The 115,343-nt window shown below is 39.3% G+C and carries 85 protein-coding genes, 2 tRNA genes and 3 pseudogenes (2 of these 90 only partly in view); 58 read left to right on the top strand and 32 right to left on the bottom strand.

Features of this window, described 5'->3' with window-relative positions; all coding sequences use genetic code 11:
* The 7 genes from I6F45_RS01500 to I6F45_RS01470 form a co-directional block, all read left to right on the top strand.
* Positions 1-516, top strand: partial view of a TonB-dependent receptor gene (locus I6F45_RS01500; protein WP_197159537.1) — the 3' portion only. It extends 2,514 nt beyond the left edge of the window; only the last 516 of its 3,030 coding nucleotides appear in the window; its start codon lies off the left edge, out of view; the stop codon is at positions 514-516.
* 177 nt (positions 517-693) lie between these two features.
* Entirely contained in the window at positions 694-1,437 is a 744-nt protein-coding gene (locus I6F45_RS01495; RefSeq protein WP_197159497.1) for a SapC family protein, read from the top strand.
* Positions 1,438-1,447: 10 nt separating this feature from the next.
* Positions 1,448-2,458: a cupin-like domain-containing protein gene (locus I6F45_RS01490; RefSeq protein WP_197159496.1), complete on the top strand. Its 1,011-nt coding sequence runs from the start codon at positions 1,448-1,450 to the stop codon at positions 2,456-2,458.
* Between the two features lie 22 nt (positions 2,459-2,480).
* Positions 2,481-3,965, top strand: coding sequence for a tryptophan halogenase family protein (locus tag I6F45_RS01485; RefSeq protein ID WP_197159495.1), 1,485 nt, complete (start codon positions 2,481-2,483; stop codon positions 3,963-3,965).
* A gap of 5 nt (positions 3,966-3,970) precedes the next feature.
* Positions 3,971-4,681: a DUF6445 family protein gene (locus I6F45_RS01480; RefSeq protein WP_024611073.1), complete on the top strand. Its 711-nt coding sequence runs from the start codon at positions 3,971-3,973 to the stop codon at positions 4,679-4,681.
* Between the two features lie 7 nt (positions 4,682-4,688).
* Complete coding sequence (locus I6F45_RS01475) at positions 4,689-5,516, top strand: ThuA domain-containing protein (protein ID WP_197159494.1); 828 nt, start codon at positions 4,689-4,691, stop codon at positions 5,514-5,516.
* A 212-nt stretch (positions 5,517-5,728) separates the two neighbouring features.
* A complete protein-coding gene (locus I6F45_RS01470) occupies positions 5,729-7,009 on the top strand; it encodes a glycosyl hydrolase family 8 (protein ID WP_197159493.1) in 1,281 nt (426 codons plus the stop codon).
* Between the two features lie 167 nt (positions 7,010-7,176).
* Here the strand turns inward: I6F45_RS01470 and I6F45_RS01465 are convergent, their stop codons facing one another.
* Complete coding sequence (locus I6F45_RS01465) at positions 7,177-8,151, bottom strand: SMP-30/gluconolactonase/LRE family protein (protein ID WP_197159492.1); 975 nt, start codon at positions 8,149-8,151, stop codon at positions 7,177-7,179.
* A gap of 115 nt (positions 8,152-8,266) precedes the next feature.
* On the opposite strand from I6F45_RS01465, the gene I6F45_RS01460 reads away from it, so the two are divergent.
* From I6F45_RS01460 to I6F45_RS01450, 3 genes are all read left to right on the top strand, one after another.
* The gene (locus I6F45_RS01460) at positions 8,267-9,400 is read left to right on the top strand and encodes an endo-1,4-beta-xylanase (RefSeq protein ID WP_197159491.1); all 1,134 of its coding nucleotides are present in this window, start codon (positions 8,267-8,269) and stop codon (positions 9,398-9,400) included.
* Between the two features lie 596 nt (positions 9,401-9,996).
* Positions 9,997-12,219 (top strand): endo-1,4-beta-xylanase, encoded by a 2,223-nt coding sequence (locus tag I6F45_RS01455; RefSeq protein ID WP_197159490.1) that lies wholly within the window; start codon positions 9,997-9,999, stop codon positions 12,217-12,219.
* Positions 12,220-12,490: 271 nt separating this feature from the next.
* Entirely contained in the window at positions 12,491-14,254 is a 1,764-nt protein-coding gene (locus tag I6F45_RS01450; protein ID WP_197159489.1) for a hypothetical protein, read from the top strand.
* Positions 14,255-14,418: 164 nt separating this feature from the next.
* On the opposite strand, the gene I6F45_RS01445 is transcribed toward I6F45_RS01450, so the two are convergent.
* Entirely contained in the window at positions 14,419-14,889 is a 471-nt protein-coding gene (locus tag I6F45_RS01445; protein ID WP_197159488.1) for a cupin domain-containing protein, read from the bottom strand.
* Positions 14,890-15,057: 168 nt separating this feature from the next.
* On the opposite strand from I6F45_RS01445, the gene I6F45_RS01440 reads away from it, so the two are divergent.
* On the top strand, positions 15,058-16,206 hold the full coding sequence (locus I6F45_RS01440; protein ID WP_197118751.1) for an endo-1,4-beta-xylanase: 1,149 nt from the start codon (positions 15,058-15,060) through the stop codon (positions 16,204-16,206).
* Between the two features lie 96 nt (positions 16,207-16,302).
* Here the strand turns inward: I6F45_RS01440 and I6F45_RS01435 are convergent, their stop codons facing one another.
* From I6F45_RS01435 to xylB, 6 genes are all read right to left on the bottom strand, one after another.
* On the bottom strand, positions 16,303-17,277 hold the full coding sequence (locus I6F45_RS01435; protein WP_197159487.1) for an aldose epimerase family protein: 975 nt from the start codon (positions 17,275-17,277) through the stop codon (positions 16,303-16,305).
* Between the two features lie 13 nt (positions 17,278-17,290).
* The gene (locus tag I6F45_RS01430; protein WP_165727816.1) at positions 17,291-17,674 is read right to left on the bottom strand and encodes a hypothetical protein; all 384 of its coding nucleotides are present in this window, start codon (positions 17,672-17,674) and stop codon (positions 17,291-17,293) included.
* Between the two features lie 106 nt (positions 17,675-17,780).
* Positions 17,781-19,799, bottom strand: a complete 2,019-nt coding sequence (gene tkt, locus I6F45_RS01425; RefSeq protein ID WP_197159486.1) for a transketolase — start codon at positions 19,797-19,799, stop codon at positions 17,781-17,783.
* Positions 19,800-19,857: 58 nt separating this feature from the next.
* Positions 19,858-20,796, bottom strand: a complete 939-nt coding sequence (gene tal / locus I6F45_RS01420) for a transaldolase (protein WP_197159485.1) — start codon at positions 20,794-20,796, stop codon at positions 19,858-19,860.
* A 39-nt stretch (positions 20,797-20,835) separates the two neighbouring features.
* Positions 20,836-22,155 carry a xylose isomerase gene (gene xylA, locus I6F45_RS01415; protein WP_197159484.1) on the bottom strand — a complete coding sequence of 440 codons (1,320 nt, stop codon included), beginning with the start codon at positions 22,153-22,155 and terminating at the stop codon, positions 20,836-20,838.
* Positions 22,156-22,185: 30 nt separating this feature from the next.
* Positions 22,186-23,643: a xylulokinase gene (gene xylB / locus I6F45_RS01410; protein ID WP_197111966.1), complete on the bottom strand. Its 1,458-nt coding sequence runs from the start codon at positions 23,641-23,643 to the stop codon at positions 22,186-22,188.
* Between the two features lie 162 nt (positions 23,644-23,805).
* On the opposite strand from xylB, the gene I6F45_RS01405 reads away from it, so the two are divergent.
* A complete protein-coding gene (locus tag I6F45_RS01405; RefSeq protein ID WP_024610332.1) occupies positions 23,806-24,762 on the top strand; it encodes a Gfo/Idh/MocA family protein in 957 nt (318 codons plus the stop codon).
* Positions 24,763-24,835: 73 nt separating this feature from the next.
* Here I6F45_RS01405 and I6F45_RS01400 read toward each other — a convergent pair whose 3' ends face one another.
* Positions 24,836-26,446, bottom strand: a complete 1,611-nt coding sequence (locus I6F45_RS01400) for a glycoside hydrolase family 43 protein (protein WP_197159483.1) — start codon at positions 26,444-26,446, stop codon at positions 24,836-24,838.
* Positions 26,447-26,656: 210 nt separating this feature from the next.
* Here I6F45_RS01400 and I6F45_RS01395 point away from each other — a divergent pair, with 210 nt between their 5' ends.
* The 18 genes from I6F45_RS01395 to I6F45_RS01310 all read left to right on the top strand — a co-directional run bounded on the left by I6F45_RS01395 (position 26,657) and on the right by I6F45_RS01310 (position 54,589).
* Positions 26,657-27,697, top strand: a complete 1,041-nt coding sequence (locus I6F45_RS01395; RefSeq protein WP_197159482.1) for a LacI family DNA-binding transcriptional regulator — start codon at positions 26,657-26,659, stop codon at positions 27,695-27,697.
* 67 nt (positions 27,698-27,764) lie between these two features.
* Positions 27,765-29,168, top strand: a complete 1,404-nt coding sequence (locus tag I6F45_RS01390) for a sugar porter family MFS transporter (RefSeq protein ID WP_442961146.1) — start codon at positions 27,765-27,767, stop codon at positions 29,166-29,168.
* 1,069 nt (positions 29,169-30,237) lie between these two features.
* Positions 30,238-30,636 (top strand): type IV pilin protein, encoded by a 399-nt coding sequence (locus tag I6F45_RS01385; protein WP_197159481.1) that lies wholly within the window; start codon positions 30,238-30,240, stop codon positions 30,634-30,636.
* A complete protein-coding gene (locus tag I6F45_RS01380; RefSeq protein WP_007585191.1) occupies positions 30,627-31,079 on the top strand; it encodes a GspH/FimT family pseudopilin in 453 nt (150 codons plus the stop codon). Before I6F45_RS01385 ends, I6F45_RS01380 begins: the two co-directional genes overlap by 10 nt.
* The gene (locus I6F45_RS01375) at positions 31,073-31,483 is read left to right on the top strand and encodes a type IV pilus modification PilV family protein (RefSeq protein ID WP_007585189.1); all 411 of its coding nucleotides are present in this window, start codon (positions 31,073-31,075) and stop codon (positions 31,481-31,483) included. Before I6F45_RS01380 ends, I6F45_RS01375 begins: the two co-directional genes overlap by 7 nt.
* Positions 31,480-31,992 (top strand): PilW family protein, encoded by a 513-nt coding sequence (locus I6F45_RS01370; protein ID WP_197159480.1) that lies wholly within the window; start codon positions 31,480-31,482, stop codon positions 31,990-31,992. The genes I6F45_RS01375 and I6F45_RS01370 overlap by 4 nt, the downstream gene beginning before the upstream one ends.
* Positions 31,993-33,915: a DUF7305 domain-containing protein gene (locus tag I6F45_RS01365; RefSeq protein WP_197159479.1), complete on the top strand. Its 1,923-nt coding sequence runs from the start codon at positions 31,993-31,995 to the stop codon at positions 33,913-33,915. It begins immediately after the preceding gene.
* Positions 33,916-34,639: 724 nt separating this feature from the next.
* A complete protein-coding gene (locus tag I6F45_RS01360; RefSeq protein WP_197159478.1) occupies positions 34,640-37,066 on the top strand; it encodes a glycoside hydrolase family 42 in 2,427 nt (808 codons plus the stop codon).
* Between the two features lie 73 nt (positions 37,067-37,139).
* Complete coding sequence (locus I6F45_RS01355) at positions 37,140-38,030, top strand: family 16 glycosylhydrolase (protein ID WP_197159477.1); 891 nt, start codon at positions 37,140-37,142, stop codon at positions 38,028-38,030.
* 178 nt (positions 38,031-38,208) lie between these two features.
* Entirely contained in the window at positions 38,209-39,732 is a 1,524-nt protein-coding gene (locus tag I6F45_RS01350) for a sulfatase-like hydrolase/transferase (RefSeq protein ID WP_197159476.1), read from the top strand.
* Between the two features lie 69 nt (positions 39,733-39,801).
* Positions 39,802-41,244, top strand: a complete 1,443-nt coding sequence (locus I6F45_RS01345; RefSeq protein WP_197118738.1) for a sulfatase-like hydrolase/transferase — start codon at positions 39,802-39,804, stop codon at positions 41,242-41,244.
* Between the two features lie 25 nt (positions 41,245-41,269).
* On the top strand, positions 41,270-43,141 hold the full coding sequence (locus tag I6F45_RS01340) for a CRTAC1 family protein (RefSeq protein ID WP_197118737.1): 1,872 nt from the start codon (positions 41,270-41,272) through the stop codon (positions 43,139-43,141).
* A gap of 107 nt (positions 43,142-43,248) precedes the next feature.
* A complete protein-coding gene (locus I6F45_RS01335; RefSeq protein WP_197159475.1) occupies positions 43,249-44,379 on the top strand; it encodes a Vgb family protein in 1,131 nt (376 codons plus the stop codon).
* 580 nt (positions 44,380-44,959) lie between these two features.
* Complete coding sequence (locus tag I6F45_RS01330) at positions 44,960-48,670, top strand: TonB-dependent receptor (protein WP_197159474.1); 3,711 nt, start codon at positions 44,960-44,962, stop codon at positions 48,668-48,670.
* 62 nt (positions 48,671-48,732) lie between these two features.
* Complete coding sequence (locus I6F45_RS01325; RefSeq protein ID WP_197159473.1) at positions 48,733-50,520, top strand: Ig-like domain-containing protein; 1,788 nt, start codon at positions 48,733-48,735, stop codon at positions 50,518-50,520.
* 156 nt (positions 50,521-50,676) lie between these two features.
* Complete coding sequence (locus tag I6F45_RS01320) at positions 50,677-51,720, top strand: family 16 glycosylhydrolase (protein WP_197159472.1); 1,044 nt, start codon at positions 50,677-50,679, stop codon at positions 51,718-51,720.
* Between the two features lie 12 nt (positions 51,721-51,732).
* Complete coding sequence (locus I6F45_RS01315) at positions 51,733-53,679, top strand: CRTAC1 family protein (RefSeq protein ID WP_197159471.1); 1,947 nt, start codon at positions 51,733-51,735, stop codon at positions 53,677-53,679.
* Positions 53,672-54,589 (top strand): glycoside hydrolase family 16 protein, encoded by a 918-nt coding sequence (locus I6F45_RS01310; protein WP_197159470.1) that lies wholly within the window; start codon positions 53,672-53,674, stop codon positions 54,587-54,589. Before I6F45_RS01315 ends, I6F45_RS01310 begins: the two co-directional genes overlap by 8 nt.
* An 816-nt stretch (positions 54,590-55,405) precedes the next feature.
* Here I6F45_RS01310 and I6F45_RS01305 read toward each other — a convergent pair.
* Positions 55,406-57,946, bottom strand: a complete 2,541-nt coding sequence (locus tag I6F45_RS01305; protein WP_197159469.1) for a TonB-dependent receptor — start codon at positions 57,944-57,946, stop codon at positions 55,406-55,408.
* Between the two features lie 344 nt (positions 57,947-58,290).
* Positions 58,291-60,426, bottom strand: a complete 2,136-nt coding sequence (locus tag I6F45_RS01300) for a multiheme c-type cytochrome (RefSeq protein WP_197159468.1) — start codon at positions 60,424-60,426, stop codon at positions 58,291-58,293.
* Between the two features lie 344 nt (positions 60,427-60,770).
* Here I6F45_RS01300 and I6F45_RS01295 point away from each other — a divergent pair, with 344 nt between their 5' ends.
* The 10 genes from I6F45_RS01295 (at position 60,771) to I6F45_RS01250 (ending at position 72,179) form a co-directional block, all read left to right on the top strand.
* Positions 60,771-62,192: a sulfatase gene (locus tag I6F45_RS01295; RefSeq protein WP_024594144.1), complete on the top strand. Its 1,422-nt coding sequence runs from the start codon at positions 60,771-60,773 to the stop codon at positions 62,190-62,192.
* 19 nt (positions 62,193-62,211) lie between these two features.
* Positions 62,212-63,375, top strand: coding sequence for a mandelate racemase/muconate lactonizing enzyme family protein (locus tag I6F45_RS01290; protein ID WP_055255562.1), 1,164 nt, complete (start codon positions 62,212-62,214; stop codon positions 63,373-63,375).
* A 17-nt stretch (positions 63,376-63,392) separates the two neighbouring features.
* Positions 63,393-64,268, top strand: a complete 876-nt coding sequence (locus I6F45_RS01285; RefSeq protein ID WP_197159467.1) for an SMP-30/gluconolactonase/LRE family protein — start codon at positions 63,393-63,395, stop codon at positions 64,266-64,268.
* Positions 64,269-64,469: 201 nt separating this feature from the next.
* Positions 64,470-66,041, top strand: a complete 1,572-nt coding sequence (locus I6F45_RS01280; RefSeq protein WP_024594146.1) for a sugar porter family MFS transporter — start codon at positions 64,470-64,472, stop codon at positions 66,039-66,041.
* Positions 66,042-66,052: 11 nt separating this feature from the next.
* Positions 66,053-66,832, top strand: a complete 780-nt coding sequence (locus tag I6F45_RS01275) for an SDR family NAD(P)-dependent oxidoreductase (RefSeq protein ID WP_165739254.1) — start codon at positions 66,053-66,055, stop codon at positions 66,830-66,832.
* Between the two features lies 1 nt (position 66,833).
* Positions 66,834-67,817, top strand: a complete 984-nt coding sequence (locus I6F45_RS01270) for a hypothetical protein (RefSeq protein WP_197159466.1) — start codon at positions 66,834-66,836, stop codon at positions 67,815-67,817.
* Between the two features lie 123 nt (positions 67,818-67,940).
* Entirely contained in the window at positions 67,941-69,368 is a 1,428-nt protein-coding gene (locus I6F45_RS01265) for an NAD-dependent succinate-semialdehyde dehydrogenase (protein WP_197159465.1), read from the top strand.
* Positions 69,369-69,378: 10 nt separating this feature from the next.
* Complete coding sequence (locus I6F45_RS01260) at positions 69,379-70,542, top strand: mandelate racemase/muconate lactonizing enzyme family protein (protein WP_024594150.1); 1,164 nt, start codon at positions 69,379-69,381, stop codon at positions 70,540-70,542.
* A gap of 18 nt (positions 70,543-70,560) precedes the next feature.
* Positions 70,561-71,568: a 2-dehydro-3-deoxygalactonokinase gene (locus tag I6F45_RS01255; protein ID WP_166419483.1), complete on the top strand. Its 1,008-nt coding sequence runs from the start codon at positions 70,561-70,563 to the stop codon at positions 71,566-71,568.
* A complete protein-coding gene (locus I6F45_RS01250; protein WP_165739258.1) occupies positions 71,559-72,179 on the top strand; it encodes a 2-dehydro-3-deoxy-6-phosphogalactonate aldolase in 621 nt (206 codons plus the stop codon). Before I6F45_RS01255 ends, I6F45_RS01250 begins: the two co-directional genes overlap by 10 nt.
* A 102-nt stretch (positions 72,180-72,281) precedes the next feature.
* Here the strand turns inward: I6F45_RS01250 and I6F45_RS01245 are convergent, their stop codons facing one another.
* From I6F45_RS01245 to I6F45_RS01235, 3 genes are all read right to left on the bottom strand, one after another.
* A complete protein-coding gene (locus I6F45_RS01245; RefSeq protein ID WP_165739260.1) occupies positions 72,282-73,016 on the bottom strand; it encodes a FadR/GntR family transcriptional regulator in 735 nt (244 codons plus the stop codon).
* Between the two features lie 68 nt (positions 73,017-73,084).
* Entirely contained in the window at positions 73,085-73,822 is a 738-nt protein-coding gene (locus I6F45_RS01240; RefSeq protein ID WP_024594154.1) for a FadR/GntR family transcriptional regulator, read from the bottom strand.
* Between the two features lie 172 nt (positions 73,823-73,994).
* Complete coding sequence (locus I6F45_RS01235; protein WP_197159464.1) at positions 73,995-76,826, bottom strand: TonB-dependent receptor; 2,832 nt, start codon at positions 76,824-76,826, stop codon at positions 73,995-73,997.
* Between the two features lie 188 nt (positions 76,827-77,014).
* Between I6F45_RS01235 and I6F45_RS01230 the strand changes: the two genes are divergently transcribed.
* Positions 77,015-77,776, top strand: a complete 762-nt coding sequence (locus I6F45_RS01230; protein ID WP_165739264.1) for a 2-keto-4-pentenoate hydratase — start codon at positions 77,015-77,017, stop codon at positions 77,774-77,776.
* A gap of 148 nt (positions 77,777-77,924) precedes the next feature.
* On the opposite strand, the pseudogene I6F45_RS01225 reads toward I6F45_RS01230, so the two are convergent.
* The 5 genes and pseudogenes from I6F45_RS01225 to I6F45_RS01205 all read right to left on the bottom strand — a co-directional run.
* Positions 77,925-78,459 (bottom strand): annotated as a pseudogene (locus I6F45_RS01225) (IS256 family transposase); the annotation flags it as partial.
* 581 nt (positions 78,460-79,040) lie between these two features.
* Positions 79,041-79,117, bottom strand: a tRNA-Val gene (locus I6F45_RS01220).
* A gap of 26 nt (positions 79,118-79,143) precedes the next feature.
* Positions 79,144-79,220: transfer RNA gene (locus tag I6F45_RS01215), tRNA-Val, on the bottom strand.
* 113 nt (positions 79,221-79,333) lie between these two features.
* Positions 79,334-80,398, bottom strand: a complete 1,065-nt coding sequence (locus I6F45_RS01210) for a DUF3080 family protein (RefSeq protein WP_197159463.1) — start codon at positions 80,396-80,398, stop codon at positions 79,334-79,336.
* Positions 80,361-81,731, bottom strand: a complete 1,371-nt coding sequence (locus I6F45_RS01205; RefSeq protein WP_197120148.1) for an MATE family efflux transporter — start codon at positions 81,729-81,731, stop codon at positions 80,361-80,363. The genes I6F45_RS01210 and I6F45_RS01205 overlap by 38 nt, the downstream gene beginning before the upstream one ends.
* 128 nt (positions 81,732-81,859) lie before the next feature.
* Here I6F45_RS01205 and I6F45_RS01200 point away from each other — a divergent pair, with 128 nt between their 5' ends.
* On the top strand, positions 81,860-82,486 hold the full coding sequence (locus I6F45_RS01200; protein WP_197159462.1) for a riboflavin synthase subunit alpha: 627 nt from the start codon (positions 81,860-81,862) through the stop codon (positions 82,484-82,486).
* A gap of 1 nt (position 82,487) precedes the next feature.
* On the opposite strand, the gene I6F45_RS01195 is transcribed toward I6F45_RS01200, so the two are convergent.
* Positions 82,488-82,691: a CPXCG motif-containing cysteine-rich protein gene (locus I6F45_RS01195; RefSeq protein ID WP_165739272.1), complete on the bottom strand. Its 204-nt coding sequence runs from the start codon at positions 82,689-82,691 to the stop codon at positions 82,488-82,490.
* 140 nt (positions 82,692-82,831) lie between these two features.
* Complete coding sequence (locus I6F45_RS01190; RefSeq protein ID WP_197159461.1) at positions 82,832-83,692, bottom strand: fructosamine kinase family protein; 861 nt, start codon at positions 83,690-83,692, stop codon at positions 82,832-82,834.
* Between the two features lie 125 nt (positions 83,693-83,817).
* Between I6F45_RS01190 and I6F45_RS01185 the strand changes: the two genes are divergently transcribed.
* From I6F45_RS01185 to I6F45_RS01170, 4 genes are all read left to right on the top strand, one after another.
* Positions 83,818-84,510 carry a DUF445 domain-containing protein gene (locus I6F45_RS01185; protein WP_197119311.1) on the top strand — a complete coding sequence of 231 codons (693 nt, stop codon included), beginning with the start codon at positions 83,818-83,820 and terminating at the stop codon, positions 84,508-84,510.
* A gap of 279 nt (positions 84,511-84,789) precedes the next feature.
* A complete protein-coding gene (locus I6F45_RS01180) occupies positions 84,790-85,575 on the top strand; it encodes a hypothetical protein (RefSeq protein ID WP_007585117.1) in 786 nt (261 codons plus the stop codon).
* Between the two features lie 101 nt (positions 85,576-85,676).
* Entirely contained in the window at positions 85,677-87,059 is a 1,383-nt protein-coding gene (locus I6F45_RS01175; RefSeq protein ID WP_197159460.1) for an amidohydrolase, read from the top strand.
* 12 nt (positions 87,060-87,071) lie between these two features.
* On the top strand, positions 87,072-88,319 hold the full coding sequence (locus tag I6F45_RS01170; RefSeq protein ID WP_197159459.1) for an amidohydrolase family protein: 1,248 nt from the start codon (positions 87,072-87,074) through the stop codon (positions 88,317-88,319).
* 266 nt (positions 88,320-88,585) lie between these two features.
* Here the strand turns inward: I6F45_RS01170 and I6F45_RS01165 are convergent, their stop codons facing one another.
* Both I6F45_RS01165 and cspD read right to left on the bottom strand, forming a co-directional pair.
* On the bottom strand, positions 88,586-90,808 hold the full coding sequence (locus I6F45_RS01165; RefSeq protein WP_197159458.1) for an NADP-dependent isocitrate dehydrogenase: 2,223 nt from the start codon (positions 90,806-90,808) through the stop codon (positions 88,586-88,588).
* A 525-nt stretch (positions 90,809-91,333) separates the two neighbouring features.
* The gene (gene cspD / locus I6F45_RS01160; protein ID WP_002962500.1) at positions 91,334-91,552 is read right to left on the bottom strand and encodes a cold shock domain-containing protein CspD; all 219 of its coding nucleotides are present in this window, start codon (positions 91,550-91,552) and stop codon (positions 91,334-91,336) included.
* A 209-nt stretch (positions 91,553-91,761) separates the two neighbouring features.
* On the opposite strand from cspD, the gene clpS reads away from it, so the two are divergent.
* Together clpS and clpA are read left to right on the top strand one after the other, a co-directional pair.
* Positions 91,762-92,070 carry an ATP-dependent Clp protease adapter ClpS gene (clpS, locus tag I6F45_RS01155; RefSeq protein ID WP_007585109.1) on the top strand — a complete coding sequence of 103 codons (309 nt, stop codon included), beginning with the start codon at positions 91,762-91,764 and terminating at the stop codon, positions 92,068-92,070.
* A 94-nt stretch (positions 92,071-92,164) separates the two neighbouring features.
* Positions 92,165-94,426 carry an ATP-dependent Clp protease ATP-binding subunit ClpA gene (gene clpA, locus I6F45_RS01150; protein ID WP_007585108.1) on the top strand — a complete coding sequence of 754 codons (2,262 nt, stop codon included), beginning with the start codon at positions 92,165-92,167 and terminating at the stop codon, positions 94,424-94,426.
* Between the two features lie 213 nt (positions 94,427-94,639).
* Here the strand turns inward: clpA and infA are convergent, their stop codons facing one another.
* The 4 genes from infA to trxB all read right to left on the bottom strand — a co-directional run bounded on the left by infA (position 94,640) and on the right by trxB (position 97,410).
* Entirely contained in the window at positions 94,640-94,858 is a 219-nt protein-coding gene (gene infA / locus I6F45_RS01145; RefSeq protein WP_002962494.1) for a translation initiation factor IF-1, read from the bottom strand.
* 90 nt (positions 94,859-94,948) lie between these two features.
* Positions 94,949-95,653 (bottom strand): arginyltransferase, encoded by a 705-nt coding sequence (locus I6F45_RS01140; RefSeq protein WP_197159457.1) that lies wholly within the window; start codon positions 95,651-95,653, stop codon positions 94,949-94,951.
* On the bottom strand, positions 95,646-96,362 hold the full coding sequence (aat, locus tag I6F45_RS01135; RefSeq protein WP_197159456.1) for a leucyl/phenylalanyl-tRNA--protein transferase: 717 nt from the start codon (positions 96,360-96,362) through the stop codon (positions 95,646-95,648). Before aat ends, I6F45_RS01140 begins: the two co-directional genes overlap by 8 nt.
* A 97-nt stretch (positions 96,363-96,459) precedes the next feature.
* Positions 96,460-97,410 carry a thioredoxin-disulfide reductase gene (gene trxB / locus I6F45_RS01130; protein WP_008168643.1) on the bottom strand — a complete coding sequence of 317 codons (951 nt, stop codon included), beginning with the start codon at positions 97,408-97,410 and terminating at the stop codon, positions 96,460-96,462.
* A 287-nt stretch (positions 97,411-97,697) separates the two neighbouring features.
* Here trxB and pssA point away from each other — a divergent pair, with 287 nt between their 5' ends.
* Positions 97,698-99,023, top strand: coding sequence for a CDP-diacylglycerol--serine O-phosphatidyltransferase (gene pssA, locus I6F45_RS01125; protein WP_121954552.1), 1,326 nt, complete (start codon positions 97,698-97,700; stop codon positions 99,021-99,023).
* A 109-nt stretch (positions 99,024-99,132) separates the two neighbouring features.
* On the opposite strand, the gene ald is transcribed toward pssA, so the two are convergent.
* Positions 99,133-100,254, bottom strand: coding sequence for an alanine dehydrogenase (gene ald / locus I6F45_RS01120; RefSeq protein ID WP_010552621.1), 1,122 nt, complete (start codon positions 100,252-100,254; stop codon positions 99,133-99,135).
* A 142-nt stretch (positions 100,255-100,396) separates the two neighbouring features.
* Here ald and lrp point away from each other — a divergent pair, with 142 nt between their 5' ends.
* The 7 genes from lrp (at position 100,397) to I6F45_RS01085 (ending at position 109,309) form a co-directional block, all read left to right on the top strand.
* Positions 100,397-100,876: a leucine-responsive transcriptional regulator Lrp gene (gene lrp, locus I6F45_RS01115; RefSeq protein ID WP_007582985.1), complete on the top strand. Its 480-nt coding sequence runs from the start codon at positions 100,397-100,399 to the stop codon at positions 100,874-100,876.
* Between the two features lie 173 nt (positions 100,877-101,049).
* Positions 101,050-103,548: a DNA translocase FtsK gene (locus I6F45_RS01110; RefSeq protein ID WP_197159455.1), complete on the top strand. Its 2,499-nt coding sequence runs from the start codon at positions 101,050-101,052 to the stop codon at positions 103,546-103,548.
* Positions 103,545-104,171 carry an outer membrane lipoprotein chaperone LolA gene (lolA, locus tag I6F45_RS01105; protein ID WP_197159454.1) on the top strand — a complete coding sequence of 209 codons (627 nt, stop codon included), beginning with the start codon at positions 103,545-103,547 and terminating at the stop codon, positions 104,169-104,171. The genes I6F45_RS01110 and lolA overlap by 4 nt, the downstream gene beginning before the upstream one ends.
* Positions 104,164-105,507, top strand: a complete 1,344-nt coding sequence (locus I6F45_RS01100; RefSeq protein WP_197159453.1) for a replication-associated recombination protein A — start codon at positions 104,164-104,166, stop codon at positions 105,505-105,507. Before lolA ends, I6F45_RS01100 begins: the two co-directional genes overlap by 8 nt.
* Positions 105,500-105,880 carry a fluoride efflux transporter CrcB gene (crcB, locus tag I6F45_RS01095; protein ID WP_021032117.1) on the top strand — a complete coding sequence of 127 codons (381 nt, stop codon included), beginning with the start codon at positions 105,500-105,502 and terminating at the stop codon, positions 105,878-105,880. Before I6F45_RS01100 ends, crcB begins: the two co-directional genes overlap by 8 nt.
* A gap of 9 nt (positions 105,881-105,889) precedes the next feature.
* Positions 105,890-107,194, top strand: coding sequence for a serine--tRNA ligase (gene serS, locus I6F45_RS01090; RefSeq protein ID WP_197159452.1), 1,305 nt, complete (start codon positions 105,890-105,892; stop codon positions 107,192-107,194).
* A 402-nt stretch (positions 107,195-107,596) separates the two neighbouring features.
* On the top strand, positions 107,597-109,309 hold the full coding sequence (locus tag I6F45_RS01085; RefSeq protein ID WP_197159451.1) for an ATP-dependent nuclease: 1,713 nt from the start codon (positions 107,597-107,599) through the stop codon (positions 109,307-109,309).
* A gap of 581 nt (positions 109,310-109,890) precedes the next feature.
* Here I6F45_RS01085 and I6F45_RS01080 read toward each other — a convergent pair.
* Complete coding sequence (locus I6F45_RS01080; RefSeq protein WP_231609583.1) at positions 109,891-110,466, bottom strand: IS110 family transposase; 576 nt, start codon at positions 110,464-110,466, stop codon at positions 109,891-109,893.
* 101 nt (positions 110,467-110,567) lie between these two features.
* Between I6F45_RS01080 and I6F45_RS01075 the strand changes: the two are divergent.
* Positions 110,568-111,542: pseudogene (locus I6F45_RS01075) on the top strand (transposase).
* A 191-nt stretch (positions 111,543-111,733) separates the two neighbouring features.
* Positions 111,734-112,045: pseudogene (locus tag I6F45_RS01070) on the top strand (hypothetical protein); the annotation flags it as partial.
* 100 nt (positions 112,046-112,145) lie between these two features.
* On the opposite strand, the gene I6F45_RS01065 reads toward I6F45_RS01070, so the two are convergent.
* The 3 genes from I6F45_RS01065 to I6F45_RS01055 all read right to left on the bottom strand — a co-directional run.
* Positions 112,146-113,348 carry an Nramp family divalent metal transporter gene (locus tag I6F45_RS01065; protein ID WP_165741191.1) on the bottom strand — a complete coding sequence of 401 codons (1,203 nt, stop codon included), beginning with the start codon at positions 113,346-113,348 and terminating at the stop codon, positions 112,146-112,148.
* 456 nt (positions 113,349-113,804) lie between these two features.
* Complete coding sequence (locus I6F45_RS01060) at positions 113,805-115,067, bottom strand: valine--pyruvate transaminase (RefSeq protein WP_197159450.1); 1,263 nt, start codon at positions 115,065-115,067, stop codon at positions 113,805-113,807.
* Between the two features lie 135 nt (positions 115,068-115,202).
* Positions 115,203-115,343, bottom strand: the end of a protein-coding gene (locus tag I6F45_RS01055; protein WP_197159449.1) for a glutathione S-transferase. Its footprint extends 519 nt past the window's final position; the window shows 141 of its 660 coding nt (coding positions 520-660); its start codon lies beyond the right edge, outside the window — the gene reads right to left on this strand; the stop codon is at positions 115,203-115,205.

Raw genomic sequence — 115,343 nt, 5'->3', positions numbered from 1 at the left:
TCAGATGATCCAATTAACTTTAGAATAAACGTGCCTGTAAATGGCGACCAAGAATACACCATTGATGGCTTTGAATTTAATATTCAGCACTTATTTGGTGAGTCAGGCTTTGGCGGTATTTTCAACTACACCATGGTTGACTCGGGTCTTGAATACGACAACGATTCGCTAGAGGATACAGAAGCACTCGTAGGGTTAAGTGATACTGCAAACGTGGTGTTCTTTTACGATAAAGAAGGCTTACAAGCACGTATTGCGTATAACTGGCGCGACTCGTTTTTAAATGAACGTCGTGTAAATGGCGATTTAACCGCACCAATTTACACCGATGAGTATTACCAAATAGACTTTAACGTAAGTTACGAAGTACCAGCAGTAGAGGGACTTACTGTATTTATTGAAGGTATAAACATTACCGACGAGTACGTAACATCGTACGGGCGTAAGCAACAGTTGATTTATAACATCACTCAAACAGGCTCTCGTTACGGTTTAGGTGTTCGTTATAATTTTTAATAAATTACCCTTGTAGCAACCTTATAAAAGCCGCATTTTGCGGCTTTTTTATTTGCCTAAATTAACCTAGTAATAATAATACCCAGCTGTTATAGTCAATGTGAATTTAACTTATTAGTTACATTTAATGTGTAGCAATAGGTAAAGGCACACAACAACAATTGGAGCACACAATCCATGGCCAATCATGCATTATTAAATAATGTTGAGCATCAGCATTTAAAAATAAACCCTGCACGTAGCAAACACTTAGGTGACGGGGTTTGGTACAGCGAAACATTTGTGAGCGAATTTAGAGTCGCTCAAGCACATTACCCAATATTTTTTACCAAAGATGACGCAACAAATACATTTTCGCCGGTGTGTTTGTACGGCATAAACAAAGACGAAAACTTATTTTTAGTAAACCAACAATGGCAAGCACACTACATTCCGCTCAGCATGCAGCGACTGCCTTTTGCTATTGCGACTCAAAATACAGTGCAAAACGGTGTAGCAACGCAAGAGCGCATGCTTAGTATTGATTTAGACTCGCCAAAAGTGTCAACAAAGCAGGGTATTAACTTATTTCTAGAACACGGCGGGAATAGTGATTACCTCGAAAATATAATAAAGGTGCTCGACAACCTTCATCACGGCCTTCAAGAAAATCAGCCTTTTATTAAAACCTTAATTAAACATGGTTTGCTTGAGTCGGTATCGCTAGAGCTTGATTTAGTAAACGGGCTTAAACATAACTTACTCGGTTTTTATACCATAAACGAAGACTCGCTCAACCAGCTAGGTAGCGAGGCAATTGCAGAGCTTCACTCACAAGGGTATTTAGCGTGTATATATATGGTCATTGCATCGCAAGTACATGTACGTGATTTAGTGGCGCTTAAAAACGAGCAACTTATGCTACAAAAGCAAGCGATGTAAGTGCTTAACTATGGCAAATTTAGTAAATAAAATTCAATCGCTCAGTGGTTTAACTCCCAGTACGTTACCAAGGGAGCTTTTAAACTCGCCTGTGCCTATTGTACTAAAAGGGTTTGTAAGCGAATGGCCCCTAGTTATTGCTGCTAAAAAATCTGATGCTGCAGCAATTGATTATTTAACGCCGTTTTACGAAGGTTTTTTAGTTAATACCTGCACAATAGCCGCCAGTCAAAATGGGGTTGTAGGGTATAACCACGATATGAGTGGTTTTAACTTTACTAATCAGCAAGCGCCATTTATTAACGCGCTTGAGCAAATAACGCAAACTGCAAATAACCCACACGCAGATACGCTATACATTGGCTCTACTAGCATTGCACAATGCTTACCTTCTTTGGTTGATCACTGCCACGTTAATGCGTTAAGCGAAGGCTGTTTATTTAATGTGTGGGCAGGCGGTAAGGTTACCGTGCCAGCACATTACGACGTAGCGCAAAATTTAGCGTGTTGCGTTGCAGGTAAAAGGCGTTTTACTTTATTTCCCCCCGATCAAATCGATAATTTATATGTAGGCCCGCTTGATAAAGCACCAGGTGGTCAGCCTATAAGTTTAACCACCACAACTGCACCTAACTTTAAGCAGTTTCCTAAGTTTGAACAGGCAATAAAAGCGGCAATTACCGTTGACTTAGAGGCGGGCGATGCACTTATTTTACCCAGTATGTGGTGGCACCAAGTAGAGGGGCTTGGCAGTTTAAATATTCTGTTTAATTATTGGTTTAAAAATACGCCAGCGGTTTATGGTCAACCGACTAATGCATTGCACCTTGCTATTTTAAACATACGTAATTTACCAAAACATGAGCGAGCAGCATGGCAACGCTTGTTTAATTACTATGTATTTGCTGATAACGAATTTACCCACATATCAACGCCTGCACAGTCTATTTTAGCAAAGCCAATGGATGAGCTAACAGCGCGTAAATTAAGAGCCGAATTACAAAATAAATTAAGACGCTAAGCGTACTTGTAAGGTTTGAAATATGAATCAAAATGCAATTAAAAAAATCGTAATAGCAGGTGGCGGCACCGCCGGTTGGATGTGCAGCGCTGCAATGGCAAAGCTGCTAGGTAAAAATATTGAAGTGTGCTTAGTTGAATCTGATTTAATACCGACCGTAGGAGTCGGGGAGTCAACTATTCCTACGCTGCATATATTTCATGATTTACTAAAAATTAGTGAATCAGAATTTATGGCAGCCACCAACGCCACCTTTAAATTAGGCATATCGTTTGAGGGCTGGAAACAAAACCAACAAAGCTACTTTCACTCGTTTGGTTATGTGGGGCAAGGCTGTTGGGCTGCGGGTTTTCAGCATTTTTGGCTAAGAGGCATGCAGCAAGGTGTAGCAGCCGATATTGGCGACTATTGCACAGAGCACGTAGCAAGCCGTTTAGGTAAATTTGCCGTAGTGCCGAATCAAGACCGTAATCATGCTTATCAGTTAGATGCAGGTTTGTACGCTAAGTTTTTACGAAAGTTTGCAGAGCAAAACGGCGCTAAACGTATAGAAGGCATGATAAGCAAAGTTAACTTAGAGCCCTCTAATGGCTTTATAAAATCGCTTACTTTGGGTGATGGGCAAATTATTGAGGGCGATTTATTTATAGATTGCACCGGCTTTAGAGGCTTATTAATAGAGCAAGCGCTACACACCGGATACGAAGATTGGAGCCATTGGCTGCCGTGCGACAGCGCAGTAGCAGTACAAACTGAATTAGTAAGTCCAATAGTGCCATACACACGCGCCATGGCGCATAAATGTGGTTGGCAGTGGCAAATACCACTGCAAAGCCGCCGTGGTAATGGCTTAGTATTTTGTAGTAAATACATGAGCGATGAAGAGGCAAAAGCAGCGCTCCTTAATAACGTAGAAGGCAAACCCATTAATGAGCCGCGCGTTATAAAATATCGCACCGGTACACGACGTAAACATTGGAACAAAAACTGTGTGGCTATTGGCTTAGCCAGTGGTTTTATAGAGCCGCTTGAATCAACCAGTATTCATTTAATTCAGCAAAGCATTATTAGATTAATGCAAAACATGCCAACCAAGGCAATTGAGTCGTGTTATCAAGATGACTTTAATAACAAAATGCGCTTTGAGGCGGAAAATATCCGCGACTTTATTGTACTGCATTACCACGTAACGCAGCGCACCGACAGCGACTTTTGGCGTTACTGTAAAAATATGCCAATACCAGAGTCGCTCGTTAAACGCCTTGAGCTATTTAAACAAAGCGGGCATGTTTATAAAGCAGAGCAAGAGCTATTTGGCGAAGCATCGTGGTTACAAGTGATGTTAGGGCAAGGGCTAGTGCCGCAAAATTATCACCCCATTGTAGATAGCATGAGCGATGATGAGCTTAAACGATTTTTAGAATCAATAAAAAATCATGTGGCTAAAAAAGCAAATAGCTTACCGAGTCACATTGATTTTATTAATCATTATTGCAAGGCTAAGTAAGTATTATGCTAACACTTGGCAATAACTTACAGCCAGAGTATGAGTTTATAGGGCAAGAGCAAACGCCAATTATTATAATTGACGACTACCTTAGTGAGCCGCAAAAACTTATAAAATTAGCGCAAAGTGCTGCTCAAAGTAATGGAGAGTTTAAACCCGACGAACTCACTCAATACCCAGGTTTACGTATGCCGCTGCCAAAGCAATGTGTGGTTGATTACTTAAAGCCTCTTATACAGGGGTTTTATAACGTATTTAATATTGGGCAAACACTTACCCCATACCCAAAAGATAATGCCTTATCGTTAATTACTAAAACGGAGCAGCAGCTATCACCAATACAAACCTTGCCACACTTTGATACCAACGATCCTAACCTAATTGCCATTATTCATTACCTTGGAGAGGGGCCGCATGGCGGAACGGGGTTTTTTAGGCATAAAAAAACAGGGTTTGAAACAATAAGCACAAAGCGCAAAAACACGTATTTAACGCATGCTCAACACATTCTTGAGTGCAGTAACACAAAACCTAGTTACTGCACCCCACAGCACAGTGAGTTTGAATGCTACAAGCACATACCCTACAAGCCAAATAGGCTTATTGTGTTTCCTGGGTATTTGCTGCACACCAGTTTACTTAATACAGCCACCGATATTTCACCGTGTCCACAAACAGGGCGGCTAACGGCCAATATGTTTGTTCATTTTAAATAGGAATACTATGTTTTTTTCTTTACCTAGATTCGCATATAAAGGTTGGCTATTAAGCTTTTTTGTATTGGCGCTGAGTGCCACATCAGTGCAAAAAAGTCATGCTACAGGGTTTGATACTCTTCCTAAAAAGCAATTTAATGTACTGCTATTTACAAAAACCGCAGGGTGGCACCATAAGTCGCAAACCGAAGGCGTTAAAGCGCTAGAAGGCTTAGCCGATAAGCACTTTTTTAATTTAATTTGGCACGAAGAAAGCCATTATTTTAACGACGACTACTTAAAAAATGTGGATGTAGTAGTGTTTTTATCAACCACAGGCGATATTTTAAACCCAAAAGAGCAAGCCGCGCTTGAGCGATTTGTAAAAGCAGGTAAAGGCTTTGTGGGTATTCATAGCGCATCAGACACCGAATACGATTGGCCGTGGTATCAAAAGCTGGTGGGGCGCACCTTTAACATTCATCCTGTTATTCAAACCGGTGTATTAAGCAAAGTGCCTAATACTAACTTTATAGGCTTAAACCATATGCCGCAGGAAATGCTTTGGACTGACGAGTGGTACGAGTTTGGGCCAGAGCTTACTAAGTTAAACTACTTACTCACGGTTGATGAGCAAACTTACAACCCAACTGCCGATTGGGGTAATAACAAAACAGGCTCAGGCATGGGATCGTTTCATCCTATTTCGTGGCATCACAATTACGATGGCGGCCGATCATTTTATACCGCTCTTGGACATACTAATGCGGTGTATAGCAGTGAGTTTTTAACCGAGCATATTTATGGCGGTATTTATTGGGCTGCAACAGGTAAAGGGTTAAAAAGCAGTAATTAATGAATAACTCATAAATGTACTTTTTAATATTATTTACATCACTAAGGCCGCTTTTTTAAGCGGCCTTTTGCATTTTAGGCACTGTGTAAACACCTCACTCATTTAACTTAGTTTATAAAATAAACAAATAGCTTTGAGAATTGCTTGATCAAATGGTCAAAAAGACTATATTAAATTTGCACGCTGATATAATTCAAATAAAGAGGATAAACATGAAAGTATTTTTTAAAATAACAACTTTATTGTTAACACTAATAAGCTATCAATCATTCGCTGCATTTAATAATAACCCATCGAGTGTAGGCGCCGACAGTTCAGGGACATACCGTAACCTCGCACAAGAAATGGGTAAAACAAATATACAGCAAAAGGTGAATAGTACTTTTGACAATATGTTTGGCTATAACAACACTCAACAACTTTACTACCCGTACACCGAAAACGGTGTTTATAAAGCACACTACATAAAAGCAATTAACCCAGACGAAGGCGACGATATAAGAACAGAAGGGCAATCATGGGGGATGACTGCTGCTGTTATGCTCTACAAGCAAGAAGAATTTGATAACTTATGGCGCTTTGCTAAAGCGTATCAAAAAAATCCAGACAATCACCCTGATGTAAAAAAACAAGGTGTTTACGCGTGGAAACTAAAGCTTAATCAAAACGGTTTTGTTTATAAAGTAGATGAAGGTCCGGCACCTGATGGCGAAGAGTACTTTGCTTTTGCACTACTTAATGCGTCAGCTCGTTGGGGTAATTCGGGCGAATTTGATTATTATGCTGATGCCATTACTATGTTAAACACAATTAAAAACAAGCTGATGCAAAACCAAATAATCCGTTTTTCACCTTACATTGATAACCTAACAGACCCTTCTTATCATATACCTGCGTTTTACGACTACTTTGCAAATAACGTGACTAATCAAGCCGACAAAAATTACTGGCGACAAGTGGCTACAAAAAGTAGAACCTTACTTAAAAACCATTTTACAAAAGTGAATGATAATCCGCATTGGAACTTACCTACATTTTTATCGCGCTTAGATGGCAGCCCTGTTATTGGTTACATTTTTAACGGCCAAGCAAACCCAGGTCAATGGTATGAGTTTGATGCATGGCGCGTAATTATGAATGTTGGCTTAGACGCGCACTTAATGGGTGCTCAGGCGTGGCATAAAAATGCAGTTAATAAAGCACTTGGCTTTTTAAGTTATGCAAAAACAAACAACAGTAAAAACTGTTACGAGCAAGTGTATTCGTACGGTGGAGCGCAAAACAAAGGCTGCGCAGGCGAAGGACAAAAAGCCGCGAATGCAGTAGCGTTACTTGCTTCAACAAACACTGGGCAAGCAAATGAGTTTTTTAACGACTTTTGGTCTTTATCGCAACCAACGGGTGACTACCGTTACTATAATGGTTCGTTATATATGTTAGCTATGCTGCATGTATCGGGTAACTTTAAGTTTTACAACAACACGTTTAATTAAAATAACAATACCTAAGCAGCAAAAGCCTAAGTAGCAAAAACTAAGTAGTAAAAGCTTAGGCAGCAAAACCTAGATAATAAAAAACCGGTGTAACCAAGTTACACCGGTTTTTTATGTATAACGAGTAAGCTAACTTTTATCTTTAATAAGTTGCTTAACTAATTTAGCTAATTAGCCAAACCCGCTACTTTTACATCAAGCGTAAACAAGCCCTTGGCGGTAGTTATTAATAATGTTTTGCGGTCTTTACCACCAAACGCAAGGTTGGTTACATTAGGGCCAAGTTCAATTTTATCGATAAACGCGCCACTTGGCGTGTAAATATTAATAACGCCTTTTTTGTGACTGCTTACGTAAATATTGCCAGCGGAGTCTACTTTTATACCATCTGGCGAGGTTACTTTAATAAAGTCTTCGCGCGGTGAAATCTCACCGCTTTTATCAATAGTGTATTTGCTTACACGGTTGCTAAAGTCGCCAATATAAAGGGTACGTTGATCGGGCGAGAGCGCAACACCGTTGGGCTTTTCAAGAGTAGCGTCAATTAAACTAAGTACGCCTGTATTGCTTAACTTATACACACCAGTATAAGGCATTTGCTGAGTGCGTTCGCCTATTTGCCAATTAGGATCGGTAAAAAATATATCGCCATTTTTATGCATAGTCATATCGTTTGGCGAGCTAAAGCTTAGCCCATCAAATTCATTAACTACCACGGTATTAGTTTTACTTTTTATATTAATTTTAGAAAGCGACTGCGTACTGTGGTTAAGCGTATAGAGGCTCTCTCCTTTGGCATACAAACCGTTTGTACCACTGTGTTTTAAATAAGTGGTAAGGATATTGGGCAGCACTAATTTATAAATGGTCGAATCGGGGCCGAGTGCTTGCGAGCTTGCAAAGTTCATTTCTGAAAAATAAAACGCATTGTCTTGGCTTGACCACGTAGGCCCTTCTAAAAACAAAAGCTCGTCACTAACAAGTGTGGGCTTAACGCCTTTTATTAATGGTGACTGCTCATTGCTTTGGCTGTTTACAGCGTTTAACAAAGGTGTATTTTCAAGTTGTTGTGCCAGCGCTGCTTTATTAAAGCAGAGCATTAATACAACTAAGCTTAGCGTTTTTTTGTGTGTTTTTAGCATGGACGTTTACTCAGGTTTGTTTAATTTATAATTAATGGTCATTTTGACTATATCATTTATTTTTTTCGTTGTATGATATTTATTGAAAATAATAACGATTCAACGGAGCACACACATGCATAAAAAACACACACTCAGCCTGCTTTTACTTGCAGGATCATTAAGCGTAAACGCTGCACAAGACCAAGGTCTTAAAAACACCTTTGCAGACTCATTTAAAATGGGGGTTGCTGTAAATCAAGATATAGTGACAGGCAAAAACGCAGCCGCGCAGTCAATTATTGCTAAGCAATTTAATACAGTCACCCTAGAAAACGCCATGAAAGCAGAAGTAATTTACCCACAGCAAGGTAAGGTCGATTTTAGTGGTGCAGATGCATTTATAGATTTTGCCAAGCAAAATAACATGTTTACCGTAGCCCACACCTTAGTGTGGCATAACCAAACGCCTGACTGGTTTTTTACAAATAGCAAAAATGAGCCAAATACCCCAGCAGAGCAGTTAGAGCAAATGCGCAAACACATAGAGCTGGTAGCAGGGCGCTATAAAAACAAAGTAGATGCATGGGACGTAGTTAACGAAGTAATTGCTGATGACGGCTCTTATCGCCCAACTGTGTGGGTTAACCGCGTAGGTGATGGCGATACAATGGTAAAAGCCGCGTTTAAATACGCCCAGCAGTATTCACCTAATACCGAGCTTTACTACAACGACTTTAATGCATGGCGACCAGAAAAAAGAGACGGCATTATACGTATGATCAAAATGTTGCAAAAAGAAGGTATTCGAATCGATGGCATTGGCATACAAGCGCACTGGGGGCTTAACTTTCCTAAAATGCAATATATTGAACAAGCCATTGATGCATACGCCGCGCTGGGTATAAAAGTGATGATCACCGAGCTTGATATAGACGTGCTGCCTTTAACAAAAGAAGGGCAGATTACCGGCACCGATATGATGAAACCACAGTTTCAGTTAGAAGAGTTTGAAACCTACCTCGACCCATACAAAAATGGCTTACCTAGCGACGTAGAGGCGCAATTAAACGCCCGTTATAAAGCCTTGTTTGAACTGTTTTACGCAAAACGCGACAAGATAGACCGCGTAACCTTTTGGGGATTACACGATGGTATGTCGTGGAAAAACGACTACCCAATCCCAAACAGAACAAACTACCCATTATTATGGGATCGTAATTTAAATCCTAAACCGATTATTAAAACAATTGCTGATGTAGTTCAGTAAGCAATTTAATGTGTAAAATGTAAAGCCGAGTGTTTTTAAATACTCGGCTTTTTTGTGTTTGAAGTTGTTACAAAGAAAAATAATGAGCAACCGCTTCACTAACTTAGCTAGTTAGTGATTTTAAATATCCTGATTTTACGCAAGTGTTATACGTTCAGATACCACTATGCCTTTTATAAAAGTATTCACCTTACGATTTAACCACCTAGGCAAATATAAAAGTAGAACAAATTTTAATCTTGATACTTATTGTTAATTAGACTATAACAGTGTTGGTTTTAGGTTAATTTAATGATTGTATATTCACACACACGATATAGAACAATAAAAATTTAATTTAAACCTTAACTATAACTAATTGATTATTAGCTTCTCTTTGTGGTTTTTTATAAGGTGAATATTAATAATTAAAGAGATATTACAATAATAAATATAGATGACAGTCTATTTTTACTAGTAAGTTGTAGTCATATTGAATAATAGATAGTTTGAAAGTGTTGTAAAAAACACTTTGAGCATATTTATTCACTTAAATGACGTTTATTGCATCTAGTTAAAAAACGACTCATTTATTGCTTTAGTCTAAGGAATAAAAAATGAATAAATCGATTTTTCGTAACACCGGATTAGTGACCTTAGTGTCACTTTTAATGGCGTGCGGGGGGAATAATAAAGATACACCGGTGCCTGAACCCATACCTGAAGTAGTAGCCCCTGATACTCCAGAGCCTGAAGCGCCAATAGCAGCTGAAATAACAAATGGCGGGTTTGAAGAAGACACTGCAGGGCAAACAACCCCCGTCGGAAATTGGGTATTTAGGCCAACACAAGAATCAAGCGCGACTTCTACTATAGAAGTAATTGAATCACAAGAAGGCGTTAATACTTACCAAGGCACAAAAGCAGTTGAGGTTAACGTTAATACACTGGGTGACAACCCGTGGGGTATTGAAATAGCTTATGAAGACCTTCCTATCACCGGTGGTAAAAATTACGAGTTTAGTGTTTGGGCCAAAGGTGAAGAGGGAACCAGTGCCGATTTTTGGATTCAAACGCCCGCACCAGATTACGGTCAACTTAGCCTAGTAAAAGAAACACTCACAGGCGAGTGGCAAAAAATTACATTAACAGCCGCAACAGCCGAAGCTGACTCTTTAGTAAGGCTGGCAATTCACTTTTCAAAAGAAGAGAATATTAACAAGTCTATATACCTAGACGAATTTTCAGGCTTTATTTTAGACGATGTTCCAGCACAAGAAATACCTGATGTTCAATACAGCGAAGTAACAGCACAAAGTTTAAAAGCATTGGCACCTAATTTTAATATTGGCGTGGCTGTGCCAGCGGGTGGTTTTGGTAACAGCATAATAGATAGACCAGAGATTAAAACGATTATTGAACAACACTTTAATCAGCTCTCTGCTGAAAATATTATGAAGCCTACCTATTTACAACCAACCCAAGGCGAATTTTTTTACGATGATTCTGATGAGCTAGTTAACTACGCAAAAGACAACTCACTCACCGTGCATGGCCATGTTTTTGTGTGGCACTCGCAAATTGCGCCTTGGATGCAAAGTTTTCAAGGTGATAAAGCCGCGTGGATAACCATGATGGAAGATCACATCACTCAAGTTGCAACTCACTTTGAAGAAGAAGGCGATAACGATACCGTCGTTAGCTGGGATGTAGTTAACGAAGCGTTTATGGAAAATGGTAAATACCGTGGTGAAAAAACCACTGACGACAGCGCCGACGAATCTGTATGGTTTGAAAACATAGGAGCCGAATTTTTATCGTTAGCCTATAAAGCAGCAAGAGCGGCCGACCCCGATGCCGACTTATACTACAATGATTACAACCTGATTTGGAATGCCGATAAATTAGATGCCGTTATATCTATGGTTAACGATTTTCACAACAACGGCGTGCCTATTGATGGTATTGGGTTTCAATCTCATATTTCACTTAACAGCCCTGATATTTCAACCATTCAGGCACATCTTCAAAAAGTGGTCGATATTCGCCCTAAAATTAAAGTAAAAATTACCGAGCTAGATGTTCGTATGAACAACGAAGGCGGCATTCCTCTAACTTACCTAACCAGTGAAAGAGCGGATGAACAAAAGCAGTACTACTACGATATTGTTAAAACATACCTAGAAACTGTACCTGAAGATCAACGCGGTGGCATAACTATTTGGGGCGTAATTGACGAGGATAGCTGGTTACAAAACTGGCCAGAGCCGACAACAGAATGGCCACTGTTATTTTTTAATGACTTTACTGCAAAGCCTGCCTTACAAGGATTTGCTAATGCATTAAAAGAGCTAATTGAAGTTGTACAACCAGCACCTTCATCAGAGCTGTTAACTAATGGCGACTTTGAAGCCGGACTTGATTCATGGCAAGCCCGTGGCAGTGCAAGCATAACCTTAGATACAACCCAAGCCCACAGTGGCAATAATAGCGCTTTAGTACAAGGGCGAACAGAAACGTGGAATGGCATACAAAAGGATGTAAAAGGTTTATTTACAGCAGATAAAACCTATAACGTATCTGCATGGGTTAAGTTATCTGACGATACCAGTACCGTTTCACCAGATATAAAATTCACGCTACAAATAGAGCACACTAGCACTGAATACCTTGAGTTGACGCCTGTTACAACCGTTGCAGCAGGCGACTGGGTACAGTTATCAGGTACTTACACACATTCAATTACAACGCAGGAAAGCGCCGCTTTACTTTATGTTGAATCAAACGAACTCACTGCAGACTTTTATGTAGATGATGTATCGGTAACCTTGGTTGAATAATAAACCTAACTAAAAGTAATTAACCCCAGAGTAAATAGTCTGTATTTTTATACAGACTATTTTTTTGTGCGGGCTTTAATTATTTTGAGATAATTATAAAGGTATCTTATAAATATATTTTAAATAATGTATTACTGTTTTATTTATAAAATGAAATGTACTTTATAAATAAAAAATAGGGTTACTGAGCCATAAAAATTATGATTGCTTAACTAACTTAAATTGGGTGTAATGAACCTACAATAAAGGCACTTGTAGTACAGGGAAGTAAATGATTAAATTTAATTCATTAGAAATTAAGAATGTTAAAGGTTTATCGGGTAGTAATTTTAAATTCAACTTTTTTCCTAACAAACCATGTGTACTTGTGGCTCCAAATGGATATGGAAAAAGCTCAATTGCTTGCGCATTTAAATCATTAAAAAGTAACAAATTAGAACTAAAAGAAGATGACTATCATAATGGAGATTTATCATTTTCACCTGAACTCATAGTTGAGTTTGATAAAGTTAAATATCCTGCAAATTCCACTCAAAATAAAATTCATTCAAACTTTGATATTTCTGTTATAAATAACCCAATTATTGCGAAAGCAAAACAGATGAAAATGGGATCATTTACTCGAGCTACGGCCAGCATTACTGTAGATACAATTGAGCTCGTTGCCACTGTACCTGAGAAAGTATTATTTGATTATTCGATTAGCGAAAATAAAGCTTGGTTTGGTACTAACGGGAAAGTTTTAACAAACATTGAAAATACATTAATAAGTAATGATGAGTTTATATATTTGTTAAGCAAAAAAATAGACTTCTCTAGGTTTGTTAAAAAGAGAGATTACATAAATCCTGTTGAAAATATAATTAAAGAGATTAATCAAATTATAGGTAACAGTGCTCAGATAAAAGTAACAATTGAGCAATCAATTTTAGCTTCACTGGAGACAATCGAGCCACTCAAGCACTTATCCATTCTTGTAAATGAGTGTACTGGAAATGAAGTTGTTGACTGCTATCTACATTCAATACAAATAGTAAAAATGATTCAAAGTAGTTCTTTTACAAAAGCCTTAATTTATAGAATGTACTGTAGGGAAAAATATTTCTTTGATGATTTATTAAGATCAGTTAATTCTACAAGACATAATTTAAAAACTAGAGAAGTTAAAAAATCCCAGAATAATATTAAGAAAAAACTTATAGTAGAGTTTCCAAAGATAAGCTCCATTTCTAATGGGCAAAGGGATATAATTTCATTTATATCACAAATTCAAAAAGCAAAATCTAGTTTCAAAAAACAAAATTGTATTTTGATTGTTGACGAAATATTTGATTATCTTGATGATGCTAATTTAGTATCATTTCAGTATTATATAACTAAGTTGATAGAGGAATTTAAATTACAAGGTAGAAATATTTTCCCTATATTACTAACACATTTAGACCCTCTACACTTCAATCATTTTTGTTTTAGTAAACACAAAATGCAAATACACTACTTAGCTCAAAGTCCGAATAAAGTGACATGTAAATTTTTAGATATTGTTAAAAACAGAAAAGATCAACAAATTGGAAGCGATTTAAGTAAGTATTTTTTTCATTATCATCCAGAAGACAAAGATTTAGAAAACGATTTTATTCGTTTAGGCATGCCAATAGCTTGGGGGAGATCTTTATCATTTCATAGAGAGGTTTCTATTGAGCTAATAAAATATCTGCAAGGGTCTAGTTATGACCCTATAGCTGTTTTATTTGCGATTAGGGTTAGAATAGAAGAGTTCGCCTATAATTCTTTATTTGATTGCGATAAACAGAACTTTTTGGATACCCATAAAACTCGAAATAAGCTTCTTTTTTGTGAAGATAGAAGTATTCATATTCCTGAAATAAATTATTTATTAGGTTTAATTTATAATGATGATCTTCACTGGTCGGATAATCGCGATTATATTACACCGCTAGTTTCCAAGCTAGAAAACATTACTGTTAAGAAAATGATTAGCGAACTTGAGCAATACAGTGGACGGGAAAATTAGTATTTCCCGCTTATAGCTTACCCGATAAGCTATGAAAAATGAATCAGATAAAAAACACATAACGGTTTTTATGTGTTTTCCTCTAAAAGCGAAGCGACTCTTAACCTCTTTGTGCGTCATTCTTTTGGTCTATTTCACTAAAAAGCTCAAAAAGCCATTCAAAACTACTTAGCCTGATACCTAACTATCACAAACTTAAGTGGCACATCGCCGTTGTTATAAATGCCGTGTAGGTCATTAGGGGCTGCAAATAAAATATCTCCGGTGAGTGCTGGTTGGCTTTTACCATTGAGCGTCCAGGTGCCTGAGCCCTCAATAATCATTAAGTATTCTTCATCGGGATGCTGGTGGGCGGGATGTATTTCGTTATTAGGTTTAATAACCGCCACACCTGTAATAGCGCCTTTGGTGAGTGATGTATCGCCATAAAAGTAGGTATGAAAATCACCGCCTTCGTAGTGAGTGATGTGCGCGTCTTTTGGGCTCACTATAGATGAGGTAAGTTGCTTGGGTTTATCTGCTGCGCTAACAGGTGATGCAGAAGTTAATGCAGCAGTTAATACAATCGTTAATGCAATCGTTAATGCAAAGGTGGCTGCGGCTTTTAGTGATAAAGTGTTTGTTGTGTTTTTCATGTGTGTCCTTGCTAATTTATTTACTAGTTATCTTGCTAGTTAGGTATGCAATTAAGGAATGTGTGCTGTGTTATTTTTGTTCAGTCTATTTTAATAAAACGTTGTTGTCAAAAAGACTATATGGTGTTAAGTTTACCTTGCACACTAAAAACACACAACAGGTACATCATGCATAAAAATAAACTAACGATTGCTATTTTATTAGGAATGTCGAGCCTTGCACTTGGCTGTAATGGCTCAGCAGAGCAAAGTAAACCGACACTAAAAGCACAAAAAGCGCCGGAGCAATTAACGCTTAAAGCGCAATTTAAAGATCATTTTAAAATTGGTACAGCAATTAGCCGCGACCAAGTGTTAGGGGCTTTGCCTGAAGATTTAAATGTAGCTAAAGCGCAATTTAATACCTTTACGCCAGAGAACTCAATGAAGTGGGAACGCATACACCCAGAGCTTGAAACGTATGACTTTGAAGCCGCTGATGCGTTAGTTAAGTACGCACAAGAGAACAACCAAGAATTAGTTGGGCATACATTAGTGTGGCATTCGCAAACGCCTGATTGGGTTTTTGAAGACGAACAAGGCGAGCCGCTAACCCGCGATGCATTACTTAAGCGCATGCAAAACCATATTAATGCTGTTGCAGGGCGTTATAAAAACCGCATTTTTGCATGGGACGTTGTAAACGAAGCATTAAACGAAGACGGCACACTGCGTGAATCTAAATGGAGCACCATTATTGGTGACGACTTTATAGAATACGCGTTTAAATACGCTAAGCAGGCAGCGCCTAATGCCAAGCTGTATTACAACGACTACAACTTGTATAAGCCAGAAAAAAGAGCCGGTGCAATTGCGCTTATTAAAAATTTACAAAGCAAAGGCATTGAAATAGATGGTATTGGTATGCAAGCGCATTACTCGCTTGATAACCCTGAGCTTTCGTTAATGGAAGACTCTATTGTGGCATACGCTGCAACGGGTATTGATGTGATGATAACCGAGCTTGATATTTCGGTATTGCCGTTCCCTGAAGGTGAAGAACAAGGCGCTGACATTTCGTTAGATATTGCCTTGCAAGAGCGCTTTAATCCATACCCGAATGGCCTACCGAGTGAAGTAAACACCCAGTTAGGCGAGCGCTACAAAGCCGTATTTAACATACTTAAAAAGCATGACGATAAAGTAAGCCGCGTAACATTTTGGGGTATAAGCGATGCAGGCACTTGGCGTAACGATTGGCCAATGCAAGGGCGTACCGATTACCCATTATTAATTGACCGTGAGCTAAAACTTAAAAGCTTTGTAAGCGATTTATAATAGTAAAAAACATTTAATCTCCCGTAAAGGATCGCTTAATAGCGATCCTTTTTTGGTTTTAAGCGCTTAAAATAGCTATTTTTGATAGGTTTATTATTAAGATTTTAAGTTAGTTAAGCAGTAACTAATATGCGTTTGCAAAGGCACTTGTGGTGTTAAATAGCTAAATGGGAAGAGTGGGTTATTTGGGCTGTCGGGGCAAAATTGCGGTTCTAGGCAAATGCCGTCATGCGCATTAAAAGGACTTTTTAAATGCTGCCCTGTATATACCTGAATAGCAGGGTAGTTAGAAAGCACACTCAGCATTACCTTTTCATCAGCACTTATAAGCTCAGCGTGTTGCTTATTGGTTTGCAGGTTAAGTACTTGTTCGGTTACAAAGTTATGATCGAGTTTATCGGTTTTATTAAGCACTCGCGCATTTGTATAGTCGAAAGGGGTATTTGCTACAGGGGCTATTAAACCTGTGGGAATTGCGTGCGAATTTATGGGCGTATAATGCGCGGCGGCCAATTTTAATATATGCCCTTGTGCGCTGTTAGTAATGCCATTTAAATTAAAATACGGGTGTGCTGTTGGCCCTGCAATGGTTTTTTTATTACTGGTAATTGTAAATTTAATATCAAGATTACTCTCGTTTTTACTGTTAGTGGTAAAGCTGTACAGCACATTAAATGTGGTTTTACCTGGGTAGCCGTTGTAACCATCGGGTAGGGTAATACTTAAACTTAATGCATTTTTGTGATGATAATCGAGCTGCCAAAACAAGTCGCTTAATGCTTTATGCCCGCCATGAAGTTGGTTATTGCCTTCGTTTTTATTAAGCGCATAAGCTTTATTATCAATGTGTATTTGGGCGTTACTTAGCCTATTTGCATAAGGGCCGGCTACTGCGCCTAAGTAAAACGTGTCGTTTAAATAGTCATTAATATTAGAATAGCCAAGTACAATATTTCTTTTTTTATTATCAACATGGGTAACCCAGCTGGTAAGCCGGGCACCGTAGTTAATAATAGAAATAGTGTCGTTTGCCTCATTACTTAGTGTGTATTGAACAAGTGAAGTTGTCATGGTGGTTACTCTTTTAATTGTTCATTCTGGCTTTTTTAATTTCTTCTTTTACGATTGGATACAGATCGTAAGTTGGGTAAAACTCAGTGCTGTAGGCTTTCCAACCATAGCGCTCAATCGATAAATTTACTTTTGGTAATAACGCTGCTGGAAAGCGCAGAGTAACTACTTGCCCTATACCCATCATTACTTTCCAAGATTCTACCGTTGCGCCCTCTGGTGGGAAGTGTTTGTAAAAGTTAGCGTTGTTTAGTATTTCTTTTATTTCAGAGAGGTTTTTTGATTGGTCGTGTTTTAAAAAAATCGTTAGCATTAGTTCATCATTTTGCTTGTCATTTGCCCATGCGTTAAAACTAGTACCTGCACTAAAAAGCATAATTAATAGTAAATATTTCATAGTTCACCTTTGTTAGTTAATTATAAAAATGCGCCGAGCTTTGGGAGGCTTAGCGCATTAATTGGATAAAATTGTATTATTGCGCGCATTACGCGTACTAAATGTATTAGGCGTTGGCTTTAATTAACGCCTGCGCGGTGCTAACTACGTTTTTGGTGGTAAAGCCAAAGTGCTCTAATAACACGTTACCTGGCGCCGACTCACCAAAAGTGCTCATACCAATTACTTTGCCTTGTAAACCTACATATTTAAGCCAGTAATCTTGGTGTGATGTTTCAATTGCAATGCGGTTTGCAACCGAGTTTGGTAATACACTTTGCTTATAATCGTCTGATTGTAGATCAAACAATGTGGTGCTTGGCATTGATACCACACGCACTGCAACGCCTTGTGCTGTAAGCTCTTTTGCGGCTTGCATTGCTAAATCAACTTCAGACCCCGTTGCTATTAAAATAAGCTCAGGCGCTTTATTGCTTTCGCTAAGAATATAGCCGCCTTTTTCTATGTCGCTAATTTGCTGAGCGCTGCGTGGCTGGTGGTTGAGCCCTTGGCGACTAAAAATAAGCGCCGTAGGTTGCTGCTGATTTTGTATAGCGTTTTTCCACGAAACGGCGGTTTCTACTGCATCACACGGGCGCCATGTGACTAAGTTTGGGGTCATACGTAGGTTGGCTAGTTGCTCAATAGGTTGATGAGTCGGGCCGTCTTCACCTTGGCCAATAGAGTCATGGGTATACACAAATATATTTTGAATACCCATAAGTGCCGACATTCTTACTGCGTTACGGGCATATTCCATAAACATTAAAAACGTTGCGCCGTAATTAATAAAACCACTGTGCAGTGATATGCCATTCATAATGCCGCTCATACCAAACTCGCGCACGCCATAAAACAGGTAATTACCGCTGGCGTCATCTGCGCTTATGCCTTTAGAGCCAGACCACAACGTTAAGTTAGAACCGGCTAAATCGGCAGAGCCACCCAATAACTCTGGTAAATGCGGGGCAAAGGCTTCAATGGTGTTTTGCGAGGCTTTTCGGCTGGCAATGTTAGCGGCGTCTTTGTTGCACTGTGCAATATAGTTGTTTGCAATTGTTTCAAAGTTTTCAGGCAGGGTGCGTTTAATTACGCGGCGCTCAAATTCTTTAGCAAGCTCTGGGTGGCTTTTGGTGTAGTCGCTAAACAGTTGTTGCCATTGTTTTTGTTTTTTATCACCGCTTTGTTTAGCGTCCCAATGGGCGTAAATATCATCACTGATACTAAATGCTTTATTTGGGAGGTTTAAAAATTTGCGTGCAGCAGTTATTTCGTCATTGCCTAATGGCGAGCCATGGCAGTCGTGCGAGCCTGATTTATTTGGCGAGCCAAAGCCAATCACGGTTTTACAACAAAGTAGGGTAGGTTTATCGCTCACTAGTTTGGCTTGTGCAATGGCGCTGGCAATTTGTTCTGGGTCGTGGCCGTCTATATCTTTTATTACATGCCAGCCGTAAGCGTCAAAGCGTTTAGCGGTGTCGTCGGTAAACCAGCCCTCAACGTGTCCGTCGATAGATATACCGTTATCATCCCAAAAAGCAATAAGTTTACCCAGGCCTAATGTGCCTGCAAGCGAACATGCTTCGTGTGATATGCCTTCCATTAAACAGCCATCACCCATAAAACAGTAAGTGTAATGATCAACAATATCAAAACTCTCTTTGTTAAATTGTGCTGCTAGGGCTTTTTCGGCAATAGCCATACCTACGGCATTTGATAAACCTGCGCCAAGCGGACCTGTGGTTGTTTCAACACCTGGGGTATAACCGTATTCAGGGTGACCTGGGGTTTTTGAATGCATTTGTCTAAATTGTTTAAGCTCGCTAAGTGGTAGTTCGTACCCGCTTAAATGCAATAAAGAATAAATAAGCATAGATCCGTGACCGTTACTGAGTACAAAGCGGTCTCGGTTTGGCCAATTTGGATCGGTTGGATTGTGGTTTAAAAAATCGTTCCACAGTACTTCGGCTATATCGGCCATACCCATAGGTGCGCCCGGATGCCCTGAATTTGCTTGCTGTACTGCATCCATACTGAGTGCGCGAATGGCATTAGCAAAAGGCGCACGAGAAGAAAGCTGAGTCATGTATTACCTCAAATAAAATTAAAAAAGCCCGCACGTAATGTGGCAGGCTTGAGGGAAATTAGTTTAGTAAGTCTTCAACCAATTTAGCCAAAATACGCTGATCTTTGGCAAAGTTACGAATACCTTCACCGAGCTTTTCGCTGGCCATTGCATCTTCGTTGTGCTGCCATAAAAATTGCTCGTGGGTGAGTGGGGTTATGTCGCTTTGCGGTGCTTTGGCAATATTTGCAGCGTCAAGCTTAGTAAGCAGTTCACCTTCTTGGCTTTGTAAATCATTGAGTAATGATGGCGAGATAGTCAGTAAATCGCAGCCAGCAAGCTCGATTATTTCTTGAATGTTTCTAAAGCTTGCGCCCATTACCACGGTTTTATAATCGTACTTTTTATAGTACTTATAAATACTGGTAACCGACTGCACACCAGGATCTTCGCTTGGGGTGTATTCTTTATTATCGCGGGCTTTGTACCAATCAAGAATACGCCCAACAAACGGAGATATAAGCGTTACGTTAGCTTGTGCGCACGCAATGGCTTGAGCCATCGAAAAAAGCAGTGTTAAGTTACACTTAATGCCTTCTTTTTCTAACTGCTCGGCGGCTTTAATGCCTTCCCACGTTGAAGCAAGTTTAATAAGTACGCGGTCTTTTGAAATACCCGCTTGCTCGTAAAGTGAAATAAGCTTACGCCCTTTGGCAATACTTGCTGGGGTATCAAACGATAAACGCGCATCTACTTCGCTCGATATACGCCCAGGTATTACTTTTAGTATTTCACAGCCAAAGTTAACAATAAGTTGGTCGCATATAGCGTCAACGTTGTTGCCAGCTTTTTGTATAGCGTCTTCAATTAAATGTTTATATTGAGGTAATTTTGCAGCTTGTAAAATTAACGAAGGATTGGTTGTTGCATCAACCGGTTGTAGGGCTTTGATTGACTCTACATCGCCACTGTCGGCAACGACTGTGGTTACTTTTTTGAGTTGTTCTAACAAGTTCATAATGATGTACGCCTCGGCTTTATAACCGAGGCGATGTCCTTATACGTAGCGGTTAACAATATTCTCAAGCAGTTCTTGGCGACCAGAAACTTGCTTAGGATCGATGTTGTTCTCGTGTACTAAGGCTGAAAGGCTTTCAAGTGATTGCTCACCATTTAGAATGCTTTGACCTAGGTCTTCTTTCCAACCAGCGTAACGATTTTCAACAAAATCAGTCAGCTCGCCGCCTTCAATCATTGCTGCTGCATTGAGTAATGCTTTAGCCATCGTATCCATACCGCCAATGTGACCAATGAATAAGTCATCACGCTCACACGATTGACGACGAAGTTTAGTGTCAAAGTTAAAGCCGCCCGTTGTAAAACCACCCATTTTTAAAATTTCGTAAACAACAAGTGTGCACTCAGCTACGTCGTTAGGAAATTGGTCTGTATCCCAACCGTTTTGCATGTCGCCACGGTTAGCATCAATACTACCCATAATGCCTTCTGCGCAAGCAACTGCAATTTCGTGGTGGAAGCTATGACCCGCAAGTGTTGCGTGGTTTGCTTCAATGTTTACTTTAATTTCGTCTTGTAAGCCGTGCTTGTATAAAAAGCCTGCAACCGTTGCTGTATCGTAATCGTACTGGTGCTTAGTTGGCTCTTGTGGTTTTGGCTCAATTAATAATGTGCCTTTAAAACCAATTTTTTTCTTGTGCTCTACAACCATTTTCAAAAAGCGTGCGTACTGTTCGCTTTCTTGTGCAAGGTCTGTATTTAGTAGCGTGTCGTAACCTTCACGACCACCCCAAAGTACGTAGTTTTCGCCGCCTAAACGATGCGTAATTTCCATTGCATGTTTAACTTGTGCTGCTGCATATGCATACGTATTAGGATTAGGGTTTGTTGCACCACCGGCACAAAAACGCTGATTTGAGAATAAGTTAGCAGTACCCCACAGTAGTTTTACACCTGTGCGCTGCATTTCTTTTTCGATAATGTTAGCTATGTGCGTTACGTTATCGTGGCTTTCTTGTAGTGTTTTGCCTTCAGGGGCAATATCAACATCATGAAAACAAAAGTAAGGAACGCCTAATTTTTCATAAAATTCAAAGGCTACTTTTACTTTTTGTTCAGCAAGTTCTAATTGATTGCCTACAGGTTGGATCCAAGGACGATCAAATGTACCTTCACCAAAAATATCAAACCCTGTAGAACAAAAGTTATGCCAGTAACAGGCTGCAAAACGTAAATGTTCTTTCATTGTTTTGCCAAGCACTACTTGGTTTTCGTCGTAGTAACGAAATGCAAATGGGTTTTTAGAGTTTTCACCCTCAAATTTGATTTTTTCAACGTTTGTAAAAAATTGTTCGCTCATAATGTGCTCCATTAATTTTATAATAGTGTATTAAAAGTATGTTTTTACACTTTGGTAAAGTGCTTTGTATGTTGTGTATTGCTGTGCGTAAAAGTCTTGCATGACTGGGTCTGGCTCAATTGTTTGCGTTACTTTGCCGTTAACACACACTTGTTGTGCAGGGAGTTGTGTTACTGCTATTCGGGCAAGTCTTGCAGCGCCAAATGCGGGGCCAACTTCTGAGCCTTCTCGGTAAATTAGGGGGCGGTTGAGTACACTTGCGATGATTTTTCCCCACAGTGGGCTTTTAGCGCCACCACCAATAACGGTTACATCGTCAATTTGTGCGCCAGCATCAAGCAGTACTTGTTGGCCATCGGCAAAAGCAAAAGCAACGCCCTCTAGTACTGCGCGGCCAAGGGCTGCTGCATCGGTATCGCTATCTAAACCAAAAAATACGCCTTTGGCATCGGGGTTATTATGCGGCGTACGCTCGCCAGTTAAATAAGGTAAAAATATCACTGAGCTTGGTTTGCTAAAATCGCATTTACTTACTTGTTCAAGCAATGCGCTTTCGTTTTTAAAACCGGTTAATTTAGTGACCCAGGTTAAACAGCTTGCTGCGCTTAACACCACTGACATTTGGTGCCAGGTGTTTTCAATGCAATGACAAAAAGTATGTACAGCACCTTCTGGGTTAGGCAGGTATTTATCGTTAGCAACAAAGTAAACGCCCGAAGTACCTAATGATAAAAACGCTTGTTTAGGCCTTACTACGCCAACACCGGCAGCGCCTGCGGCATTATCGCCACCACCTGCAACAACAGGCACTTGCTCCATACCCCATTTAGCAGCAACTTGGGCTGTTAATTTTCCAGTAATTTGTGTGCCCTCAAAAAGAGTAGGCATGTGTTGCTCTGTTAAGTCGCAGGCGCTAAGCATTTTTTGCGACCACGCTCTTTTTTCTACGTCTAGCCACAGTGTGCCTGCTGAGTCAGACATATCTGATGCAAAATCACCGGTCATTAAAAAGCGTAGGTAGTCTTTTGGTAATAATACTTTGGCTACTTTTGCAAAGTTTTCTGGTTCAAACTCTTTTAACCACACCAATTTAGGTGCAGTAAAACCAGGCATTGCTATGTTGCCGGTAATATTACGAGAATTTGGTTCGCGTTTTTCAAGCTCTACACATTGTGCTGCACTGCGCCCGTCGTTCCATAAAATGGCTGGGCGAATAATATTATTGTTTTTATCAAGCAGCGTTGCGCCATGCATTTGCCCAGAAAGGCCCACAGCCTTTACCGATTTTAGTAATGCAGGGTGAGTATTTTTAAGCTCCTCGATTGCACTACAGGTAGCAAGCCACCAATCTGTAGGGTTTTGCTCAGAAAAAAGTGGTGCTGGGCGTGAAACGCTTAAAGAACCACTTGCTTGAGCAAGCAATTGGTCTTGCTCGTCTAAAATAATTACTTTTACACCTGAAGTGCCTAAATCGATACCAAGGAACATAAATGTGATACTTAATGTTGTTTTAGTGTTAGCGCTAACATTAATGATTTGATATTGTTAAGTCAAGCTAGTTTTAAACTATGTTTAACAATTAATTTGCAATTTTATTGCTTGGTTGTTGGAGTTCACTTAAATTTCTTTTTAAGATCATAAGGAAACACTATGAAAAAAATAAACTGGGGTATTGTTGGTTGTGGCCGAATTGCTGCACAATTTTGTGAAGACTTAGCACATACAAATAATAGTGTTGCGTACGCAGTTGCAGCAAGAAATGGAGATGATGCAACCGCTTTTGCGAGCAAGTATGGTGCGGCCAATGCCTACGAAGGGTATCAGGCATTATTTGACGATAAAAACGTTGATGTAGTTTACATTGCGACCCCGCATAACTTTCACTTTAAAAATGCCAGCGATGCTATTAAAGCAGGTAAGCATGTATTGTGCGAAAAGCCCATTACGGTTTCGGCTGAAGAGTGCAAGCAGTTGTCTTTACTGGCTAAAAAGCACGACGTATTTTTAATGGAAGCCATGTGGACGTACTTTTTACCTGCAATACAAAAAGCAAAACAATGGGTAGAGCAAGGGCGAATTGGCACTATTAAACATGTTAAAGCTGACTTTGGCTACCCTGTGCCTTTTAATCCCGATGGGCGTGAATACAACCCAGATTTAGCGGGCGGTTGTTTACTCGATATGGGAATTTATCCGCTTGCCATTGCCAATTACTTTTTAAATAACGACCTTGAAAACTTACACGTAAGAGCAAATATTCGCTACAAAGGCGTGGAAGACGATGTACTTATTACTGCTAATTGTGGCGATGTAATGGTGAGCTTAGCAACGTCATTTCAATGCCGGTTAGGGAATGGCGCGTATATTATTGGCGACAAAGGCTATATAAAAATACCCGATGCATTTAGGGCTTATGAGTGCTCTTTGTATGAGCTTGATGACTTAATTGAGCATTTTGAAGATGGGAGGCAGTCACAAGGTTACAGCTTTGAAGCCCAAGAAGTAGGGCGCTTACTGAGCGAAAATAAACGAGAGAGTGACATTATGAGTCACTCTCAAAGTTTACTTTTACAATCGCAAATGGAGCGTATTAAAGCCCTGTTTTAATAGAGCTTTGAATGAGCTTTTAAATGGTTTTATATCAGCTCTAAATCAACTAATAAACTTAACTGGCGGCGATTTATTCGCCGCTAGGTTCGTCATAATTAAAAAATGAAAAGTGAGCTTCTTTATTTTGCCCCGATAAGTCTTGGCACGCCATACCAACAAAAGCACCGGTAAAACACGGGCGATACCCTTGTGGTGATTGCTGTACGTAATCGTCTGATAAAATACTGCCATCGAGCACTGGACCAAACTTTATCCAGCAGCTTTTTTCGGTGGCGTAGTAAAACTGCAGCTGAGCGCCATTAAAATCAGCTTTTAAGTAAACAGGTTTGTTTGTTTTAAGCAAAAGCGGTGCAACAGGCGTGCTTGTTTGGTATTTATCGCAGCTTATTATATTTAAATAACGTGGTATGGTTTCATCGCCTACATCGCCGCCGCTTATATGCAAATAGTAGTAATGAGCGGTGTTGTAATAACATACTAGCCCCGCCATTTGCTGAAAACTGCTCGGCGCAAAATCAACGCATGTGCTGCTAACAGTATGATGAGCCTGTACACGCCTGGCAATAAAACTTTGTTGATGCAATGAGCTTAAAGACTCTTTTCCCACTAGGGTGAGCGATGCTTTTTGGGCATTTTTATAGACCCAGCTTTTGCACATGGGTATACGCAATGACTGAAAATCAACAGTAAGCCCATCGTTACTAAAATTAATATTTGTTGATGGTTGCGGCTGTGGATTTAGCGTTAAACCTTCAACGGGTACGTGTATTCTGGGGGCTTTATTTGTGTGTTTTGCATAAGGCCAGCCATCGTCTTTCCAGATTATTTGTTCAATCCCTGTTTCACGCCCTGTAATGCAGCGGCCACGCTCAGACAGTGGTCTTGATGTTAAAAATACCGTGTACCAATCACCGGCTTGCGTTTGAAAAAAATCTCCATGGCCACATTTTTGTAGCGTATTACTCGGCTCGTGGGCTGCTGTAATAACGGGGTTGTGCGGGTGTACTTGGTAAGGGCCAAATACGTTTTTAGCACGCGCTACACTAATGCAGTGTTCATACCCAGTGCCACCTTCAGCGGTAATTAAATAGTAGTAAGCGCCGCGTTTTAAAATATGTGGGCCTTCAGTGCAACCAAGTTTTGTGCCTGAAAATATAGGTTTAACATCGCCTATTAATTTATTGGTTTTTAGGCAAAGCTCTTGCATTACTATGCCACCAAATAGTGCGTTGTTGCGGTGATCAACCAGCATATTGAGCAAATAACTTTTACCGTTATCATCGTGAAAAATAGACGGATCAAAACCGCTAGAGTTTAAGTAAGTCGCTTGTGACCAGTTACCGGTAATATCAGTGGTTGATACAAAATAGTTTGGTGTGTCTTTCCAAGGGCCATCAAAGCTTTTTACATTGGTATATACCAAATAAAAACGGCCATTATTGTAGCTTAGTTGCGCAGCCCATACGCCGCAAGAGTCGGGCACTCCTCGCATATCGAGTTGCTCTACGGTGTTAAGTGCTTGGCCTATAACTCGCCAATTTACTAAATCGGTAGAGTGGTGAATTTGCACACCGCCAAACCATTCAAATGTTGAAGTGGCTATGTAGTAGTCGTTATTAACTCTGACAATGTTTGGATCTGGGTTAAAGCCTCTTAGAATTGGATTTTGCAGCATGCTCATAATATAGGCCTTTTTAAGTTTTTTATGTTATTGGGTGTGAATATTATAAATTTGTTGTTAGCGCTAACATTTTCAGTGTAGTATAAGACTTTGTCAATAAGTAATCATTTAAAACGCGCTGTAAACAATATCAAGCTTCGCAATTATGTATAATGAAAATTAAGAAAGTTAATTATAACAATCACATGATTGTGAGTAGGTAATAAGAATATGGCCGATCCTAAAAGAGCAAGAATACAAGATGTAGCCGAGCAGGCTGGTGTATCAATGATGACGGTTTCGCGAGTGCTCAACCAAGACAAAAAAGTAAGCGACAAAACTCGCGAAAAAGTAATGGCGGTTGTTGAGCAATTAAATTACAGGCCAAATGTGTCTGCTAGGCGCCTTGCTAGTACTAAGTCATTTTTTTTAGGGCTTTTATACGATAACCCAAGTGACTCTTACATAAGCCAGTTTTTGTTAGCAGCGCTTAAAAAATGCCGCGCACTGGGCTACCACCTTGTTGTTGACGAAGCGCATAGCGATATTGACAAAACAATTGAATCGGTAAAGCAACTTATTGATGTTACACAGGTTGATGGCATGATTTTACTGCCACCTATGTGCGACAACGAACAGGTTTTAGATGTTCTTACTAAAGCAAATATTCCGTTTGTAAGAATAACGCCAGATACAAAATTAAATCGCTCCCCTTATATATGCATGGACGATTACCAAGCGGCGTTTGATGTTACAGAGCATTTAATAAATCAAGGGCATAGCAAAATTGCACATATTATTGGCGACACTAAACAAGGTGTAAGCCGTTTGCGTTACCAAGGTTATTTAGATGCGCTGCGCTCTAATAAAATAATAACGCCACCTGAGTATATAGAGCAGGGCAGTTTTACCTATCAATCGGGTATGGAAGCGGCAATAAAATTACTTTCGCTTGATGATAAACCAACGGCTATTTTTGCAGCTAACGATGATATGGCAGCCGCTGTAATCTCAATAGCTCAAAAACAAGGTATTAATATTCCAAGCGAACTCTCGGTTGTTGGCTTTGATGACACGCAACTTGCAACCATAGTTTGGCCAAATATTTCTACGGTAAAACAGCCCATTAATGAAATGGCTGAACTTGCGATTACTTTACTTGCATCGGGTCAGTATAACGATTTAAGCAATGTAAAAAGCTTAGACTTAAGACATATTTTAGATTTTGAATTAATAGAAAGAGAATCAAGCTCAACCAATAAAAACAACTAAATAAGCGAATACGCATACCCTTTTGAGCTTCAAAATCTATATAAAATAACAACAACACACAATATGGATACTTATGAACGAGAAAGAAAATGTACTTTTAATAGTACTGGTTTGCTTTGTTGCGACCATTGGCGGGTTTTTATTTGGTTTTGACAGCGGCGTAATTAACGGCACTGTTGATGGATTACAAACGGCGTTTGGCTCCAGTAGTGCGGGTACGGGATTTAACGTATCGAGCATGCTAATTGGTTGTGCTATTGGTGCGTTTTGCGCAGGTCGATTGGCTGATAAATTTGGTCGGCGTCTAATTTTACTTTTTGCCGCTGCTTTATTTATTATAAGTGCTTGGGGTTCGGGTGTGTCAGTCACATCGTTTGAATTTGTGATTTATCGCATTTTAGGCGGCTTAGCTGTAGGGGCTGCGTCGGTTATGACCCCAGCTTATATTAGCGAGATTGCCCCCGCACGATACAGAGGCACGCTCTCTACACTTCAACAAGTGGCTATTATTTTTGGTTTGTTTAGCGCATTTGTGAGTAACTACTTTTTAGCCAATACTGCTGGCGGTTCTACGGCTATATTTTGGCTCGACTTTGAAACATGGCGCTGGATGTTTTGGGTTGAATTATTACCTGCATGCTTATTTTTAATCGCTTTATTCTTTATCCCCGAAAGCCCTCGATACTTAATTATGGCTGGTAAAAAAGACGCTGCTGCACGGGTGTTATCGTCATTATATGGTGATAAAACTGCCGCTCATAAATTAAATGAAATAGCAGAGTCTCTTGCTGGCGATAAACACCAACCTAAATTATCTGATCTTATTGATAAACCTAAAAAACGTTTACGTCCCATTGTTTGGATAGGAATTGGCTTAGCTACATTTCAGCAATTAGTCGGCATTAACGTTGTTTTTTACTACGGCGCGGTACTTTGGCAAGCAGCCGGTTTTACTGAATCTGACGCGTTACTTATTAATATAATAAGCGGCTTTGTAAGTATTTTAGCGGTGTTTATTACCATGTGTTTTATAGACAAAATTGGCAGAAAACCTTTTTTGTTAACCGGCTCAATTGGCATGACAGTGACGCTTTCGGTTATTGTTTATGCCTTTTTAAACGCAGATATTGGCTCAACAGGTAACTTAGAATTAGGAGAGCAGGGCATAGTTGCTTTAATAGCCGCTAATGCGTATGTGTTCTTTTTTAACTTATCGTGGGGGCCTGTAATGTGGGTTATGTTAGGCGAAATGTTCCCTAACCAAATTCGCGGCTCTGGCCTTGCAGTTACCGGCTTTGCCCAGTGGATAGCTAACTTTTTAATTACTTGGTCGTTCCCTGTCATGCTCACAGGCATTGGTTTAGCAGGGGCGTATGGTTTTTACGCATTTTGCGCGTTTGTTTCAGTTATATTTGTATTTAAGTTTTTACACGAAACCAAAGGCAAAGAGCTTGAACAAATGAAAGGGTAAATATTATCCCTTTAATAAGCGCCAAAACTAAAGCAATAGAACTAGAATAATAGAACTAAAGCAATAGTTTTGGCGTTGTTATACTGCTTCACTCGTTAAGCTTTTTTTACTAAACCCAAACACTTTATAAACTCGCAGTAACTATCTCACTTCTCAATAGTTAAATTACTAATGCATTTAAGTAAAGTGTAAGTCGCTTGTTCAATATCACGATCAGTAATAGCGTTTAACATCATTTTTTACACTTTTATTATTTCGATTTAAGCTGCCTCCATCGCTGTTTTCCCTTAGTTGTTAACTGGGTCATCAACCTTCGGCCATGTTCTAAAAATGAATAATATTAGACGTGACGTAGTTTTTTTTAACAAGACGTAGTTGCGCAGTTTGTGTAATAAGCAACTAAAAAGCAAATACAGCTGATAGTCTGCAGTGAGCGAGAACCCGTCATTCAAAAATTTTGATATCTGAAGTCAAGATTTGACCCTCGGCTTTTTTTTATTTAAATAACAGAGATTCTCGCGCAGGCGGCGATTAGAGTTGCACGAAGTGTGCTGATGAAAATAGACGTGTTTGCTTAGGGCGGCGTAGTTTTCAAGAAAAGCTCCTAAACTGGTTAATTACTTATATTTTTAAAAATAACACACGGGAGGTTTTGTTTCTAGTGGATAAAATTCAATATAAAAATGCTTAAATAAAATACAGGTAATTATTTTTGAAACTTAAATAGTGAGGTAAAAGGCCGCACGAATTTTTTTAAATTATTTTTTAGAGTAATAACCCACGCCTATTTATTAAATAAATAAAATGCTAAAGCCTGCAGTACTTAAGGGTTGGTTTTAATTAAATATATAATTATTCTAAGGAGTTACCTAACGCACTGTTTTAGTGCAACTTTTTAGATGTGTTAGTTTAATTCAGGGTATTGTTGAAGTTAATCGTACAATCCTTAATATTCAAACTTTTATATTATTGACAGCACATTGTTTGGCACTATCATGTACTACAAAATGAATCTTGGCTTAATTTTTGCAAAATTAAACATATTGCTATAAATAATGGAATTAAATAATTGGACACACAGCGGGTTAAGAAACCTTCCGGTTTTACTCTTATAGAATTAATGATAGTAATTGCAATTATTGGGATTTTATATGCAATTGCACTTCCAAGTTATACGAGTTACATACAACAAAGTCGAAGAGCTGATATCCAACAGGTTTTACTACAGCAAACAGCTGTTTTAGAAAGGCAATACACTCGTGTTGGTGGTTACCCAAATACATTTACTTTTCCTACCTCAGATTATTACTCCTTTAGCTATACAACCGATGCAACTACAGGCGCTTCAAATGGGTCTGAATTTACAATACAAGTTACACCTAAAGGTGCTCAGAAAAGTGATGAGTGTGGCAAGTTGTCTGTAAATCAAAGTGGTACTAAGTCAGCAGATAAATCTAAATGCTGGTAAAAAAAAGCCTTGGTTTTACTTTACTCGAAGTTTTAATCACGATGACCATTATTGGTATTTTAACTGCAGTTGCGACTCCTTCGTTTATTACTTTTATAAAGCGGGATAGATTAGTTACAAATTCGAATCAACTGCACAGTGTTTTTAAATTTGCGCGTAGTGAAGCCATTAAAAGAGATCAAAGTGTTTCTATCAAAACGTTGAATAAACAATGGCTAGTAAAAACTGCTATTAATTCGACGCAAACCACGTTAAATATTTTTGAAACTACACATAGCAGCATTTCTGTAGATTTAAAGAATATTAATATTTCAAGTACGGGTGAATTAGGCCAAATGTATCAAATCTTGGTGAGCGATAAGGACAGTACAACTGGCGACTTTACTTTATGTATTTTACAAAGTGGACAAAGTTGGTTAGTTGAGGCCCCAGAGACATGCTAATAAATTACAGCAAAGGATTTTCTCTTTTAGAAGTTATGGTTGCTTTAATTGTCGCGACGGTTGCATTGTTAGGGCTTGCTTCAGGTCAACTAAAATCATTGCAATATATTACAAACAGCTTTAATTATACGGTGTCAATAATTGAGGCTAATAATGTTTTAGAGCGTATTTGGCCTCATTTATGCGAGCTACAACAAACAGATCCAAGTTTGTACAACGATACTGACTTTAGAAATTATTTATCCCCACAAATTGATGCATATACACTCACTCTACCTGCTAACTTTTCAAATGATTTATCGGTTGAAGTAACCTGGCAAGATAAGCGTTTGACTGACAATTTAGAAAACCGTGTTGTAATTACAGGAAGCTTCCCAACACTACCTGATGGTTGCACGCCATGAAACATCTAATAAATAAACATAAAGGCTTTACTTTAATAGAGCTTATGGTTGCACTTGCTGCAGGTATGTTTCTATTAGGCGGTGTGAGTCTGGCTTATTCTTCAATTAATAGCAGTACCAGCACAGCAAAAGATTTAGAAAATGCATTAGATGTAATCCGATTTAGCAGTAAAGTATTTACACGAAGTCTAAAACAAACCAACTCAGTCCCTACTTACACAAATAATATTCTAAGTGTTGAGCAAGAGATGGGGTCATCTGCTTGTACTGGCTTAACTATTAGTGCGCCATTCACTGAAAAATATAGTCACGAAGACGACTCATTATTTTGTGATATAGGTAATGGAAAAGTAAAAATATTAAAAGGTGTTAATGCAATTAGCTACGTAATTGATAACAACGTAGTGAGTGTCCTTGTAGAACCTACAAACTTACCAAGCCAATTCAATAACAGCTTAGTGATTGATATATCTTTGTCGCAAATGGTAATGAATAAGGCATTTCAATAAATGAAAAATACATCTGGTTTTACACTTGTTACTGTACTTATTTTAACATCTATGGCTTCAATTGTTGTACTTAGTACTCTTAGAGATAGTGTGATCCAGGAGCGCTTGAGTGGTAATTTTCAGAAAAAATTGAACGCAAGGTTGATGTCTGAGAAAGGGGTATTTTCAAGTATTGAAAAACTAGAAACAGCAATGCTTGCAGATCCGACTATAAATATTAACGATTTAATAGCCCATAATAGTGAAGTTTCTGGTACAAGTTCGCTTGAATCTAGTATATACAATGCAACCATTGAGATTGACAGTAATGGCGATATTTTAATTTCTAGCGAAGGTACTCGCTTTGAAGGTGAGAACCAAATGCAAGCTATATTCGAATATGTAGCTGGTGGGGGCGGAACGACCAGCAGTGCCTCAGTTTTTTCTAATGGAATTACAGGGTGTTCTGGTGTTGCAATTAGTGGAAGTGGCTTAATTGATAGTTATGATTCGTCTTTAGGGGATTATAACGACACACTAGCTGATGGTAACAAAAATACATCAGAAGAATCTTTTGTTAATACAGTTAACGACTCTGGTGATATTACGCTCAATGGTAGCGGTACAATTGAAGGTAATGTTCTATCCTCTAGTAATTTATCAATTATTCAAGGCGCTGATATTAAAGGCAATATTCATAGTAATGGAAATTTAATACTCTCTGGTGGCGTGGTCGTTGGAGGGGATGCATCGGCATATCTAAGTTTCACACAAAGTAGTGGTACTGTTTCAGGTAGTATTTCAGCAAACCAATCTATATCAGTAAAGCAAACTCCAGTTGGTGGTGATATTAGTTCATCAGGTCCAATTTCTATTACAGGTAATGCAGTCCAAGGAACAATTCGTTCATATGATTTAGTCGCTCTTAATCAAACAACAATACGGCACGGCGTTTATACCTCCGGGAATTATGAGCAAACAGGGGGAAGTGTATACGGTGGAGTGCGTGTTCAAGGTAATGTGACGCTTAAACAGTGGGGCAGTACTATTGATAGTAAAGACCTTAGATACGCAGGTAATGGCTCTTTTAAGGGCGACACACCAGAGTATGCTTTTTCACCTTATAAAGTATCAAGTCCAGACATATCAATACCAACTATTGAGCCAGTTGAAAAAATAACACCAGAAAGTGAAAATAATAGAGGGTTAACTGCGTGTGATCCACTTGATATTGCAACAGCAATTGATGGTGTGTCAGTCAATACGGCAAGCCCTGATCTTTTTATAAATAATAATAGCAGTGCAGGTGACTTACTCGAATTAGAAACTAATGAGGCTAACTTTTTAGTAGATTTTGGAAGTACTCCAGATGGTGCCATCACTGCTAAAGCTGCAGCTTTTCTTGATTCAGCAACTCAAATATTTTATTTTGATGACGTGAAAATTAAGGGGCGAATGCAGGTAAAAAGCAACCACAATGCGGTTATGTTTGTAGATGGTGATTTTACAATGAATGGCGCAAGTTCGCTAACGATCCCTGATAACAGCAGTTTAACTATAATAATTAAAGGAAAACTTAAGATAGGAAATGGGGCACAAGTTTACGCACCAGATAATGGAGTTACAAATGAAGGCCGACCCGTTTTTAGTATTTATAGTTCATACAGTGGAAGTGACACTGGGATAGAGTTTTCAGGTGGTACACGAGAGCTTTACGCTGTTATATACGCACCACTTACACAAGTTAAAGTTACTTCAGCTGTCGGTTTTAAAGGTTCTATTTTAGGAGATACCGTTATTGTAAGCGGCGCCGGTGGTATTCACTTTGACACGGCATTAAATGAAGCAAGTTTTGGTGGCTCTTCATCTGGTGGTAATGGATCAACAAGCAAATTAGTTTTTAAAGGGTGGCGCTTTACACCCATTGAACAAAGTAATGAATAAAAAATACTGCTAATAAGCTTATTTATATAAGAGAAGCTATTAGGCTTGCTAAATTAATTGCTCTTATTAATATTCTAAAATTTAAAACTCGAACGTAAAACCAAACGCTCTTAATTTTTCATATACGTTTATGTCAAAACGGTAAAAATAGGAGCTCGGGAGCCACGTTTGTTTTTCTTTGCAGTTTCTTAGCAATTTCATGGTGGCAGTGGTGCTACATTTTGGAGCGAATTTGAAACCTACTATACTAGTGGATAGCTAACTTTTTAATTACCGGATTGTTCAATGTAATGCTTATAGACATTAGTTTAGCTGCTTTTGCCGGGTTTGTTTCAGTGATATTTTTATTAAATTTTTTATATGAAACAAAAAGCTTGTACCAATAACAGAGTAAATACTATCCTTTTTAATAAGTGCAAAAACCATAGTAACGGGTTTGGCGCATATTATTAATTTCAAGTCCAATAATATAAATTTAAGATCATTCTCCTTCAATACTTTCATTTTTAAATCCTTATAGTTTTTATCAATTAGGATCGCCATCATAAAGACTAAAAAGCATTCACATTTAAGTTAGATAAGTATGTGGTGCCATCATGAAATATTTCACTTTCCAGAAAGAAAAGGAATTACAAATATAAACATATGATGTATGTTGTCGATATTAAATAATAACAGCAGTGCAAAAACCTGTTAACACATAACGACCTCAACGGGAGAAAATATGAGACAACATCTATTAGGCTTCACACTAGCCCCCTTATTTCTACTTACAACAGCATGCTCGCAGCAAGAAAGCGTAGCTAAAGTTAATAGCACAGAAACACTAAGCGCTTCTCAAAATAGTTACGAGCAATCTGCTCTTTTAAAAATCAGTAAACTTAAAAAGCTGATGGAACAAGCTCAAACAAAACAGATTGATGTGACTCGTGAAGAAAGCGTAGTTTGGTTTGCAGAGCAGTTTTTAAAATTTGCTAACTGGGATGAAAATAATTACGACGCGGTTGTAAAGCTTTTTGGTTACGAGCGCCACTATGCAGCGGACAAGGAAAGGTTAGCAAAAGAGTTACCAAATTTTGAACGCGAAAAAGTAATTCAAATTTTAGATAAAGGTATTGATGACTTGTCTAAAGAGCTTGCAGGCGAAATCAAACGCCGCCCTGTAAATAAGGTTGATTGGCAAAATACTAAAGCACAAGACAATATGTTTGTTAGTAATGGCAAGCCTATTTTTTTATATGACTATTTTTCAAAGAGTGTTGGTCAGCCACTTACAAATAAAGATGTTTATAACGATCATTTAGGCGCGCTCTATCATGGCGGTGAAGATTTATACCCGGTAGATCACGACCGTGCCATTAATTCATTTTTAGTGCGTGAAGATGGCACTTTTGACGAAGAGTTAATGAAAGAGCTAACGCGTATCCCTGATACCAACATTGGTTTTTTAGTTTACTGGTTAATGGGTATTCCAAAGTGGGTTGAAGAGCAAGAGCCAGAAGTTAGAAAAGGCCGTTCGTTATTTACAGGATTCGATATTGATAACCCATTAGCGCGAGATCTTTGGGGTAAAATAATTCGTAAAACGGGTGAGCTTACTAAAGGCAAAAAAGTAACTGAAGTTGGGTTTGTGTTAGCTAACGAGCCGCATTGGTACGCCGAAAAAGGCCATTGGACACAAAAATATGAAGAAATGACCAGCATCTCTTCATACACACTAAATAAGTTTAGAAGTTGGTTAGATAAAAAATACCAAGGTGATATTAACGAGCTAAATGAAAACTGGGGAACGCATTTTAGCCAGTTTACAGATGTAGCTATTGAGATACCTATTGATCCTGCGATTAAAGGCGAGCCTAAGTGGTACGACTGGACGCGTTACAATATGGACAGAAGTACTGACTGGTTTACTTACGTTCAAAACGAACTGCATTCTGTAAATGAAGACGCTGATACCCATATAAAAATTATGCCGCGCATGTTTATGGACGATTCACGCTCTGGCGGTATTGATACCGAAGCATTAGCTGAGTTAACAACCATGGTAGGGCACGATGCTAAGTCGTTTGGTAGCGAAAATATTCGTCCTGGTAAGTCATCTAAGTGGATTGAAAAATACGCGTATAACTGGGGCATAGTTACTATGTTTCATGACTTTATGGAATCAGTTGCGCCTAATAAAATTAATGTAAATTCAGAGTCTCATTTTTTATCATCTGGTCAGTGGCGAGATTTAGACACACGTACAAGTTATGTACGTAGTGTTTATTGGCTTGCAACTTTACTTGGTATGGATGCCAATATGGGCTGGTTTTGGGCGCGTGATCCAGATGGTTCACCAGAGGATCGTTTAGAAGGCGAACTGGACTTTTTTGACCCAGGTCTTGGCGGTGCATTTGCGGGTTCTAACAATATGCAGCCACATGTAACTAACGAAGTTACCCAAGTAATGTTTGATCTTAATAGTTTTTCTGAGGAAATTGTTGAGCTTAGAGAGCAGCGTCGTCCACTTCGTTTGTTTTACTCTGAAACAACAGCAATTAATACAAACGACTATATGACAAAGGGCTACACACTTTACGAAAATTTATTTTTTGAAGGCTTCCCGCTTGGTTTTGCAACTAAAGATGTAATCGAAAAGCAAGACAATAGCAACTGGGATGCAATACTGGTTTATCGCAATAACTTTGTTACAGATGAAGAGTTTAAAGCGCTTCAAGGGTATTTAAACAAAGGCGGTACCGTTATTTTAGATTCAGCGCAAAGCTTGTCTTTAGACGAGTATGGGCATCCGCGTAAGGCTAAGTTAGTTGCCAGTAAAGGTAAGCTTATTGTTATGCCAAAAGGCGCAGACGTTGAAGCTATTAAACAAACTGCACTTGCAGAGGTTTCGGGTAGTACGCCTGATGTTGTTGTAAAAGTAGATAATGGTGAGTCATTTAAAACCACAACATGGCGTACTGTTAAGCAAGACAATGGTAGTTACCTGGTTAATATTTTAAATTTAGGCCACACAACAGCAACCGTTGATCTGTCGCTTAAAAATGGTAAATCTATTCATGTTAAAAACTTAATGACGAGCAATAAAATGAACACCAGCTTTGATATTCCTTCTGAGGGTGTCTTGCTTGTTGAAGTTGCAGCTCAATAAATAGTTTTTTAGCGAGTACATACCTATGTGCTCGCTTTTCAATTAACACGATACATTAAGTTGTGGATAGCAAATGAAAACAAATAATAAGGTTAAACTAATAGCAATATCGTTGAGCTTAATCCTTGGTAGTGCAGGGGTTAATGCTCAGCCGATGCCTCATATTGCGCAACCAGGCGAAAATTGGGTTTTACAAACCGATCGCTCAGATGAGTTTGATATTAAAGATGCTGAAAAATGGAATTTTCAAACAGAAAACTACGGTGTTTGGTCTTGGAAAGATGAAAATGCCAGTGTTTCTGAAGGCATATTAAAACTAACCACTAAACGAGAAACGCATTTAAGAACGTTTTGGGATGGCTGTAATAAAACAAAAGTGCCTAATTATAGGTTGTTTTACACTTCGGGAGTTGCTAAATCTAGAGCAACAGGGAGTTACGGATATTATGAGGCACGTATAAAGGGTGCGGATAAATTTCCGGGAGTGTCACCTGCATTTTGGATGTACAGCAAAATAGATCGTACTTTAACGAATGAAGGCGATGTGCAATATAGTGAAATAGACGTAGTTGAGTTAACTCAAAAACAGACGCTTCAGGAGTCGGACCACGACCTACATAATATTGTTATAAAAGATGGCGCACCAAAGTGGATGCGACCTGGTAGCTCGCCAGAAACAAATCATAATGGCTATCACTTACCATTTGATCCCAGTGAAGACTTTCATACTTATGGGGTTAATGTAACCAAAGACGACATTACATGGTATGTAGATAACGTTCAGGTTGGCTATAAAAAGAATTTGTACTGGCACCGCGAGATGAACTTAACATTGTCGCAGGGCTTACGCGCACCGCATACACAATGGAAATGTAATCAATTTTATCCTTCAGATAATCAGTCAGCACAAGGTTTTCCAACATCAATGGAAATTGATTACGTGAGAACGTGGTTAAAGCAATAAAAACCTTAAAACCCATTCTAATAAAGTGTAAATATTAGCCAAATTAAATTTATTTGTTGTCAACTTAAACATCATATGTTTATATTATTAAAATCAATTTTATACTTTTATAATAAAGTACAGGCAGATTGCTAAAACACTGACGTAGCAATTTTTAGTTGTTTAAAAGGACACACACATGAACTTATTTAAAATAAAAATGGTGATGCTATTAGGGTGCTGCACATTATTTGCTCCCAATTTATATGCAAAAGATGCCGAGCTGAAAAACTCTGAAGCCAAAAAGCCAAATGTGCTTATTTTACTGTTTGATGATATGCGCTTTGATACGTTTTCTTATCGTAATGGTCCAGTTTCAACGCCAAATATTGACGCATTAGCAAACGAAGGTACACGTTTTGATCAAGCGATGACATCTACTGGCTTATGTTCTCCTTCGCGCGCGGCTATGTTTACTGGGCGGTGGGGACATAAAACAGGGCTTGACGATAACGTGGGGCTTTATCATTCTCGCCTTTCGGAGTTATCACTTAGTGAAGGCAGCGTAATTAAACGTGCAACAAGCGTAGGTTACGATGTTAGTTATGTAGGTAAATGGCACTTAGGCGCACAAGGCCCAGCACTGCGCGGTGCAAACTTTATGTGGGGGCACGATAAAGATGAAGAGCGTAATGGCCGTCCTTTTACGCCTTATGGAACACAAAAAAATGTTGCCCGTATGAATGCAGGTGAACGCGATAAAAACGGCGAAAAGCACGATTACTACAAAACACTTCCGGGTACATACGCAGATACAGTAACAGCTAAAGAAGTAAACGAAGGCAAATTAATGCTGCAAAATGCGGCCAAATCAGACAAACCATTTTTTGGTATTGTTAGTTTTGAGCAACCTCATCCGCCGTACCGCGTACCAGAACCTTACGCCAGCATGTACGACTACAAAGATATAAAACTTCCTAAAAACTTTGGTATAGAACGTAAACATAAACCAATGGCGCAAGATGATATTTGGTGGCCTTGGCACGATGTAAGCCACATGACTGAAACCGATTGGCGCAAAGCGCATAGTTTTTACTATGGTGCCATTGCCATGATTGACCACGCAGTTGGCGAGCTTATTAATACCGCCAAAGAAGAAGGTTTATACGACGACCTACACGTTATTTTAGTAGGCGACCAAGGTAGTATGCTAGGCGAGCATAACCTTTATGACAAAGGCCCATATGCGTATGACGAATTAATGCGTATGCCACTTATTATTCGTGACCCTAGCCTTGAGCCTAAAATAATTAACCGCCAAGTGTCTATGCTAGACATAGCACCAACACTTCGCCAGTGGATGACACTCCCCCTTGATGGCGATGAAGATGGACGTTCACTTTTACCATTGATGAAACAAGGCGATAGTGCCGATGCTGATAAAGATGATATTTCGTTATATGCCTACGAATGGTACAACGGTGGATGGTTTGGTATTAGAGCTATACGTACCCCTGAAATGAAATTTGTATGGAATCCAGGCGACAGCCGCGATGAATTATACGACTTAAAAAATGATCCGTACGAAATCACAAACCAAATAGATAATCCTAAATACAAAAAACAGCTTACTTATTTAGTGCATAAAATGGCAGGAGAGCTTAAGCGTATTGAAGACCCATCATTAACTAAATTTAATCACCACATGAAAGCTTTTTTATAGCCGAGTAATGCCCTTTGGTGGGCCTTAATTGGCCTGCTATTTTTTATTATCAAAATTGAGATTGGCACTATGAAAACACACACAAAATTATTGAGCGCTTTATCATCGCTTGCCTTATTAATTGGCTCTGCGGGCATACACGCAAGTGAACAAAAACCCAATATTATTCTTATTGTTGCAGATGACCTAGGTTATGCAGATGTTGGTTTTAATGGCTCTAAGGATATTATTACCCCAAATATTGATGATCTTGCTAAATCGGGTACTTCCTTTTCAGACGCTTACGTAGCGCACCCGTTTTGTGGCCCAAGCCGAGCGGCATTAATGACCGGTCGATATCCACATAAGATTGGCTCACAATTTAATTTACCGACACGCGGCTCAAACGTAGGCGTGCCTACTGACGCTAAGTTTATTAGTAAACTATTAAACGAAAATAACTACTTTACTGGCGCTCTCGGTAAGTGGCACTTAGGTGATGCGCCGCAGTATCATCCAAATAAACGTGGTTTTGATGAATACTATGGATTTTTAGGCGGTGGGCACAATTATTTTCCTGACCAATATCAACTTCAGTATAAAAAGCAAAAGGCACAAGGCTTAAAAAATATTTTTGAGTACATAACTCCGCTAGAGCACAACGGCAAAGAAGTAAAAGAAACGCAGTACATTACTGATGCACTTTCGCGCGAAGCCGTTAATTTTGTAGACAAAGCAGCAGACAAAAAAAATCCATTCTTTTTATATTTAGCTTACAACGCACCGCATGTGCCATTGCAAGCTAAAGACGAAGATATGGCGATGTTTCCTGATATAAAAAATAAAGACCGTAAAACATACGCAGGTATGGTTTACGCAGTTGACCGCGGCGTGGGCAAACTAGTAGAAACCCTGAAAAAAAATAATCAGTATGATAATACGCTTATCGTATTTATGAGTGATAACGGTGGCAAATTAAGTAAAGGCGCTAATAACTTCCCACTTAAAGCAGGTAAGGGCAGTACACAAGAAGGCGGTTTTAGAGTTCCTATGTTGTTTCATTGGCCTAAACATGTACCTGCGGGCAAGCGTTTTTCGCATCCTGTATCGGCACTTGACTTATACCCAACATTTGCAGCTTTAGCGGGCGCTAAAGTTGAAGAAAACCAACATTTAGATGGTACAAATATGTGGCCTGCATTTATTAAAAATGAAAACCCACATAAAGATGAGCCTATTTATGCACTTCGCCATCGTAAAGGTTATAGCGATGCTGCAATTCGTATGAACCAATGGAAAGCATTAAAAGTTAACCAGCAACCATGGCAGTTATTTAATATCGAAAACGATATTTCTGAAAAACACGATGTAAGTAAATCTAACAAAGCACTGTTAACCGACATGGTTCGCGAAATGGAAAAATGGAGCTGGGATAATCAACAACCAAAATGGTTTCACGAAACGGCTGAAGGTGCTAACTGGCGATTAGATGCCATGCCACGATTCGATAAAACGTTTAAAACAACTAAGTAAGTTTTATCAAATTCATGGAGGCTTTATGAAAGTAAAAACTATTGTATGGCATGTTTCTTTGTTATGCATGGGCGCAAGCTTACTAGGTTGTCAACAAGCGAGTGCTCTAGCGGGTGCTCAGCTAACACCGGGCAAAACATTATTTACTGAGCAGCACCAAGCAATTAAATTAGAAAACAAAAATCGCCGTAAATGGGATAACGCATTAATAAGCGATTTAGACCAAGATGGTTACCCAGATTTATTACTTACCGATCATGGTTATACCATTCGTTTGTATTGGAACAATAAAGGTGTTTACGACAAAGGGCGCGACCTGATTGTGGGTGATATGCACGGTATTGGCGTAGGCGATTACGACAAAGATGGCAAAATGGATATTTTGCTTTCGCGTGGTGGTGGCTCTGGCGATAACGCGCGTAATGCTAAGTTATTTCACTTTAACAAAAGAGAAATTGTTGAAGGCGGTGAGTTTTCACCCAAACTGCCAACGTTGCGTGGGCGCACTAGTAAGTTTTTTGATGCCAATAACAACGGTCATTTAGATTTATTACTAATGGGATTCCCGCAGGCTAATAGCGGTAAACAAACCAGTAATTTTATTTATAAAAACGATGGTAGCGGCAATATAACTCACGCAAGTGATTTACCAAAAACTAATCGAGATGGTCAAAAAGTCCTTATTACAGATTTTAATAACGATAAAATTGACGATTTAGTGATTTACGGCGACGGTGCTTTACGTGTTTTAAAAGGCAATGGCGACTTTACCTTTAGTGACGTAACCGCCAATGTTTTACCTAATAAAATAATGGATGCGACGGGTGTTAGCGAAATCGATTTTGATAATGATGGTGACTTTGATTTATATATAAGTCGTGCTAACCCATTACAAGCAGGCGATACGTTTTTTGATGCTAAAAGCCACACATTTGGTTTTTACACCAAGCGTGGACCATTTAAATATGATGACTTACTTATTGGCGATACGCTTAATTTAGTTAACTACCAGTCACCTTATCCAAACCAAGATGTATTTGTAGGCGAAGGCACTTATAAATATAAATTTGAAGGTGAAAGGCACAGTGGTCAAAACGTCAATATTGTTAGCAGTAATGGCCTAGGCTGGGCCGATACCCAACCTAATAAAGGCTTATATGTTGGTTATATAGGCAATGATAAATGGCGTATGGCGGGTAATACTTTTTCACCTACAACGGGTGTTGTAACCGGTGTTAAACATTATACGGTAAATAAAAAACCAATAGCTCCATCAGATTTGTTACTTAAAAATGAAAGTGGAAAATTTGTAGATGTGAGTGCTAAAGCTGGCATTAAAACAAATTTAAATACGACCGGCGTAAGTGTGGGAGATTTTAACAACAACGGCTACCAAGATTTGTTTGTTGTTAAACAAGGCAACTTGGTAACGCCTACATCGCAAATACTGTATTTAAATAATGGCGATAACACATTTAGCCAAGCGACTCATTCGGGATTAATAACAAACACCTTAGGTACCATTGGCTCAGGCGCAAATGTATTTGATTACAACTTAGACGGCCAGGTCGATATTATTATGAATAACGACAGAGGTCAGTGGCACTTATTTAGTAATCAAGCCAATAACAGTAATCACTATGCATTACTGCGTATAAGTAATTCACTTAAGCATAATGCAAGCCCCATTGGCGCTATAGCGACACTTAAAGGCTGTGGTAAAACCCTTACAAGGCGCGTGTCGCCTGATGCCGCACCTTATACACAATCATTTGATAACGTGGTTCATTTTGGTTTAGGCCAGTGCAACGAAATAGATAACGTAAGTGTGCGTTACAGCAATGGCGAAGTAATCAATAAATCTAAGGTTGGGACAGATCAAGTAATCAATTTTTAATTACAACGTTTGATTACGACAAAGTTAACTATGAGAGGTAAAAAGCAAGGTTTGGTAACAAGCCTTGCTTTTTTTTCGCAAAAAATTAAGAGTAAAAGAGAGCAATAATGAATAAAAATAACATCACTCATCTTAAAAATAAATTAGCGGGTTTAGTGTGCTTATTTACTGTGTTTGGTTGCAGTACCCACACGGCTCAAAGCAATAATAAAAATATAAATAAAGGGGGCGAAAGTGCATCTTTAGCGTCTGTTAAAACGTCTAATACACTGCTTGAGAGTGCGAGTTTATTTGCATCACTCCCTGATTATTGCCCAACCCCAGACGCTTTTGCTGTCTCTCCTTCAGGAGAGCTTACTTTATCGTGTGTTAACTATGCCAATAAAGGGCTACAAGCGGGTGTGCTGGTTAATATTAATAATGATAAAACGTTTACTAAAATAGCCCAGTTATCGGGGCCAAACAATAAAGGGAAGGGCCGTCCTATGGGGCTTGCCTATGCCCCCGATGGTGCGTTATTTATAGCCGATAACCAAGGTGCTGGCAAAGCTCGATTACTTAAACTCACCTTAAAAAATAACAAAGTCATCAATACTCAAATAGTAGCAAAAGGCATGAGTTCGCCAAACGGTGTGCGCTATCAAAATGGCTATATTTACGTAACTCAACTGCGTGTGCCAAGTAAAAATAAGGCCGAGACTCTCAGCGGGATATATCGTTTTAAGGCCACAGATACCAATATATTAGTGACTAACAGTACAGATGATCCGCATTTATTGTTTTTGGCTAAAACAGCTAATAAGCAACGTAAATTTGGACTTGATGGCTTAGTGTTTGATTCACAGGGCAACTTGTTTGTAACCAACCTAGGTGACGACTTAATTTATAAATTAACGTTTGATACAAACAACAACCTGCTTAGCCAAAGTACCTATGCAACACTTACAAAAGGAAGTGGACCTGATGGCTTAACTATAGACCCTCAAGGTAATTTATACGCCGCAGGTTTTTTAAATAATCAAGTTATAAAAATTGATACAAACCAAAATGTAACCGTTATTGCATCGTACCCCGATAACAATTCAGAAAATGGTGAATTAGACCAACCCGCCGATATTATTTATTATAAAGGCTCTTTGCTTATGTCGAATTTTGACTTGCTTACAGGCCCAGGCATTACCAATACTGGGCATGGCAAACCTTATACGGTAAGTGAAATTAAGTTACATAATAAGTAAGGTTTTAATTTAAGTTAAGCGCTTAAATTAGGTTCTTAAATTAAAATCGTGTGTATTGCCGTGTATGTTTGAGCTTTAGATTTATGGGCAATACATTTGGTTTACCGCTTTCAAAACTGCTGATTGGCAGCTTTTGATAGCTGTAAATATTCTAATGAGCATAAGTTAATATTATAAACCCTCGTAAATTTCTTTCTGAACAACTCAATTTTGATCATTTTCAACAACATATTTTATTTATTAATGGGGATTTTGAGTCTCTTTTTTTGTTTTGTATAAAAAATAAAAATATCTACATCACTTTCACTTAAATATTAATGAATTTAAATTGTTTAAAAACAGCGATTTAAATTACTTCGTTTAAAAAAGAAACAAAAATGTAAAAATCAAAGTAAACGACTTGTAAATATAAACATCATATGTTTAACTTGATCGCAAGTTAAGCAACGCTCTGAAACGAAATTAGGATACCAGGACGTTCATTCATTTTATCTGTGGCGCTTAACTAACAATAAAAACAGACGACATCATCACACACTGGCATTGAGAAAAACGATGCCGATAAACAGGAGAGCACACAATGCAGCATAACTTTAGGTTATCAGCAGTCTCTGCAGCTATTATTGCTTCGCTTATTTCATCATCTGCTTTTGCACAAGAAGATGAAGAAAAAGAGAAAATAAAACTACAAAAAGATATCGAAATAATTGAAGTCCAAGGAATCAAAAGTAGCTTACGAAAAGCGGTAAACGCAAAGCGCTTTTCCGACAACGTAAGTGACTCAATTCATGCTGAAGATGTAGGTAAATCAACAGATCAAAACATCGCTGATGCACTATCTAGAGTAACCGGGGTGAGTATTCAAGAAGAGGGCGGTGAAGGAACACGTATATCAATTCGTGGTGCCGGACCTTCTTTAAATCAAATATCAATGAATGGTGTAGCACTTACCGGCGGACTAAGTACCGATGGCTCTAGTGCGGGTGCTACTAACGATAACAGTGTTGATTTAAGCTCTTTTTCGTCAGATATATTGTCATCTATCGATGTAATTAAAACATCTTCTGCTGATAACGATGAAGGCTCACTCGGCGCAAGTGTTGTGCTTAGAACTGTAAAACCGTTAAATTTAAATAAACCACGTCGCTCTTTTACGGTTGAAGGGCGCTACAACGAGTTTTCTGATGAAAGTGACTCACGCATTAATTTTAGCTTTTCTGATAAATACTTCGACGACACCTTTGGCTTTATTATAACGGCCTCTAAAGATACCCAAAAAACACGACAAGATCGTATCAATACCGATTGGGCTAACGGCGCAATTCCTATTGTTGATTTAGATGATGCAACTGGTCGTACAGCACATGACACCGTTACAGGCAAAGCAATCAGGGTACTTGGCAATCAACGTGATGCTGATGGAAATAAGCTTTTTGGTGAAAATGGAGAAGCATTATTAAATCCACTGAGTTCACTTAATAATTACGACCCTGAAACGCAAATATTACATGAAGGTGATTTATTTGTTTTAGCGCGTGAGGTTATTGATTTTACATTGAATAATGACCAACGAGATCGCTTGTCAGTGTCTACAGGTTTTCAATACCAACCAACAGAGTCACTCGATATTCAGCTAGATGTAACTCATACAGAGCAAGATGTGTTAACCGACAGTCAACGACTGCGTTTGAACATGGGGCCTGTAACACCTTTAATTTATGCCGGTGATGACAATACAGCACTAAACGGGGTTGATTTATCGACCAATACCTTGCAGCAATCAAGTAGCCGCTCTACAGGTGGTAACTTTGTTCGCTCCTACGGACTTAGAGAAATTGATACTAATGTAGCGTCACTCGATATTGATTATCAGGTAACCGATTCATTAAATATGAATGTAAGAGCTGGTTTTTCTAAAACGACAGATGAAACACCAAATGATGATGAGAAAGACCGTTACATCTCTATTAGTACAGCTACATGGGGCACGGCAGGTCGTCAAATAGTTGAATCAATGCCCGATGGCAGCCACGAAATGGTTGGCTACGACTGTGGCAGCAATGGAGAATGTAGTTACTCAACTGGCGTAACTCCAGGGGAGTTTGATGCCTTTGATGGTACGTCTAATGCGGTATACAGTCGTTTTAATCCGTATGACATGGAGCACAATCACTTAGGTAGTTTAGTGCTTCGTAAAAACAAATTAGCGGATACAAACAAGTCGCTTTTTGTTGATTTTGACTATGCGCTTGATGGCGACTTTATTAGATCGCTTGAATTTGGAGTTAAGTGGTCAAATCGTAAAAAAGATGTCTCTATTCAAAATAGAGCAACCACAAATGGCAGTGATTTAATAGATTTAGAAGACCCTGATCAAGCGTTTGAAGTACGTGGGCTTGGTACAATTCGCTTAGCCGATATAGTGGCTGATAGCGCCTATCCTTACGATAATTTTGGTGAAGATATTCAATCAGATCGCTCTGCACAGTTTTTTAATGGCTGGCCGTTACTTGACGCAGAAAAAGCGCTTGAGATTGTTTCAGGTAAAGATGCAGGCGAAGTAGGTATACGAGAAACCATTACAGGCAGTCGTAATATTGAAACCGAAACAAAAGCCGCTTATTTTAAAGCAAACTTTGAGCTGATGGATGGCAAGCTAACAGGTAACTTAGGCCTTAGGTATGTAAAAGATGACACAACAGCAACAGGCGTAGGCGGTATTAACTATACGCGTTTTCCACAAATGGTTGATGCGTATAATTTGTTAGTTGAGCGTGGTTTAGCAAATACAAATTTAGATGCCTGCCCGGCAGCTGTTATGGGGGTCTCTGACACGGGTCAGCCTGATCATCGTTACACACCAGCAAACGATGCTGAGCTACAAAACTGTTGGGCATGGCAAATCACTCATGCGTATAACCGCTCAAACCCAGCTACTTTCCCTGTTGATCCGCAAACGGGTCAGTTTGTAATTCCCGGGGCTGATGGCAACACCGGACTGGGTGTAAATCAGCAAGTGTTTGTAGATGAGAATGGCAACATTATAGCTAACAATGCATTACCTTCTTTAATTTACGACAGCAACGGAAATTTAGTTCCAACGTCAGCTAATGCATGGGCACACTTTGCAAGTAACGGACAAATTTGGCCATTTTTAGACAGAACAACTTCATTTACAGGAACACAAGGTAGCGGACGTGAAGTACAAGACCGCGTTGCTTGGGTAACTAAAAAAGGCGGACATGACGCTTATTTACCTAGCTTAAACTTAAATTATGCAGTTAACGAAGAAATGATTGCACGTTTTGCTGTTAGTAGAACCATGACGCGTCCTCGTTTTGATTCATTAAACCCACGTACACAAATTTTTGAGCAACAATGGGACTCTGCTAATGGCTCAGCAGGTAATGCAAATTTAAAACCGCTTAAATCAACCAATCTCGACTTGTCTTATGAGTGGTACTTTAGCGATTCAGGCTTGCTGTCGGTAGCGTTCTTTTACAAAGATATGAAAGACTTTGAAGAAACGGTGGTTGTTCCGTATCACTATAAAGACGTTAGGACCGAATACGATTTACAAACAGCCGATTTATTACTTGATTACGATGAGAATAGAGCACCAGGTGGCGAAGAAGATTGTATGCCACTTAGGCAAGTTGCAGGCTTTTTTGACCAATGGCGCATTGAATGTGACGTTGTAAACGTAACCACAGTAACCAATGGTAAAGGCGCAGATATTAAAGGTGTTGAACTAGGTTACAACCAAAACTATGACTTTTTACCAAGTTATTGGGGTGGCTTAGGTTTAAACATGAACTATACCTACCAAGATTCAGAATCTGATCGTCAGCAGGTAGGTAATACCGATATATTTTTAAAACCACTACCACAACCTTTCACTCCAAAGCATTCCCTAAATACAACACTGTATTGGGAACAAAAAGGGATTCAATTACGTTTAGCGAGTCGCTACACCGGGGATCAATTAGTTAACCGAGGTTTAGTTGGTGGCGCTACATGGCAAGAGGCAACCCATCGTTTGGACTTTAGCTCAAGTTATAAAATTAATAAAAACTTTAGCTTAACTTTTCAGGCACTTAACTTAACTGATGAAACTAACCGAATTTATTACACCAGTTCATTTAGTCGTAATGCGTTTGAAGCTAACTCGCAAGAGGTTGTGCTTGATGAAGGTAATGCAATTGAAGATGGCAGTGTGACTACTTCGCGTACAGCATCAGTTTGGAAAACAGGTCGTCAGTTCCGTGTTGGTCTTCGCGGTACCTTTTAATTGAGAAACTATTAGCAGCGGGCCACGTTAGGCGCGCTGCCTTACAAATCTTGGAGAGTAAGATGAAACATAACTTACTAATAAAAACAGCAATTAGCAGTGTTATATTTTCAGTATTAACAGGGTGCGGTGGAACGGATGAAGGTTACGATCCGCAGTTTAAATCTGATTTAGCACTTGTAATCGATACCGCAGTGATCACGAGCACATTAAATGAAGAGTCCGGAGTTCAAGAAATTGATTTACTGCAAGGCGTAACAATCGACGGTAAACCAGCCTCTGAGTCAGGTGCAACCATAAACGTAAGTGAGTTAGAGTTTGTGGTTAATAATAATTTCACTACCCCACAAACAAGTGCTAATACCATTGCATCACACCGAATTTCACCTTTTACACAATCAAGTGATAGCACTAAATTAGTTATAAATACCGATGCGTTTTCGGCGGCATTAAGACAATGCGACCAAACCGATATAAGAGGCGCTTTAGATGGCGGTGGTAATCCTATTGCTGATGGTAACTTAGACTTTCCGAGCCAAGTTATTTATAACATTACATATTCTATCAATAATGGTGCAGCTATTGCTGCGGGTGGCGCACTGCCTACACGTACATTACAATTAACTGTCAATGCGATTGATGATGTTGTAACTGAGGTCAGCGTCTCGCCGATTGAAATTCCTGCTGGTGGTCAAGCAAGTGTATTCGCATCAGCGATACCAAATTACGCGTGTAACCCCGCACTTGTTTACTCAATTGCAGATGAAGATATTGCAACCATTGATGAAAATGGCCTTATTAGCGCTAAAAATACCGGTGAAACGACTATTACAGCCACAAGTGTTGATAACCCCGAAGCTTCAGCAAGCGCCACACTTACAGTGACAGGTGCTTTTAGTCTTGCAATAACAAACGACGATAAAAACGAGTTAGGCGCTTCTTCAGGTAACAAGGACGTTCCAATCTGTGTGGTCAGTGGTGTAGAAGTGCAGCCGGCTTTACTAAACGCAGAGTTAAGCGGCGAATATACTTTTGATTGGACACTTAACGATGAAGTTTCATTTACGAAAAGCTTAACCGCAAAAAGCGGCTTTGGAGAAGTACTTGCCGTTAAAGCACCTACAACAATAGATAGCTCAAATACGGTAACGGTTGAACTTATTGATGGCGATACAGCAAGTACACCTTTATCACTTATTTCGCAAAAAAGTATTACGGTCAATACCGTTAATAACCAAATGTGTGAGCCGGGTGTGTCTGAACACGAAGCAGGCTTTAACACCGACTTTAACCTCAATGGTGAAGGCGCACCTTATAAAGGCAATGCCACTTATAGCGTATCGGCAACCTCTGTGTCGGGTAATGGTCGTTCGCTTGAAATTACAGCGGGTACTGCAACTCAAGGTGAAGCGAATACACCGTACTCTTTTGCAACTCAGCAAGTTTGGAATAAACAACGTAACTGGTATAGCGCCAACTATGGACGTGGTGCCGAGTCTGTTGATAAAACATACCGTTATGCCGTGTGGGTTAAGTTAAATCAAGTGCCTGTTGAACCCGTTACGTTGCGCCATGTTGTTGTACCGTGGGTTTATGACGGCATACCTGAGGATGCAAATGGATTTACAGGTCGTTACTCAGAAGCGGGCTTATTTAGCGCAGCACTCGCAGCTACTACGCAGTGGCAATACATCGAGTTTGTAGAGGATTCAACTAATAAACGCGACTGGGCTATTCCAGCAACATGGAGCTCAGTAACTGATGTGTTTACCCTTTGGGAAGTGTACGGACTGCCAACGGGTGATTCAATCTTGATTGACGATTACGCCGTTACGCGTACCGATATTTAAGCGAGTACTAGACGCATAACATAATATTAATTAAAGCGGCTTTAAACTAAATAGGTTTAAAGTCGTTTTGTTTGCTTATAAGCCACTAAAAATCTATTTATTTACGTATTAATTTTTAACTTTCACACAAACTTACATACAAAATAATGAGACATCATGAACAACACGCAAAAAAATATAAAAACACATAAATTGACGCTCACAGCAGCATTATTGTCGGTAATAACCATTGGCGGTTGTAGCAGCGATGCGACGACTAACACGCAAAAGCTTCCCCAAACTAAAAATAACTTATTGCCTTTAACAGATCCGCAAAACACCGGTAAATGGGTACTTAACACTCAAGTAAGTGACGAATTTGAAACCAGCACTATCAATGAAGAACGTTGGTACATTGTGGGTAAACTTGAAAACGGTAAACCTGTTTATAAGCATCCAGATAATCCAAATAAAAAAGTATGGAAAGGCCGCGCACCTTCGCAATTTTCGGGTAATAACTATCGCCTAGAAAATGGCAAACTAAAACTTGAGACACGTTGGGAGCCTGACTTTCCTTTTGAACAAAAAATACATAAGCCTGTGTTTGGCGATGCACTTAAATACGAAAACCTCACAACGGCATGCTTTATTGGCAGAAAGTCTTTTCAGTACGGATACATAGAAATTAAAAGCAAAGCCGCTGATGCGCAAGTGAGCAGTGCATTTTGGTCGATGGGCGAAAAGTTAGAAGTTGATTTTTTTGAATTATTTGGCGACTCGCTCGACCCTAAAAAAGATCACATAGACAGTGAGTTATGGTGGTCAATCCGCGATTGGAATAAAAAAGTAAAAGGCAAACCAACGTATACAGAGCGCAAAGATTTAGGCTTTAGAGTGGCCGATGACTTTCATGTGTATGGAATTGACTGGAGCGCCCAAGGAATTAAATATTATGTTGATGGTAAATTATTTAGCGAAGTATCTGCAGCACAAGCTGATGCCTGGGCAAAAGAGCATCGCGGGGTTGATAAAGGTTACGTAGCCACTAAGCCACTGTTTTTATGGCTTGATCAGGAGACTTTTCCTTGGCATGGCGTACCAAAAAGTAAAGAAGAGCTTGAACGTAATAGCCCTGAGGGCAAAAAAGATGATGGTGTAGTCGACTTTGAAATTGAATACATCCGTGTTTGGCAGCAAAAACCATTACAGTCAGTTAAGTAAGGAGTGGGTTAAATGAAAAAAAATAGTAAGCCAGCAAATACGTTATTTTGTTTATCATTGATTGCTACAAGTACTCTGCTTTATGGATGTAACACCACTCAAAGGGCAAGCAATGAAACGCTAAGTGACAACAGCAGTAATAAATTAATGTTTAGCGAATCGCACAATATTATACCTTTTGAGCCACTATCGCGTCGTAAATGGGATAGCGCGCTGATTGCAGACTTTGATAAAGATGGCTATCAAGATGTATTAATTACTGAGCATACCCACGCAGTAAAAATTTTTTGGAATAACAAAGACAATACCTTTTCAGCACCACAGATAATTATTAAAGGCGACACACATGGCGTCGCTGTTGCTGATTACGACTTAGATGGTCGTATGGATTTAATAATAGCCCAAGGCGGTGGTGGAGGTCTAAAACCGCGTTTACCTGTATCGTTTCAAATAAATCATGACCGTACTGTTGAAGGCGGAGAAACGTTTGATAATTTTGAACGTACACGCGGACGTGCGGTTAAATTAATTGATGGCAATAACAGTGGCACTTTAGATTTAATGCTCTCTGCTTTTCCGCTTAAAAAGCAAAAAAAGGGAGCCAATCATATATATAAAAACGAAGGGCATAATCATTTTAAGTTTGTCGATTACTTACCTACTGCAAAATGGCTTGGTTATAAAGCCTTAGTTAGTGATTTTGATAATGACGGGCACGATGATTTATTTTTTTACGGCGGAGATGACATTGTTGTAGCGCAGAGTAAATCTGATTTAGGTTATAAAAATAAAAGTAAGGCTGTACTAGGAAATAATCGCAATATTAGCTATGTGAGTAGCATAACCGAAATTGACTTTGATAATGACGGTGACTTTGATTTATTTTTAACGCGCGCTAAACACCAATTTGAGCAACACACCTTTTACGATGCTCAATCTCAAAATTTTGCTTTTTTTACTCGTAACGAAGCATTTAAATTTGAAGATTTTAAAATCGAAGGTGACTTTGAAATAGAAAACCTGCAAATGGCTTATCCCCATTTTAATGTGTTTATTGGCAAAAATAGTGCGCCTTTAGCATTACAAGGGCATGGCGGCAGTGAACGTACGGTACAGGTAACAAAAGAGCAGGCTGCTGGCTGGCCTAAAAAACTACATAAAAAAGGTTTATATATAGGTTACTTAGGTAACGATACTTGGCGCGTAGCGGGGGATACTAAATCGCCCACAGCCGGTGTTATTAAAAGAGTGACTAATTCACCCAACGTAAAAAGGCTTGAGCCATTACCAGCGGTATTATTAGAAAACCAGCAAGGTAAATTTGTTGATGCAACAGCCAAGCTAAATATTAATCTTAGCGAACCTACAACCAGTGCTGTAGCCGGAGATTTTAACAACGATGGTTGGAGTGACTTATTTGTATTGCGTTACGGAAACCCTGCAAAAGCTAACGAGCAGGTACTGTATTTAAATCAGCAAGGTAAAGGATTTGAGGCTTTACAAAACCATGGTGTTATTTCAACTGAGCTTGGAGCAACAGGGGGCAGTGCACAGGCCTTTGATTACGATAATGACGGGGACCTTGACTTAATTTACTCAAACGAGCGCGGTCGCTGGCATCTATTTACTAATAACAGCATTTTAGACGCACAGCATAATTTTTTAGTCACTAATATTGGTTACTCTCCTAACGCTGGCGTGTCGGCAATGGGGGCTACAGCGACTATAAAAGCGTGTGGGCAAACTTATAAACGAGTTGTAGGCGCAACAGGTGCTGGCTTTTCACAAAGCGAAAATAACCGATTACATACTGGTTTAGGACAGTGTACTAAGGTGCAAAGCGCCAAGGTTAAGTGGTCAAATGGCGAGTACGTTGAACTTAATTATAAAAACCTAAATGATCCGAAGGGTATTTATGCAGGTAAACAATTTTTTGATGGGAATAACTATAATGATTAGAAAAAATAGTAGTTTAGGGTTTTGTCTATCCACCTTGTTGTATTCAGGTATTATTAATGCTTCAGTCGATCCGTCAAGTGACATAAATATACAGCCCTATCAAGGAACTCAAGTTAGTCATTATTTGCTAACATGGTCAGATGAATTTAATGGTACAGAGGTAAATGAAAAACGATGGAATTACCGATTAGACTGTAAACACTGGAGCCAACAGCGTAAGGCTAATAATACTGTATCTGGTGGTCTTTATCGCATTCATCTTCGAAAAGAAAGTGTGGACTGTCCTAATAATAATGCCTTACAACCAGGTCAACAAAAAGGTCAAAAACCTGCTGGGAAAGTTCAGTATACAGGCGGAGGTATTATTTCAAAAGACGAACTACGATACGGGTATTATGAAGCTAAGCTTAAAATGCCTTCAGGAGCGGGGTGGCATACTTCATTTTGGATGATGAGAAATCAGTTTATAGATTCAACGAGTAAACACGATTTAAATAGCAACATTGAACTAGATCCTGTTGAGAATGATTCGATTGATTTAAAGCATTATCAAATTGACGCGCATCAATGGTCACCAACGCCAGGGACTGAAGACCCTGGTCGTAAACAAAATAAGGTCGGCACAAAGCAAGTTAGATTTAAAGATGAAACTCGCTTAGATGATTTTCATATATATGGTTTAGAGTTTACATCGACCCATTTGCGTTATTTTTTCGATGGGAAATTACAAAAAGAAACCTCGTTTGATGTCAACCAGTATAAACACAATGATATTAGTATTTGGTTTACTTCAATAGCATCATTTTTAGCTAATACAAAACAGGTAGATAATAGCCATTTACCTGCTGAAGCACAGGTTGATTATGTTCGCTTTTTTCAAACTCCCAAGCAAATAGATGAACTTCAATAATACTATTAGGGCGTGTTGAACGGTGTAGATTGAAATTCGTTCAATCTAGGGGCGATTTAATCGCGGTGTGAGGTTTGTAACGTAGTGGGCTCGGTAACTGCTCCTGCGTTACCCTACTGGCTTTCATCCATGTAAGAATAAGTAAAAACCGAGTAGTAGAGAATTGGCTGTCCCTATAAGCAGCCCTAAATGGCACGCATGTTTAGCATCTATGCTGCATTATCGCCTATTTATGGGGAACAGCCACACTACATAGGCCCCGCCTTGCATAAACACCAAACATACTGCTGAAAATCCAATTACCAAAGATCAACGTGCCCTAAATATTATTATAAAGAAACTTGGATCCAAATAGTAAATGCATAGCTTGAATAGGTAAAAGAAGTGGTCAGTTGAATACAGACTGATCGCAACACAGGTAAACCTAGTTATCGCTTCAAATAAGCACAAGACGCATTTGATGAGCGTAACCGCCCAGACTGTAAATCACGTTAGAACTAATCGTATTATCATGAAAAGTGACACAAAGTTTAAAGTGCGGTGTTTACTTTACACATACTGGCAGCAAAGGCTGAATGAAAGCACGAATAGATTACTGCGACAATATTAGCCTAAATCTACTGATTTCAAAAAGTAGCACTATCAGACGTTGAAGATTTCATAGTAAAGGCAAATTAATGGCTGAGCATATGAGAGTTATAATTGCTTAGCGGTTATGTACTTCAAAGTTGAATTTACCAAATGTTTTAGTGTGGGGTAGATGTTGATTTTTATCAAATTAGGGACGATGAAATCGTCCCTAAATACAGACTTTAATTAAAAGCTATATTGAACGCTTGCACCCACATAACGACTCCAGTCACGAGGATAGAATGCTTCCCCAAACCCTTCAGAGTTTATACGTTGGCGAGTAGTGTACGACTTATCAAATAAGTTTTTAATGAATACACTAAACTGTAAGTTATCTTTGCTTACGCTTAAGTAACCATCCCAAATGCTTGACGATGGGTTAGCTGATTCGCCAAAGGCAAGTTCGTTAATTGATTGCGTGTGGCTGCCATTATAACGCCAAACTGCACGTGTATTAGCATTCCAGCCTGTATCAGCAATTTGTGTATTATATGAAATAGTACTTAAAAATTGTTGCTCAGCATTATTAGGGAAAGATAAACCTGTTTGATCAAAGCTCTGATTGCCTGTTGAATCAGTTGTACAACGAGAAGCAAGTAAACCACCATCACCAGCAGGACAATTGATAGGTGTATCAGCAAAGTCCTCGTAGCGTGCATCAAAATAAGCGTAGTTAAACGACCACTTTAATTTATCTGATATTTTAACCACTACATCGGCTTCAATACCGGTTGAACGTGCTTGTGCTGCGTTTACATAGCCTGCAAAAATAATGTTATTTTCTTCATCTATTACACGGCTGGCACGTACTTGATAATCGTCAACTCTCATATCAAAGTACGTAAAGTTAAACAGTAAATCATTATCAAAATATGCTGAACGCAGACCTACTTCAAAGTTTGAAGAGTTTTCAGGATCGGTAGGGAAGTTGTCTGCATCGGCAGGGTCCGTATTTGTTGTTACAAAGTAAGATGCCCCTTTATAGCCGGTAGAATAATTTACATAACCGCGAATATCATCAGTAAAGTCATACCCTACAACCGCTTTGTATATAAAGGCGGTGTCTGAGTTATCAAATTTAGTTGGCGCGTCTTGGCGTAAAATAAGCGATGGATCTGTTTGAGCAAGTTCTAATACTTCATTGAATGTTTCCATTCCAACACCCGTAGAAGGTGTTGCCAAATCTGTACGAGCAAAGGTTGCATCACTTTTTTCGTGTAATAATCTAAAACCAAAAGTAGCATCTAATTGCTCAGTTATTTGGTATTCAAGTTGTCCAAAAATAGCGACGTTTTCAAAACCAGTTGTAAAATCACCACTATTTAGTAAGCGAGAAGGCGTTAGTAATGAGCGGTCGTCATCGCCAGTAGTTGCATAGTTAGCTAAAAAAGCATCGGTAGATTGCTTTGAATAACACCCTGTTAATTCGCCGCCTTCAATAAAGCCACGGTTACCTGCAATACAGCCGTCACGTATTTCAGAGCGCTGACCATCGGTATCATGGTAAAAAAGACCTAATACCCAATCAAATTTTTCATTATTAAATGACGAAATACGAAATTCTTGTTGAAGCACATCAACTGATTCGTTACCACCAAAAGCGGTTCGCTCTACAGGAAAATTAATAGTGAAAAATGCGGAACTGTTATATAAATCAAAATCTCTGTAGCTACCATTATAGCTAAGTGTAATTTCATCATTTAGGTAGTAATCAGCCGATATTGAAAAGCCAAAATTTTCTGTTCTACCAAAATTACCTTCAGCATTACGCGATGTAACTGGGCCGCCGGCTTCTTCAAAAGTAGACTCAGGATTTACACGGTTATAGGTTGTGCCTTCAATAGTGCCATCATCTTTTACATTAACGATTGGACGAGGGCCAAAATCTGGGTTTATTCCACCTAAACGAGTAAGAGAACAACAATTTGTGTCTGTCTCTGAATATTCTAAGCGAAATAGTACGTTTAGCTCTTCACCGTTGTCATACAAAAGTTGGCCACGACCAGCTTTCGTTGTTTTTGCGCCTATGGTGTAATCTTCTTCACCAGGCATGGTGTTTTCTATCCAACCATCAATATCACTGTATTGCGCGTTAAATCGAGCTGCCCAGTTTTCGTTAAGGGGTACATTTACGGTCCCGCTAAAATCAGTGCCATCAAACTCAGTAACCTGTGCTCTAACCGTGCCTGAAACTCGGTCATCTAGTTGCGGCTTTTTAGTTACATAATGCAATAGGCCTGTTGATGTGTTTTGGCCAAATAAAGTCCCTTGTGGGCCGCGCATTGCTTCTACACGCTGTACATCTGAAATAGGTAAGTTAAGCATTGATTGGCGAGGTAATACTTCGCCATCTATAACGACTAGGTTTGAAGACTGTAAGCCAATTGAATTTGTAAAAGTGCCTATACCACGTGTTTTTAATGTTGTAGTTCGTATTTCACTGCTGTCATCAATGCCAAAACCAGGTAAGTAGGTGACTAGATCAAACCCATTATCTATACCAATTTCTTGAATTAAATCACCGCTTAGCACTTCGATTGAAGAGGGAACTTCTTTTAATGCTTGATCGCGTTTTTGTGCGCTCACTAAAATAACTTCAAAATCGTCTGAATTGCTTTTAGCTTGTTTTGCGGTTGTTTCTTCTTGTGCATATGCAGTGTGTGTGAAAGCTGATAAAGAACAACATGCAAGTAATATTGCTGTATGCAATTTACTGTGTTTAAGCATTTTAACCACTCCGTTTCTTCATAATTACTGTGTGTGCAGATAATGCAACGGCAGTATCTGTTATTTAGAATCAGGCTAATTAAACAGCGACTCTTAATTGCGATAAAGCTATAAGCAATCAAGAAGTGTAAATAATCATGAATGATTCATTCTAACAATTTAAACATATGATGTTTGCAAGTGCAATGTGTTGATTACTTGTTTATTAAATGTTGCTTGTAATATTGAGGTTATAACCTTGTATTGCCGTTTAAGTAACACAAGATTATTAAGTTAAGTGGTTGAATTTTAGTCTCTAATCTAAATTACAAATTTAGAATGAAAAATAATTCAATTTTTAAAAATTATTTTAAACGAGCAAAAAAGTGGTAATCCTCAGCATTTTTAAGCTTTTGAGCAAAGCTCATCGCTAAGTTTTTGAGCTGCTGCGCATTATTATAAGCACCAATTTTGAGTTTTAACTCACCCACGGCCTGCGCTGTTGAGCCAATGCTATCAAGTGCTAAAAAGTATAAATAAGCATATTGCACGTTACTACTCTCAAGTGTCATTGCGTGTTTAAACGAATCAACCGCAGCGGGTTTGTTACCGCTTCTAATAAGCGCCATACCGTTTGCATAATGTAGCGACGCAGAGGTAGGTACTGCCTTTAAACCACTATTTAACGTGCTTTGCATTTTTGCTGTTTGACCAAGGCGATAATAAATGTCGGCTAAATTTACATAACTTGCATCAAAGTAAGGGTCCACGCTAATGCCTTTTTGTAACGACTTTATAGCACCGTTTATGTCTTGCTTGTTAAGCGCGAGCATACTTTGATTAATGTTACCTTCACCGCGCCATGTATTGACAGTATTAGCGTGTGCAAGCTCTATAATAGATTGATTAAGCCCGTTTAACTGCGCTGTTGTTTGGCTTAGGTTTTGCGCTGCAGCAACACGCACCGACTTTAATTTGTCGGTTAATAGTTGCTTGTAGCTTTTTAAGCGCTCTGCTTCGGGGAGTAAAAAGCCCACTTTAGCAATCGCTAAGCGAATAAGCGGAAGCGGCGAGTTAACCCAACTTTTTACTGTGGCATCGTTTAGCTCAGCGCCCGAATTACCTAAATAAGCAATTGCACTGGCGCGGTCTATTTCGTTTAACGAAAAGTCATTAATTAAGCTCATATGTGCATTTTGCGATATCGCTTTTAATGAGCGCAGTTCAAGCATACTGTGCTCACTTGCACTTAATGGCGGTGCTTTACCATGCCATTTTTCAAGCGTGCTTGCTGCCCATTCGTTTGTTTGACCGTCGTGGCATTGCACACACGCATTGGGTGTATCGTATTTTATTGATATGTCAGGGCGCGGAATTTTAAAGCTGTGGTCGCGCCTGTCATCAACGCCCATGTATCTGTTAGTTGGCATGTGGCAGCTAACACATTGTGCACCGGTTGATTGTTCTTTATGGCGATGATGCTCGGGTTTGTTATATTCGCTGGCACTGTGGCACTGTAAGCACAGTCCATTTGTTTTTGTTTTAACTTTCATAGTGTGTTTATCGTGGCAGTCAACGCAGTTAACCCCGGCTTTGTACATTTTACTTTGTGCAAAAGAGCCAAACACATACACTTCTTCTTTAATTTGGCCATCGGCGTGATACAAATTTGGTTCTAAAAATGAAGGGCTAAATTGATCCAAAAACGCTTGGCTGTTATCAAAGCCATCGGTTAATGGACTTCTAAGCGAATGACATGCATAACAGCCTTGCATAAAGCTGTTATCGCGCGGCTCACCTTGCCAAGTAGCAATTTTGTTATCGCCAATTATTTTCCACTGCGACATATTGGTAGGGCTTGTTTGAGCTGTCTTTATTCTTTTTTTAGTTTTATGTTCATCCGTTATATCGCTGTGGCAAGATTTACAGCCCACATTTATATTCGAGAAGTGCGTATCAAAGCTTTCTTTTTCAGTAGTGTAATTACGCTTTAAATTATCTGAATGGCAATCGGCGCACATGCCGTTCCAGTTTTGCAGAGGTTGCAGCCAATGGAGACGGTCGTTAGGTTTTACATCCTCGTTAGCGTAGTTGGCATACCAACGCTGACCGCCTAGTGATTTAGCGCGACTATCCCATGCAAAAGGAAATACCTGGTATTTGCCTTTTTCAACTTCAATTAAATACTGTTGCAGTGGGTCAAAGCCAAATACATAACTTACGGTGTACGTTTTTTTAGTACCTTGCTCGGTCAAATCAATTAAAAAGGACTCTTTTTCTTTATAAAATACGGCTTTTTGAGAAAAGTGGGTCGCGGTTATATTATTAAAATCACCAAGCACGGTATCTTTATTGGCTAAAGCCATTGAGTTTGCATGGTCTGACTGTTTCCAATCATGGGTTTGTTGTTGATGACAAGACTGGCATTCCTCGTTTGCAATCGCTGAAAAACAGCTGCATAAAAAAAGAACAACAAAAAGGCTGTTTTTTATATTTATCATTTTAGAATCCACCTTTAATAGCACACCAATGCATACTTAAAACTAAATAACAGGCCGCAGCTAAGTACTCAATAAATGAGCTTTGCCTTTAAGCTGACGCTGTTATTAGGCTTAAGTAATAGTGAGAAATTGAAAAATTAATTTCAAAATATCATACATCATATGTTTGCAATATTGTTATGTTTTGTTTAGTGTAGCGATATTGTGATTTATAAACGCATTATTTACAACTCAACCATTAAATTAACTAGCCGTAATAGTCTAATATAACCAATATGTTAGCTATGGTGTAATTAATATTTTTTAGCTATGTGCTTAACTATTATATTAAATAGGAAACTGTGATGAATAAGCTACTTGTTCTTCTTTCTGTATGTTTAGGCTTTTGCGTTAGTGCTAATGCAATGGCAAAAGCACAAACAGAAAAACCTAATATTGTTTTAATTTTTGCTGATGACGCAGGTTTTGGTGATTTTGGCTTTCAAGGTAGTACGCAGCTTAAAACACCTAATTTAGATAAACTTGCCCAAAGCGGTGTTCGTTTTACTCAAGGTTACGTAAGTGATTCTACTTGTGGTCCTTCACGCGCAGGTTTAATGACGGGTAAGTACCAGCAACGTTTTGGTTACGAAGAAATTAACGTACCTGGTTTTATGAGCGATAACTCAGCACTTAAAGGTGCAGATATGGGCTTGCCATTAGATCAAAAAACAATGGGCGATTATCTTAAAGAGCAGGGTTATAAAACAGCGGTATTTGGTAAGTGGCATTTAGGTGACGCCGACAGGTTTCATCCTTTAAAACGTGGTTTTGATACCTTTTTAGGGTTTAGAGGTGGCGACAGAAGCTACTTTAACTATTCAGAACAAGAAATGAAAAATGGAAACAAACATTTTTTCGATAAAAAATTAGAGCGTGACTTTGGTAATTACGAAGAGCCAAAAGAGTACTTAACCGATGAGTTAGGTAAAGAAGCCGCTAAGTACATTGAACAAAACAAAGATGAACCCTTTTTTATCTATCTAGCTTTTAACGCAGTACATACTCCGCTTGAATCAGATCCTAAAGATTTAGCTAAGTTTCCAAACTTAACGGGCAAACGTAAAGAGCTTGCTGCAATGACCCTAGGGTTAGACAGAGCCAGTGGTTATGTACTTGATAAACTTAAAGAGCTAGGCTTAGATGATAATACTATTGTGGTTTTTTCAAACGACAACGGTGGCCCATCTGACAAAAACGCCTCAAATAATGCACCACTTGCAGGGACTAAATCAAACCAGTTAGAAGGGGGCATTCGTGTACCATTCTTAATTAGTTGGCCAAAACATATTAAACCAGGTTCGACTTACGACTACCCAGTAAGCACACTAGATTTACTGCCTACTTTTTACAGTGCCGCACAAGGTAAGGCGTTAGGTAATGATATTGATGGCGTTGATTTACTCCCTTATATTCAAGGTAAAAACACAGCACGCCCACATAAAGTGATGTACTGGAAAAAAGAAAACAGAGCTGTAATACGCGATAACGATTGGAAACTTATTCGTTACCCAGACCGCCCAGCAGAGCTATACGACCTAAGCACAGACATTAGTGAACAAACAGATTTAGCAGCAAAAAATCCTGAACGTGTTAAAACTATGTTTAAATCATTGTTTGAATGGGAATTAACGTTAGAGCGTCCGCGCTGGTTATTAAAAAGAAAATACGAAAAATACGATATAGACCGCATGGATAAATACCGTTTACCAGCAACTCAACCTTAATAACGCATAGGTAATAATAATGAAAATAGAATCTGTTGAAGCGCTTTTAGGCTGCGTAGGAAAACGTAATCAGCTATTAGTAAAAGTAGTAACCGAATGTGGCATAGTTGGCTGGGGCGAATCGGGCTTATCAAATCGAGAGCAAGCAGTTATTGGCGCGATACATCACTTTGCTGGGTTTTTAAAAGGGCAAGATCCGCGTAAAATTGGCCGTATTTGGCAAGAGCTATACCGCAGCCATTATTTTGAAGGGGGCCGTGTAATTACGGCTGCTATTTCAGCGATTGATATTGCTCTTTATGATATTTTAGGTAAGTCACTACAAGTGCCTGTTTATCAGTTGTTAGGGGGCAAACAACGCGAGCACATAGCGTGCTTTGCGTGTTGTTATACAGAGGCCGATCCTGATAAATTTGACGATTTAGTTAAAGAAGCAAAAGCACTTATAGCGCTAGGTTGGACAACAATAAGAGTGATACCGAGTCGTTTTGACGACCCTGTGTTTTTTGAACCACAAGAATCTATAACGCGCACAGCGCGTTGTTTAAATGAGCTGCGTAAAGTACTTGGGCCTGATATTACACTCGGTATTGATTACCACCACAGATTAAGCGTGGCTGAGGCAGCTTCGTTTTGCCAACGTTTAAAGCCCGATACACTCGATTTTATTGAAGAACCGATTCGTCATGAATCTCCTGATGCGTATAAAACGCTGCGTACTTTAACGCATATTCCTTTTGCTATTGGTGAAGAGTTTAGCTCTAAATGGGCAGCTAAGCCTTATATAGAACAAGGGCTTACTCAGTATTTACGTGTTGATGTGTGTAACATTGGTGGCTTAACAGAAGCAATGAAAGTGGCTGGTTGGGCTGAGGCACATTATATCGATGTTATGCCACATAACCCGCTTGGCCCTGTGTGTACAGCAGCCACAAATCACTTTGCAGCAGCGCTACCAAATTTAGGCTTAATGGAAACGCACCAAGGCCCGTTTAGTGAGTTTGGCGCCCATGATCCACTTCTTTTTCCTAAGCAGCATGTGTTAACAGGCAATAAATTCACTATTCCTGAAGTACCTGGTTTAGGTGTTGAAGTGAACGAAGCCGCGTTTAGATTGGCAACCCCTGTAGAAACCGAAGCACCGCATTTATCAAAGCGTGATGGTTCACATACTAACTGGTAACTTGTTTAGAGAATTAAATGAATACACTTACAGCGACTGTTTTTGACAGCACACTAAATTTTGTAGGCGAGGGGCCTTTGTGGCACCCGATCACACAAACGCTTTATTGGGTTGATTTTCCAAACCACATTTTGCACAGCAAAAAAGGCGACCATAAAGTTGAGCAACGCTTAGATAATATGGTTACCGCTCTGGCTTGGGTAAACAATAAAACCTTATTACTAGCAAGTGATAAAGGCCTAAATACCTATAATACCAGCACGCATAAGCAAACTTTTTTGTGCAGCGTTGAAGCAGATAAACCTGACAACCGCAGTAACGATGGGCGTGCCGATCCGTGGGGTGGGTTTTGGATAAGTACAATGCACGGCGATGCTCACGAAAACGAAGGGGCAATATATCGTTTTCACAACGGCGTACTTACTCAAGTTGTTAGTGATTTAACCATACCCAATGGTATTTGTTTTGATAAGTCGCGTGCTAGAGCTTATTACGCAGATTCAAAAACGCAAAAAATTTACCGATTTGACGTCGACTCACTTACGGGTTCGCCAATAGGAGAAAGTGTGTTGTTTTTTGACTATTCAAGCTCAGCTGTATCACCTGATGGTGCTGTAATTGATAGCGAAGGCAACATGTGGATTGCACTTTGGGATGGCGCACGTGTAGATTGCATATCGCCCGAAGCTAAGGTAATTCAAAGCTTAGCGACTCAAACACCTCGCCCTACCTGCCCAGCGTTTGGCGACGATGGTACAACACTTTACGTAACGTCAGCACAATGTGGTCTAGAAGATACCCTATTTAATGCTATACCTCACGGCGCTACGCTTGCATTTAAAAATGCGGTAAAAGGCGTATTTGAGCCTTGCGTTAAAATAGACGGCTTTTAATTTTACGTATTCACTTTAAATATTAATTTTGTGTTTTTTCCTCTTACATTAATTAGATGTGAGAGGAAAAACACATTGCACATATAAACATCATATGTTTATATTGTTTTTACTAATTCTATCAATGTTATTCTTTTATATGTTGTAGAGCACTCATTACCAACACAGTAAAAGTATAAAAATAAAACTAAGGGTAATACATTGAAAGACACACACACACAATCAACAAAAGCAATTAAGTACTCCCTCATTGCAGCATTTGGCGGATTTGTATTTGGCCTAGACGCGGCCAATATATCGGGGGCGTTACGCTATGTTAGTTCGCAGTTTGAGCTAACCAGTTTACAAACAGGTAATGTAGTGGGTTGCGCCATTGTTGGCGTAATCATCGCACTATTTTTTACAGGTACTTTATGCCAAAAATTTGGTCGTAAAAAGGTACTTATTGGCATTGCTTTAACGTATTCACTCTCTACGGTTATTTCTGCTTTTGCGGTAAGTTACCCCATGCTGGTTGTTGGACGCTTTATAGGAGGGGTCGCATTTGCCTCTATAACTGTCTCAGCTATGTATATTGGTGAAATTGCACCCGCTAATAAACGCGGCCAATTTGTATCAGTTAATCAGTTGCTTATAACGTTAGGTAGTTTATTTGCGTTTGTTGTTAATTACTTTTTTGTTAAAAACATGGGCTCAATTGAATGGTTAAATGAAGCCAATATTTGGCGTTATATGCTTGGCTTTGAAATTGTGCCTAATATTATTTGGTTTTCGTTATTAATGACGATTCCTGAATCGCCGCGCTGGTTAATGAGCAAAAAACGTGATGAAGAAGCACGCGCTGTATTCAAAGGTATGGGGATCAATAACGCCGATACCGAAGTAGTACTTAATGATATTAAAGCAACCATTCAAGAAGATTCAAAAAACAGTGCACTAGAGCAACTTAAAGTATTGTTTAGTAAGCCTATGCGTTTTGTTGTGCTACTTGCTGTATGTTACGCGGTAGTGCAGGGCGCAACCGGCATGAACGCCGTATTGTTTTATGCACCTACCGTGTTTGAACAAATAGGTATGAGCGTCGAAAACTCTTTTTTACAAACAATAGTACTTGGTGCGGTATCTGTATTATTTACATTGGTCGCCATATTCTTTGTTGAAAAACTTGGCAGAAGAACATTAACCATTACCGGTTTACTGCTTATTGCTGTTGCGCATGTATCAATTTGGTATGGTTTTGAAAATGCCACGTACTCACTCAACAGTGAAGCAATAACCAAAGTTGCAGAGCAAAAAGTAGATATTACAAAGCTGCACGTTTTCGAAAATAAAATATACAGCACTGATGTTGCGCTAAAAGCAGATTTAGCCACTATTTACAGTAAAAAAGAGCTACCAGTTGTTACCGGTGCAATTATTAATGCTTCTATAAATATTAGTCCTGCGTATGTTTTATTTGGATTATTCGCATTTTTAGCCGCCTTTAATATGTCGATAGGGCCAATAATGTGGGTGATATTCTCGGAGATATTTTCAAGCCGAGTACGCAGTGTTGCGCTCCCCTTTGCCGCCTTAGTACAGAGTATTTCTAGCTGGAGTATTCAGCAGTTTTTCCCTTGGCAATTAGAGAACATGGGCGCAGCAAATACGTTTTTATATTACGGAGGCGTCGCTATTGTAGGCTGTATTGTTATGGCATTCATACTTCCCGAAACTAAGGGTAAGTCTATTGAGGCCATTGAACGCGATTTGGTCCCTGGGCTCAATAAATAAGGAATACAACTATGTCATCACGATTATTAAACGAAGTTGCTATTGTCACTGGCGCAGCCGATGGAATTGGAAAAACAGTTGCACGCGTATTTTGTGAGCAAGGCGCTAAAGTGTGTGTTGCTGATATAAATAAAGAAATGGGCGAAAATGTTGTAGCAGAGCTAAAAAGCAAAGGGTTTGATGCTATTTTTGCTCATACCGATATTAGCGACGAAACGGCTATAAAAAACATGGTTGAAAAAGTAGTTAATGAGCTCGGCAAGCCCAGTATTTTAGTTAATAACGCGGCTTTAATTAGCCCTGGGCGAAACGTAGATGACGTTACTCCACAAATGTGGCGTGATAGCTTTGCGGTTAATGTTGAAGGTATGTGGCAGTGTGCTGTAGCCGTACTTGAGCATATGAAAGAGTTAGGCCGTGGCAGCATTATAAATGTAGGTTCTGTGCATTCTTATAAAATTGTACCGGGGTATTTTCCGTATGCGGTAACTAAGCATGCGGTTATAGGGTTAACTAAAAACTTAGCCGTTGAATACGCAAAGCACAACATACGAGTAAACGCATTGTGCCCAGGCATGATAGAAACACCTATGGCGTTTAAGTCGTGGGAGCAAACAGACGATCCGCAAGCTTCACGCAAAGCAATGGGCGATGTACATCCTCTAAAACGAAATGGAACAACTGAAGAAATTGCTTACCCAGCCGTGTTTTTAGCCAGTTCAGATTCGAGTTTTATGACAGGGCAAAGCTTAATCATTGATGGTGGCCGTTCTGTAATTTATCACGATTAAAGTGCTTAACTTAACACACTGTAAGGCTCATGGTTTTGAGGCTATTTTGCTAAAAAATAGTGAGCTTGCTGTTACAGTCATTCCTCAGTTGGGTGCAAAAGTCATCTCTATTGTAAGCTTAAAACACAATAGAGAGTGGCTTGCTCACGATAAACAAATCACTTTAAAACCTGCAAAAAACAATGATTTCTCTGAGCATGATAGCGGTGGTTGGGATGAATGTTTTCCGGGTATTTCTCCTCAGCTGTACGAACATATCCCCAATAAAACGCATTTTTCACATGATCATGGTGAATTGTGGTGCCAAGCATGGCAAATAACTAATACCCATATTAGCGATGAAGAAATAAGACTTAGCTTACAAGCTGAGGTTTTTGACTCTACTTTTACATTTATAAGAACGTTTACCTTAAAAAAACACAGTAAGCGGCTGCTTGTTGATTACCATGTAAAAAATAACACAACTCACAATCTCCCTTTTGTTTGGTCAGCGCATCCTATTTTTGCCATAAAACCAGAGATGCGTATTTTAATAAATAACAAACATATGGAGTTTAAAGTTGATGAAGGGCTTAGTCGTTTTTATAACGTTAATAGTGCCTTTATTAATTGGAGTGACTGCTCAACTAAAGTCCCGCCGCTAAATAAAGTTATGCCCTATAACAGTGGTTTTGCAAGTAAGGTTTTTAGCAAACACTTAAATACGGACACTCATAAAGATCAAAATATAGTTGTAAAACTGGTTGATGATAAAGCTCAGCAAAGCTGCGGGTTTGAATTTTCATCAACAAACATAAGTCACTTGGGGCTTTGGTTTAATTACAACGGTTGGTCTGCCAATGAGCAGCTCCCCCCTTTTGTACTTGGGATAGAACCTTGTATAGGCAATAGCGATTCTTTACACAAAGCCATGGCGAGTGAAGAGGAAGGCTTAATTAAAAGCAATGCTCATAAATCTTGGCATATGAGTTTTTTTGTTAACTAAATGTATTTTGTGTTTGCTCAATCAAACATCATATGTTTAAATAGTTATTATGTATTAAGGCCTGTGTGTCTTACTTTAGTCATTTAGCCCTTAGGGTGTTGTAGATAATAATGGAGCGACAGAATGCTTTCTAAACAACTGTATATTGGTGGAAAATTAATAACGAGTGACGCAACGACCGAAATTATTAATCCTGCAACACTCGAAGTTGTAGGCGAAATTTCGGCTGCAGGTATTAATGAAGCAAACATGGCCTTAGAGTCTGCGCAAGAAGCATTTTCAAGTTGGTCAACAACGCCTGCAACAGAGCGTGCTCAATGGATGCTTAAACTGCGTGATGCAGTAATTGCAAACGAGCAACACTTACGTGAATGCGTACATTTAGAAATGGCTAAACCATGGCAGTCAACCGCTGACGACTTTCAAATGTTAGTTGATAGCCTTAATTTTTACGCTGATGCCATTGTTAATATCGCCGATGAAGAATTAAAAGATAATGAAGGTACGCACAGCCACGTTCTTTCGCGTGAGCCTGTTGGTGTAGCGGCTGCATTTTTAGCATGGAATTTTCCATTATTAAATTTGGCTTATAAATTAGGCCCAGCAATGGCTGCGGGTTGTCCGCTTGTAGTAAAACCGTCAAGTAAAACGCCTTTGTCTGCTTATGCTGTAGGCGAATTATGTGAACAAATCGGCTTGCCAGCAGGTGTGGTTAACATACTTTCGGGCACAGATAGTACCGTAGGCGATGCCATTTCAGCGTCAACTATTCCCTCTGTACTTACTTTAATTGGTTCTACTAATGTGGGTAAGCATGTAATTGCAACAGGTGCTACGTCAATCAAGCGTTATTCAATGGAACTTGGTGGTAATGCACCTGCCATTGTATGTAGCGATGCGAATTTAGATAACGCAGCCGATGTGATTTGTGGTGTTAAGTTTGCCAACGCAGGGCAAATTTGTGTTACCCCAAATCGCGTATTTGTACACGAAAGCGTTGCAGACGAATTTATTGAAAAAGTACTTACTCGTGCAAAAGCAGTAAAAGTTGGTTTTGATAAAAACGAGGCCATTGATATGGGCCCCGTTATGGATGCTAACTCATGGCAACGGATTGATGAGCTAGTTAAAGATGCACAGCAAAAAGGCGCACAATTGCAATTAGGTGGTAAAAAACCTACAGGCGTTAATGGGTATTTTTACGAACCAACCGTACTTACAAGTGTAGATTCGAGCATGAATCTATACAAAGACGAAATATTTGGCCCCGTTATTAGCATTATTACGTTTAGTGATAACGAACAGGTACTTAGCGATGCAAATGACACGGACGCTGGTTTAAGCTCATTTATTTTTAGTAGTAACGAAGACACTATTTCTTACTTTGCAAAACATTTACGCTTTGGCGAAGTACAAGTAAACGGCATTAAATACAGCATTAATTTACCTCATTTTGGTATTAAGCAATCGGGCGTGGGTGTTGATTGTTCGTTGTTAGCTTTAGATGACTACCTTGCATATAAACGTGTTTCTCGCGCGTTAAAGGTTTAAGGAACAGACTATGAAAATCACACAAATTATTAGCCACGTTTTACAGTATGACCTAGAAGAAGAACTTGGTTATTCGCAGCAGTATTACGCTAAACGTACCGCACATTTAGTTGAAGTTCGTACCGATATAGGTATTACAGGTTGGGGCGAATGTTTTGGCGGTGGCGGCGTTGCGTTTGCCAATAAAACAATTGTTGAGCATGTGATTCAACCCATGATTTTGGGCATGGATCCACTCGACAGAGAAGTGATTTGGCATAAAGTTTATAACTTATTGCGAGATCATGGCCAAAAAGGCATGCCTATTCAGTCTTTATCTGGTGTAGATATTGCTCTGTGGGACATTGCAGGTAAATTTTTAGATCAACCCGTTTATAAGTTACTAGGGGGTGCTTTTAGAGACCGCATTCCGGCTTATGGTTACGGCATGATGCTACAAAAGTTTCCAAACCTGGAAGAGCGCTTTACCGAAGAAAGCCAGCGTATTAAAGAAATGGGCTTTACGGCCATGAAAATGAAAATAGGCCTTTCGCCAGACCGCGATATAAAGCTTGTTGAAGCTGTGCGTAAAGGTATTGGCCGCGATATGCGCCTAATGGTTGACGCTAACCATGCATATACAGCGCGCGAAGCTATTCCGCTAGGTCGAGAGCTGCAAAATTTAGGCGTGTACTGGTTTGAAGAACCGGTTGCACCAGAGGATCATCAAGGCTATCGCGATTTATGTGAAGCACTTGATATGAGCATTGCCGGTGGCGAAGCTGAATTTACCCGCTGGGGCTTTAGAGACTTAATTAAAAACCGCTGCGTTGATTTACTCCAGCCAGAAGTGTGTGCGCTCGGTGGTATTACCGAATATCAAAAAGTATTAGCCATGGCACACGCGCATTTTGTGCCTGTAATAAACCATGTATGGGGCTCGGCTATTGCGGTAGGTACTAATCTACATTTATTGGCTGCATTACCTGATTTACCAGGTGCTGCACACCCAGTACAACCAATGCTTGAGTACGATACAACGCCAAACTTATTTAGAGAGCAGTTATTGCAAGAGTCTCTAAATATTAACGAGCAAGTTAAAAATAACAACGGAACTGTTGCGCTACCACAAGGTCCAGGCCTTGGTATTGAGCCCGACCTTGATTTTATTAAACATTACGAAGTATCAATTTAATAAATAAGGGCAAGGCTTATGAGCGATAACAAAAGCAACTTACCAGCATTAATTGTTGTTGATTGGGGAAGCTCTAACTTTAGAGCTTTTTTAGTCGATGGCAAAGGCAGCATTTTAGATACTGTTAATGGTGAGCAGGGCGTACTTTGTATTAAAAACGACTGTTTAGAAACCGTATTACTTAGTTATATATCAGGCTGGTTATCAAAGCATAAAACGCCGATTATTATGGCGGGTATGGTAGGCGGTGCTATTGGTTGGCAAGATACAGGCTATGTAAATGCGCCAGCTAATCTCGGTAGTATGAGCGTAAACCTTTGTAAAGCAAATAATAAAGCAGGCTTACAAATTAGTATTGTGCCGGGTGTTAAATACGTTATGGAAAATAATGTATGCGATGTAATGCGCGGTGAAGAAGTACAAGTATTTGGCGCTGTATTAGATGTAGAGCAAACAGCGGGTGAGCTAAGTAATCAAACCTTAAGTGAGACTATGTTTTGCCTACCCGGTACTCACTCTAAGTGGGTTCAAGTTGCAAAAGATACTGACCAAAAAACGGTTATTACAAGTCTTAGTACGTTTATGACCGGCGAAATGTTTGATTTATTAACTAAACAAAGCATTTTAGGTGAAGGGCTAGAGTCACTAGATAAAACACCAACAGATATGCCAAGTTTTTTAAAAGGCGTTGGTGTTAGTCAAGTTCAGAGCAGTTTATTAAGTGCATTATTTAGTGCGCGTACTTTAAAGCTAGATAAACAATTAACGCTGCAAAACGTACCTAGTTACTTATCTGGTTTACTTATTGGCGCTGAGCTTGCGGGTATTAAAAGTAAGCTAAACGACATTAAGCATGTTTATTTAATTGGTAACTCAAGTTTAAACACTCTCTATTGTGAAGCATTAAAAGAACTCGGCTTCACTTCTTCTATTTTAAACAGTGCTACGGCATCTACTAAAGGCATGTTTACACTAGCTGTACAGGCCGGTCTTTTAACTAAAAAGGAAACTCAATTATGTCATTAATTACGTTAACTCATGCTATGAAGCAACTACCACTGATTGCTATTTTACGCGGTATTACACCAAATGAAGTGCTTGATTATGCAAAAGTACTTATTGATATTGGTTACCGCGTTATTGAGGTGCCACTTAATTCTCCTGAGGCATTAAAAAGTATTAAGTTATTAAGTGATAAATACGCAGATATAGCCATTATTGGCGCGGGCACGGTTGTTACTAAAGACGAAGTTGATCAGGTAATTGAAGCGGGTGGGCGTATTATTATATCGCCGCATAGCGATGTAGAGGTGATCCGTTATAGTAAATTAAAAGGATTGTACAGCGTACCAGGATTTTATACACCCACTGAAGGTTTTGCTGCACTGCATGCTGGTGCCGACGCGCTTAAGTTATTTCCAGCAGATACAGCTGGCCCAAAAGGCTTAAAAGCAATTACAACGGTGCTTTCTAGTATTGATATTTACCCTGTTGGCGGTGTATCGCCTCAAAACCAGGACGAATTTGTTAATGCAGGGGCAACTGGTTTTGGTTTAGGAAGTGGTTTGTATAAAGCCGGAATGGGTTTAGAAGAATTTACGACTAATGCTAAAAATTATGCTGAATATTATCTTTAATTAATTTTTAATAAAATTGCGATAAAACGTTGTTGTGCTTGCATCGCTACTCATCATTCCTCTCACAATAAATGATGAGTTAGCGGTGCTATTTAAAATGAATTAAATATCCATTAACTTAGCTAAATTTGATTTAGCATCAGCTAAAAGCTTTTCTGTAAGGGCTTGTGCTTTTTCGCTATTACCGGTGGCAATAGCATCAAATACTTCTCGGTGAAACGGAATAGAAGCATGATTACTTTGTGCACTTTGGTTTGTTACTTTAATACTCACAAGCAACGCTGAAAAAATAACGCATTCCATCGAAATAAATAGCTCATTATGAGAAGCGCGTAAAATAGCGCCATGAAAATGTGCATCAGCAATAACAAACTTATCTAAATCGCTTACCGAGCTTTGCATTTCATTTAATGCATCTTCAATGGCTTTAATATCTTCAGGCTCTGCGCGAAGCGCTGCAACACTGGCTGCTTTGGGCTCAAATGCTAAACGAAATTCCATTAATTGAGTTAAAAACTCAGGATTAAGTGGGGCGCTTAAATGCCACGCAAGAACATCATCGTCAAGCAACGCCCAGTTATCACGGGTTTTTACACGAGTGCCAATGCCTCTGCGTACATCTAAAAGCCCTTTACCAACAAGAATTTTTACTGCATCACGAACAACAACTCGACTTACTTGAAAACGTTCAGCTAAACGGTTTTCATCATCAATCAGTGTGCCAGGAGTATATGTGCCAGCAACAATTCTACGGCCTAATTCTTTAGCTACCTGTACCGGTAAGCTAGGTGACATGGCACTGCTGCGTCTTAGATCGTAGTATGTTAATTCGCTCATAGTATCTTAGTGTCCGTATTATTTATTTATACGTACTATTTATATGAATTTGCGACAATAAACAATGGCTATTTGTTATTTACTGTCGCAGAAAGACGAAAGCTGGCATCTTTAAGGAGTTTTTCGGTGAGAAATTCGGCTTTATCGCCATCTTTTGCAGCAATGGCTTCGTACACTTCACGATGAAACGGAATAGATGCACCGTTATCGCGCGGGTCTTTATTTGTTACTTTAATACTAACTAAAAGTGCAGAATAAATAACGCCTTCCATAGAAGCTAAAAAGCTATTTTGCGCTGCTTTTATAATGGCCTTATGAAATAAAGAATCAGCAATAATAAAATCTTCTACGCTGTTATCTGTTTTAGCCATGCGCTCGCATGCGGCTGCAATTTCAATTAAATCCTCAGGGCGCGCACGTTCAGCTGCCCAACGTGCTGCTTTTGGCTCAAAGGCTAGGCGCACGTCCATTAATTGCTCTAAAAATTTACGATTAGGTGGTGCTGATAAATGCCATGCTAATACGTCATCGTCTAGCATATTCCATCTATCACGAGGTAGTACACGCGTACCAATACCTCTGCGTACATCAAGTAGGCCTTTGCTTACTAAGATTTTTACCGCGTCGCGTACTACTACACGGCTTACTTGGTAGCGTTTAGCGAGTGCATCTTCATCATCAATTAAACTGCCGGCTTCAAATGATCCAGACACAATGCGTCTGCCAATTTCTTTAGCCACTTGAACAGAAAGGCTTGCTGCCATTCCTGATGTTTGTTTTAGGTCGTAATATATAAGTTCGCTCATATCTTTAATATAAACATATTATGTTTGACTGGTCAATGTAATGTGCACAAAATAGGGGGAGTGGTAACTAATTTTAATCGTTGTTTATATGTTTAAAAGTGACATAGTGGGAATATAATAAAGATCGCTGATGAGCGATCTTTATAGCAATTTGGGTTATTTCAATAAAGCGTTAAAACTTAGCGCGTATACCTATACGGTAACGCGGACCAGTATATTGGGTATTAATAACGCGCTCTTTTACATCGGCATATTGATAGGTACGTTCATCAGTTATATTTATTGCTTCGCCTGTTAGCGTAAAGTTATCGTTAACCGCATAAGACATACTAAAGTCGAGCTGACCATAAGCTGCAGTATGCTCTGGTAATCCACCACTGCGTATACCTGCTCGGCTACTTAAAAAGTCATCTCGCCAGTTGTAGGCTAAACGCGCTTGAAATGCATTTTTGTCGTAGTAGGCAACAATGTTATAAGAGTTTTCGGCAAATCCCTCTAATTTATCACCTGGGTCGGTCACACCTGGAAGCTCTATTTTTTGTGTGTTTTTATTTGTAGTATCAGCCCATGTATAGTTTGCTTGCACACCTAAGCCATTTAAAAAGCTCGGTAAATAATCCATATTATGTTGTACAGCAAGTTCTACTCCAGTAATTGAGCCGCCTGATTGGTTTTGTTTAGTATTAATAGTTTCGTTTACATTGCCGTATCCATCAATACTTACGTTTGAATCAACGTATTGCGACCCATCCCAAATATCAGGCGTATTATCTAGATAAGTTATTTGTGCAATTGTGCTAGATATATCCTTTTTGAAAAAGTTAACCGCGTAAGAATCGCCGCTATCACTATAATATTCAAAAGATAAATCGTATTGATTAGCTTTATAAGGTGCTAAATAAGGATTGCCACCTGTTTGAGAAAAGCTACCTGCTTGCATATCGGTATACGTTGTTTGTACGCCAATGTCGTCAATGGCAGGGCGCGACATAACTTTAGCCGCTGCGGCTCTTACCAATAAGTTATCACTTAAATTAATACTAAAATTAGCGCTAGGTAACCAGTTAGTGTAACTATTTTTGGCTTTAAGGCTTCCTGAGTCTGTGTAATCAACAACTAATAAAGGTTGGCCATTATCAAGCTCGCCCGTATAACCTAGGCGCCTTTTTCCGTAACCGCTTGAGCTTGTATCCGTTTTTACATAACGGACTCCCACATTACCGCGCCAATCGTAATCACCAATTAAGCCGCTGAGATTAAACTGCGAATAAGCACTTATTTTCTCTTCGGTGACGCTTGATGATGCGATTTCGTTATATTGCTCGTTTGGCCAATTTGGATTTTTGGTCATATCACGAATAGCGCTATGGTATTTATTTATATCAGCAAACAAAAAGTCACGCGGAAAATTACCTGGCTCACTACTTAAAAAATCTGAATAGGGACTTGCTGAAAATATGTCATCAGGCATATCTCTAAGTTCGCCACAAATATCGGCATTCGGTGCTACTAAACCACAGTTATCTTCATGGAATGTTTCAAAGCGATCTCTTACTTTTTCGCGATCTGAATACGCAATACCAAAATCGATTGAATCTAAGGTTAGGCTTTCAGCAAACTCTAAATCGAGTAGGTATTTCCCTTTTGTTTGCAGCTCCGTAATCGTGTCTTCTAATTCGTAATGTGAAACTTGATTCCAATGTGCTCTCACGCTTGTCGGCGAAGCATAATCAATGGTTGTGTCTAAATTAACGGTATCAGTGTTTCTAAAATCAAAATTTAAACTGTCGTTTCGCTCTGGTGAAATATAATTAGGAACTAATAAGTCGCTACGCGGCGTTGATTTTGATGTTGAATGGCTTATATCAAACTCAAGCGTTAATACATCAAATTCTTTTACAGAATTAAACCCAAATGCCTGTGTTTTTGATTTTGACTCCAGCTCTTGAAATAAACCATCAATTCTAAAATCAACATTTTCACCGGTTCCGCCCAGTGTTTTACCCGAAAACTTAGTGCCTGATAAAATAGTACCGTTGTCTGATACAACCACATTTCGCCAATTAGGATACTGTAAGCCGGCTTGCAAACCTTGAGTTTGAGTTTCTACTGAGAGATCCGTATACATGTAATCAAAGGTATTTGTAAAAGTTGAATCTGGTGCCCACTGAAAACTGGTATTAATGCCAGTACGTTCGCGATGCTCTTGCCCTAATGCGTATTCAATTCGCCCGGCATGGCGAAGCATAGTTGGCGTAACCACATTGCCATCTAAATTATGAATGTCGCCTTCAATCACACCCGGCTCATTATTAAGTAATAACCAACGGGTTGTGCCCATTGAATCGTATCGGTTATCACTTTTTTGTTGTGAAAGGGCAATATTAAAACCAAATGTTTCATCAGCAAACGTATTGCTAAATAACGCAGAGTATTCAGGACTTGTTTCGCCAGAAAGCTCACTGTATTTAGCATTTACAGAGCCCAACACATGCAATCCGGGGTTATCTAAAGGGCGTGCAGTCTTAACGTTAACATAAGCACCAATGCTCCCTTCAGGTGTTTTAGCCGTAGGTGACTTGACTACATCAGCACCTGATATTAGCTCTGCTGCTAATACTTGAAAATCAAACGAACGACCAATTTCAGAAGTGGCTAATGTGCGTCCGTTTAACGTAACAACGTTAAATTCTGGGCCAAAACCACGAACGGTTATTTTTGAGCCCTCACCATTTACACGGTTAATTGAAACACCAGGAACACGTTGTAAAGACTCAGCCACATTTTGATCGGGAAACTTACCAATATCCTCAGCAACAATACTATCTTGAACACTATCGCTGTAACGTTTTAGAGATGATGCGGCCTCGAGACTTGAACGAACACCCGTTACAACAATGACTTCAGTATCGTCTTTTACTTTATCGTTTGTAGCAGCTTGAGCAAATGAACAGCTTGAGAGAGCGGCTAAAACACCGAGTGCAATTTTTTTCTTTGAACGCATAGTGATCTCCATATATTTGTGTGTCGTGTTGTCAGATAAAGTTCAACCTTTGAGAGTTTACTCACTTAACAAGAAGTAAATTCGCAAAAGAATAACGTTCGACAAATCTAAACATCATATGTTTAATTGTCAAGAACACTGTTATTATTGCTATGCAAATTACTTTCAATAGCAAAAAAGGAACTACAGTGGATAACTCAATCTTGCTTGAACATATAGCTAAGCATTTACTAAATAAAAGAGAGCAAGGTATCGAGGTACCTGACTTATCATCAGATATAACGCTTAATTCTATAGACGACGTTTTAGCAGTTCAGAAGTTGATGATTAAGCTAAATAATCAAAAAGTGTATGGTTGGAAATGTATGCTTCCATCAGGTGATGGCACGATTACTCTCGCGCCGCTTTTGCATGCACCGGTTAAATCTATGGAACGTTGTGCTCTTTTTACAAAAAATAATAAAGCGCTCATTGAGCCAGAAATTGCATTTGTGCTAAACAAAGACCTAGCAAGCTATGAAGAATATAAAAATGAGGAAATAGATAATGCTATTGGTAGCGCCCATTTAGCGTTGGAGCTTATTCAGAACAGATTTCCAGAGGGTTATCAAGCAACACACTATGAAAAATTGGCCGATGGATTATCTAATCAAGGTGTATATTTAGGCCCTAAAGTAGACGTTAAAAAAGCATATGAGAGCAGTGATATAAATATTGATGTTAAACAGGGCGAAGATTTACAAAGCTATGCAGGGAAGCATCCTGCAGGTTTGCCACAACTTCCTTTATATTGGGCTGTTAACTTTTTAACGGCGAATGGGTTTGAATTAAAAGCAGGCCATATTTTTATTACAGGCTCTTATAACGGTCTAATGCAATTAGATATAAATAAAAAAACATCAATAAAGTACGAAGGTTTAGGAGAGATTACAGTCGAATTTTCATGTTGATACACTGAGGTTCTGTAGGTTAGCCAACGCTTTTAAATTACGTTGTACAGCTAACCTACACGTGTATTTTGATTTTGCGGTAAAAGAAAAGTTAAATTATTTAAATATCCAGTACGCTGTCTAAACGCCCTTCAAAATAAATAGCTAGTTAGGATAAGCAGAGACTCTAATTATGAATTGGCATCGTCCTACATATTCTCTGACGCATTTAATATGCCTGCGTACAATAATTTCAGTAAGCTATTTTCATTAGGGAGTGCCCTTTGGTTTGGTTAATTTTCTGAACTGATGATGTACTGCTTCCACTGCATTGGTGGAATAGATAATCTTCCGGATGCGCTCTGGGTACTTAAAGTAATGGGGTAATTTATGCCATTTCCTATGCTAAGAATTAATGACTAATGGATAAGCATTTCCCCATTTAGCCTCTAACTCATCAAGTGCGAGTTGAGCTTATTCCTAACTGACTGCTTTATAGACAGGTTTCAAATCAGCCATAAATGCTTTTTGATTCTTAGACGCTACGTATTTCATTGAGTTACGGATTTGATGAATTACGCATAGCTGAGTTTCGGTTTCTGGGAAAATAGTCGCAATGGCCTCAGGAAAACCTGTTAACTCATCAACACAGGTAATAAAAATATCCTTAACACACGATTACTAAGATCAGTAAGCACTGAAAGCTAGTAATCAAGTGTTGACTTTGCCTCTGGCTGACAAAACATTATTGAGGTGATGTAATCTAGTGGATTAATTTGTTAGATTTCGTTTTTTGATGTTGTTGTCCAATTGATTTTTTCCAGCCATTAAGAATTCTTCTGTGCATAATATCCAGTAAGAAACTAAGGATATCTACAATTAATTAAATCAACTCTGTTAAGCGTGACTGCTTGGATTTTTACGTTTATAGAATAGGGGTCATAGGATATTTCATGAAATGACACGGAAAATATTAGGGTAGTGGTCACCTGATTTGAAATTTTTGGTTTGGAATTTGTGATTTGAGGTTTGTGAATTTGCAAGGGTAGGGGTCTAATTTTGAGGAAGATTAAAGAGCTAAAAAAGTGGTTTGGGCGCTTGGGCACAAGTTTGGGCACAAATCGATAAAAACTGGAATTTTTAGGATGATCTTTTGAGGCTTGGCTCTCGTTATTTTAAAATTTTGAATACAAAATAATAAAAAAACTAAGAATTTAATTTTCAACAAAAAATTAAACGAGTAGATTGAATAGGATTTTTAACTGTTTGAAATATAGAGTTTAATTGGTACGACCGAGTGGATTCGAACCACCGACCTCTACCATGTCAAGGTAGCGCTCTAACCAGCTGAGCTACGGTCGTACAATTTTTTTAGGATTTTTAAATGTTGGTACGACTGAGTGGATTCGAACCACCGACCCCTACCATGTCAAGGTAGTGCTCTAACCAACTGAGCTACAGTCGTATTACTTTATTTAAGTAGGTGTTAATTGCTTAACAACGGCGGCTAATATATAGCGTGGCGGTTGGTGAATCAAGCAAGTTTGTTGTTTTTGAGTTTATTTGCCGTTTTTTTATTCATATTGGGCTTATTTCACACGTTTTATAAAAACCTTGCCACCAAATTACATGATTTTTAGCAGAGCTTTTTAGTAAGTTCAGTAAGTTACTTGTCGAGCCCATTTTTACTAAGTTATTAATTTGAGGGCTTGAGATACTTTCGTTAAACCAAAGCTCATTATAAAGCGGTTGTAGTACTTCTAGATAACCAGTTAACTGCGCTTGATAGGGCTGAATTTCTTTTAAATAAAATTTTTGAAATATGTTGCTTATGATTTTTGCGTTTATATTATTTTTACCCTCTGGGCACAGCGTATTAAAGTTTAGTGTTTTTACAAACTGTGTGGCGTTGTTGTTTAACACCACTTGTTTACGGGCTGACTGAATTAAAGCTTGATTAAATTGATATTTATTAAGCTGCTCGAGTGCGCTAAAAATAGAATCGCTATTAATTTTACTAAATTGTTTAGCGTTAATTTGCTGTTTAATAAGTACAAGTTGTTTTAGCGCCTGCAAGGTATCACTAAATCCTGCGGGTTCGCTACTTAGCTCGTTTGATGTTAACAGCCATGTTTTATTAAGCTCTGGTTCTTTAAATAGCATGGCGTTAAAAAAGTGCATTAGGTGTGTTTCTTTGTAGTTTTTGGCAGCGAGTATTTTTGTGTAACTAGGGCTATTTTTATCCAGTGTATTTAAACAAACTTGCGCACTTTTAATAAAGTTTATTTGATACTTTAATTGCCCCGCAGCACTGGCGGTTTTACCTAATTGATTGTTGTGCTCACTTATAAGGACGTTAAGCTTACATTGGCTAATACCTGCAAGCTCAACAATGCTCAGTGTTAAGTCACTTTGTGCTATTGGGGTAGGCTGCAGTAAAGGGAGTTGCTTAAGTGGCGCAGGCTGTGTTGTATTTACATTAACGGTGCTACTTAAGCGCTCAACATAAGTTGCGTTTACACTACTGGGTGCTTTACTACAGCCGGTAAGTGCAAAAACGAACATTACCAGCATTGTAGCTGGTAATGTTTTAAGGCTGAGTTTATTAGCTTTGATTAAGTGTATCAATTTTAAGAAATTCATATTTTAGACGTTTTTTTACCGTTAGCATTAATAAAATAGCAGCAACACTTAGGCCAACTATTATTCCAACCCAAAAGCCATGAGGCCCCATTGCTGGCACAATTATGTCTGTTCTTGCCAATACGTAACCTAAACAAAAGCCGATTAACCAATACGATATAAACGTGATATACGATATAGGCGTGGTGTATTTTAACCCTCGAAGTATGCCATTGGCTGCAACTTGTAGTGCATCCGGTAACTGATAAACACACGCTAAAATCATAATTGATGAAGCCAATGCCATTACGGCAGGGCTGTCGGTATAAAGCTGGCTAATTAAATCACGGCCGAGGAATGTTATGAGTGCTAAAAATAATGCAATCGCAATTGCTAAAATATAGCTAGTAGATACCGCAACTTTAAGTTCGGTCATTTTATTTTGGCCAAATAAATTGCCTATACGAATACTTATAGCGATAGATAAGCTTAACGGCATCATAAATAACAAAGTAGTAACGCTTGCTGCTATTTGATGACCAGAGACTGCAACTGCACCTAAGTGCGCTATAAACAGCGGTATACACGCAAATAAAGTAACTTCAAAAAAAGTGGCGAGTGAGATTGGTATCCCTAATTTTGTAATTATACCAATAGTGGTTAGGTTAGGTTTTTTAAATGATGAAAGCAGGCCTTTGGCATCTACCTTTTTACTTGTGTGGCAATAGGTAACTTGCGCTATTGCCATAACGGTTAAAACAATGGCTGTTGCTATACCACACCCTGCGCCGCCATAAGCGGGTAAGCCAAATAAGCCATTTATAAAAATATAATTTACCGGAATATTTACAGCTAAACCCAGCAGGCTTATATAAAACGCGGGCTTAGTCATACCCATGCCTTCGGTAACGTTTCTGTATACGGTAAAAGTTAAAAAACCAAAAATGCCCCACTTAACAAAGTGAATGTAATCATACGCAAGATTTGCAATCGCTGGGCTGGTGTCTAGTTTAAAAATAATGGTGTCGGCTAAATAGGTAATAGAAAAGCCTACGCAGCATAAAATAGCCGTTAAATAGAGAGCTTGTTGAAAATAATGACTAATCCCTTTGCGATCGCCGCCACCTGAAAACTGCGCAATAATACCAGTAAGCGCTAATAGAATACCTTGAAGGCCAAGTAAAAGAGGGTTCCAAATACCAGTAGCAATAGAAAGTGCGGCCAAGTCGGTAGGGCTTACTTGTCCGGCCATAATTGTGTCGACGACCGACATTAAAATAAGAGTTACTTGCGCTAAAAAAACAGGTAAAGCGAGGGAAAGTAAACGCTTAGCTTCCCAATTACAAAAGGTCATAAAAACAGCTATTTGATAAAACAGGCGGCAATTGTAATCTATTGTGTTTCAAATAAAAATCACAGGAGTGAATGATTTTATGAGTTGATACGTTAAACTAGCACTTTGTAATAATTTAAAGTGATTTTATGTTTACAGGAATAGTGCAAACGCAAGCTACGGTGGTCTCTAAAACTCAAACAGACGGTGTTTTACGCTTAGTTGTATCGGTAAGCGATGAGTACGTTAAACATTTAGATTTAGGCGCAAGTATTGCTATTAATGGCTGTTGTTTAACGGTTGTGCAGGTTGAACTAAGTAACCATGATGTGTTGGCGCAAGTACACTTTGATGTAATTGACGAGACCTTAAAGCTAACTAATTTAGGTTTGCTTGAGCTAGGTAGTTTAGTTAATTATGAGCGCTCTGTTACGTTTGGTACTGAGTTGGGTGGGCATATAGTGTCTGGGCATATTCATTGTACGTCACAAATTTCTCAAATAGTGAAACTTGAGAATAACTGCAAAATTCAACTCAGCTTACCAAAAGAGTGGCAAAAGTATGTGTTGTATAAAGGCTTTGTTTCTATTAATGGCGCAAGCTTAACCGTAGGCGAAGTTGACGAACAAGGCTTTTGGTTACACCTAATCCCAGAAACACTCGCCATTACAAATATTGGTGCAGCGCAAGTGGGTGACAAGTTTAATATTGAAGTTGATCAGCAAACTTACACTATTGTAAATACGGTAGAGAACTACTTACGCCTTCAGGCTTAAGTTAAAATATTTGTTCGTCATCACTGTCTACGTGTAGCTCTAATTTATTGTTAGCATGATCTATATGCATATTTAAATGAATTGGGTTACAGCAGGCAGTGCAGTCCTCAACGTAGTCTTGATCGCCCATGCTTGCGTCTAGGTCTAAATGTATGTGGTGGCCACAGTGTGGGCAGGCAATTCGTTGTGATAAATAGTTTTTCATAATCACTCCAGTTATAAATAATTAAGTAATTGTGTATATGCTAGCAACTACTTAATGGCTCAAAGCTGAACTCCTTACTTACTGATTAAATATAGTTCTGAATAGCCTATTATGACATTTCTTTTACGCAGAAAATTGTATTAAATGAGCAGCTTTTCTATATGTTGTTTAGCTTCAGTAAGATAGTGCCCGGCAAATATATTAGCGTGATTTAAAATAGGGTATAACTGGTATATTAACTTACGTTTTTCGTAATTTGGCGATAACGGATAGTGCTGGTTATAGGCGCTATAAAAGTCTTTTGGCAGTGGAGCAAATAATTCACTCATTGCAATATCCACTTCCCGATCACCATAATAACAAGCCGGATTAAATATCGTTGGCTCTGCTTTTAAAAAGCGCATATTTCCACGCCAAAAATCACCATGCAGTAATGACGGCTCTACATGATGGCTATGGAGTTGTTCTTTTACTGTATTTATTAAGCGCTCTGGCTCAACAAAGTTAATGCCTTTTTCAGCGAGTAACTGTAATTGCCAACCTATACGCTCTTCGGCGTAAAATACATCCCACTTTTTATGCCAACGGTTAGGTTGTATGGTATTAGCTATGTAGTTGTCTACATCAAAACCAAACATAGCTTGGTCGTGTTTATGGTGCATTTTAGCGAGGCTGCTTCCCATAGTTGCCCACGTGTTGTGGGGTTGTTTATCTAAAACAAGCCACTGTAAAACAATAAATGAAAATTCAATATTAGCGCCGGTTACAATACATTCAGGTACTTTAAAGTGACTATTTTGCGCTAGCAGCCTTAAGCCAATAAATTCACTTTCTAAACGTTCAAGTTCGCTTTTTAGGGCTATTTTAACCAAGTAGTTATGCGTACCATTGGTAACATGAAATAGTTTATCGGTATTTGTACTTTGTAATTGGCGTTTATAGGTGTGTTTAAAGTCAAAATTAATGGCTTGGCTGATGTGCTCATTTACTGTTTTCCACATAACAATTGCTCGCCTTTTAAACAGATACTTAAACTATGGCAAAAAGGTATTAATTTAACAATCTAAACGTTGTAAAATTAACGACTATATTGCATAAAAATTACACTTACTGTAATGGAGTAAAAATGAACAAAAGTTTAATAACCAATTTGCTAGCGGGTTTATGTGTTGTTGTCGGTTTTATGTTTAACCAAGCAATTGTGTTATCTGTTGGTTTATTTGCGCTTTCAGGTGCGGTAACTAATTTATTAGCGATTCATATGTTGTTCGAAAAAGTCCCGTTTTTATATGGCTCAGGCGTTATAGCGCTTAAGTTTGAAAGCTTTAAAGTAGCAATTCGTAATTTAATATTAACGGAGTTCTTTTCAGAGCAAAAAATTAATAATTTACTCAATAAAGCGCAGCCAAATATCGATTTTGAGCCAATAATTAGTAATGTTGATTTAAACCCTGCGTTCGACAATTTACTTGTCGTTATTGAAGAGTCACAGTTTGGTAGCATGTTGGGTATGTTTGGTGGCACAGCGGCAATAGAGCCAATGCGTGAAAAATTTATTGATAAAATGCAACACTCACTTGGTGAAATTTCTCAAACTGACGACTTTAAAGTATTAGTAAGCCAAACACTTTCACAAGGTAATAGCGCAGAGAGCTTACATAAAACAGTGCTTAAACTAGTTGATGAGCGCCTTGACGAGCTTACCCCTAAAATGGTTAAAGAGATTATTCAAACCATGATCCGCGAGCACTTAGGCTGGCTTGTAGTATGGGGTGGTGTGTTTGGTGGTGTATTTGGTTTAATAGCGGCCGTGATTTAAATATAGCTACTGATACCAATTAAAAAAATAATCATTTTATCGCATTAAATAGCGCACTTACTGCATTAAAAATTGTTCGTATACGAGTGCATGGATGCAGGAGGTAGAGCAATGCAGGGAGCAATTAGTGATAGCAACTACAAGTTATAATTTCGCCTTATTATTGCGCTACTTTATTAGCGCAATAATAGATAACTAATTTAATGCAATTTGTATGACTTATTTTTTCAGGCTGTTATTATCGCCCCCATAATTTAGTCGTGTTTTTTAGGAGCAACGGTGAGCAAAACGTTAGCCAGTTATTATCAGCAAGCATACGCTTGCGATCAGCAGCATTTTAACCAGTGTTTTTATTGTGGCTGTGAAGCGACAGAGCGCGACCATTGTCCGCCGCTGCATATGCTACAAAGCATTGTTGATTTAGGTGAAGAGGCTGACTTTATATCTATTCCTGCGTGTTATGAGTGCCATGCGCTTTTACATAACGAAAGGCTGATGACGATTGATGAGCGTTTCACTAAAATGAAAAAAAAGCTTGCCACTAAATACGCAAAACCTCTGCGTGTTTATAACATGTGGGAAGAAAACGAACTTGGCGACATGAGCGATGAGTTTGCCCATAGTATTCAAGCAGGTATGAAATTAGGAAAAGAAGCGGCTGAGCGTTTAGCGTTTACTGGTTTTAGCTATGCCACAGAAGATGCCAAAGTCGCTGTACGCGAAAAAACGAAAGAATTTGATGTAGAAGGCATGATATTTACCGACTTTAAAGAGGCGCTAAATTACTGCATTAATGATTTAAACGTACAAAAAAGTGACTTTTATAAAATTTTGGTTGAAGACTACCAAGGGGATTTTAATAAAGCGCTAAGCCAGTATCGTCACCGTCATGACAAAGTGACAGCGGCTAAAGACGGTAATACAATTATTAAAGATTTTTCTAAGTTACATAAGCAAAACTCTGATTTTGTAACGCGTACGGTTAAGCACTTTATTAGTAAAGATCCATCGCTTACAACCGAAGGTGCGCTTGAAAAGTTGTATAACAATTATATAAAGAAATAATTACAGATATTCATCTTAATTAACTGCGTTTTCACCTGTTTTTTTGGCTTTATTCCTTAGCTTTCGCTAAAGTAGCAAAAAAAACAGGAGATCCAAACAACATGCAAAAATTTGCACCTTCTTTATTAGCAGTTGGCTTAGCTGCTGCACTTGTAGGTTGCCAAGAAAACGGCCCGCAAGACGATAAAATAACAATCAACAAAAATCCTTACCCAAGCACTTATCAGCCCGTTTCTACATCAAGCACACTTATTACAAATGCAACAGTACTTACAGGTACTGGTGAGCGTTTAGATGAGGCTGATGTATTACTTGTTGACGGCAAAGTACAACAAGTTGGTAAAGACTTAACTGCTACTGCTGATATTACAATTGATGCACAAGGCAAATGGGTAACACCGGGTATTATTGACGTACATTCACATTTAGGTGCATACCCAAGCCCTTCGGTTGAGTCGCATCAAGATGGTAACGAAATGACCAGCCCTAACACTGCAGAAGTGTGGGTTGAGCATTCTGTTTGGCCACAAGATCCAGGCTTTAACCGTGCACGCGAAGGCGGTATTACTTCTCTACAAATTTTACCAGGCTCAGCTAACTTATTTGGTGGACGCGGCGTTACGCTTAAAAACGTCCCTGCACACACTATGCAAGGTATGAAATTTCCAGAGGCGCCGTATGGTTTAAAAATGGCGTGTGGTGAAAACCCTAAACGTGTTTATGGTCGTCAAGGTGTATTGCCTTCAACTCGTATGGGTAATATGGCTGGTTATCGTATGGCGTGGGCTGAAGCCGCTGAATACAAACGTGCATGGGATAAGTACGATGCCGATTATGCGTCAGGTTTAAACCCAGAAGCACCAGTACGTGATATTAAACACGATACGCTTCGTGGTGTGCTTGAAGGCGAAGTACGTATTCATAATCATTGTTATAAAGCCGAAGAAATGGCAATGATGATTGACCTGTCAAAAGAATTTAATTACGACGCGGGTACGTTTCATCACGGTGTAGAAGCATATAAAATTGCTGACTTACTGGCTGAGAATGGCTCGTGTGCTGCACTTTGGCCAGACTGGTGGGGCTTTAAAATGGAAGCCTACGACATGGTTCAAGAAAACGTGGCTATTGTTGATGCAGTTAAAAATTCATGTGCAGTTGTTCACTCAGATTCAGATACAACAATTCAGCGCTTAAACCAAGAAGCGGGCAAGGTTATGTACCGCGCTAACGAAAATGGTTTTGATATTTCTGAGCAGCACGCTATTAAATGGATCACGGCTAACGCGGCTAAATCACTTGGTATTGATGACAAAACAGGTTCACTAGAAGCCGGTAAGCAGGGCGATGTGGTTATTTGGAATCAAAGCCCATTTAGTGTTTATGCTAAAGCTGAGCAAGTGTTTGTTGATGGTGCAAAAGTTTACGATAGAAACGACAGCGCGTATCAAGCAACAAGTGATTTTATGTTAGGTCAACAATAAGGAGCACCCAGAATGAAAAATTTATCACGTTCGTTTTCGCTTTCTCTGGTTGCTGCAGGATTATTAGCATCTGGTGCTGTAAGTGCACAATCGCTAGCAATTATTAATGCAACATTGCATACGTCATCAGATCAAGGCGTATTAGAAGCGGCAAGCATTGTAATGACAGATGGTAAAATCACAGCGATTAACCCAACTGAAGTTAAAGCCGATAAAGTTATTGATGCAAAAGGTCAAATTGTAACCCCGGGCTTTATTGCAAGTATTAACCAGCTTGGTTTAGTTGAAGTAAGTGCAGTTGCGGGCTCTCGCGATGCAGGCGAGGAAAAAGCCGGTATTGATTTTGATGTAAGCTTGGCTTACAACGCACATTCAAGCTTAATTCCTTATGCGCGTAAAGGCGGTGTAACACGCGATGTAATTACCCCTCATGGTGGCGATAGTATCTTTTCAGGCCTTGCGAGTGTTGTAGATTTAAGTGGCAGTTTTGACAGCAACATGCAAAAACAAGCAGCATTAGTTGTTTACTTAGGTGAGCGTAGTAAAGGTTCTCGTGCTTTTACTTTGCAAACACTTATTAATAAGCTTGATGAGCACAAAAGTAAGGCCGGTAAAAAAGCTAAAAAAGATGACGACAAGCCAAGTACTGAAGACAAAGTAATGGCAAAAATACTCAGTGGCGAAATGCCATTAGTGGTTGGCGTATCGCGTGCGGCAGATATTATTGAGCTTATTAAAGTAAAAGAGCAATTTGGTATTAGCTTAGTACTTAACGGTGCACAAGACGCTGTTGTAGTTAAAGAGCGCGTTGCTAAAGCAAATATCCCTGTAATTATTAGTGCAATGGATAGCTTACCAGCAAGTTTTGATTCGCTTCATGCTAGTTTAGATAATGCAGGCGTGCTTGAAAAAGCAGGCGTAAAAGTATTATTAACGGTAGGCGGCGATGCAAGCCACAACATTTACCAGCTGCGTTTTGACGCTGGTAATGCTGTATCGTACGGTATGAGCCAAGAAGGCGCGTTAAAAGCGGTTACATCAAACGTTGCTGATGTATTTGGTATTAATGCAGGTAGCCTTGAAGTAGGTAAAGCCGCTGACGTAGTAATGTGGAGTAATGACCCGTTTGAACTAAGCAGCCACGTGAATAAAATGTTTATTAATGGCGTTGAAGTATCTACACAATCTCGCCAAGATAAACTACGTGACCGTTATACGACAGATTCAAAAATGCCACGAGCTTATACCAACCCGCAATAATACTTAATCAATTTGAGGGATTAAATCTGACGGTAACTGCGTTAAAAATTTCTGATATAGAGCAACTAAATAACGAAATTTTTGCCTTGTTATCGACAAGATTTTCTTGCCTCAAAGTTGATCACTTAATTAAGCGAATTGGTATGATACTAAATAATTAATTTTAAAGGCCGCTATTTTATAAATAGCGGCCTTTTTTATAAAATTTAGACACAAAAAAGCCGCTTACTTTTACAAGTAAGCGGCTTTTTAATTCAAACTAATATTTATACTAATTTAGCAAGAATATCGTTAAATGTAGTACTTGGACGCATTGCTTTAACCGCTGCATCGTCATTAGGTAGGAAGTATCCACCTAAATCAACAGCAGGGCCTTGCGCATCGTTAAGCTCACTTACGATTTTATCTTTATTAGACTCAAGGTCGCTAGCGATTTGAGTAAACTGTGCTTTAAGTTCACTGTCGTCATTTTGCTTAGCAAGTTCTTGCGCCCAGAATAAAGATAGGAAGAAATGAGAACCACGGTTATCAATTTCTTTCACTTTACGTGAAGGAGACTTGTTTTCTGCTAAGAAAGTGCCTGTCGCTTTATCTAGTGTATCAGCAAGTACTTGTGCCTTGTTGTTACCCGTCGTTACGCTAAGGTGCTCAAGAGAAGCAGCAAGTGCTAAAAATTCACCTAAAGAATCCCAACGTAAGTGGTTTTCTTTTTCGAATTGTTGAACATGCTTAGGTGCAGAACCACCCGCGCCAGTTTCAAATAAGCCACCACCGTTCATAAGTGGAACAATTGAAAGCATTTTAGCACTTGTACCCAACTCTAAAATTGGGAATAAATCTGTTAGATAATCTCGTAAAACATTACCTGTTACAGAAATAGTGTCTTTACCTTCTTTAATACGCGCTAATGAGAACAATGTTGCTTCAAGGGGTGCTAAAATTTGAATATCTAGGCCAGCTGTATCGTGATCTGGTAGGTATTTATTTACTTTTTTGATTAGCTCAGCATCGTGTGCACGGTTTTCGTCTAACCAGAAAATAGCTGGAACGCCCGTTGCGCGTGCACGGCTTACTGCAAGTTTAACCCAATCTTGGATTGGTGCATCTTTAGCCTGACACATGCGCCAAATATCGCCTTGCTCAACACTGTGCTCAAGTAATGTAGTACCGTTTGCATCAACAACACGGATAGAACCATCTGCTTTAGCTTCAAACGTTTTATCGTGTGAACCATATTCTTCAGCTTTTTGAGCCATAAGGCCAACGTTTGGAACGCTACCCATAGTAGTTGGATCAAACGCGCCGTTTTCTTTACAAAAATCAATAGTTGCTTGGTAAATACCTGAGTAACAACGATCTGGAATTACAAAGCTTGTGTCTTGTAATTTACCATCGTTATTCCACATTTGACCGCTTGAACGGATTGCAGCAGGCATAGACGCATCGATGATCACGTCACTTGGTACGTGCAGGTTTGTAATACCTTTATCAGAGTCAACCATAGCAATAGCAGGGCGGTTAGCGTAAACAGCTTGAATGTCTGCTTCAATTTCTTCGCGCTTAGCGTCGTCTAATGTTTGAATTTTAGAATATACATCGCCTAAACCATTATTTACATCAACACCTAGCTCTTCAAAAAGCTCACCGTGTTTAGCAAATACATCTTTGTAGAATACTTTTACAGCGTGACCAAAGATGATTGGATCAGATACTTTCATCATTGTCGCTTTCATGTGAAGCGAGAATAAAACACCTTTTTCTTTAGCAGCATCAATTTCTGCAGCTAAGAAAGCTTGAAGCTTAGAAGCGCTGATGCTTGATGCATCAATAACTTCGCCAGCTAAAAGCGGCGTGCTTTGTTTAAGTACTGTCACGTCGCCGTTAGTTGCAACATGTTCAATACGTACATCAGTGGCTGCATCAACAGTGACTGATTTTTCTGAACCAAAGAAGTCGCCTTCGCTCATGCTTGCAACGTAAGACTCTGAATCCTTGCTCCACGCACCCATTGAATGCGGGTTGTTACGTGCATATTCTTTAACAGAACCTGGCGCACGACGATCTGAGTTACCTTCACGTAGTACTGGGTTTACTGCACTGCCTTTAATTTTGTCGTAAGCAGCTTGAATTGCTTTTTCTTCATCATTTTTAGGTTCAACAGGGTAATCTGGAAGTGCATAACCTTGTGCTTGAAGCTCTTTAATTACAGCGCGAAGCTGTGGTACAGATGCACTGATGTTTGGTAATTTGATGATGTTTGCTTCTGGTGTTTTAGCAAGCTCGCCAAGTTCAGCTAGTGCATCACCAATGCGTTGTTCTGGTGTTAAATAATCAGGGAAGCTAGCAATTACACGACCTGCTAATGAGATATCGCGAGTTTCAACTTCAACACCGGCCGCATTTGTATATGCTTGGATGATCGGTAGCAACGAGTAAGTTGCTAGTGCCGGAGCTTCGTCCGTTTTTGTATAGATAATTTTTGATGTCATCATCATTCCTAGATAGTAGACCGAAAAGGTCTTATTCAACAATGCAAAGAAAATCATTACTAATGAGTGAGTACATATTATTAAACAAGTTAATGAATACATACGCTCGTAATGAATAGTTTGTTAGGTGTTGGTACTCAGCGTTGCTCTTTTATAAAAGCAGAATAGTCACACCTGACGAACTGGAATTGTATTTATAGCTAAAAAATTAACAAAAATAAATCAGCCTTTAGCCTAGTACATATAAAAGAGGCGACAAGTTGGATTAGTTGCTGCGTTAATACGCAATTTTTAGCACCAAGAGTGTAACAAGCTTAAATAAAAAGGGCTAGAGGTTGAGCATGCCCAATAAGCAGTTAAACAATCAACTCTTAGAACATTGGGGTATATAAAATAAATTCAAGGAAAAGGGTTGAATTTGAATGAAAAGAGGCAATAAATAGGGGAGAAGAGATAAGTTAGTATGCTTAAGGAATTAAGCGAGGATCTTAAAAGGTCACTCGCTTTAGTCGAACAAAACAATAGTCACTCAATAATGTCACCATCTGGGGCAATATTTTTAGCGTGTAGACCTTTAGGTCCTTGTTCTAATTCGAATGTTACATCTTGACCAGCTTTAAGCGTTTTATAACCGTCCATTACAATTGTTGAGTAATGAGCGAAAATATCATTCTCGCAGCCGTCTTCTACGATGAAACCAAAACCTTTAGCGTTGTTGAACCATTTAACTTTACCGCAAGCCATACTTCTACATCCTTCAATAAGTTGACTAATTTAGTTATTCTAAATTGTATTATTTGCTAGACTGACTAAGGTTTAATCAATCTACGTTTGACTGTAGTTTATTTAGCCAACCAGTCAAGTGTTTTGAGTTATTTTTTTAACATTTTATTTATTTTTTATTCAAGTTTGCTTGAGTTACAAAGACAAGACTATATTTAATTATGAGTGGTATGAAAGATTCAGGTGTTATCGATACAGTTCGCGACAGCGAAAAGCAAAAGCTACAGCCGCCGCGAAAATATAAAGTTGTTTTAAATAACGACGACTACACGCCGATGGACTTTGTAATAGAAGTTTTAACGACGTTTTTTAATATGGATAGCGATAGAGCAACCGACGTGATGCTTCAGGTTCATGAAAAAGGTAAGGGTATATGTGGTGTTTACAGCGCCGACGTAGCCCACACTAAAGCTGAACAAGTTAACCGCTACGCGCGTGATAACGAGCATCCACTGCTTTGTAGTTGTGAGCAGGAATAAATACCAATTTAATACAATTGGTATAAATACCAATTAGGGTGATCAAACATCCGATTGTTGTGGTATAAATTATTATCTCAGTAAGGGGTTGCCAATGCTAAACAAAGACTTAGAACTCACATTAAATGCCGCGTTTCGTGAAGCGCGCACTCGCCGTCATGAGTTTATGACCGTAGAGCACCTTTTACTTGCGCTGTTAGATAATCCTTCTGCAGGAGAAGCCCTAAACGCGTGTGGTGTTAATATTTCTGGTTTAAAAACCGAATTATTAGAATTTATTGACGAAACAACACCCGTCATTCCAGATTTAGAAGAAGAACGTGAAACCCAGCCAACACTTGGCTTTCAACGTGTATTACAACGCGCTGTGTTCCATGTGCAATCGTCAGGAAAAAATGAAGTTACAGGCGTAAACGTACTAGTCGCTATTTTTTCTGAGCAAGAAAGCCAAGCTGTATATTTACTTAAAAAGCATGATGTATCGCGTTTAGACATCGTTAACTTTATTTCGCACGGTATTTCTAAAGCAGATGATGAATTAGGCAACGACAGCGACGATATTCATGATGAAGTGCAAGAAGTTCAAAATGAAGAAGCAAGCAAGCTAGACAGCTTTACAACTAATTTAAACGTTCAAGCCCGTGAAGGTAACATTGACCCACTGATCGGACGCGACAGCGAAGTAGAGCGCACGGTACAAGTATTGTGTCGTCGTAAAAAGAATAACCCATTACTTGTTGGTGAAGCGGGCGTTGGTAAAACAGCAATTGCTGAAGGCTTAGCGTATCGCATTGTTAATAAGCAAGTACCAGAAGTAATTGCAGATGCTGTTGTGTACTCGCTAGATATGGGTGCATTGCTTGCGGGTACTAAATACCGTGGCGACTTTGAAAAGCGCTTTAAAAGCTTACTAAAAGAGCTGCAAGCTGAGCCAGGCTCTATTTTATTTATTGATGAAATACATACCATAATCGGTGCCGGCGCGGCGTCTGGTGGTGTTATGGACGCATCAAACTTGCTTAAACCACTCCTTTCAAGTGGTAAGCTACGTTGTATGGGTTCAACAACTTACAACGAGTATAAAAATATTTTTGAGAAAGACCGTGCATTAGTACGTCGCTTTCAAAAAATTGATGTACTTGAGCCAAGTGTTGCCGATACCACTAAAATATTAAACGGCTTAAAAGAGCGTTACGAAGAGCATCATGGCATTCGTTACACTCAAAAAGCACTAAAAGCAGCTGCAGAACTCAGTGCTAAATACATTAATGAGCGCCACTTGCCAGATAAAGCCATTGATGTAATTGATGAAGCCGGTGCAAGCCAGCGCCTGCAACCAAGTTCTAAACGTAAAAAAACCATTGGCGTGGCAGATATAGAACTAATTATATCTAAAATGGCACGTATACCTGCGCAAAGCGTCTCGTCGACAGATAAAGAAACGCTTAAAAACTTAGACCGTAACCTTAAAATGCTCGTGTTTGGGCAAGATCAATCTATTGACGCACTTACATCAGCTATTCGTTTATCTCGCTCTGGTTTATCGAGCGAAGAAAAGCCAGTAGGTTCGTTTTTGTTTGCAGGGCCTACCGGTGTGGGTAAAACAGAAGTAACTAAGCAACTTGCTAAATGTATGGGTGTTGAGTTTATTCGTTTTGATATGTCGGAATATGTAGAACGCCATGCAATTAGTCGATTAATTGGTGCTCCACCAGGGTATGTTGGTTTTGAGCAAGGTGGTTTATTAACAGAAGCAGTTATTAAAAATCCACATGCTGTTGTACTTTTAGATGAGATTGAAAAAGCGCATCCAGACATTTACAACATTTTGCTACAGGTTATGGATCACGGTACGTTGACAGATAATAATGGGCGTAAAGCTGACTTTAGAAATGTAGTGGTTGTAATGACTACCAATGCGGGCGTTCAAGAAACTACGCGTAAGTCGATTGGTTTTACAGAGCAAGATCATACGCACGATGCAATGGGTGCAATTAATAAAGTATTTTCACCAGAATTTAGAAACCGTTTAGATAACATCATTTGGTTTAATCACCTTGAACGTGAAGTTATTTTACTGGTGGTTGATAAGTTTATTGTGGAACTGCAAGCGCAGCTTGATAAAAAATCGGTTAATCTTGAGCTTACGTCTAAAGCACGTGAGTGGTTGGCAGATAAAGGCTACGATAAAGCAATGGGTGCACGTCCTATGGCACGTGTTATTCAAGAAGAGCTTAAAAAGCAATTAGCTAACGAAATACTGTTTGGTGAACTTGTTGATGGCGGTACGGTTAAAGTATCAGTTAAAGACAAGAAGATTCGCTTTGATTACGAGAGTAATTTAACACCAGCGTAAAACGTTAATTAAATAATCTAGTTAAATAAAATGGCCCGCTACATAATAGCGGGCCATTTTTTTGCCCTTTTTATAGGCAACAAAAAACCCAGCAAAAACTGGGCTTTTTGTTTATTAAATGTAATTGCTAGTCAATGTCTATCAATTACATTTAATAAACGCTTAAAGCTAGTAAAACACTAGCCAAAAACTAAATCTCGTTTACGCACTTACTTAGCGAGCACGGAATACGATACGACCCTTTGATAAATCGTAAGGAGTCATTTCTACCGTTACTTTATCGCCGGTTAAAATACGGATATAGTTTTTGCGCATTTTGCCTGAAATATGAGCCACAACTACGTGACCATTTTCTAGCTCAACTCGGAACATTGTATTTGGTAAAGTATCAAGGACTGTCCCTTGCATTTCGATTACGTCTTCTTTCGCCATGTTTAGCGTAACACCTCTTTAATAGTTAAACGCTGCAGATTTTGCCCAAAATACTCCAATAAGTAAAGGCGCAGGGGCTATATTTGCAAATTAAATAGCCACCCACTCATCATTGAGCTGTTTTTGAGCAGGTAAAAACTGAGTTTTGTACTTCATTTTGTCGCATTCATCAATTTGATAGCCTAAGTACACGTATTGCTTATTTTGCTCTTTAGCAAACTTTAGCTGCTCTAATATCATCACAGAGCCTAAACTATAGTGTTCAAAGTCGGGATCAAAAAAGGTATAAATTGCAGAAATAGCGCTATTCATACAATCAGTTACGGCAACCGCGACTAAAGTATCTTGGTGCCACAATTCAATAAATGTGATCTTGAGCCAACTACAAAGCAAAAAACTTTGAAACTGTTCTTTTTCAGGAGGATACATACTTCCATCCTGATGACGCATCGTTATGTACTTGCTATAAAGTGGATAGTACTCAGGTCGCTCTTGCGTTGAATATTTTACCTCAAACTGTGTTTTTGCTTTGTTTAGTTTACGTTTTTGCGATTTTGAGGGCATAAACTCTTTTGCTAATACACGTACAGAACTACATGCACTGCATATTGGGCAATGCGGACGGTATATTTGATTACCACTGCGACGAAATCCCAAGCCCAATAAAGACTCAAATTTGTCGGTGCTGTAGCAACTAGGGTCAAGAATAACTAGAAGTTGCTCTTGTCTGTTGGGTAAATAACTACAGTCAAACTCTTGGGTTAAACCAACACGTGCAGGAAGTTGCTTATTCATAGATTGCGTCAAGTTCTTGTGGCTCCCACATAATAGGGTTAACAATATAGTTATGTGCAGCTTTTAGTTTAGTCAAAAATGTTGAACGGGGAATTATTTGTGCACCTAGAGTCATTAAATAAGGATTTTCTAACTGGCAATCAATAAAATGTGCATTATGGCGTTTAAGCCAATTTACCAGTGCCCACATAGCAAGCTTAGAGCAATTGGTTTGATGATGAAACATCGACTCGCCACAAAATACACCATTTTGCATAATGCCATATAAGCCACCTGCAAGCTCTCCGTTACTCCACACCTCTAAACTATGTGCAATGCCAGCATTGTGTGCATTAACGTAAGCGTCGAGCATGTCAGAGGTGATCCAGGTGCCATCGGTATCAAGGCGTTGATCGCGACAGGCTTCTATCACCTCTTCAAAGGCATTATTAATGGTTACTCTAACAGGGTGTTTTTTTAAATGCTTACGCAGGCTCTTACTTATATGAAAATCATTAAGCTCAAAAATGCCTCGCTCACTTGGCGACCACCACATAATAGGCTCGTCTTCGCTAAACCAAGGGAATATTCCGCTTTTGTAGGCATTACTTAGCCGAGGCAAGCTTAAATCGCCACCAATTGCTAACAAGCCATCAGGGGATTCTAATGCGTATTCCGGATTGGGGAATGCTATATCGGTTTCGCTTAATTGGTATAGCTGATTTCTCATACAGTACTTATTTTATAATTGATCGTAAAAGTGTAACTATATTTTAGGCATAAAAAAAGGGCTGAATAATCAGCCCTATAATAATTTATTTAATTGCTTATAAATTATCTAAAAAACGTTCAGCATCAAGGGCAGCCATACAGCCTGTACCCGCAGATGTGATTGCTTGACGGTAAATGTGGTCAGACACATCACCTGCAGCAAAAACGCCTTCTACGCTTGTTTGAGTCGCGTTACCGTGAAGACCAGACTCTACAACTAAGTAGCCATCTTTCATTTCTAGTTGACCAACAAACATATCAGTATTTGGCTTGTGGCCAATAGCAATAAATACGCCTGCTAAATCGAGTTCTTCAGTTGCATCAGAGTGTGCATCTTTAATACGAACGCCGGTTACGCCCATTTGGTCGCCTAATACTTCGTCAAGCGTGCGGTTGTAATGCATTACAACGTTACCGTTTGCTGCTTTTTCAGCAAGGCGATCAGCAAGTATTTTTTCACTGCGGAAACTATCACGACGATGAATAACATGTACTTCGTCAGCAATGTTAGATAAGTAAAGCGCTTCTTCAACCGCTGTATTACCACCACCAACAACCGCTACTTTTTGACCTTTATAGAAAAAGCCGTCACACGTAGCACATGCCGAAACACCACGGCCTTGGAAGTTAGTTTCAGACTCTAGGCCTAAGTATTTAGCAGAAGCACCCGTTGCAATGATTAATGCATCACATGTGTAAGTACCTTGGTCGCCAGTTAGTGTGAAAGGGCGCTTAGATACATCTACTTTATTGATGTGATCGAATATGATTTCAGTTTCAAAGCGCTCAGCGTGCTCTTTCATACGATCCATTAACGCAGGACCTGTTAAACCGTGTGCATCACCAGGCCAGTTTTCAACTTCAGTTGTGGTTGTTAATTGGCCACCTTGTTGAATGCCTGTAATTAAAACAGGGTTTAAATTTGCACGTGCTGCATATACTGCGGCAGTATAACCAGCTGGGCCAGAGCCTAAAATTAGTAGCTTACAATGTTTTGCTTCAGTCATTATTTTTTCCTAAACGTTTAATACGGTCTTTAATGCGCTCGATTCTAAGAAAAACAAGGCAGATGTAAACAAAATCCGCGATTATTTTTTTTATCAAATCGAAAAGCTGTGCAGTATTGTGTACTAGAGTTATGTGCTTTTACAGTTAAAATGCCTAAGTAGCTCAATAAATAGACTAACAGGCAACAAAACAGCGTTATTTCATGACCCCTTTGATTTTTTTTGTTATGTTTTACCTAATTTTATTTGTCACTGATAGATTATGTGACCTAAGCAAATAGGCAACTATGTTATTTTGGCAGGAAAAACCCGCATTCGGGTTGACTTCAAAAGACGTTAACGTCTTAACCAATGCGCAAGATTACCGAACGCAATTGCTACGCTTGATAGCGAACGCAAAAAAACGAATTTATATTACTGCGTTGTATTTACAAGATGACGAAGCAGGTCGCGAAATTTTAGAAGCGCTGCATCGTGTGTCATTGGCAAACCCCGCACTTGAGGTAAAAGTGCTGGTGGATTTTCATCGTGCGCAACGTGGATTAATTGGCGCTGATAAATCAGACGGTAACGCAAGTTTATACTGTGACGATTTAGAAAAGTTTAAATCGAACGTACAAGTTTATGGCGTACCTGTAAAAGCTAAAGAATTATTTGGCGTATTGCATTTAAAAGGTTTTGTAATTGACGACACCTTACTTTACAGCGGCGCAAGCTTAAATAACGTGTACTTGCAATACAACGAGCGCTACAGGCTCGATCGTTACTTTTTAATAACGCAGAGCGAACTGTGTGACTCAGTAGTTGATTTTATTGAAACAAAGCTACTTTCATCAGTGGCCGTGCCACGCATTGACACACGACCGCTTAAGCGTTTGCACGACTTTAAGCTTGATCAAAAGCAATTAATGCGCGATTTAAAAGTCGCAAGTTATAACGCAGCAGAGCAGCTAAATACGCAAGCATTAGGTATTCGCTTATTTTTAGGGCTTGGGCGTCGTAATAACGAGTTAAATCGTTTAATAAAAGCGTTATTTGATACAACAGAGCAAGAGCTTGTGTTGTATACGCCATACTTCAATTTTCCGGCACCACTTATGCGATCGCTGCGCCGATTATTAAAGCAAGGCAAGCAAGTGACTATTGTTGTAGGCGATAAAACAGCAAATGACTTTTATTTACCGCCAAGCGAGCCGTTTAGTAAAATAGGGGCATTACCTTATTTATACGAAACTATTTTGCATAAATTTGTAAAAACGCAAAAGCGTCATATCGATAACGGTAATTTAAATGTGTATCTGTGGAAAGATGGAAGTAATTCGTTTCATTTAAAAGGTATTTGTTCAGATAGAACAAAACATTTATTGAGCGGGCATAACTTAAATCCGCGTGCATGGGGTCTTGATATCGAAAACGGTATTTTAATAGAAGATCCAGAGCAAACAATTATGGATGCTATTGATAACGAAAAGCAGGAAATTTTACAACACTGCCGACGTTTAACAGGCCCAGATGATTTAGAAACGATGGATGATTATCCGCAGCCAGTTAAAAAACTACTTGGCCAAGCTAAGCGCGTAAAAGTAGATTTTATAATTAAGCGTTTTATCTAAACCAGTTTATATAAATCTGAAATTTAGACACAAAAAAAGCAGCTAATTAGCTGCTTTTTTAATGCTTATACCTAAATAATTACTTAGGTATAAGCGGTAACAATAGTAGTTACGCGTTTTCTACCGCTGTGCGTGGGTCAACATATTCCATATTGAACGCTTCAGCTACTTCTTTGTAAGTTACTTGGCCTTTAATTACGTTTAAGCCTTTTAAGAAGTGAGCATCATCTAGTAATGCCTTTTTATAACCTTTGTTTGCAAGGTTAATGATGAAAGGCAATGTTGCATTATTAAGTGCAAACGTAGATGTACGAGGAACAGCGCCTGGCATGTTAGCAACACAGTAGTGAACAACTTCATCAACGATGAAAGTAGGATCTGCATGCGTAGTTGCTTTAGAAGTAGCAATACAGCCACCTTGGTCGATTGCAACGTCAACAATTGCAGAACCAGGTTTCATTGCTTTAATGTGCTCAGCAGTGACTAGTTTAGGTGCAGCTGCACCTGGGATTAGTACGCCACCAATTACTAAATCAGCTTCTAGTACGTGTTTTTCTAGAGCATCAGCAGTTGAGTAAATAGCTTTAACTTTATTACCAAATTGCGCGTCTAGTGCACGTAATACGTCGATGTTACGGTCAAGAACGACAACTTCAGCACCAAGACCAACAGCCATTTGCGCTGCACTACGACCAACCATGCCGCCGCCAATGATAACAACTTTAGCTGCTTCAACGCCTGGTACGCCACCTAGTAGCATGCCACGACCGTGGTTAGATTTTTCTAGCGCTTGTGCACCAGCTTGAATAGACATACGACCAGCAACTTCGCTCATAGGAGCAAGAAGCGGTAAACCACCGCGAGAGTCAGTTACAGTTTCGTATGCAATACAAATAGCTTTGCTTTTTACAAGGTCTTCAGTTTGTGGAAGATCAGGTGCAAGGTGTAAGTAAGTGAAAAGAATTTGGTCTTCACGTAGCATTGCACGTTCAACAGCTTGTGGCTCTTTTACTTTTACAATCATGTCTGCTTTAGCGAAAACGTCAGCAGCAGTTGCTAAAATTTCAGCACCCGCTAGCGTGTAATCTTCGTTAGTAAAACCAATACCCATGCCTGCATCAGTTTCTACAATCACTTGGTGACCGTGGTTTACTAATTCACGAACACTCGCAGGAACCATACCTACACGGTATTCATGGTTTTTAATTTCTTTAGGAACACCAATAATCATATCATTTGCCTTATTAAGAACGGATTAACATTTTTCACTATTATAATCATCATAAGCCCGTGTGTCTCACCTTTTTTAAAGTCAAATCTAGTGTTATCATCTATATAACAAAAATAAGCAGCATAAAAAACTAGTTGGTACTATGCATCAGTTATTAGATAGAATTGATCGTAAAATTTTAATGGAATTACAGCATGATGGACGCCTTTCAAATGTTGAACTGGCCAGACGAGTTGGCCTAAGCGCCACGCCCTGTCTGGAGCGAGTGAAAAAGCTAGAACGAGAAGGCTACATACTTGGCTATAAAGCAGTGGTCGATCCAGCTAAGCTTGGGCAAGGTTTATCGGTGTATGTAGAAGTAACAATTACTAAAACATCTCCCGACGTATTTGATGAGTTTAGTGCGGCCGTTAAAAAGCACGAAGAAATTATCGAATGTCATTTAGTATCGGGTAATTTTGATTTTTTACTTAAAACGCGCGTAAATGATATGTCAGAATACCGTGGTGTATTAGGTGACATATTATTAAAATTGCCTAACGTTAGTGAAAGCCGAACTTATGTAGTAATGGAAGAAGTAAAAGGTGAAGAAGGCGTAATTATTCGTCCTTATATTACTTAAGGTTATTTATATTAGCTGCGTCATTTGCTTATATAAGCTCAAATTATAAAAACTTGTTCATAATCAGGCCATCAAGGTTAAGATAAAGTGCAACAAATTGCATTTCCTGCTAAGGTATTTCACTGCTAAGTAAGTGTGAATAAAAATAGAATAATAAAGAGGAATAGGGAACTATGCGCCTAAACGGTGTGCAAAGACTATTAGAAACAGGGCTGATTATCAGCACCTTTATGGCAATATTTATTTTATGTGCCTTAATCAGCTTTGATCCAGCAGATGCTGCATGGTCGCAAACTAGTTTTAGCGAAGTAAGCAACATCACAGGAGCAGCCGGTGCATGGATAGCCGACATTTTATTACTCACCTTTGGTTGGTTGGCTTACTTAGTGCCAGCGGCCATTCAGCTATTTGGCTACTTGCTATTTAAACAACCTCACCGCATTTTACAGCTTGATTACACCACCTTAGCGCTGCGTGTTATTGGTTTTGCTTTATTTATTACTTCAGCGACGGCTATCAGCAGTATAAACTTTGACGATATTTATAACTTCTCATCTGGTGGGGTAGTGGGTGATGTTATTGCATCAGCCATGATGCCTGCGTTTAATTTTACCGGTACATCTATATTATTGCTGTGTTTCTTTTTTGCAGGCTTAACATTACTAACCGGCGTATCGTGGGTTGATTTTGTGGATTATCTTGGCGATTTAATGGTTAGGCTTTACCGCTTTATTGTATCTTACGCAAAAGGCTGGATGCACCGAGAACACGCTGCAGGCAAAGTAAATAATAACGATGAAGCTGACGCTCACTTTGAAGACGATATTCATGAGCAAATAGAGCTACCTACATCAGCTAAAAAAGCAGATAAACAAAAAGCAATTAATAAACCGCAAACGCCATTTAGCGAGCCACAAATTAGTGACGACTTTATGCCGTTTGATGAGCTTGACGACATACTCGATCAAGAAATTGGCTTTAGCGCCATAGACGACGAACCAATGGATACAGAAGCTGCATTAAATGCGCTAGACCAAAGCCCTGTTATAGAGCCAGAAAAACCAGTTACAACGGTGGTATCGCCAGCTAGGCCTATGCCTAAGCCAAAACCTGCGTATCAACCGCCGCCAACGGCTAAAGAAAAGTTTGAGCAATTACTAACGCAAGAGCCACCACCGGGGCCATTACCGTCGCTAGACTTACTCGACAGGCCGGATAAAGCTAAAAACCCAATTTCGCAAGAAGAGCTCGATACAGTATCGCGCCTAGTAGAGACAAAACTACTCGACTTTAACGTTCAAGCTAAAGTTGTTGCTGTATATCCAGGGCCGGTTGTTACACGTTTTGAGCTAGATTTAGCACCAGGTATTAAAGTATCTAAAATTACTGGCTTAGCTAAAGATTTAGCGCGTTCGCTTTCGGCAATTAGTGTACGTGTTGTAGAAGTTATACCAGGTAAAACGTATGTAGGTATTGAGCTTCCTAACAAACACCGTGAAATAGTACGTTTGTCAGAAGTAATAAACGCCCCTAAATTTGAACAAAACCCTTCGCCACTTACAATGGTGTTAGGTAAAGACATTGCCGGTCAGCCTGTATGTGCTGACCTTGGTAAAATGCCACACTTATTAGTAGCAGGTACAACCGGTTCAGGTAAATCAGTGGGCGTTAATGTCATGATAGTAAGCTTGCTGTACAAATCGGGCCCTGACGATGTACGTATGATCATGATTGACCCTAAAATGCTTGAGCTTTCAGTATACGAAGGTATTCCGCACTTATTGTGTGAAGTAGTTACCGACATGAAAGAAGCGGCCAACGCACTGCGTTGGTGTGTAGGCGAAATGGAACGCCGTTATAAATTAATGTCAGCATTAGGTGTACGTAACTTAAAAGGTTACAACCAAAAAGTGCTTGAAGCCAAAGAAGCGGGTTACCCAATTCTTGATCCATTATTTAAAGACACAGATGGCATGAAAGAAGGCCCAGACGAGCTAGGTAAATTACCAAGTATTGTTGTAGTAATTGACGAATTTGCCGACATGATGATGATTGTAGGTAAAAAAGTAGAAGAGCTAATTGCACGTATTGCCCAAAAAGCACGTGCGGCAGGTATTCACTTAATACTAGCAACTCAGCGCCCATCGGTTGATGTAATTACAGGTTTAATTAAAGCAAATATACCAACACGTATGGCGTTTCAGGTATCAAGTAAAATAGATTCGCGCACAATACTTGATCAACAAGGCGCCGAAAACTTACTCGGTATGGGTGATATGCTTTATTTACCACCGGGTACTAGCGTACCAGAGCGTGTGCATGGCGCGTTTGTAGACGACCATGAAGTACATGCCGTAGTAAACGATTGGAAAGCGCGTGCAAAACCAAATTACGTTGATGAAATACTCAATGGCGATGCAAGCGAGGATATTTTATTACCCGGCGAAGCTAGCGAAAACGCAGATGAAGAAAACGATCCGTTATACGACGAAGCCGTATCGTTTGTAATTGAAACCGGCAAAGTATCGGTATCGTCAGTGCAACGTAAACTACGTGTTGGTTATAACCGAGCAGCACGTTTAGTAGAACAAATGGAAACATCGGGTATCGTGAGTTCACCAGGTCATAACGGTGCTCGTGATGTATTAGTACCTAATGGAGCAAATTCATGAAAAAAGTTAATGCCTTATTGTTAGTGTTAGGCAGCGTACTAGCTGCACCAAGCTTTGCAGACGACAGCCAAGCATTACAAGACCAATTAGCGACTTTAAAAAGCTTTAAAGCGCAATTCGCACAAAAAGTAACAGACAAAGAAGGCCAAGCAGTGATGCAAGGCGAGGGCACAATAGCGCTCCAACAGCCTATGATGATCCGCTGGCAGCAAACTAATCCAGACGATACGTTATTTGTATCAAACGGCGATAAAACATATTACTTCGACAGTTTTGCTGAGCAAGTAACGATTATGAAAACCAGCAGCCTAATTGATTCAACACCGTTTGTACTACTTACATCAAAAGACCCAGCACAGTGGGGAAAATACAGTGTACTTGCAACAAGTACAGGCTTTAGCGTAACGCCAAATAAAGGCGTAGAAAGCCAAGTAGAACAACTTGATATAGCGTTTGCCGATAACGAACAAGGCCTTGCTAAATTAGTTGTTACCGACAACTCAGGGCAGTTATCGTCATTTACGTTTAACGATGCACAAGTTAATACACAGCTTGATAAAAGCACTTTTGAATTTACGCCTCCTGAAGGTGTTGAAATAGACGATCAGAGTAACGGTGAGTAATTTAGGATTTAACTTTGGGCCTGATGTACGCCCACTTGCCGCGCGTATGCGCCCTACAACACTTGACGAGTACATTGGTCAACAGCATTTATTAAGTGCTGATAAACCATTGCATCAAGCCATTGTAGCGGGGCGCTGCCATAGTTTAATTTTGTGGGGTCCGCCCGGTGTTGGTAAAACGACACTTGCGCAAATAATTGCCAACCATGCAGATGCCTCACTTATTCAAATGTCGGCGGTAACCGCAGGCGTAAAAGATATACGTGACAGCGTAACGCAAGCGCGAGACAACCTAGAAAGCCGTGGCCAACGCACCCTTATGTTTGTTGACGAAGTGCACCGCTTTAATAAATCTCAGCAAGATGCTTTTTTACCGCACATAGAAGACGGCACCTTTATATTTGTGGGTGCTACCACCGAAAACCCCTCGTTTGCCCTTAACAACGCGATATTGTCGCGTGCGCGTGTGTATGTTTTGAAATCGCTTGCCGACACCGACTTATACACCGTAATAGAGCGCGCTCTTAAACAAGACGAGCAGCTAAGCCAAAAGCATATCACTATTGCCGAGAATGCTAAAAAGGCACTATGCCAAGCAAGTGGCGGCGATGCGCGTAAAGTACTTAATTTACTTGAACAAGCAGTTGATTTAACAACCGAGCAAAACGGTCAATACAACGTAGACGAGCACGTACTTAGCCAAGTGTTACCTACTCATTTAGCTAAATACGATAAAGGCGGCGATGAATTTTACGATTTAATATCAGCCTTTCACAAATCAGTACGTGGCAGCTCTCCTGATGGTGCATTGTATTGGTATTGCCGAATTTTAGCCGGTGGCGGTGACCCTTTGTATGTAGCAAGGCGATTACTTGCCATAGCTACAGAAGACATTGGCAACGCCGATCCGCGTGCGATGGAAGTCGCCCTAAACGCATGGGATATATTTCAGCGAGTAGGTCCAAGCGAAGGTGAGCGCGCTATTGCACAAGCCACATTGTATTTAGCCAGTGCACCTAAAAGTAATGCGGTGTATATGGCATTTAATCAAGCCAAAGCTGATGCTCAAAACGAACCAAGTTATCCTGTGCCAGAGCATTTACGCAATGCCCCAACCAACTTAATGAAAGACTTAGGTTACGGCGCCGAGTACCGTTATGCGCATAACGAAGAAGGCGCATTTGCCGCAGGTGAAAAGTACTTACCGCCAGAAATGGACGGTAAAGAATATTACTTACCGAGCGATCGCGGACTTGAGCAAAAAATTAAACAAAAACTCGATTACCTAAAAGAGCGCGATGCGCAAAGCCCACTTAAACGGTACGAAAATGATTAAACTTTACATGATGATTGCACTTGGCGGAGCCTCAGGTGCGTGTTTACGGTTTTTTATTAGCGAAAGCATGCTAAAACTCCTCGGTAGGGGATTCCCTTTTGGCACGTTGACGGTTAATATTCTGGGTTCATTGTTAATGGGCATTTTGTACGGTTTGATAGATAAAGAAATTATCACCGCTAGCCCCGCCAAAACCCTTATCGGGATTGGCTTTTTAGGTGCATTAACCACCTTTTCAACATTCTCAATGGACTCGTTGTTGTTATTACAACAAGGTCACTTTATTAAAATGGCCCTCAATATCATCTTAAACGTGATGGTGTGTATTTTTATGGCTTGGCTGGGCCTTCAGCTAGTAATGCAAAAAGGTTAAAAAACTAACATGTTAGATTCTAAATTTTTACGTCAAGACGTCGAACAAACTGCAGCACGTTTAGCGGCGCGCGGTTACGAACTCGATGTAGCGACGGTAACGGCACTTGAAGAAAAACGCAAAACATTACAAGTAAAAACGCAAGAACTTCAAAGTCAACGTAATGCAAGCGCAAAAGCAATTGGTCAAGCCAAAGCAAAAGGCGAAGACGCACAGCCACTACTTGATGCAGTGGCTAACTTAGGCAGTGAGCTAGACGCCGCTAAAACTGAGCAAGATGAAGTATTAGCCGCAATTAACGACATTGCTTTAGCAATTCCAAACTTGCCAGATGAGTCGGTACCTGCCGGTAAAGACGAAGACGACAACGTTGAAATTTTAACGTGGGGCACACCTAAAAAATTCGATTTTGAAGTTAAAGATCACGTTGATGTAGGGCAAGACCTAAACGGCTTAGACTTTGAAATGGGCGTTAAAATTAGTGGCGCACGCTTTACTGTAATGCGCGGCCAAGTAGCGCGTATGCACCGTGCACTAACGCAATTTATGCTAGATACACACGCAGATAAAAACGGCTATACAGAAATGTATGTACCGTACTTAGTAAATAGCGCAAGCCTTTATGGCACAAGCCAGTTACCTAAATTTGCGGGCGATTTATTCCACACATTAGGCCTTGTAAACGACGATGGCGAACAACAAGCCGGCTTTAGCTTAATTCCTACAGCAGAAGTACCGCTTACAAACAGCGCCCGTGACGAAATTTACGACGAAAGCGATTTACCAATTCGCTTAGTTGCCCACACGCCGTGTTTTAGAAGCGAAGCAGGCAGCTATGGCCGCGATACGCGTGGCTTAATCCGTCAGCACCAGTTTGATAAAGTTGAATTAGTACAACTTGTAAAACCAGAAGACTCAATGGCAACCCTTGAAGAGTTAACAGGTCACGCAGAGCAAATACTACAAGCACTTGACCTACCATACCGTAAAGTAATTTTATGTATGGGCGACATGGGCTTTGGCTCAGCTAAAACATACGATTTAGAAGTATGGTTACCTGCGCAAGACACATACCGCGAAATTTCATCATGTTCAAACATGGCTGATTTTCAGGCTCGCAGAATGCAAGCACGTTTTCGCCGTGAAGGTGTTAAAAAGCCAGAGTTACTACATACACTAAATGGTTCAGGCTTAGCCGTTGGCCGTACACTAGTAGCAATATTAGAAAACTACCAACAAGCTGATGGTACAGTAGTAGTACCAGAAGTATTACGCCCGTACATGGGTGGACTGGAAGTGATTGGTAAACAATAAAAATCAAGTTTAAGTTAAGCAAGCTTTAAGCTTGTAAATCTTAAGACGAAAGCCGCTGTTTGCAATGAACAGCGGCTTTTTTGTTTTAGGTTAAAGGCAAAAGCTTAGAGAAAAATTTAAGTTATCTTATTAATAATATCGCTTACACCTATTTTTATAGCTCATTACTTTTTTGTCCGATATTACTGATCTCTACCATTTTGGGGTATTTCTACATCAAGGAAACTTAAATGCCGGCTAACTAGTTGTTTACAAGTGCTTATTAGCTGGTTAAATTAGATGCTTCGTAATATTTGGACATTTGTCGGTTTGTAAAGCGACAAATATCGGATACAAAGTTGTTATGCTTCTAAGCGCACACCGCTAGTCAAGTATCAATATTAATTATAAGGAAATAGTGCATTGTCCCAAAAACCCACAGCAACAATTTCAAAGATTAGTTTCTCAGGTGGAAACAGTTTCCAATTAAACCCAAACGAAAAAATTATTATTGTAGGACCAAATAATAGTGGGAAATCTCAAACCTTACGTGAAATTATGGCTATTGCTCAGAAAGGTGAGGGAGAACGAACAGTTGTAGTTACTGATCTTGAAATCAAGAAGAATGGTGGCTTAGAGCAGCTTAAACAGTTCTTGGAAGATAATGCGGAATTTGTAAACTCAGAGTACCGTTTTAACAATTGGCAAGTTCATGAATCTCATACTCAATTATGGACTCAAAATTATCTAATGCATGGAATAGCGGCTGGATACATAAAAAATATTGCAGCCAATGACAGGTTGACTATCTGCAATCAACAAAACAGCATTTCACCTGGCGATCAAAAAACCAAACCACAGCACATTCTTTATGATGATGAAGCATTGATGAATAAAATTAGTCTGCTTTTTAAACGTGCGTTTGGTAAAGACATTATGTTTGATTATAGAGGGGGAAGGAGCCTTCCTATTCATGTAGGTGATAACCCTATGGTTGATGGTGTAGTCGATAGAGTTGGCGATACTTATGTTCAATCTGTTCGAAGTAATCCTCTCTTAGATAAACAAGGGGATGGAATGAAAAGTTATGCTGGTATTCTGTTTGAAGCTATCGTAACAGATCTAGATATAACTCTTATTGATGAACCTGAAGCGTTTCTACATCCACCGCAGATGCGCAGACTTGGAGAAACCCTTTCTTCAGAAGTACGGGGGCAGTTGGTTGTTGCTACCCATAGCAGTGATATTCTTCGTGGTTTCCTTGAGGGAACACGTGGGAATGTTAGAATTCTTCGTGTTCAAAGAGAAGGTGATAAAAATGTCGTTTCTGAAGCATCAAATGAGACGATTAAAAGTTTATGGGACAAACCTGAATTACGTTACTCAAATGCGCTAGAAGGTATTTTTCATGAGCAAACGATTATTTGTGAGGATGATAGTGATTGTCGATTAATTAATTCGATAGGTGACCATTTGGAGTTGAATTCCAATGCTCAATGGCTAGACACAGCATATATTCCAACAGGTGGAAAGCATGGGGTGCCAAAAATAGCAAAGACACTTCGAGAAGTTGGTGTTCCTGTGAAAGCGGTATTTGATATTGATTTTTTATCTGAGTCTAGCTTGGTTAAAGCAACGGTTGATGCTTTTGGTGGTTGTTGGACTAAAATAGAGCCATTGTGGAGACGTGTTGACGCAGCAGTAAGGGGGGGGAATAAGCCGAAATCAAAATCTGAAATGAAAAAAAGTGTTACAGAAATAATAAATAAATCAGGCGATGATGAGCTGCCAAAAGGGGATATTATTGAAGCTATGAAGCAAGGTAAACCTTGGAGTGTGGTTAAGAAGTTTGGTTTTAGAGGCATCCCCCATGGTGAAGCACAAACTAACTATCAATTGCTAAAGGATTCATTGGAAGATATTGGTATTTATTTGGTGCCTGTAGGGGAAATAGAAAATTTTTGTCCACAAATTGGATCCCATGGCCCTAAATTTATAACTAAGCTGTTAACCACCATCCCGCTAGGAGATCCTCAGCTTAATGACTTAAGAAATTTTGTGGATCTAGTCCATAAAGGAAAGCATTGTAATTTGAAAGCGAATTTAGTTTCTGAGTCAGAAAAAATAGTTAAATAACATTGACACCCATCTTAAATTTTGCACTTTTCGAAGGGCCAGATTCAGTATTTAAACCTTTTATTCACTTGTATCGTCTAAATATTAATTTTAATTATTTGAAAAAGTAAAATTAGGATGACACCCATCCTAATTATTACGAGAAAAAATTAACAGTGACATATATGGACGCTCCCTTGAAGTCAAGACGAGCTAATGTATAAACATCAAAATTGATGCCTTTATTTTATTATCATGTATCCCATTTCACAGTCATGATGCGTCACAAGCTTGCTGAAAAGCAAAGGTACTGACATATATTCGAGCTATGGTGTCATGATTGTCATGCGCCATGCTCCTAATGAGCTTCGTACCAAGGGACCTAAAAAATATTCACCCAAACGAGATTTAATCTCGTGTCTTTATCTGGTTAACCTTGGTTAGCGTGCGCTTTTTGTTTCATTATAAGTGAAGTACATACAGGATAAGCGTATGTTACGACTTAAGTGCCCAAACACCCACTCAGGTTTTAAAACCTATGTCATAACCAGGCTGTCTTAAGTCGTAAACTCGGGTGTGATTGGTGTGTAAAATACGCATAATTAAGCATCCTTTTGTGTATTTTGCACAAACTGAGGTGAGTAGAGAGTTTGCTTGGTCAGCAATATCCACATCAGTCGCGCCAATCTGTGTGCGGTGGCGACCACCACACAATTAAAGTGTTTTTTCTCGCGCAACTGGTTTATCCACTGGCTTAGCGCATCTGTTTTATGGTGGCTTCTGGCGATAAGGGCGCGAGCACCGTGAATAAGTTGTTTTCGTAGGTAACTGTTGCCGCGCTTAGTAATACCAGACATTTTACTTTTATCGCCTGATGCGTATTGTTTAGGTGTTAATCCTAGCCACACACCGAGTTCTTTTGCGCTCTTAAATGCCTGACCGTTCCCGATTGATGCTGCATAGGCTGAGGCATTGAGTACACCCACGCCAGGGATAGAGTGAAGTATTTTAGCGTTTGTATCCCGTTCAACGTGTGCAGTAAGCATCGCTTCAATAGCTTTAATGCGTTTAACAAGGGTTTTGTATTCGGTGTAAATATCACTCACCATTATGCGCAGCTGAGGGCGAAGCTCAGAATCACCTTCTAACGCAATGAGTCCTTGCTCAAACGCCTTCATACCGACAGCAAAAAATTAACAGTGACACCCAACCTAAATTTTGCACTTTTTGAAGTTAGAGGCTAGCCTTTGTTTAGTGTAAAAAGTGAGCTGGGTGTCTTATGGCAATCGCAAGAAAGCGTCAAGTAAGTTTGGTTGATACAAAATACTACCACTGCATATCACGATGTGTTCGGCGTGCTTTCCTGTGCGGTGAAGACCGTTTTACAGGCCAATCTTTTGAGCATCGCAGAGGTTGGGTTGAAGATAGGCTGCTTGAGTTAGCCAAGGTATTTTGTATTGATGTATGTGCTTATGCCGTAATGAGTAACCATACCCACTTAGTGTTGTACGTTGATGATAAAAAAGCGAATAGGTTAAATGATAAAGCGATTGTTATTCGTTGGCATAAACTGTGTAAAGGCACATTGCTAACGCAAAAATATGTACAAGGTGAAAAGCTAAGTAAAGTTGAACTTATCTTTTTTAATCAAACAGTAAAGGAATATCGAGAGCGCCTATCAAGTATTAGCTGGTTTATGCGGTTGTTAAATGAAAACATTGCGCGCAGAGCAAATAAAGAAGATAACTGCACTGGCCGTTTTTGGGAAGGACGATTTACGTCTCAAGCATTATTAGATGAAGCAGCCCTTGCGGCCTGTATGGCGTATGTCGATTTAAACCCCATTAGAGCTAAAATGGCTAACACCCCAGAAGAGTCAGACCATACCAGCATCAAATAGCGTTTAACGTATGCAAAGGATGGCAAGCAACCAAAACAACTACTGCGCTTTGCAGGCATGCCTCGTCAAATTATGCCAAAAGGGCTGCCGTTTGAGCTTAAATCGTACCTTGAACTTGTTGAGCTAACAGGGCGCTGTATACGAGAAGACAAACGTGGTTATATTGAAAGTACACACTTACCCTTACTCGAAAGAGTTAATATCTCCCCAGAAAACTGGTTAAAGCTCACCACACAATTTACGCGTGTATTTCATGGTGCAGTCGGCAGGCCAGCCTCACAAGAAGGTTATTGTGAAAACTTAAACCGAAAGCGGCGAGCGAATATCAGTAACTGCGAAAAGCTACTGGCATAAAACTTAAACTACTCAGTAATAAATCACAACTGCATTATGCAGTCATTTTCATGCGTGTAATTTAGGTTTAACAGTGATAATTGCTTATTAAATGTGTAACGCGCGAGTAAAGATATAAAAAGAGGTGAACTCTTAGCTCAAAAAAGTAAATTTAGTGGCGCTAGATTAGTTTACAATTGGAGTGGCTGTCTAGTTTAATGCGTGATGATTGGTTAGGCCTATTACCTACCTACGGCGCTATTATTGCCGTAGCACTTGCCATCGCTTTTTTTGTTACCGTAAAGCTTAATAAAAAGGCTCAAAAATACAGTACTCAGTTATTTGTTATTGCTGGCATTGTGGCGTTTGGTATTGTGTTAATTGCCATTGAATCAATTATGAATATTCATATTATAGCGGGCGCAAGAGGCTGGGGTTTTTATGCTCAACTGCTTGCCGGCGCGATAGGTGGTTATGCGTTTTCACAATTAATAAAGGTAACTAACAACCAAAAAGCGTATTAGATGTGTGAATATAAGTACGGCTTATACGTTATTTAGTGATTAATAAATAAAGGCCGCTGTTTATTATAAACAGCGGCTTTTAAATATGATTTTTTAGAATTTAACTAGAAATTAAACTAATTAGTTTGTAGCTACTTAGCCCAAAAATTAGGATTAAAACGGGTAGGGTTACCAGGTTTAACACCAAAGAGTTAGTGTAGTTTCCCATAACCCCTTTTTGATTAACCAGCCATACAAGGTAGGTGCTAACAATAGGAAGTAATAACCCGTTAGCCGCTTGCGCGAATATAATCACCGCGACAGGGTCTAAACCGAGTGAGGCAACCGCAGCACCAAACAATAAAATAACAATAGCAACGCCTTTAAAGCGTGCGTTACTCATATCGTTTGACCAACCTAACATGCCACACACAGCATAAGCACCCGCAAGTGGCGCTGTAATAGCACTAGTTAAACCTGCTGCAAACAAGCCAATAGCAAAAAAGTAATGAGCGGCATCACCAAGTAATGGCTCTAGCTGTACGGCCATGTTAGCCGCACTAATTTGCCCCGCATCTGTGCCATAAAATGCAACCGATGCAGTAGATAAAATAGCGAGCGTGATCACACCGCCTAAAGTGATTGATAGGCCTGTATCAACATTTGTTTGTTTAATCACTTTTTGCATGTCGCTGTTACTGTCGTGTCTAGCAGCGAGTACGCCGGAGTGTAAAAATAGGTTATACGGCACAATGGTAGTGCCAACTAAAGCGAGTATGGTTGTAATAGAGCCTTCAGGCATACTAGGAATAAAACCAGCAAATACATCACCCAGTGAAGGCGCTGCCATTACAAGTGTTGAGATAAACACTAAGCTCATTAAAATAACGAGTAAAATTAGCGCGTTTTCAACCACTTTATGTTTGCCGCTATACAGTAAAGCTGCACTAAAAAAAGCAATAAGTGGTGTCCATAGTTGGGAGCTAACTTGAGGGAATATTTCAATTAATCCCATGCTAGCGCCACTTAAGTTACCCGCTTCATAAGCTGCACTGCCCACACCAATCGCGCTAATGACTAAAAATATAGCTAAAGATTTGAATAAGGGCGTTTGAATATGTGCTCTGAGCGCTTGAGCTAAATCTTGCCCGGTAGCAACGCCAAGGCGCGCCGCCATAGATTGTAATAATATAGTGGCAACTACTGAAAACAGTAATGTCCATATAAGTGCAAAACCAAAGTTTGCACCTGCCACGCTGGCGGTAGTAATGGTCCCTGGTCCAATGAAGGCAGCGGTGACGAGCAGTCCTGGTCCTAATCGCATAATTGGCCTTAATAGTGCTATTGCATGTTGCTATTTAAAGTTACATCTAACGTTTAAAACCGATATTTATACGCGATGCCGATTGTGTTATTGCTGCCACTTAAACTAAGTGCCCTGCAGCGATTATCGCCCCTTGGCTGGTTCTTTTTTAATAAGCATATGTTATACCAATCCGCAATAATACTTAATCAATTTGAGGGATTAGATTTGACGCTAACTGCGTTAAAAATTTCTGATATAGAACAACTAAATAACGAAATTTTTGCCTGGTTATCGACACGATTTTCTCACCTCTGATAGATCACTTAATTAAGCGAATTGCTATTAAAAAAGGTCGAGTAGGATACCAACTTGTATATAAATTTAAAGGGGATACAGTGCGTTTGCATTAATTTTAAACGAATATATAAGCGAATTAAATGAATGATGCCGATATTAATATCGGCATCAGTATATTTACTTTATTAAGTTTTTAATCGCTTCTAAGCCTTTTTTTAGGGTATCTGCATCGGTAGCATAGTTAATACGAATACACTCGTGCTTGTGCGGCCAACTGTCGTCAATGCCAATAAAAAAGTTGTGCCCAGGAATTACATATACATCTTGAGCTTTAAGCTTTTGATACAACACTTCGCTGGTTATTTTTGCATCTTTAAACCACAGCCACATAAAAAAGGCACCTTCAACTTTGTGCAGGTAAACAGGCAGTTCGGCAAATACTTCATTAAACAACTCAATCGCTATGTGTGCTTTATTACGATAAAAAGGCAACACAACATTACGGCACAGTGGCAGTAGTTCGTTGTCGTTAATTAAGCGTGTCACTAAGCTTGGACCAATACTATTTGGCGATAACACCATGCTGCCATTTACGCGACCAATTGCTTTAATAATCTCATTGTTTGCAACCACAATACCGCTGCGTAAACCCGGTAGGCCCAGCTTTGAAAGTGACATACATAAAATAATATTTGAGTTCCACGTTAGGTTTGCATCGGTGTAAATACAACCTGGAAACGGATCGCCATATGCGTTATCAATAATGAGTGGAATACCATATTGCTTAGCGAGCAAATCAAGGTGTTTTACTTCATCGTCAGTAATTACATTACCTGTCGGATTGGTAGGTCGTGAGACGCACAGCGCGCTTATGCTGTTGTCGTTTGCTAGTGTTTTTTCAACTGCTTTAAAATCAATGACGTATTTAAACTGTTTTGATGTGCTGCCTGTATTTAAAATTTCGATATCAGGCTTTATGGCAACAAACATATCAGCCGATAAACCTTGATCGGCATAACCTATGTACTCTGGCGCAAGGGGAAATAAAATCTTTTTATGGCTGCCATCCGGCATTTCACCTGCCAACATATTAAACAATACAAAAAAGTTAGCTTGGCTGCCATTACCAAGTGCTACGTTATCGGCGCTAATATCCCATGCGAACTCTTTACTTAGCTGGCCAGCTAATGCAGCTCTAAACTCGTCGTTACCAGTCGGGCCGTCGTAAAGGCCAAATACCTGCGATACCTTGTTACTGGCAACGAGTTTTTGTAATTCACTTAAAAAAACCTCATTTACTTGTGGTACTAATGCGGGGTTACCGCCACCGAGCATAACAATATTAGGATTGTTGCTGTTTTTAGCACCACCTAAATCTTCCATTAACTGAGTAATGCCGTTGGGTTGTGTGAATTTAGTGCCGAAGTTTGAGTAGTTCATAATGCATAGCGTTTGTTAGTAATGGGGAGGGCAGTATAGCGTAAATAAAGGGCTTAAATCCGATGATGAGAATAATTCAATACTTAGCTTTGTAGTTGGCTATGACAATAAAATTTCTATAAAACAAAGGCTAAGTTAAGATTTTTTAACGCCGTATAAAAACTCTTCGCCGCAGTCCATATACAAATCAAATTTGGTCATAACTTTGGTGAACATGGGGGCGTGTAAAAACTCGTTTAACCATGCGCGTACATGCGTGTATTCACTTTGTAAGTA

It is taken from the genome of Pseudoalteromonas sp. SWYJZ19 (assembly GCF_015864375.1).
Classification (GTDB): domain Bacteria; phylum Pseudomonadota; class Gammaproteobacteria; order Enterobacterales; family Alteromonadaceae; genus Pseudoalteromonas; species Pseudoalteromonas arctica.
The sequence above is the reverse complement of the archived record's forward strand: the minus strand, read 5'-3'. Positions and strand labels throughout refer to the sequence as shown.

Coding starts and splice junctions, on each gene's coding strand:
- I6F45_RS01495 (WP_197159497.1), top strand. CDS start 694: ATGGCCAATCATGCATTATTAAATAATGTTGAGCATCAGCATTTAAAA.
- I6F45_RS01490 (WP_197159496.1), top strand. CDS start 1,448: ATGGCAAATTTAGTAAATAAAATTCAATCGCTCAGTGGTTTAACTCCC.
- I6F45_RS01485 (WP_197159495.1), top strand. CDS start 2,481: ATGAATCAAAATGCAATTAAAAAAATCGTAATAGCAGGTGGCGGCACC.
- I6F45_RS01480 (WP_024611073.1), top strand. CDS start 3,971: ATGCTAACACTTGGCAATAACTTACAGCCAGAGTATGAGTTTATAGGG.
- I6F45_RS01475 (WP_197159494.1), top strand. CDS start 4,689: ATGTTTTTTTCTTTACCTAGATTCGCATATAAAGGTTGGCTATTAAGC.
- I6F45_RS01470 (WP_197159493.1), top strand. CDS start 5,729: ATGAAAGTATTTTTTAAAATAACAACTTTATTGTTAACACTAATAAGC.
- I6F45_RS01465 (WP_197159492.1), bottom strand. CDS start 8,151: ATGCTAAAAACACACAAAAAAACGCTAAGCTTAGTTGTATTAATGCTC.
- I6F45_RS01460 (WP_197159491.1), top strand. CDS start 8,267: ATGCATAAAAAACACACACTCAGCCTGCTTTTACTTGCAGGATCATTA.
- I6F45_RS01455 (WP_197159490.1), top strand. CDS start 9,997: ATGAATAAATCGATTTTTCGTAACACCGGATTAGTGACCTTAGTGTCA.
- I6F45_RS01450 (WP_197159489.1), top strand. CDS start 12,491: ATGATTAAATTTAATTCATTAGAAATTAAGAATGTTAAAGGTTTATCG.
- I6F45_RS01445 (WP_197159488.1), bottom strand. CDS start 14,889: ATGAAAAACACAACAAACACTTTATCACTAAAAGCCGCAGCCACCTTT.
- I6F45_RS01440 (WP_197118751.1), top strand. CDS start 15,058: ATGCATAAAAATAAACTAACGATTGCTATTTTATTAGGAATGTCGAGC.
- I6F45_RS01435 (WP_197159487.1), bottom strand. CDS start 17,277: ATGACAACTTCACTTGTTCAATACACACTAAGTAATGAGGCAAACGAC.
- I6F45_RS01430 (WP_165727816.1), bottom strand. CDS start 17,674: ATGAAATATTTACTATTAATTATGCTTTTTAGTGCAGGTACTAGTTTT.
- tkt (WP_197159486.1), bottom strand. CDS start 19,799: ATGACTCAGCTTTCTTCTCGTGCGCCTTTTGCTAATGCCATTCGCGCA.
- tal (WP_197159485.1), bottom strand. CDS start 20,796: ATGAACTTGTTAGAACAACTCAAAAAAGTAACCACAGTCGTTGCCGAC.
- xylA (WP_197159484.1), bottom strand. CDS start 22,155: ATGAGCGAACAATTTTTTACAAACGTTGAAAAAATCAAATTTGAGGGT.
- xylB (WP_197111966.1), bottom strand. CDS start 23,643: ATGTTCCTTGGTATCGATTTAGGCACTTCAGGTGTAAAAGTAATTATT.
- I6F45_RS01405 (WP_024610332.1), top strand. CDS start 23,806: ATGAAAAAAATAAACTGGGGTATTGTTGGTTGTGGCCGAATTGCTGCA.
- I6F45_RS01400 (WP_197159483.1), bottom strand. CDS start 26,446: ATGAGCATGCTGCAAAATCCAATTCTAAGAGGCTTTAACCCAGATCCA.
- I6F45_RS01395 (WP_197159482.1), top strand. CDS start 26,657: ATGGCCGATCCTAAAAGAGCAAGAATACAAGATGTAGCCGAGCAGGCT.
- I6F45_RS01380 (WP_007585191.1), top strand. CDS start 30,627: ATGCTGGTAAAAAAAAGCCTTGGTTTTACTTTACTCGAAGTTTTAATC.
- I6F45_RS01375 (WP_007585189.1), top strand. CDS start 31,073: ATGCTAATAAATTACAGCAAAGGATTTTCTCTTTTAGAAGTTATGGTT.
- I6F45_RS01370 (WP_197159480.1), top strand. CDS start 31,480: ATGAAACATCTAATAAATAAACATAAAGGCTTTACTTTAATAGAGCTT.
- I6F45_RS01365 (WP_197159479.1), top strand. CDS start 31,993: ATGAAAAATACATCTGGTTTTACACTTGTTACTGTACTTATTTTAACA.
- I6F45_RS01360 (WP_197159478.1), top strand. CDS start 34,640: ATGAGACAACATCTATTAGGCTTCACACTAGCCCCCTTATTTCTACTT.
- I6F45_RS01355 (WP_197159477.1), top strand. CDS start 37,140: ATGAAAACAAATAATAAGGTTAAACTAATAGCAATATCGTTGAGCTTA.
- I6F45_RS01350 (WP_197159476.1), top strand. CDS start 38,209: ATGAACTTATTTAAAATAAAAATGGTGATGCTATTAGGGTGCTGCACA.
- I6F45_RS01345 (WP_197118738.1), top strand. CDS start 39,802: ATGAAAACACACACAAAATTATTGAGCGCTTTATCATCGCTTGCCTTA.
- I6F45_RS01340 (WP_197118737.1), top strand. CDS start 41,270: ATGAAAGTAAAAACTATTGTATGGCATGTTTCTTTGTTATGCATGGGC.
- I6F45_RS01335 (WP_197159475.1), top strand. CDS start 43,249: ATGAATAAAAATAACATCACTCATCTTAAAAATAAATTAGCGGGTTTA.
- I6F45_RS01330 (WP_197159474.1), top strand. CDS start 44,960: ATGCAGCATAACTTTAGGTTATCAGCAGTCTCTGCAGCTATTATTGCT.
- I6F45_RS01325 (WP_197159473.1), top strand. CDS start 48,733: ATGAAACATAACTTACTAATAAAAACAGCAATTAGCAGTGTTATATTT.
- I6F45_RS01320 (WP_197159472.1), top strand. CDS start 50,677: ATGAACAACACGCAAAAAAATATAAAAACACATAAATTGACGCTCACA.
- I6F45_RS01315 (WP_197159471.1), top strand. CDS start 51,733: ATGAAAAAAAATAGTAAGCCAGCAAATACGTTATTTTGTTTATCATTG.
- I6F45_RS01310 (WP_197159470.1), top strand. CDS start 53,672: ATGATTAGAAAAAATAGTAGTTTAGGGTTTTGTCTATCCACCTTGTTG.
- I6F45_RS01305 (WP_197159469.1), bottom strand. CDS start 57,946: ATGCTTAAACACAGTAAATTGCATACAGCAATATTACTTGCATGTTGT.
- I6F45_RS01300 (WP_197159468.1), bottom strand. CDS start 60,426: ATGATAAATATAAAAAACAGCCTTTTTGTTGTTCTTTTTTTATGCAGC.
- I6F45_RS01295 (WP_024594144.1), top strand. CDS start 60,771: ATGAATAAGCTACTTGTTCTTCTTTCTGTATGTTTAGGCTTTTGCGTT.
- I6F45_RS01290 (WP_055255562.1), top strand. CDS start 62,212: ATGAAAATAGAATCTGTTGAAGCGCTTTTAGGCTGCGTAGGAAAACGT.
- I6F45_RS01285 (WP_197159467.1), top strand. CDS start 63,393: ATGAATACACTTACAGCGACTGTTTTTGACAGCACACTAAATTTTGTA.
- I6F45_RS01275 (WP_165739254.1), top strand. CDS start 66,053: ATGTCATCACGATTATTAAACGAAGTTGCTATTGTCACTGGCGCAGCC.
- I6F45_RS01265 (WP_197159465.1), top strand. CDS start 67,941: ATGCTTTCTAAACAACTGTATATTGGTGGAAAATTAATAACGAGTGAC.
- I6F45_RS01260 (WP_024594150.1), top strand. CDS start 69,379: ATGAAAATCACACAAATTATTAGCCACGTTTTACAGTATGACCTAGAA.
- I6F45_RS01255 (WP_166419483.1), top strand. CDS start 70,561: ATGAGCGATAACAAAAGCAACTTACCAGCATTAATTGTTGTTGATTGG.
- I6F45_RS01250 (WP_165739258.1), top strand. CDS start 71,559: ATGTCATTAATTACGTTAACTCATGCTATGAAGCAACTACCACTGATT.
- I6F45_RS01245 (WP_165739260.1), bottom strand. CDS start 73,016: ATGAGCGAATTAACATACTACGATCTAAGACGCAGCAGTGCCATGTCA.
- I6F45_RS01240 (WP_024594154.1), bottom strand. CDS start 73,822: ATGAGCGAACTTATATATTACGACCTAAAACAAACATCAGGAATGGCA.
- I6F45_RS01235 (WP_197159464.1), bottom strand. CDS start 76,826: ATGCGTTCAAAGAAAAAAATTGCACTCGGTGTTTTAGCCGCTCTCTCA.
- I6F45_RS01210 (WP_197159463.1), bottom strand. CDS start 80,398: ATGAATTTCTTAAAATTGATACACTTAATCAAAGCTAATAAACTCAGC.
- I6F45_RS01205 (WP_197120148.1), bottom strand. CDS start 81,731: ATGACCTTTTGTAATTGGGAAGCTAAGCGTTTACTTTCCCTCGCTTTA.
- I6F45_RS01200 (WP_197159462.1), top strand. CDS start 81,860: ATGTTTACAGGAATAGTGCAAACGCAAGCTACGGTGGTCTCTAAAACT.
- I6F45_RS01195 (WP_165739272.1), bottom strand. CDS start 82,691: ATGAAAAACTATTTATCACAACGAATTGCCTGCCCACACTGTGGCCAC.
- I6F45_RS01190 (WP_197159461.1), bottom strand. CDS start 83,692: ATGTGGAAAACAGTAAATGAGCACATCAGCCAAGCCATTAATTTTGAC.
- I6F45_RS01185 (WP_197119311.1), top strand. CDS start 83,818: ATGAACAAAAGTTTAATAACCAATTTGCTAGCGGGTTTATGTGTTGTT.
- I6F45_RS01175 (WP_197159460.1), top strand. CDS start 85,677: ATGCAAAAATTTGCACCTTCTTTATTAGCAGTTGGCTTAGCTGCTGCA.
- I6F45_RS01170 (WP_197159459.1), top strand. CDS start 87,072: ATGAAAAATTTATCACGTTCGTTTTCGCTTTCTCTGGTTGCTGCAGGA.
- I6F45_RS01165 (WP_197159458.1), bottom strand. CDS start 90,808: ATGACATCAAAAATTATCTATACAAAAACGGACGAAGCTCCGGCACTA.
- cspD (WP_002962500.1), bottom strand. CDS start 91,552: ATGGCTTGCGGTAAAGTTAAATGGTTCAACAACGCTAAAGGTTTTGGT.
- clpS (WP_007585109.1), top strand. CDS start 91,762: ATGAAAGATTCAGGTGTTATCGATACAGTTCGCGACAGCGAAAAGCAA.
- clpA (WP_007585108.1), top strand. CDS start 92,165: ATGCTAAACAAAGACTTAGAACTCACATTAAATGCCGCGTTTCGTGAA.
- infA (WP_002962494.1), bottom strand. CDS start 94,858: ATGGCGAAAGAAGACGTAATCGAAATGCAAGGGACAGTCCTTGATACT.
- I6F45_RS01140 (WP_197159457.1), bottom strand. CDS start 95,653: ATGAATAAGCAACTTCCTGCACGTGTTGGTTTAACCCAAGAGTTTGAC.
- aat (WP_197159456.1), bottom strand. CDS start 96,362: ATGAGAAATCAGCTATACCAATTAAGCGAAACCGATATAGCATTCCCC.
- trxB (WP_008168643.1), bottom strand. CDS start 97,410: ATGACTGAAGCAAAACATTGTAAGCTACTAATTTTAGGCTCTGGCCCA.
- pssA (WP_121954552.1), top strand. CDS start 97,698: ATGTTATTTTGGCAGGAAAAACCCGCATTCGGGTTGACTTCAAAAGAC.
- ald (WP_010552621.1), bottom strand. CDS start 100,254: ATGATTATTGGTGTTCCTAAAGAAATTAAAAACCATGAATACCGTGTA.
- lrp (WP_007582985.1), top strand. CDS start 100,397: ATGCATCAGTTATTAGATAGAATTGATCGTAAAATTTTAATGGAATTA.
- I6F45_RS01110 (WP_197159455.1), top strand. CDS start 101,050: ATGCGCCTAAACGGTGTGCAAAGACTATTAGAAACAGGGCTGATTATC.
- lolA (WP_197159454.1), top strand. CDS start 103,545: ATGAAAAAAGTTAATGCCTTATTGTTAGTGTTAGGCAGCGTACTAGCT.
- crcB (WP_021032117.1), top strand. CDS start 105,500: ATGATTAAACTTTACATGATGATTGCACTTGGCGGAGCCTCAGGTGCG.
- serS (WP_197159452.1), top strand. CDS start 105,890: ATGTTAGATTCTAAATTTTTACGTCAAGACGTCGAACAAACTGCAGCA.
- I6F45_RS01080 (WP_231609583.1), bottom strand. CDS start 110,466: ATGAAGGCGTTTGAGCAAGGACTCATTGCGTTAGAAGGTGATTCTGAG.
- I6F45_RS01065 (WP_165741191.1), bottom strand. CDS start 113,348: ATGCGATTAGGACCAGGACTGCTCGTCACCGCTGCCTTCATTGGACCA.
- I6F45_RS01060 (WP_197159450.1), bottom strand. CDS start 115,067: ATGAACTACTCAAACTTCGGCACTAAATTCACACAACCCAACGGCATT.